General features: G+C 58.7%; 92 protein-coding genes, 1 tRNA gene and 1 pseudogene (1 of these 94 running past the window's edge). 50 read left to right on the top strand and 44 right to left on the bottom strand.

The features are described 5' to 3' along the window. Positions 1–1281 carry the 5' portion of an ATP-dependent DNA helicase gene (locus HF327_RS04335; RefSeq protein ID WP_198460411.1) on the bottom strand. The gene continues 792 nt to the left of window position 1, outside the view, so 1281 of the gene's 2073 nt are visible here — the first part of the coding sequence; its start codon is at positions 1279–1281; its stop codon lies beyond the left edge, outside the window. A 118-nt stretch (positions 1282–1399) separates the two neighbouring features. On the opposite strand from HF327_RS04335, the gene HF327_RS04330 reads away from it, so the two are divergent. Next, complete coding sequence (locus HF327_RS04330; RefSeq protein WP_169107078.1) at positions 1400–2167, top strand: PP2C family protein-serine/threonine phosphatase; 768 nt, start codon at positions 1400–1402, stop codon at positions 2165–2167. Positions 2168–2299: 132 nt separating this feature from the next. On the opposite strand, the gene HF327_RS04325 is transcribed toward HF327_RS04330, so the two are convergent. From HF327_RS04325 to HF327_RS04305, 5 genes are all read right to left on the bottom strand, one after another. Further along, positions 2300–3052, bottom strand: coding sequence for a hypothetical protein (locus tag HF327_RS04325; protein WP_236024044.1), 753 nt, complete (start codon positions 3050–3052; stop codon positions 2300–2302). A gap of 67 nt (positions 3053–3119) precedes the next feature. Next, positions 3120–4217, bottom strand: a complete 1098-nt coding sequence (gene zapE / locus HF327_RS04320; RefSeq protein ID WP_169107077.1) for a cell division protein ZapE — start codon at positions 4215–4217, stop codon at positions 3120–3122. A 151-nt stretch (positions 4218–4368) separates the two neighbouring features. Then, positions 4369–5796: a dihydrolipoyl dehydrogenase gene (gene lpdA / locus HF327_RS04315; RefSeq protein WP_169107076.1), complete on the bottom strand. Its 1428-nt coding sequence runs from the start codon at positions 5794–5796 to the stop codon at positions 4369–4371. Positions 5797–5879: 83 nt separating this feature from the next. After that, positions 5880–7097 (bottom strand): 2-oxoglutarate dehydrogenase complex dihydrolipoyllysine-residue succinyltransferase, encoded by a 1218-nt coding sequence (odhB, locus tag HF327_RS04310; protein WP_169107075.1) that lies wholly within the window; start codon positions 7095–7097, stop codon positions 5880–5882. 63 nt (positions 7098–7160) lie between these two features. After that, positions 7161–10040: a 2-oxoglutarate dehydrogenase E1 component gene (locus HF327_RS04305; RefSeq protein ID WP_169107074.1), complete on the bottom strand. Its 2880-nt coding sequence runs from the start codon at positions 10038–10040 to the stop codon at positions 7161–7163. A 219-nt stretch (positions 10041–10259) separates the two neighbouring features. On the opposite strand from HF327_RS04305, the gene HF327_RS04300 reads away from it, so the two are divergent. The 8 genes from HF327_RS04300 (at position 10260) to HF327_RS04265 (ending at position 21139) form a co-directional block, all read left to right on the top strand. Beyond that, the gene (locus tag HF327_RS04300) at positions 10260–11429 is read left to right on the top strand and encodes an AI-2E family transporter (RefSeq protein WP_169107073.1); all 1170 of its coding nucleotides are present in this window, start codon (positions 10260–10262) and stop codon (positions 11427–11429) included. Positions 11430–11623: 194 nt separating this feature from the next. Further along, on the top strand, positions 11624–14689 hold the full coding sequence (gene fdnG, locus HF327_RS04295) for a formate dehydrogenase-N subunit alpha (RefSeq protein WP_169107072.1): 3066 nt from the start codon (positions 11624–11626) through the stop codon (positions 14687–14689). Positions 14690–14701: 12 nt separating this feature from the next. Next, the gene (gene fdxH, locus HF327_RS04290; RefSeq protein ID WP_169107071.1) at positions 14702–15625 is read left to right on the top strand and encodes a formate dehydrogenase subunit beta; all 924 of its coding nucleotides are present in this window, start codon (positions 14702–14704) and stop codon (positions 15623–15625) included. Then, complete coding sequence (locus HF327_RS04285; RefSeq protein WP_169107070.1) at positions 15622–16248, top strand: formate dehydrogenase subunit gamma; 627 nt, start codon at positions 15622–15624, stop codon at positions 16246–16248. Before fdxH ends, HF327_RS04285 begins: the two co-directional genes overlap by 4 nt. Before the next feature lie 90 nt (positions 16249–16338). After that, positions 16339–17304 (top strand): formate dehydrogenase accessory protein FdhE, encoded by a 966-nt coding sequence (gene fdhE, locus HF327_RS04280; RefSeq protein WP_169107069.1) that lies wholly within the window; start codon positions 16339–16341, stop codon positions 17302–17304. A 91-nt stretch (positions 17305–17395) separates the two neighbouring features. Continuing rightward, positions 17396–18874, top strand: coding sequence for an L-seryl-tRNA(Sec) selenium transferase (gene selA, locus HF327_RS04275; RefSeq protein WP_169107068.1), 1479 nt, complete (start codon positions 17396–17398; stop codon positions 18872–18874). A 60-nt stretch (positions 18875–18934) separates the two neighbouring features. Beyond that, on the top strand, positions 18935–20860 hold the full coding sequence (gene selB / locus HF327_RS04270; RefSeq protein ID WP_169107067.1) for a selenocysteine-specific translation elongation factor: 1926 nt from the start codon (positions 18935–18937) through the stop codon (positions 20858–20860). Positions 20861–21043: 183 nt separating this feature from the next. Next, positions 21044–21139, top strand: a tRNA-Sec gene (locus tag HF327_RS04265). A 212-nt stretch (positions 21140–21351) separates the two neighbouring features. On the opposite strand, the gene HF327_RS04260 is transcribed toward HF327_RS04265, so the two are convergent. Further along, positions 21352–22347, bottom strand: coding sequence for a porin (locus HF327_RS04260; RefSeq protein WP_328701757.1), 996 nt, complete (start codon positions 22345–22347; stop codon positions 21352–21354). 1102 nt (positions 22348–23449) lie between these two features. Between HF327_RS04260 and potE the strand changes: the two genes are divergently transcribed. After that, the gene (gene potE, locus HF327_RS04255; RefSeq protein WP_169107065.1) at positions 23450–24787 is read left to right on the top strand and encodes a putrescine-ornithine antiporter; all 1338 of its coding nucleotides are present in this window, start codon (positions 23450–23452) and stop codon (positions 24785–24787) included. 48 nt (positions 24788–24835) lie between these two features. Further along, the gene (locus HF327_RS04250; protein WP_169107064.1) at positions 24836–27124 is read left to right on the top strand and encodes an Orn/Lys/Arg family decarboxylase; all 2289 of its coding nucleotides are present in this window, start codon (positions 24836–24838) and stop codon (positions 27122–27124) included. Positions 27125–27242: 118 nt separating this feature from the next. Here the strand turns inward: HF327_RS04250 and HF327_RS04245 are convergent, their stop codons facing one another. Next, complete coding sequence (locus HF327_RS04245; RefSeq protein WP_169107063.1) at positions 27243–28931, bottom strand: long-chain fatty acid--CoA ligase; 1689 nt, start codon at positions 28929–28931, stop codon at positions 27243–27245. Positions 28932–29109: 178 nt separating this feature from the next. On the opposite strand from HF327_RS04245, the gene HF327_RS04240 reads away from it, so the two are divergent. Beyond that, positions 29110–29622 carry a pyridoxamine 5'-phosphate oxidase family protein gene (locus HF327_RS04240; RefSeq protein ID WP_169107062.1) on the top strand — a complete coding sequence of 171 codons (513 nt, stop codon included), beginning with the start codon at positions 29110–29112 and terminating at the stop codon, positions 29620–29622. 49 nt (positions 29623–29671) lie between these two features. Here HF327_RS04240 and HF327_RS04235 read toward each other — a convergent pair whose 3' ends face one another. Next, positions 29672–30160, bottom strand: a complete 489-nt coding sequence (locus HF327_RS04235) for a hypothetical protein (RefSeq protein WP_169107061.1) — start codon at positions 30158–30160, stop codon at positions 29672–29674. Between the two features lie 19 nt (positions 30161–30179). Continuing rightward, the gene (gene hrpA / locus HF327_RS04230) at positions 30180–34253 is read right to left on the bottom strand and encodes an ATP-dependent RNA helicase HrpA (protein ID WP_169107060.1); all 4074 of its coding nucleotides are present in this window, start codon (positions 34251–34253) and stop codon (positions 30180–30182) included. Between the two features lie 163 nt (positions 34254–34416). Between hrpA and HF327_RS04225 the strand changes: the two genes are divergently transcribed. The 4 genes from HF327_RS04225 (at position 34417) to HF327_RS04210 (ending at position 39339) form a co-directional block, all read left to right on the top strand. Beyond that, positions 34417–35595 carry a metallophosphoesterase gene (locus HF327_RS04225; protein WP_169107059.1) on the top strand — a complete coding sequence of 393 codons (1179 nt, stop codon included), beginning with the start codon at positions 34417–34419 and terminating at the stop codon, positions 35593–35595. A 497-nt stretch (positions 35596–36092) separates the two neighbouring features. After that, the gene (locus HF327_RS04220; protein WP_169107058.1) at positions 36093–36968 is read left to right on the top strand and encodes a zinc ribbon domain-containing protein; all 876 of its coding nucleotides are present in this window, start codon (positions 36093–36095) and stop codon (positions 36966–36968) included. A gap of 5 nt (positions 36969–36973) precedes the next feature. After that, entirely contained in the window at positions 36974–37630 is a 657-nt protein-coding gene (locus HF327_RS04215; RefSeq protein ID WP_169107057.1) for a hypothetical protein, read from the top strand. A gap of 83 nt (positions 37631–37713) precedes the next feature. After that, the gene (locus tag HF327_RS04210; protein ID WP_169107056.1) at positions 37714–39339 is read left to right on the top strand and encodes a zinc ribbon domain-containing protein; all 1626 of its coding nucleotides are present in this window, start codon (positions 37714–37716) and stop codon (positions 39337–39339) included. 61 nt (positions 39340–39400) lie between these two features. Here HF327_RS04210 and HF327_RS04205 read toward each other — a convergent pair whose 3' ends face one another. Then, positions 39401–40606 (bottom strand): XAC2610-related protein, encoded by a 1206-nt coding sequence (locus tag HF327_RS04205; protein ID WP_169107055.1) that lies wholly within the window; start codon positions 40604–40606, stop codon positions 39401–39403. A 169-nt stretch (positions 40607–40775) separates the two neighbouring features. On the opposite strand from HF327_RS04205, the gene HF327_RS04200 reads away from it, so the two are divergent. Beyond that, positions 40776–41975 carry an MFS transporter gene (locus HF327_RS04200; protein WP_169107054.1) on the top strand — a complete coding sequence of 400 codons (1200 nt, stop codon included), beginning with the start codon at positions 40776–40778 and terminating at the stop codon, positions 41973–41975. A gap of 18 nt (positions 41976–41993) precedes the next feature. Here the strand turns inward: HF327_RS04200 and HF327_RS04195 are convergent, their stop codons facing one another. From HF327_RS04195 to HF327_RS04180, 4 genes are read right to left on the bottom strand one after another with little or no spacing between them, the layout of a single operon-like run. Further along, positions 41994–43112, bottom strand: a complete 1119-nt coding sequence (locus HF327_RS04195) for an ABC transporter permease (RefSeq protein ID WP_407927025.1) — start codon at positions 43110–43112, stop codon at positions 41994–41996. A gap of 57 nt (positions 43113–43169) precedes the next feature. After that, positions 43170–44354, bottom strand: coding sequence for an ABC transporter permease (locus tag HF327_RS04190; protein WP_169107052.1), 1185 nt, complete (start codon positions 44352–44354; stop codon positions 43170–43172). Beyond that, positions 44351–45403, bottom strand: a complete 1053-nt coding sequence (locus HF327_RS04185) for an HlyD family secretion protein (RefSeq protein ID WP_169107051.1) — start codon at positions 45401–45403, stop codon at positions 44351–44353. The genes HF327_RS04190 and HF327_RS04185 overlap by 4 nt, the downstream gene beginning before the upstream one ends. Beyond that, on the bottom strand, positions 45400–46788 hold the full coding sequence (locus HF327_RS04180) for a TolC family protein (protein ID WP_407927024.1): 1389 nt from the start codon (positions 46786–46788) through the stop codon (positions 45400–45402). Before HF327_RS04180 ends, HF327_RS04185 begins: the two co-directional genes overlap by 4 nt. 726 nt (positions 46789–47514) lie before the next feature. On the opposite strand from HF327_RS04180, the gene argA reads away from it, so the two are divergent. Next, the gene (gene argA, locus HF327_RS04175) at positions 47515–48861 is read left to right on the top strand and encodes an amino-acid N-acetyltransferase (RefSeq protein ID WP_169107049.1); all 1347 of its coding nucleotides are present in this window, start codon (positions 47515–47517) and stop codon (positions 48859–48861) included. A 129-nt stretch (positions 48862–48990) separates the two neighbouring features. On the opposite strand, the gene HF327_RS04170 is transcribed toward argA, so the two are convergent. Further along, positions 48991–49758, bottom strand: a complete 768-nt coding sequence (locus HF327_RS04170; RefSeq protein WP_169107048.1) for an SDR family NAD(P)-dependent oxidoreductase — start codon at positions 49756–49758, stop codon at positions 48991–48993. A 112-nt stretch (positions 49759–49870) separates the two neighbouring features. On the opposite strand from HF327_RS04170, the gene HF327_RS04165 reads away from it, so the two are divergent. The 4 genes from HF327_RS04165 to HF327_RS04150 all read left to right on the top strand — a co-directional run bounded on the left by HF327_RS04165 (position 49871) and on the right by HF327_RS04150 (position 58290). After that, positions 49871–50779: a LysR family transcriptional regulator gene (locus HF327_RS04165; protein WP_169107047.1), complete on the top strand. Its 909-nt coding sequence runs from the start codon at positions 49871–49873 to the stop codon at positions 50777–50779. 417 nt (positions 50780–51196) lie between these two features. Continuing rightward, complete coding sequence (locus HF327_RS04160; protein WP_169107046.1) at positions 51197–54943, top strand: autotransporter outer membrane beta-barrel domain-containing protein; 3747 nt, start codon at positions 51197–51199, stop codon at positions 54941–54943. A gap of 193 nt (positions 54944–55136) precedes the next feature. Beyond that, positions 55137–57530, top strand: coding sequence for an adenosylcobalamin-dependent ribonucleoside-diphosphate reductase (locus HF327_RS04155; protein ID WP_169107045.1), 2394 nt, complete (start codon positions 55137–55139; stop codon positions 57528–57530). 46 nt (positions 57531–57576) lie between these two features. Then, positions 57577–58290, top strand: a complete 714-nt coding sequence (locus HF327_RS04150; RefSeq protein WP_236024042.1) for a DUF2625 domain-containing protein — start codon at positions 57577–57579, stop codon at positions 58288–58290. Positions 58291–58375: 85 nt separating this feature from the next. Here HF327_RS04150 and HF327_RS04145 read toward each other — a convergent pair whose 3' ends face one another. Both HF327_RS04145 and bla read right to left on the bottom strand, forming a co-directional pair. Then, on the bottom strand, positions 58376–59800 hold the full coding sequence (locus HF327_RS04145; protein ID WP_169107044.1) for a chloride channel protein: 1425 nt from the start codon (positions 59798–59800) through the stop codon (positions 58376–58378). Positions 59801–59967: 167 nt separating this feature from the next. Next, the gene (gene bla / locus HF327_RS04140; protein ID WP_169107043.1) at positions 59968–60873 is read right to left on the bottom strand and encodes a class A beta-lactamase; all 906 of its coding nucleotides are present in this window, start codon (positions 60871–60873) and stop codon (positions 59968–59970) included. A 110-nt stretch (positions 60874–60983) separates the two neighbouring features. On the opposite strand from bla, the gene HF327_RS04135 reads away from it, so the two are divergent. Both HF327_RS04135 and HF327_RS04130 read left to right on the top strand, forming a co-directional pair. Then, complete coding sequence (locus HF327_RS04135; protein ID WP_169107042.1) at positions 60984–61859, top strand: LysR family transcriptional regulator; 876 nt, start codon at positions 60984–60986, stop codon at positions 61857–61859. A 171-nt stretch (positions 61860–62030) separates the two neighbouring features. Beyond that, positions 62031–62708, top strand: a complete 678-nt coding sequence (locus HF327_RS04130; protein WP_169107041.1) for a glutathione S-transferase — start codon at positions 62031–62033, stop codon at positions 62706–62708. 115 nt (positions 62709–62823) lie between these two features. On the opposite strand, the gene HF327_RS04125 is transcribed toward HF327_RS04130, so the two are convergent. The 12 genes and pseudogenes from HF327_RS04125 to HF327_RS04075 all read right to left on the bottom strand — a co-directional run bounded on the left by HF327_RS04125 (position 62824) and on the right by HF327_RS04075 (position 80092). Continuing rightward, positions 62824–66615, bottom strand: a complete 3792-nt coding sequence (locus HF327_RS04125) for a hypothetical protein (RefSeq protein WP_236024041.1) — start codon at positions 66613–66615, stop codon at positions 62824–62826. Between the two features lie 11 nt (positions 66616–66626). Next, on the bottom strand, positions 66627–68774 hold the full coding sequence (locus tag HF327_RS04120; protein ID WP_198460410.1) for an OmpA family protein: 2148 nt from the start codon (positions 68772–68774) through the stop codon (positions 66627–66629). Between the two features lie 1512 nt (positions 68775–70286). Beyond that, positions 70287–70655, bottom strand: a pseudogene (locus HF327_RS22450) (DUF7927 domain-containing protein); the annotation flags it as partial. An 887-nt stretch (positions 70656–71542) separates the two neighbouring features. After that, the gene (locus HF327_RS22320) at positions 71543–72070 is read right to left on the bottom strand and encodes a GEVED domain-containing protein (protein ID WP_169107039.1); all 528 of its coding nucleotides are present in this window, start codon (positions 72068–72070) and stop codon (positions 71543–71545) included. A gap of 90 nt (positions 72071–72160) precedes the next feature. Then, positions 72161–72892, bottom strand: coding sequence for a CshA/CshB family fibrillar adhesin-related protein (locus tag HF327_RS04110; RefSeq protein WP_169107038.1), 732 nt, complete (start codon positions 72890–72892; stop codon positions 72161–72163). 390 nt (positions 72893–73282) lie between these two features. Continuing rightward, positions 73283–73789 (bottom strand): disulfide bond formation protein B, encoded by a 507-nt coding sequence (locus HF327_RS04105; RefSeq protein ID WP_169107037.1) that lies wholly within the window; start codon positions 73787–73789, stop codon positions 73283–73285. A gap of 182 nt (positions 73790–73971) precedes the next feature. After that, on the bottom strand, positions 73972–75099 hold the full coding sequence (locus HF327_RS04100; protein ID WP_099737151.1) for a sulfate/molybdate ABC transporter ATP-binding protein: 1128 nt from the start codon (positions 75097–75099) through the stop codon (positions 73972–73974). A 29-nt stretch (positions 75100–75128) separates the two neighbouring features. After that, the gene (cysW, locus tag HF327_RS04095; RefSeq protein WP_198460409.1) at positions 75129–76169 is read right to left on the bottom strand and encodes a sulfate ABC transporter permease subunit CysW; all 1041 of its coding nucleotides are present in this window, start codon (positions 76167–76169) and stop codon (positions 75129–75131) included. Beyond that, entirely contained in the window at positions 76169–77026 is an 858-nt protein-coding gene (gene cysT, locus HF327_RS04090) for a sulfate ABC transporter permease subunit CysT (RefSeq protein ID WP_169107036.1), read from the bottom strand. The genes cysW and cysT overlap by 1 nt, the downstream gene beginning before the upstream one ends. A 176-nt stretch (positions 77027–77202) precedes the next feature. Continuing rightward, positions 77203–78204, bottom strand: coding sequence for a sulfate ABC transporter substrate-binding protein (locus HF327_RS04085; RefSeq protein ID WP_169107035.1), 1002 nt, complete (start codon positions 78202–78204; stop codon positions 77203–77205). Positions 78205–78409: 205 nt separating this feature from the next. Continuing rightward, complete coding sequence (locus HF327_RS04080; RefSeq protein ID WP_169107034.1) at positions 78410–79009, bottom strand: RBBP9/YdeN family alpha/beta hydrolase; 600 nt, start codon at positions 79007–79009, stop codon at positions 78410–78412. Positions 79010–79150: 141 nt separating this feature from the next. Next, a complete protein-coding gene (locus HF327_RS04075; protein ID WP_169107033.1) occupies positions 79151–80092 on the bottom strand; it encodes a LysR family transcriptional regulator in 942 nt (313 codons plus the stop codon). A 186-nt stretch (positions 80093–80278) separates the two neighbouring features. Here HF327_RS04075 and HF327_RS04070 point away from each other — a divergent pair, with 186 nt between their 5' ends. Both HF327_RS04070 and HF327_RS04065 read left to right on the top strand, forming a co-directional pair. Further along, positions 80279–80881 carry an FMN-dependent NADH-azoreductase gene (locus HF327_RS04070; protein WP_169107032.1) on the top strand — a complete coding sequence of 201 codons (603 nt, stop codon included), beginning with the start codon at positions 80279–80281 and terminating at the stop codon, positions 80879–80881. Positions 80882–81103: 222 nt separating this feature from the next. Continuing rightward, positions 81104–81523 (top strand): hypothetical protein, encoded by a 420-nt coding sequence (locus HF327_RS04065; protein ID WP_236024040.1) that lies wholly within the window; start codon positions 81104–81106, stop codon positions 81521–81523. Between the two features lie 28 nt (positions 81524–81551). Here the strand turns inward: HF327_RS04065 and HF327_RS04060 are convergent, their stop codons facing one another. From HF327_RS04060 to HF327_RS04035, 6 genes are all read right to left on the bottom strand, one after another. Then, a complete protein-coding gene (locus HF327_RS04060) occupies positions 81552–82319 on the bottom strand; it encodes an SDR family oxidoreductase (RefSeq protein ID WP_456236853.1) in 768 nt (255 codons plus the stop codon). Positions 82320–82483: 164 nt separating this feature from the next. Further along, the gene (locus tag HF327_RS04055) at positions 82484–83482 is read right to left on the bottom strand and encodes an ABC transporter substrate-binding protein (protein ID WP_169107030.1); all 999 of its coding nucleotides are present in this window, start codon (positions 83480–83482) and stop codon (positions 82484–82486) included. Positions 83483–83515: 33 nt separating this feature from the next. Continuing rightward, positions 83516–84322 (bottom strand): ABC transporter permease, encoded by an 807-nt coding sequence (locus tag HF327_RS04050; RefSeq protein WP_169107029.1) that lies wholly within the window; start codon positions 84320–84322, stop codon positions 83516–83518. Beyond that, the gene (locus HF327_RS04045) at positions 84319–85065 is read right to left on the bottom strand and encodes an ABC transporter ATP-binding protein (RefSeq protein ID WP_169107028.1); all 747 of its coding nucleotides are present in this window, start codon (positions 85063–85065) and stop codon (positions 84319–84321) included. The genes HF327_RS04050 and HF327_RS04045 overlap by 4 nt, the downstream gene beginning before the upstream one ends. A gap of 10 nt (positions 85066–85075) precedes the next feature. Next, positions 85076–86539 (bottom strand): acyl-CoA reductase, encoded by a 1464-nt coding sequence (locus tag HF327_RS04040; protein WP_169107027.1) that lies wholly within the window; start codon positions 86537–86539, stop codon positions 85076–85078. Further along, positions 86536–87618 (bottom strand): LuxE/PaaK family acyltransferase, encoded by a 1083-nt coding sequence (locus HF327_RS04035; RefSeq protein ID WP_169107026.1) that lies wholly within the window; start codon positions 87616–87618, stop codon positions 86536–86538. The genes HF327_RS04040 and HF327_RS04035 overlap by 4 nt, the downstream gene beginning before the upstream one ends. Positions 87619–88546: 928 nt before the next feature. Between HF327_RS04035 and HF327_RS04030 the strand changes: the two genes are divergently transcribed. From HF327_RS04030 to HF327_RS04005, 6 genes are all read left to right on the top strand, one after another. Beyond that, positions 88547–89326 carry an energy-coupling factor ABC transporter ATP-binding protein gene (locus HF327_RS04030; protein WP_169107025.1) on the top strand — a complete coding sequence of 260 codons (780 nt, stop codon included), beginning with the start codon at positions 88547–88549 and terminating at the stop codon, positions 89324–89326. Further along, positions 89319–89912, top strand: coding sequence for an energy-coupling factor transporter transmembrane component T family protein (locus tag HF327_RS04025; protein ID WP_169107024.1), 594 nt, complete (start codon positions 89319–89321; stop codon positions 89910–89912). The genes HF327_RS04030 and HF327_RS04025 overlap by 8 nt, the downstream gene beginning before the upstream one ends. Before the next feature lie 16 nt (positions 89913–89928). After that, complete coding sequence (locus tag HF327_RS04020; RefSeq protein WP_169107023.1) at positions 89929–90522, top strand: biotin transporter BioY; 594 nt, start codon at positions 89929–89931, stop codon at positions 90520–90522. Further along, complete coding sequence (locus tag HF327_RS04015; RefSeq protein WP_169107022.1) at positions 90519–92012, top strand: AMP-binding protein; 1494 nt, start codon at positions 90519–90521, stop codon at positions 92010–92012. Before HF327_RS04020 ends, HF327_RS04015 begins: the two co-directional genes overlap by 4 nt. A gap of 16 nt (positions 92013–92028) precedes the next feature. Next, entirely contained in the window at positions 92029–93264 is a 1236-nt protein-coding gene (locus HF327_RS04010) for a thiolase family protein (protein WP_169107021.1), read from the top strand. Between the two features lie 65 nt (positions 93265–93329). Next, positions 93330–94004: a nitroreductase gene (locus tag HF327_RS04005; RefSeq protein ID WP_169107264.1), complete on the top strand. Its 675-nt coding sequence runs from the start codon at positions 93330–93332 to the stop codon at positions 94002–94004. A 260-nt stretch (positions 94005–94264) separates the two neighbouring features. Here HF327_RS04005 and HF327_RS04000 read toward each other — a convergent pair whose 3' ends face one another. From HF327_RS04000 to HF327_RS03985, 4 genes are all read right to left on the bottom strand, one after another. Further along, positions 94265–95065, bottom strand: a complete 801-nt coding sequence (locus tag HF327_RS04000; protein ID WP_169107020.1) for a MetQ/NlpA family ABC transporter substrate-binding protein — start codon at positions 95063–95065, stop codon at positions 94265–94267. A gap of 181 nt (positions 95066–95246) precedes the next feature. Next, positions 95247–95555 (bottom strand): single-stranded DNA-binding protein, encoded by a 309-nt coding sequence (locus tag HF327_RS03995; protein WP_169107019.1) that lies wholly within the window; start codon positions 95553–95555, stop codon positions 95247–95249. A gap of 143 nt (positions 95556–95698) precedes the next feature. Next, positions 95699–96364, bottom strand: coding sequence for a methionine ABC transporter permease (locus HF327_RS03990; protein ID WP_169107018.1), 666 nt, complete (start codon positions 96362–96364; stop codon positions 95699–95701). Positions 96365–96369: 5 nt separating this feature from the next. Next, on the bottom strand, positions 96370–97416 hold the full coding sequence (locus tag HF327_RS03985; protein ID WP_169107017.1) for a methionine ABC transporter ATP-binding protein: 1047 nt from the start codon (positions 97414–97416) through the stop codon (positions 96370–96372). 281 nt (positions 97417–97697) lie between these two features. Between HF327_RS03985 and HF327_RS03980 the strand changes: the two genes are divergently transcribed. From HF327_RS03980 to HF327_RS21940, 5 genes are all read left to right on the top strand, one after another. Continuing rightward, a complete protein-coding gene (locus HF327_RS03980) occupies positions 97698–98132 on the top strand; it encodes a hypothetical protein (protein ID WP_407927021.1) in 435 nt (144 codons plus the stop codon). A gap of 393 nt (positions 98133–98525) precedes the next feature. After that, positions 98526–99911 carry a DUF1329 domain-containing protein gene (locus HF327_RS03975; RefSeq protein ID WP_169107016.1) on the top strand — a complete coding sequence of 462 codons (1386 nt, stop codon included), beginning with the start codon at positions 98526–98528 and terminating at the stop codon, positions 99909–99911. Positions 99912–100020: 109 nt separating this feature from the next. After that, positions 100021–101424: a DUF1254 domain-containing protein gene (locus HF327_RS03970; RefSeq protein WP_169107015.1), complete on the top strand. Its 1404-nt coding sequence runs from the start codon at positions 100021–100023 to the stop codon at positions 101422–101424. 8 nt (positions 101425–101432) lie between these two features. Beyond that, positions 101433–102590, top strand: coding sequence for an MBL fold metallo-hydrolase (locus HF327_RS03965; protein ID WP_236024039.1), 1158 nt, complete (start codon positions 101433–101435; stop codon positions 102588–102590). 18 nt (positions 102591–102608) lie between these two features. Beyond that, positions 102609–102917 (top strand): hypothetical protein, encoded by a 309-nt coding sequence (locus HF327_RS21940; protein WP_236024038.1) that lies wholly within the window; start codon positions 102609–102611, stop codon positions 102915–102917. Between the two features lie 56 nt (positions 102918–102973). On the opposite strand, the gene HF327_RS03960 is transcribed toward HF327_RS21940, so the two are convergent. Beyond that, positions 102974–103879 (bottom strand): MBL fold metallo-hydrolase, encoded by a 906-nt coding sequence (locus HF327_RS03960; protein WP_169107014.1) that lies wholly within the window; start codon positions 103877–103879, stop codon positions 102974–102976. Between the two features lie 91 nt (positions 103880–103970). On the opposite strand from HF327_RS03960, the gene HF327_RS03955 reads away from it, so the two are divergent. The 9 genes from HF327_RS03955 (at position 103971) to adk (ending at position 109408) form a co-directional block, all read left to right on the top strand. Next, positions 103971–104315: an ArsR/SmtB family transcription factor gene (locus HF327_RS03955; protein ID WP_169107013.1), complete on the top strand. Its 345-nt coding sequence runs from the start codon at positions 103971–103973 to the stop codon at positions 104313–104315. Beyond that, positions 104312–104755, top strand: a complete 444-nt coding sequence (locus HF327_RS03950; RefSeq protein WP_169107012.1) for a YeeE/YedE family protein — start codon at positions 104312–104314, stop codon at positions 104753–104755. The genes HF327_RS03955 and HF327_RS03950 overlap by 4 nt, the downstream gene beginning before the upstream one ends. A gap of 16 nt (positions 104756–104771) precedes the next feature. Next, complete coding sequence (locus tag HF327_RS03945) at positions 104772–105203, top strand: YeeE/YedE family protein (protein ID WP_169107011.1); 432 nt, start codon at positions 104772–104774, stop codon at positions 105201–105203. A gap of 260 nt (positions 105204–105463) precedes the next feature. Continuing rightward, a complete protein-coding gene (locus HF327_RS03940) occupies positions 105464–105697 on the top strand; it encodes a hypothetical protein (protein WP_169107010.1) in 234 nt (77 codons plus the stop codon). Continuing rightward, on the top strand, positions 105666–106121 hold the full coding sequence (locus HF327_RS03935) for a GNAT family N-acetyltransferase (protein ID WP_169107009.1): 456 nt from the start codon (positions 105666–105668) through the stop codon (positions 106119–106121). The genes HF327_RS03940 and HF327_RS03935 overlap by 32 nt, the downstream gene beginning before the upstream one ends. A 142-nt stretch (positions 106122–106263) precedes the next feature. Beyond that, entirely contained in the window at positions 106264–107316 is a 1053-nt protein-coding gene (gene lpxK / locus HF327_RS03930; RefSeq protein WP_169107008.1) for a tetraacyldisaccharide 4'-kinase, read from the top strand. Between the two features lie 83 nt (positions 107317–107399). Beyond that, positions 107400–107591 carry a Trm112 family protein gene (locus HF327_RS03925; protein WP_099737177.1) on the top strand — a complete coding sequence of 64 codons (192 nt, stop codon included), beginning with the start codon at positions 107400–107402 and terminating at the stop codon, positions 107589–107591. 3 nt (positions 107592–107594) lie between these two features. After that, the gene (gene kdsB, locus HF327_RS03920; RefSeq protein WP_169107007.1) at positions 107595–108371 is read left to right on the top strand and encodes a 3-deoxy-manno-octulosonate cytidylyltransferase; all 777 of its coding nucleotides are present in this window, start codon (positions 107595–107597) and stop codon (positions 108369–108371) included. A gap of 380 nt (positions 108372–108751) precedes the next feature. Next, positions 108752–109408, top strand: coding sequence for an adenylate kinase (gene adk / locus HF327_RS03915; protein ID WP_099737180.1), 657 nt, complete (start codon positions 108752–108754; stop codon positions 109406–109408). 88 nt (positions 109409–109496) lie between these two features. Here the strand turns inward: adk and HF327_RS03910 are convergent, their stop codons facing one another. Then, on the bottom strand, positions 109497–110528 hold the full coding sequence (locus tag HF327_RS03910; protein ID WP_169107006.1) for an asparaginase: 1032 nt from the start codon (positions 110526–110528) through the stop codon (positions 109497–109499). Between the two features lie 100 nt (positions 110529–110628). Here HF327_RS03910 and lexA point away from each other — a divergent pair, with 100 nt between their 5' ends. The 4 genes from lexA (at position 110629) to HF327_RS03890 (ending at position 113260) form a co-directional block, all read left to right on the top strand. Beyond that, complete coding sequence (lexA, locus tag HF327_RS03905; RefSeq protein WP_169107005.1) at positions 110629–111303, top strand: transcriptional repressor LexA; 675 nt, start codon at positions 110629–110631, stop codon at positions 111301–111303. A gap of 173 nt (positions 111304–111476) precedes the next feature. Then, positions 111477–111932, top strand: coding sequence for a hypothetical protein (locus HF327_RS03900; RefSeq protein ID WP_169107004.1), 456 nt, complete (start codon positions 111477–111479; stop codon positions 111930–111932). Positions 111933–112168: 236 nt separating this feature from the next. Further along, positions 112169–112414 carry a hypothetical protein gene (locus HF327_RS03895; RefSeq protein WP_169107003.1) on the top strand — a complete coding sequence of 82 codons (246 nt, stop codon included), beginning with the start codon at positions 112169–112171 and terminating at the stop codon, positions 112412–112414. A 381-nt stretch (positions 112415–112795) separates the two neighbouring features. Continuing rightward, positions 112796–113260: a universal stress protein gene (locus HF327_RS03890; RefSeq protein ID WP_169107002.1), complete on the top strand. Its 465-nt coding sequence runs from the start codon at positions 112796–112798 to the stop codon at positions 113258–113260. A gap of 278 nt (positions 113261–113538) precedes the next feature. On the opposite strand, the gene HF327_RS03885 is transcribed toward HF327_RS03890, so the two are convergent. Further along, positions 113539–113865 carry a hypothetical protein gene (locus HF327_RS03885; protein ID WP_236024037.1) on the bottom strand — a complete coding sequence of 109 codons (327 nt, stop codon included), beginning with the start codon at positions 113863–113865 and terminating at the stop codon, positions 113539–113541. 993 nt (positions 113866–114858) lie between these two features. Beyond that, on the bottom strand, positions 114859–115056 hold the full coding sequence (locus tag HF327_RS03880; RefSeq protein ID WP_169107000.1) for a hypothetical protein: 198 nt from the start codon (positions 115054–115056) through the stop codon (positions 114859–114861). Positions 115057–115343 lie beyond the last annotated feature (287 nt).

Here is a 115343-nt window from a genome sequence, read left to right as displayed (position 1 = left end):
GGCCTTGCGCTCACTGGTATTGTGATCTTCGCTCTCATTATTGACATCATTATCCAGCGTGCGCTGCAGCAAGCGCTGCTGCATGATGCGGGCAATCGATAGCGGTGACTCCAGCATGCGCAGGTGCTGCGCACCCACTTCCAGCCAGCGCACGCAGTCATCGTCGGCGGGCGCTGCAAACCGGGCAAGCCTTGCCAGCAATTCAACTCCGCGCTCATACAGGCGCTGCAGTTCGGTTGCCATGGCTTCCATCACAGCCAGAGGTTTGAGCAGCGCGCGCAAGCTTTGCCCCAGCCTTACCAGCGCCGCACGCCATTTCGCCCCATCCACCCCCTGCGGGGTAATACCCTGCCAAGGCAGGCGGCCACCCACCGTGGGCTTGCCGGCCTGCAGGCGCAACTCGCGCATGGCCTGCTCCACCGTAGCGCACAGCACCAGCCAGTCTGCCATGCCGCGTGCATGCTCCTGCGTCAGTCGCAGAGCATCGCGTGCATAGCCCACCAGTTGCTGGCTGGACAAGGCCTCGCCCGCAAACTGCACGCCCACATCGTTGAGCTGATGGGCTTCATCGACCACGACCACGCCGGTGTTGGGCAGAAGATTCGCCATGCCACTGTCGCGCACATCCAGATCTGCAAACAGCAGGTGGTGATTGACGACCACCACATCGGCCTCCAGCGCCTGCTGGCGCGCCAGATTGACGTGGCAGGCCTGCCAGTGCGGGCAGTCCGAGCCCAGACAGTTATCTTTGGTGGAGGTGACCAGCGGCACGGCTGGCGAGCGCTCATCCAGCGCCGTCATCTCCGCCAGGTCACCTGTGCGGGTGATTCTGGCCCAGCGCTCTACATCGGCCACAGTGCGCAGCACCTGAGGGTCTTGCGGTGCCGTACGCCCCTGCCGCACTCGCTCAAGCCGCTCAATGCACAGATAAGAGGCACGCCCTTTAAGCCGCGCCATGCGCAGCGGCAGGCCAAGGCCATGCACCAACCTTGGCAAGTCACGCGCAAACAACTGGTCCTGCAAGGCCTTGGTCGCAGTAGATACCAGAACGCGCTGACCGCTGAGCAGTGCAGGCACCAGATAGGCGTAGGTCTTGCCAACGCCCGTACCCGCCTCGACCACCAGCACATCGCACTCTTCAATGGCCTGCGCCACAGCCAGCGCCATGCGGGTCTGGCCCGAGCGCGGCAAAAAAGCGGGTTCAGCCAGGGACAGCGCCCCGCCCGCAGAAAACACTTGCGCGACTGCATCCAGCAACTGAGTCAAACCGTTTACCTTCATACAAACAAAGTCAGTGCAACCTCACATAAGATTGCAGATATCCATTTCAAACAACCATCCGGCCGATAAAATGTAACGCAACGTAAAGCATCGCCCTTCCAGCCCTTCTCACTCACTCATGTCATCCAGCTACCGCATCCAGGCCGCAACCGGCATACATCGTGGCGATCGGGAATATCAGCAAGACCAAGTTCTGCTGATGAGCCACCCCTATGCCAAAGGCTGCATTCTTGGCATCGTGGCAGACGGCATGGGCGGGCGCAGCGGTGGGCGCAAGGCATCTGACCAGGTGATGCTCACGGCGCGCCAGTTGTTTGAGCGTTTCGAGCCGGCCAAGGAAGACTGCATGCGCATGTTGCGCACCATTGTGCAGGATGCGCACACCGTCATTCGCCTCACGGCCATCGCCTCAGAGCAAGAGCCCCACAGCACCCTCGCCGCCTTTGTGATGCTGCCCGACGGGGTCTGCCACTTCATGCATTCTGGTGATTCACGGCTCTATCACTTCCGGGGCGATCGTCTCCTGCACCGCTCGCTGGACCATTCTTATGTGCAAGCGCTGGTGGACCGCGGCGACATCTCTGAAGACGAAGCAGACAACCACCCGCAATCGAATATCTTGCTGGGCTGTCTGGGTGCGGAAAGCCCACCACCCATGGTTCACCATCGCCTAGAAACAATGCAGCCCGGCGATACGCTGATGGCCTGCTCCGATGGTGTCTGGCACTACTTCAGCACGCAAGAGCTTGCCACCGTGCTTGATGGACTCTCGCCCCGCGAGGCTTCGGAGTTTCTGATTGAAAAAGCCCGCCAGCGTGCAGCGGGCGGAGGCGACAACCTGTCGCTGGCCATCTTGAAGCTGGCTGAGCCGGAAAACGCCAGCTAATCAGCCCGTCAATATCAGATAAAAACAGTCGTTAGCGCTTTAAATACAAGCGCTTGCAGCAATGCTTTCAATAGCAAGTTCTATAACTAAGGCAAAAATCCCGTTCTCTACCGCCAGAGTCTTCAAAGGCGCTCAAGGCGCAGGTGCAGGCAGCGGCGCAGAGGTTTTGCCTCGTTCCTGAGCCTGCTTCAAAGCACGGGCCTTATGGTCCGCCGCCTCTTTGAGCTTGGCCTCACGGGCCGCTCTGGCCTTGGCTTCACGCTCTGCCCTGCCTTGATCGGCATGCGCACGGCTTTGATCATGGCGGCGCTGGTAGTCAGCCTGTTTGCTCGCACGCTGCTGGGCCTCGCTCTGGCGCTGGGCCTGTACCGCCTGTTCATCTACAGGCGGCTTGGCACCCACGCCCGTCGGTGATGGCAGGTTCTTGCCCACATCCTCGCGTTTTTGCGACTTCATCGGCACGGCTGCGTTTTTGGCTTTTTTATCCTCAATGTCCTTGAGTTTGGTCGCCGCTCTTTCCTTGCGCTCAATATCGTTAATCTCCAGCTCGCGCGTGCGCAGCGGGACATCCTTGAGGCGGGCTTTCTCGCGCGCATCAGCCAGGCAGCCTTCGACGGAGAACTTTTGATAGCACAGCTTGTCATCTGCCACATGCTGCTGCTCGATCAGCGCGCGCTGGCGCACAATTTCTGCACGCTCTGCTTCGTGCTCTTTCAGCAACTGCTCACGCTGCTGCTGCGCCGCCGCTTTCTGCGTCTGCGGCCCCTCGCCCGGCATCTGCGCATTGGCCGGCGCACAAAGCACCCAGACCGCCGCAATGGGAGCAAGTGCCAGAGCAGTAAAGCGGCGGCTGGTCAGCTGGGCAAAAGGAATAGGCATCTTCATCAACTTGAGGCTTCAGTACAGACAGGTATCCAGGCATCTTAAAACGCCTAGCCGCAGCGCTTGACTATCAGGTCAAGCTGGTGTCGACCACACGACGCTCCAGCGCCAGATATTCCTTGGAGCGCATTTCGTTCAAACGCGAGACGGTGCGAGGAAATTCATGGGACAACGGGCCCTCAGTATAAATTTGCTCTGGCGGCACCGCAGCCGACATGATGAGCTTGACGTGGCGGTCATACAGCACATCCACCAGCAGCGTAAAACGCCGCGCGGCCGATGCCATGTTGACATGCAGCTCGGGCACATCAGACAACAGGACGGTGTGAAACTGCGTGGCAATTTCAAGGTAATCATTTTGCGAGCGTGGGCCGCCGCAAAGCTCACGAAAGTCAAACCAGACCACACCACCCGCACGGCGCTTGGCCGCAATTTTTCGGGTCTCAATCTGCATCACGGGCTCTTCATCATGGGCTTCTGCCAGACGATTGAAGGTGTCCGTCATGGCCGCTTCAGCTTCGGCACCCAGCGGGCAATGGTAGAGCTTGGCATCTTCCAGCGTGCGACGGCGGTAGTCAGTGCCGTTGTCCACGTTCACCACTTCCATGCGCTGCTTGATCAGCTCAATCGCAGGCAGGATACGGTCACGGTGCAGGCCATCGGGGTACAGGCCGTCGGGCATGAAATTGGAGGTGGTAACAAAGCCCACACCATTGGCAAACAGCGATTCCAGCAGCTTGTAGAGAATCATGGCATCGGTGATGTCGGCCACATGAAACTCGTCAAAGCAGATCAGCTTGTACTTCTTGGAGATCTTGGCACCCAGCGCACTCAGCGGGTCCTGCGTGCCTTGCATGAGGTGCATTTCGCGGTGTACCTCACGCATGAATTCGTGAAAGTGCAGACGCACCTTGCGCTTGATGGGCACAGCGTTGAAAAAGCATTCCATCAGAAAGCTCTTGCCCCGCCCTACCCCGCCGTACATGTAAACCCCCTTGGGCAGGTCGGGGTGATTGATCAGTTTTTTGAGAGCATTGGAGCGCTTGCCTTTGTAGGCCGTCCATTCATCAGCGCAGCGCTGCAGCGCATCGACTGCACGCAGTTGTGCAGGATCGCTCTTGAAACCCTTGGCGGCCAGTTCTGCCTCGTAGGCCTGTTTTACATTCACCGTCGTCTCCAGATGCTCAAAAAATAATAGCTGCTACCGCTTATGTATTAAGCGCTAGCAGCCATTTTGGTCCAAATTCTAAAAGAAACTCAGCTTGCGCGCGGGCACTTCACAGCCATGTCAATCGCCTGCGCGCAAGACTGATGAAACCTTAGAAATTCAGTGTGCGCTTGTCCACCGCCAGAGCGGCTTCCTTGGTGGATTCGGACAGCGAGGGGTGTGCGTGGCAGATACGTGCGATGTCTTCACTCGATGCCTTGAACTCCATGGCCACCACGGCTTCAGAGATCAGCTCGGACACCATGGGACCCACCATGTGCACGCCCAGAATTTCGTCGGTCTCGGCATCGGCCAGGAACTTGACCATGCCGGTCGTGTCGCCCAGCGCACGTGCGCGGCCGTTGGCCAGGAAGGGGAAGGAGCCAGCCTTGTACTTGACGCCATCAGCCTTCAACTGCTGCTCGGTGCGACCAACCCATGCCACTTCGGGGCTGGTGTAGATCACGGAAGGCAGCGTGGCGAAGTTCACGTGGCCATGCTGGCCAGCGATGCGTTCGGCCACAGCCACCGCTTCTTCTTCAGCCTTGTGTGCCAGCATGGGGCCACGCACCACGTCACCTACAGCCCACACGCCGGGCAGGTTGGTCTTGCACAGATCGTCGACCACAATGGCACCGCGCTCGTCCAGGGCCAGGCCCACGGCTTCGGCGTTCAGGCCGATAGTGTTGGCAGTACGGCCGATGGACACGATCAGCTTGTCCACGTCCAGCGACTGGGCTTCGCCCTTGGCGTTGGTGTAGGCAACAGACACGCCCTTTTTGCCAGTCTTGACTTCGCCGATCTTCACGCCCAGCTCAATCTTCAGACCTTGCTTGTCGAAAGCCTTCTTGGCTTCCTTGGCGATTTGCTCGTCCACCACGGGCAGGAACTTGTCCATGCCTTCGAGCACGGTCACTTCCGTACCCAGACGACGCCAGACCGAACCCATTTCCAGACCGATCACACCAGCGCCGATGAGACCCAGCTTCTTAGGCATTTTCTCCAGGCTCAGAGCGCCGTCGTTAGACAGAATGTGCTCTTCATCAAAAGGCAGTCCGGGCAGTGCACGGGCGTTGGAGCCAGTGGCCACCACGATTTGCTTGCCGGTGATGACTTCTTCTTCCTTGCCTGCCACCTTGATTTCATAGCCACCTTCAGCAGCTTTGACGAAGGAGCCACGGCCATGGAAGAACGTGACCTTGTTCTTCTTGAACAGGTACAGAATGCCGTCGTTGTTTTGCTTCACGATCGCTTCCTTGCGGGCGATCATCTTGGCCACATCCATCTCAACCTTGCCGGTGGAAATACCGTGGTCAGCAAAGTGCAGCTTGGCATGCTCAAAATGCTCAGAAGACTGCAGCAGTGCCTTGGAGGGGATGCAACCCACGTTGGTGCAAGTACCGCCGGGAGCCGCCCCGCCCATAGCATTCTTCCACTCGTCGATACAGGCGACGTTGAAACCCAGTTGTGCTGCACGGATTGCAGCGATATAGCCGCCGGGGCCTGCGCCGATCACGACGACGTCAAATTGCTTGCTCATGATTTAAATCTTTACTCTGTTTAGCTGCAAAAAAGCCCACCGCTTTTGGTGGTGGGCCTTATCGAATCTCGACCTGTGGGGAATTACAGATCAAACAGCAGACGGGATGGGTCTTCCAGCGCGTCCTTCATGGCCACCAGGCTCAGAACGGCTTCGCGGCCGTCGATGATGCGGTGGTCATAGGACATGGCCAGGTAGTTCATGGGGCGAATCACGATCTGACCGTTTTCGACCACAGCGCGGTCTTTGGTAGCGTGCACACCCAGAATGGCGGACTGAGGTGGGTTGATGATGGGAGTGGACATCATCGAGCCGAAGGTACCGCCATTGGAGATGGAGAAGGTACCGCCAGTCATGTCTTCAATGCCCAGCTTGCCTTCCTTGGCCTTTTGACCGAACTCGGCGATCTTCTTTTCGATGTCAGCGAAGCTCATCTGATCTGCATTGCGCAGGATAGGCACCACCAGACCGCGAGGCGAGCTCACAGCGATACCGATGTCGAAGTAACCGTGATAGATGATGTCGTTGCCGTCCACCGAAGCGTTCACCGCAGGGAACTTCTTCAGGGCGTGCACAGCCGCCTTGACGAAGAAGGACATGAAGCCCAGCTTCACGCCATGTTCCTTGGTGAAGGAGTCTTGGAACTTCTTGCGCATGTCCATCACAGGAGCCATGTTCACTTCATTGAACGTGGTCAGGATGGCGTTGGTGGCTTGCGACTGCAACAGACGCTCAGCAATACGGGCACGCAGACGTGTCATAGGCACGCGCTGCTCTGGGCGCTCGCCCAAAAGAGCGGGTGCAGCAGCCACTGGAGCTGCGGCAGGAGCTGGAGCGGCCGCGCCAGTCTTGACTGCGTTCAGTGCATCACCCTTGGTCACGCGGCCATCTTTGCCGGAACCAGCCACATTCGCTGCGGACAGGTTGTTGTCCGCCAGGATCTTGGCAGCAGCAGGCATGGCCACACCGCTCTTGTCCGCACCAGCAGGCGCAGCCACAGGGGCAGTTGCAGGAGCCGAAGCAGCGGGGGCTGCAGCAGGAGCAACGGCACCAGCCACGGCAGCGGAGTCGATCTTGGCGATCAACTGCTCGGCCACCACGGTTGCGCCGTCGCCTTGCAGGATTTCAGTGATCACGCCAGCCGAAGGAGCAGGCACTTCGAGCACGACCTTGTCGGTTTCGATTTCGATGAGAATTTCGTCCACGGCCACTGCCTCGCCAACCTTTTTCTTCCAGGTCAGCATGGTTGCTTCAGCGATGGATTCGGACAACTGGGGGACTTTGACTTCAACGATAGCCATTTTATTTCTTTCCAAAAGTGTTTTGTCTGATACGAACAAACGTAGAGAAGCGGTTTGACTGCCTTATTTGGTCAGAACAAAACCCTTGAGTTTGGCGAATGCGCCTTCCACCAGTGCCTTTTGTTGCTCTTGGTGCAGATGCGAGTAGCCCACAGCAGGCGAAGCGGACGCAGCGCGACCGGAATAGCCCAGCTTCTGGCCTTCACGCATGTTTTCGTGAATATTGTGCTGAATGAAGAACCAGGCACCCTGGTTCTGAGGCTCATCCTGGCACCACACGATGTCAGCAGCGTTGGCGTACTTCTTCACTTCGGCAGCGAATGCCTTGTGGGGGAAGGGGTACAGCTGTTCGACGCGGATGATGGCCACGTCCTTGGCTTCCTTCTCTGTACGCTTCTTCACCAGATCGTAGTACACCTTGCCCGAGCAGGCGATGATGCGCTTGACCTTGGCGGCGTTCTTGACGATGGACTCGTCCTGCTCGGGGATCACGGTCTGGAAACCACCAGAGGTGAACTCGGACAGAGGCGAAGTGGCGTCCTTGTTACGCAGCAACGACTTGGGAGTCATGATGATCAGTGGCTTGCGCAGGTTGCGCACCATCTGACGACGCAGCACGTGGAAGATCTGGCTGGCCGTAGTGGGCTGCACGATCTGCATGTTGGCGTCAGCCGCCAGCTGCATGAAGCGCTCCAGACGCGCCGAGCTGTGCTCAGGGCCCTGGCCTTCATAGCCGTGCGGCAGCATCAGAGTCAGGCCGTTCACACGACCCCACTTCACTTCACCGGAGGCGATGAACTGGTCGATCACCACTTGAGCGCCGTTGGCGAAGTCGCCGAACTGAGCTTCCCAGACCACCAGAGTGTTGGGATCGTTGGATGCATAGCCGTATTCAAAGCCCAGCACTGCTTCTTCAGACAGGATGGAGTCGATCACGACGAACGGAGCCTGGTTGTCGGCCACGTTTTGCAGAGGGATGTATGTACCCTCGTCCCACTTTTCACGCTTTTGATCGTGAACTACAGCGTGGCGGTGGGTAAAGGTGCCGCGACCGGAGTCTTCACCCGACAGGCGAACAGGGAAGCCCGAAGCAGCCAGCGAGCCGAAAGCCATGGTTTCACCCATGCCCCAGTCCACGTTCACATCGCCGCGGCCCATGGCTGCGCGGTCGTCATAGACCTTTTTGACCAGTGCATGAGGGTTCACGCTGGCTGGCAGGGTGGTGATCTTCTCTGCCAGACGCTTCCACTCAGCCAAAGGAATAGCGGTGTCACCAGCGTCAGTCCAGGCCTTGCCCACGAAGGGGCTCCAGTCCACTGCGTACTTGCTCTTGAAGTTGGTCAGCAGCACATCTTGTGTGTGACGACCTTCGTCCATGGCAGCGCGGTAGGCCTTGACCATGTCGTCGCCCAACGTTTCGCCAAGGCCTTGAGTCGCCAGCTTGTCTGCGTACAACTTGCGCGTACCGGGGTGGGCAGCGATCTTCTTGTACATCAGAGGCTGTGTCAGCGCAGGCGTGTCCTGCTCATTGTGACCCAGCTTGCGGAAGCAGACGATATCAACAACGATGTCCTTGGAGAACTCCATGCGGAAGTCCATCGCCAGCTTCATGGCCAGGCACACGGCTTCAGGATCATCACCGTTCACATGCAGAACAGGCGACTCCACCATCTTCACGATGTCCGTGCAATACGTGGTCGAACGCAGGTCGCGGGGGTCAGAAGTGGTGAAACCGATCTGATTGTTAATGATGATGTGGACGGTACCGCCTGTGGTGTAGCCACGGGTTTCCGACAGAGCCAGAGTTTCCTGATTCACGCCCTGACCGGCAAAAGCGGCATCACCGTGAACCAGCACAGGCAGCACTTGCTTGCCTTGAGGATCATCACGACGGTCCATGCGCGAACGCACCGAGCCTTCAACCACGGGGTTGACGATTTCCAGGTGAGAAGGGTTGAACGCCAGCGACAGGTGAACAGGGCCACCCTTGGCGGACACGTCAGAGCTGAAACCCTGGTGGTACTTCACGTCACCGGAAGGCAGGTCCTCAGGAGCGGTGTGATCGAACTCGGCGAACAGATCCTTGGGCATCTTGCCCAAGGTATTGACCAGCACGTTCAGACGGCCACGGTGAGCCATACCAATCACGACTTCCTGCACGCCCAGGGCGCTAGCAGTGTTGATCAGCTCATCCATCGCAGCGATGAAGGACTCACCACCTTCCAGCGAGAAGCGCTTCTGACCCACATACTTGGTGTGCAGGTAGCGTTCCAGACCTTCAGCAGCCGTCAGGCGATCCAGAATGCGCTTCTTTTCGTCCGCATTGAAGACCGGCTTGGAGCGGATGGACTCCAAACGCTGTTGCCACCAGCGTTTCTGGTTTTGATCGGTGGCGTACATGTACTCAGCACCCAGAGTGCCGCAGTACGTTTCGCGCAGAGCATTCATCAGCTCGCGCAGTGTCATGGTTTCTTTGCCGAAGAAGGTGTTGCTGGTGTTGAACACCACTTCTTGATCGGCGTCGGTGAAGCCGTAGAAAGACGGCTCCAGCTCGGGGATTTCGGGGCGCTCAGTGCGCTTCAGAGGATCCAGATCAGCCCAGCGCTGGCCCACATTGCGGTACGCAGCAATCAGCTGCTGCACGGCAGTGCGCTTGCGACCCAGTTCGGAGTCGGCACCGGAAGCCACGACCACCTTGGTGCCACCCTGCTTTGCACGTTCAGCAAAAGCATTGATCACAGGCAGGTGCGGGATGTCCTTGTTGTCAGTACCGTCGACTGCAGGCACATGCTGCAAGGCGTCAAAATACTCGCGCCATGAATCGGGAACGCTACTGGGATTAGCCAGATAGTTCTCATACATCTCTTCGACATAAGGCGCATTGCCGCCGAAAAGATAAGTGTTGCCTTCATAGGCTTGATAGATCGTTGACTGATCGCTCATGTTTCGCTGACCTCCGCTCTCCTTTGGAGAGCATTAGCTGGTTTGTAGTACCTTCCGCGACACGGCTGTACCGGTTGGCGGATGCGACTGTGGCAAGGGAAGGCCTGAAGTTGCGAGAGACATTGTGCCACCGTTCAAAGCCCGAGTCTTATAAAAGACATGATGTTTACAAGCCACAGACTCGCTTACATTGCGTGAACCCTACAAACAAGGATTCGCATGCCGCTTCTGCCGCTTCACAAACGTGCATTTATTCTTCTTTTGATAGCAGTGACCATCGGTTTCGGCTTGGTTCTGCAGGAATATGCCGTCGCTATTTTCTGGGGTGTCGCATTTGCCATTGTCTTTGCCCCCCTGCACCGGAAGTTGCTGGAGCGCATGCCCCAAAAACCAACACTGGCAGCGCTTGCAACCCTGCTAATCAGTCTGGTAATGGTGATTCTTCCACTGGCCTTGATCAGCCTGTCCCTGATCAAAGAGACTGCCGCCATTTACGACCGCATCAACAGTGGCAACCTGTCCGCAGGCAGCTACGTGGAACAGGTCTTCAATGCGCTGCCTTCATGGATGACGCCGTGGATGGATAAGCTGCATCTGGGGACTCTGGCCGAGATTCAAAACAAGCTCTCCAATATTGCGCTGCAAGCGAGCAAGCTTGCAGCCACCAAGGCCGTGGGCCTGGGTCAGAACACACTGGGCTTCGTGGTTGGTTTCGGCGTGATGCTGTATCTCATCTTCTTTTTGCTGCGTGATGGCAAAGCGCTGGTCGCCCGCATCTGGGCTGCCACGCCTCTGGCACCAGACCACAAACGCGAGCTTGCTACCAAATTCATTACCGTCATCCGCGCCACGGTCAAAGGCAACCTGGCTGTTGCTGCGGCACAAGGTGCACTGGGTGGTCTGATTTTCTGGATTCTTGGCATTCAAGGAGCCGTACTGTGGGCCGTTGTCATGGCCTTTCTCTCGCTGCTGCCAGCCGTGGGGGCCGGCCTGGTCTGGGGCCCGGTAGCGATCTACTTCTTTGCCACCGGCGAAGTCACCCAAGGTGTCATCCTTGCCGCTTACGGGGTTGTGGTGATTGGACTGGTGGACAATGTACTTCGACCCTTGCTGGTCGGCAAAGACACCAAGATGCCAGACTACGTTGTCTTGATCTCGACGCTGGGCGGCATGGCCTTGTTTGGACTCTCTGGCTTTGTCCTCGGCCCTGCGATTGCGGCTCTCTTCATGGCCGCCTGGGAATTGTTTACTTCCATGCAGGAACAAGAAGAAAAGCAGCTGAGCACTGAATTCGATCAAAAACGCACAATCGAAGATAAGACAACAGAGACAAAAGAAGTCAGCTCACCGCCTGAGATCAAGCCAGAAAACCCCGAAATTGAGCCCTAAATATTGACCTTGAACGACAGAAATCTCTCCATAGCCAAAAGGTATGGCGATCATTAAGAAAAACAAAAACGAAATAAAACAATCAAAGACGCTCAGCCTGACTCAACAATTAAGGGTTTGTTACTGCTATCAAAAAAGGGCCAAGTCGTAAAATTTGCTTTCACATAAGCGTTCAACCGAAAAGGTACCCCACGATGGTCCAATTCTCCAGACGCCAGTTCATGAAAGTGACTGGTTCGACTCTGGCGGGTTCCAGTCTGGCGCTGATGGGTTTTTCACCCACAGCTGCTCTTGCTGAGGTGCGGCAGTACAAACTGTCATCCACCACCGTAACTCGCCAAACCTGCACCTACTGTTCAGTAGGCTGCGGAATCTTGATGTACTCCTTGGGCGACGGCGCCAAAAATACCCGTCTGTCCGTACTGCACGTGGAAGGCGACCCGGATCACCCGGTCAATCGCGGAACATTGTGCCCCAAGGGCGCATCGCTGCTGGACTTCGTCCACAGCCCTAACCGCCTCAAGTACCCAGAGTACCGCGCCCCCGGCTCTTCCGAATGGAAGCGCATGTCCTGGGACGATGCGTTGAACCGCATTGCCAAGCTGCTCAAGGATGACCGTGATGCCAACTTCGTTGAAACCAACGAAAAAGGCCAGAAGGTCAACCGCTGGCTGACTACCGGCATGCTGGCCGCCTCGGCCGCCAGCAATGAAGCCGGCTACATCACGCACAAAGTGGCCCGTTCCTGGGGCCTTCTTGCACTCGATAACCAAGCACGTGTCTGACACGGCCCGACGGTGGCAGGTCTTGCCCCGACGTTTGGCCGTGGAGCGATGACGAACCATTGGGTCGACATCAAGAACGCGGACGTTATTTTGATCATGGGCGGTAATGCCGCCGAAGCACACCCCTGCGGCTTTAAGTGGGTGACCGAAGCGAAGGAGCACAACAAGGCTCACTTCATGGTGGTCGATCCGCGCTTTAACCGCTCGGCATCCGTGGCTGACTTCTATGCACCGATCCGCTCTGGCTCGGACATTGTCTTTCTTGGTGGCGTGATCAATTACCTGCTCACGAACGACAAGATTCATCACGATTATGTGAAGAACTACACGGACTTCTCGTTCATCGTGCGGGAGGACTTTGCGTTCGACGAAGGTATTTTCTCGGGCTACAACCCTGAAAAGCGTACTTACGACAAGGCGTCGTGGGACTACGAACTGGGTGACGACGGCTTTGTGAAGGTCGATCCCACGCTGGAACACCCCCGCTGCGTTTATCAGTGGCTCAAGAAGCACTACGCTGGCTACACCGCAGAAAAGGTGGAATCCATCTGCGGCACACCCAAGGAAAAATTCCTGCACGTGTGCGAGAAACTGGCATCGACCGCCGAAGCCGGTCGCGTTGCGACCATCATGTACGCCCTGGGCTGGACTCAGCACACAACAGGTGCGCAGATTCTGCGCACCGGCGCCATGATCCAACTGCTGCTGGGCAATATCGGTATCGCTGGCGGCGGCATGAACGCGCTGCGTGGCCACTCCAACATTCAGGGTCTGACCGACCTGGGCATTCTGTCTGCTTCGCTTCCAGGGTACCTGACGCTTCCAAACGAAGCTGAGCAAGACTACGGCCAGTACATCGCCTCGCGCACACCAAAGTTGCTGCGTCCTGGTCAGATGAACTACTGGTCGAACACGCCCAAGTTCCACGTCAGCCTGATGAAGGCATGGTGGGGTCCCGCTGCGACTGCTGAGAACAACTGGGCATTTGACTATTTGCCCAAGCTGGACAAGCAGTACGACATGCTGCAGGTGTTCGAGCTGATGACCAAGGGTCAAATCAACGGCTATATCGCCCAAGGTTTTAATCCACTGGCAGCGCTGGCCAACAGTAACAGCGTGCGCGAAGGCCTCAAGAAGCTGAAGTTCCTCGTCATCATGGATCCGCTGGTTACAGAAACCTCCGAATTCTGGAGGAACCACGGCGAATTCAACGATGTGGACTCGGCCTCTATTCAGACTGAGGTTTTTCGTCTGCCAACCACCTGCTTCGCCGAAGAAGAAGGTGCCGTGGTCAGTTCGTCACGCGTGCTGCAGTGGCACTGGAAGGCTGCAGAACCACCAGGAGAAGCCAAGACTGACATTGCGATCATGTCGGGCCTGCACCTGCGCCTAAAGGCTCTCTATCAGAAGGATGGCGGCAAGTTTGCCGATCCCATTACCAACCTGTTCTGGCCTTACGCCGAATCCGCTCACCCCTCTGCCGAGGAAGTGGCCAAGGAATACAACGGCCGCGCACTGGTAGATCTATTCGATCCCAAGGACCCCACCAAGCTCATCCGTAAAGCGGGCGAGCAACTGGGCGGCTTTGGCGAAATGCGCGATGACGGCACCACGCTGGGCGGCTGCTGGATCTGGGCGGGAGCCTGGACCTCATCTGGCAACCAGATGGCTCGCCGCGACAACAGTGACCCGACTGGCATTGGCAATACGCTGAACTGGGCCTGGGCCTGGCCTGCCAATCGCCGCGTTCTGTACAACCGCGCATCGTGCGACCGTGAAGGCAAGCCTTTCAACCCTGACCGCGTTCTGATCAAGTGGAATGGCAAAAACTGGGGTGGAGCTGACGTACCAGATATTGCCCCGACCTTGCCGCCGGAAACCACCAACCCGTTCATCATGAACCCCGAAGGTGTGGCCCGCCTGTTTGCCCGAAAGGGTCTGATAGAAGGACCGTTCCCGACCCACTATGAGGCGTTTGACAACCCGCTTGGATACAACCCCATGTATCCCAAGAACAAGCTGGCCGTCATCAGCCCGATCATCCGTATCCTCGACACCGCCAAGGGCACGCAGGGCGACCCCAAGGACTACCCACATGTGGGTACGACTTACCGTCTGACCGAGCACTTCCACTACTGGACCAAGCACGTTCAGCTGAACAACATCGTTCAGCCCGAGCAGTTCGTGGAAATTGGCGAGGCCCTGGGCAAGGAGCTGGGTATTGCAACCGGACAGAACGTCAAGGTTTCGTCCAAGCGTGGCTTTATCAAGGCCGTGGCTGTGGTGACCAAACGCATCAAGCCCATGCAGATTGATGGCAAGACCATCCATCACGTGGGGGTGCCGATTCACTGGGGCTTCTCCACAACGGGACGCAAGGGCTATCTGGCTAACAACCTGACAGCCTCCGTGGGTGACGGTAACAGCTTGACCCCTGAATCCAAGACCTTCCTCGTGAAGGTGGAAAAGATCTAAGGAGCCACGCTGATGTCCTCAACCATGTCTCTCGATATCAAACGCCGCTCGGCCACGACGACTCCCGCCCCCAGTGCGCGCGACGCGCACGCGGGCGAAGTCGCCAAACTGATCGACGTCTCCAAATGCATTGGCTGCAAGGCTTGCCAGACAGCCTGCATGGAGTGGAACGACCTTCGTGATGAAGTCGGTACGGCAGCTGCCGGCGTATACGACAACCCGACCGATCTGACCGATCAGTCGTGGACCGTGATGCGCTTTACCGAGTACGAAAACGAAGCTACAGGCAACCTGGAGTGGCTGATCCGCAAGGACGGCTGCATGCACTGCGAAGATCCAGGCTGCCTGAAAGCCTGCCCCTCGCCTGGCGCTATCGTCCAATATGCCAACGGCATCGTGGACTTCCAGCAAGACCAGTGCGTGGGCTGCGGCTACTGCGTGACGGGCTGCCCGTTCAACATTCCGCGCATCTCCAAGAAGGACAACAAGGCGTACAAGTGCACCTTGTGTTCAGACCGCGTGGCTGTTGGTCAGGAACCCGCCTGCGTCAAAACCTGCCCCACGGGCGCTATCCAGTTCGGCACCAAAGATGCCATGAAGGAACAGGCATCCCGCCGTGTCGTAGACCTCAAGGAACGCGGCTACGAAAAGGCTGGCCTCTATGACCCACAAGGTGTGGGCGGCACCCACGTGATGTACGTTCTGCATCATGCGGATAAGCCTTCGCTGTACAAGGGCCTGCCGGACGATCCATCCATCAGCCCCATGGTGTCGCTGTGGAAGGGTGTTGCCAAGCCTCTGGCTCTGGCAGCTCTCGGTGCAGCGGCGGTTGGCAGCTTCTTCCACTACATCACCAAGGGCCCTCTGGAGGTGCCCGAGGAGCTGGAAGCCGAAGAAGACCGCAAAGCTGAACAGAGCAAGGAGAACCGCTCATGAAAAGCCGCTCTCGTGACATCCAGCGCTACACCGCCGGCGAGCGCGTCAACCACTGGGTAGTTGCCATCAGCTTCGTGCTGCTGGCACTGTCCGGCCTGGCGTTCTTCCACCCCTCGTTCTTCTTCATGACGAACTTGTTCGGTGGCGGCCCCTGGACGCGCATCCTGCACCCCTACATCGGCGTCGTCATGGCTGTCGGTTTCCTCATGATGTTCTTCCGCTTCTGGCAGCTGAACATCATCAAGGACCGCGATGTGGAATGGCTCAAGAACGTAGGTGCACTGGTCAATGGCGAGCATGAAAAAATGCCCCCTGTTGAAAAGTACAACGGTGGCCAGAAGGTTCTCTTCTGGTTGCTGGTGTTGTGCATGCTCGGCCTGACAGTGACTGGTGTACTGATGTGGCGCGCCTGGTGGAATCTGCCCGTGACCGTTGTTCGCATCGGCTCTCTGGTACATGCCATCAGCGCCTTTGGCCTGATCGGCCTGATCATTGCGCACATCTACGCAGCGATCTGGACCAAGGGCACCATCCGCGCCATGACCCGCGGCACCGTGACACGCGGCTGGGCACGCTTCCACCACCCTCTGTGGTTCCGCAAGGTCACTGGCGAAGACAAGTAATTGCCCTCGCCGGCCTCAGGCCTTACGCCTGAATGAAGCCGCCGACCTCCATCATGGTGGTCGGCGGCCATTTATTTTTGGGAATGAATAATGCAACGCATCCTCCAACCCGGTGAAATCGAAGCACTGGATCACACCAGCTTTCCCCGCATCTTGCTGCCCCAAGTCAGCAGCCTGTTCGCCGAGCGCGCTGCGCGCCTGCGCCAGCTGGCCAATGGCAACCCCATTGCCGACTACCTGCAGTTTGTGGCGCAAATCATGGATGCACAGCACAAGGCTGTGGCCACATTGGAAATCACGGCTCCTGACGCTGAGCTGATGGCTCGCGCCCAGGAGCATTCCATGCCCCTGCTGCCCGCAGTGGACACCATCGACCCCGCCTGGCAAACCGTGCTGGACAATATGCTCGATACGCTGCAAGGCAGCGAGGGCCTGCCCGCACCACTGCAGCCCCTGCTCAAAGAACTGCGCGCACTGGCTCCCGAAGCCCGAGCAGACATTGCCAAAAAGCTGCTGCAAAAAGAAGTGGCCGCCCGCCACGTAGGCATGGCCCCCTTCATCATGGCAGCGCTGCAAGTCACCTTCACCCAACGCTCGGCCAGCCTCAGCCCCCGCGACGTACCCTATACCGACCCCGCCAGCATCTGCCCGATCTGCGCCAGTGAACCTGTCGCCAGCGTTGTACGCATCGGCGGCAAGATGGCCGGCCACCGCTATGCACACTGCGGCACCTGCGCCTGCGAATGGCATATGGTGCGCGTCAAGTGCACGCACTGCGAATCCACCAAGGGCATTCACTACCAAGGCCTTGAAGGCGCTGGTGAAGAGGTCTTGGCAGAAACCTGCGAGGAATGCGGCTGCTACCGCAAGATCGTCAATCAGGAAAAGAACCCCATGGCCGAGCCTCTGGCTGACGACCTGGCCAGCCTGATGCTGGACCTGCTGATGAGCGAAACAAAGTTCCAGCGTGCCAGCGCCAACCCCCTGCTGTTTGTGGCCGTAGCCGAAGAGCAAGAGGGCGAGCTCAGCAACGAACTGGTAGACCCCGCCGCCTGAGTCTACCCAAGGCCAACCGCCACCATAATGAAGGCGGCAGGGCTGGTACCTGCCGCCTTTTCCATATCCAGAGATTCAAAACATCCCGTCCATGAGCACCACCGCAGCGACCTCCGCCGAAATTTCGCACCCCTCACAGCTGCCCGCCGTGGACAAGGTTTTGCTGGTCGCTGAAATGCAGCCGCTGCGCGAAGCCTACGGACTGGACGCCTGCACCACGGCCACCCGCACCGTACTCACGCAGTTGCGCCAGCAATTGCTGGGTTCAGCCGATCAACCCGGTCAGCCCGTGCAAGCCAACCTCACCAGCATTGTGCAAAGTACTCACCGTCAGCTGCAGGCCCGCTTTGCGCCGCGCCTGCAACCGGTGCTCAACCTCACCGGCACCGTGCTGCACACCAATCTGGGCCGAGCCCTGCTGCCGCAGGCCGCCATTGATGCCGTGGTGCAGGCCATGAGTTCCCCCGCCAACCTTGAATACGACTTGCAAGACGGTAGCCGCGGCGACCGCGATGATCTGGTCGAGTCGCTGATCTGCGAGCTGACCGGCGCAGAAGCCGCAACCGTCGTCAACAACAATGCCGCCGCCGTGCTGCTGGTGCTGTCCACCATGGCCTTGGGCAAAGAAGTCATCGTATCGCGCGGCGAGCTGGTAGAGATTGGCGGCGCTTTCCGCATCCCTGACGTGATGACCCGCGCGGGCGCCAAACTGATCGAAGTCGGCACCACCAACCGCACACACGAGAAAGACTACACCGGCGCTATCGGCGAGCACACCGGCGCGCTGATGAAGGTGCATTGCAGCAACTACGCCATCACCGGTTTTACCAAGGCCGTCAGCGACGCCGATGTGGCACGTATTGCGCACGACCACCAACTGCCCATGATCGTGGACCTGGGCAGCGGCACCCTGATCGACATGCGCGACTGGGGCCTACCCTATGAAGTGACCGTGCGCGAGACCGTAGAGTCTGGCGCCGACATCGTCACCTTCAGCGGCGACAAACTGCTGGGCGGCCCTCAGGCCGGCATCATCGTGGGCAAGAAGGAGTTAATTGCTCAGATCAAGAAGAACCCCCTCAAACGCGCCCTGAGAGTCGGCAAGATCACGCTGGCCGCGCTGGAGCCCACGCTACGCCTGTACCTCCATCCCGAAAAACTGGCTGAAGAGCTGACCACGCTGCGCCTCTTCACCCGCAAGGCAGACGACATGCAGGCGCAGGCTGAATACTTGCTGCCGCTGCTGCAGCAAGCGCTGGGACAAGGCTTTGTGGTGGAAACTGCCGCCATGAACAGCCAGATTGGCAGCGGCGCCCTTCCCGTTGAAAACCTGCCCAGCTTTGGCCTGAAGATGTATCCGGCAAGTGGCAAGCAGGCAGGCCGCCAGCTGACCCAGCTCGAAGCACGCTTTCGCGCTCTGCCCCGCCCTGTGATTGGCCGCCTGCATGACGACGCTTTCTGGCTGGACCTGCGCTGTCTTGAAAGTGCTGCGCAAGCCCTGTTTGTCGATCAGCTTGCACAACTGGCTGGAAACAGCTCTGGGCCTGCGCCCACTGAGAACTTTATATAAAAATGCCTTGCAGCGCTTTATTTATAAGCGCTAGCAGCTATCAAAATAAGACTGACACTCATGATTATCGGAACCGCAGGCCATATCGACCACGGCAAAACCACATTGGTTCGCGCCCTCACCGGCGTGGAAACTGACCGCCTCAAGGAAGAGAAAGCCCGCGGCATTTCCATCGAGCTGGGCTATGCCTACAGCCCCCTGCCCAATGGCGATGTGCTGGGCATCATCGACGTACCTGGCCATGAAAAATTCGTGCACACCATGGCCGCAGGGGCCGTGGGCATTGACCATGCCCTGCTCGTCGTCGCCGCCGATGACGGCGTGATGCCCCAGACCATAGAGCACCTTGAAATTCTGCAACTGCTGGGCGTCAAGCAGGGCACCGTAGCGCTCACCAAGGCCGACCGCGTTCTGCCCCAGCGCTTGGCCGATGTCCGCCGTGAAATCGCAGCCATCCTCGCCGTCACCGCGCTGGCCGACAGTCCCATCTTTGAAACCAACGCTGCCCAGCCCGGCAACGCAGGCGTGCAGGCGCTGCGCGACCACCTGCATGTGCAAGCCCAGATGATGAGTGCACGTCCGCAAGATGGCCTGTTCAGACTCGCCGTTGACCGCGTGTTTACCCTGCCCGGTCAGGGTACCGTGGTCACCGGTACCGTCTTCAATGGCCAAGTCAAAGTGGGCGATACGCTGGTGCACTCGGCCAGCGGCCAGTCCGTGCGTATACGCAGTATTCATGCACAAAACCAGAGCAGCAACATTGGCGTCGCCGGTCAGCGATGCGCCCTCAACATCGCAGGCCTTGCCAAAGAAGATATCGAACGCGGCGACTGGATCCTTGACCCACGCCTGCTGCAGGCCACGGATCGTCTGGACATCCATCTGCACCTGCTCCGCGAAGCCCCGGCCCTTGCGCAATGGACGCCCGTGCATATTCATCTGGGAACCAAGCGCACCACCGCTCATGTCGCCCTGCTGCAAGACGAATCCATAGAACCGGGTACCGAGGCACGCGTGCAACTGGTGCTGGATGCACCCGTCTTCACCCTCCCCGGCGACCGCCTGATTCTGCGTAACGCCCAAGCCAGCCACACCATCGCGGGCGGCATGATTCTTGACCCCTACGCCCCTGCCCGCAAGCGCCGCAGCCCAGAGCGCATGGCCTACCTCGACGCCATGGAACAGCTCATCACGCGCCATGACTTCACAGCATTAGTGGCGCAAGCCCCACACGGCATTGCCCGCTCGCAACTCATGCGCCTCAGCGGCCATGCGCTGAATGACACCACCATTGCCCACACCATCCAGCTGCCCGTCGCCAATGGCGATGCACTGGTACTGGGTGAGCAGCGCTGGCAGCAGTTGCAAACACAGGTGGTGGAGAGTCTTTCCCGCTTTCACGAAAAATCCCCGGATGAGCCCGGTGTCAACGCCGCGCGTCTGCGCCGCATGGCTCTGCCCGGCCTGCAAAATTCTGGCTACGACGCGCTTTATCAAGGTCTCGTCGATGCGCTGCTGGCACAAAAACAGCTCAGCAGCACAGGCGCTTGGCTGCACCTGCCGCAGCACACCATCCAGCTCAGCAGCGCCGAGCAAGCCTTGGCCGAGCAACTGCTGCCCGCCATCGCTGCAGCCCGCTTCGACCCACCCTGGGTACGCGACTTGGCCCGCGACCACAGTGCGGGTGAAGAAGTGGTGCGCCAGCTGCTGAAAAAGCTCTCCCGCCAAGGTTTGCTGTTTCAGGTCGTCAAGGACTTGTTCTATGCACCAGCCCGCATGGATGAGCTGGCAGCCTTGACCACGGACATCGCGGCGCAAACCCGCAATGGTGAAGTGGAAGCCAGTGCCTTCCGAGACGCCACAGGTCTTGGCCGCAAGCGCGCCATTCAGATCCTCGAGTTCTTCGACCGCATAGGCTACACGCGCCGCGTACGTGACGCCCACCTGCTGCGCCCCGATGTGCAATGGAAAAGCGCAACGCATTGAACCAAATGCTCCACAGGCCTGCAGCCCAGGCAGCACCTGCAGTTTGCACTATCAAATTGATAATGGATTAAAAGGCATGTAGCGCGGGGCTATGTCAACAAAGGTGCCAACAGTCATGCAATTGCTGGCTACAATCAGTCCTCTATCTTCTACAAGAGTTGCGACTGCATCTCTTGCCTGAAAGGAAGGCAATCGTGCCCGGTGGCGCGGCCGGGCTTCAAACCCGGTGGGGGGCGTCAGCCGCTCCCGGGTTGGTTCGACTCCAGCTGCTTTCCGCCACCCAAACCACGCTTGGGTGATGCACCAAAAGGCTTTGTTGCACAACTCCCACTGAGCCGAGCTTTTCCCCACCCAGACGTAGCGATCCATGGTCACCGTTTTTTAGAGACCCAGCTCGGTGAATCGGTTCAGATTAGATGCATGCGAGCCGCAGCATGTCCCGGTCCCGCCAGATGGGCGAATCGCCTTGGACCTTCAATGAGTCAATCCGCTCAGAAGAACTGTCGTATGCCCAGTGCAAAGGAATGAAAGCTGACGCCCGGCTCGCCCGTGCGGTAACTGGCCTGCGCACCATTGTGTATGCGGGTGTAGAGCGCAAAGACCTTGGTGCGCTGGCTGAAGTTGTAGTTATAGGCCAGGGTCCATTGCAGGGCCTGACTCTCAGGCCTGTGGTCAGCGGCGCTGGCACGACCTATATTCACATGGAGCTCGTTGGCTCCGGTGGTGTACATGGCCGCGACACGCGTGGTGCGGTGGCTGCCGCGTGTAGGGTCTACCGCATAAAGCACGGTATCCCAGTTGCGGCTGTGCTGGTGGTAAGCCCCAAACATCCAGGCACCGATATGGTAATTGGCCCGCAACGTGGCTTGGCGCGCAGTCCCCCACTGGTCATAGCCCAGGCCAAACGACCAGTCTCCTAAGTCGAAGTTGGCGGCCAGGTCCCAGGCATTCTTGGGTGGGTTGGCGGTTTTTTCGTGCAAGCTGGTTCCGACTTCCACCGTCAATCGCTGCCAGGACGGTAGGCGCCATGAGATATGGTTTTTGCCATTGGACACATAGGCATACAGGGCGTCGGCCGAGGCTCCGGTGTCGTAGTTGTGCGGGTTCACGCGGTCGGCGGTGGCATAGTAGGCCTCGCTGATCAGCGTGCCCAAGCGCAGCATGCCAAAGCGCCCGCTGAGGTTGACTTCGCTCTTGCGCCCAAAAAAGCCGTCACTGCTGATCGCGCCGCGATCCACCGCTACGCCGCCTTCAAGCACAAAGCCGGCGCGCAAATTTCCGCCCAGATCTTCTTCTCCGCGCAAGCCAAATAGCGAGTCGTTGTCGCGCAAGCCGAAGACAACCGGCTGATCGCCGATCTTGAACCGCTCGACCGAAGCGTTAATGCGGCCGTAGATCTGCAACGATCCAGTTTGGGCTTGAGCGGCAGTTGCAGACAGGGCGGCGAGGCCTGTCAAGGCGAGTCGCCGGGCAGTAAGTGGATTCACAGAGACTCCAGAAGATGCAACATACGCACTGTTTTTAGTGTGCATGCCGGAACCAAAAGTGACAAGCCGCAGCAACTCACGGCCAGAAGATACGGCCTTTGAAAGACAGCGTCATGCAAAGAAGCATCCAATAACCTATTCAAAGTCTTGCCTGATATAGGAGAAGCTCAGGTCGTAAAAAAAATCGTCCTCGCGATATCCGTCGCGAACAATTTACGAGCATCAATTGCTCTTTTAAAGAGAGCGCCCATGAGCAGTGAATTTCATAGTTTCAAGATCATGCCTAAGCATTGGAGCGTCAAGCTCAGTTTTGCGTTACTGGAAAAGAGCAGGTAGTTATTGAGGAACTGCGAGCTGCTATTCAACGCCCGCTTGCAGTTCATCCAGCAGGCTGTCTCGGTGCTTTACTCAGAAAACTTTGAACACGTTCTTACAGCGGTCGGCCATGAAACATATATCGCTGGTAACTGAGGGGAAAAAATGTGCTGTATCGCCCTTCATACGCATGAGCCCAGTCAACGGTATCTGAAGGTGCACAAGCCGAAATCACCTGTGCTTACTTCACCTTCTGAAGTAAGTGTGTCTGGTAGCCGCTCTTGTAGCCTTCACCCGACTTCCCTGCCTTCTTGGCGGTGTCAACTGCAATCACAGCATGGCCCATGACAGCCTCTTGCGCATCAAGACTTCAGACGATGACTCGGAACTGTTCAGTGCACACGATGCAGGGAAGGGAGGCATCCGCACCAACGAATACAACCCCTGATACGCCGCTGCTTCGCTTTTTTATTGCGAGCAATGCTATCCAAGTCAAGCAAATATTTCAAAAGCAGGAAAAGAACTTTTTAATAAAAGTTAATTCTTGAAAAACAATTGTATTTTGGTAGATTGACTTCAGTCTTTTCAACGATGGGAGAAATCAGAATTTTCGTGAGAACCTTTTGATTTCAAGCAAAACAGGCATCAATAAGGCTTCTTATCTTTAAGCGTCTTCACCAACATACCGAAGAGACGCAGATACTTAGGCACGATCCACAGATCGCTACCCAACTCCGCTTTATCTGAAACCCACCAGGTTTTTCAACTAAGGTCCAAGAGGGAAAATATGACTCAAGGCAAAAAAATGACCGTGGTGCAGCTCACCATGCTTACCGTGGTCAATATGCTGGGCTCTGGCATTGTGCTGCTACCCACCAAATTGGCAGAAGTCGGGGCGATCTCCATTCTGTCCTGGCTGGTGACAGCCACAGGCTCACTGGCTCTTGCTTATTGTTTTGCCCAATGCGGCATGTTGAGCCGTAAATCTGGCGGTATGGGTGGATACGCCGAATACGCATTTGGCCGCTCCGGAAACTACCTGGTTAATTACACCTATGGTGCCTCACTGCTGATTGCCAATGTTGCCATTGGCATCACGGCGGTCGGTTATATGACTGAGCTTTTCGGCTTGAAGCTCAGCCCCATGGGGGTCGGTCTGACGACGATTGCTTTGCTATGGATTACCACCTTCGCCAACTTCGGCGGAGCAGGCATCACTGGCAAAATCGGTAGCGTCACCGTCTGGGGCGTTATTTTGCCGGTGGTCGGCGTCTCCACCTTTGGCTGGTTCTGGTTCAGTCCTAGCACCTATGCCGAAGCATGGAATCCACATGGCTTGTCGTACTTCCAAGCTGCTAGCTCTTCGGTGGCAATCACGTTGTGGGCTTTTCTGGGTATGGAATCGGCCTGCGCCAACTCCGATGCGGTAGAGAACCCCGAAAAGAACGTCCCGATTGCTGTGCTCGGTGGGACGATTGGTGCCGCCGTGATCTACATCGCTTCGACCAATGTCATGGCCGGCATTGTCTCCAACCCCGACCTGGCAGCATCCACGGCCCCGTTTGGCCTGGTGTTCGCCCACATGTTCACTCCGCTGGTGGGCCAAATCATCATGGGCCTGATGGTGCTGGCCTGCATTGGCTCGCTGCTGGGCTGGCAATTCACCATCGCTCAAGTGTTCAAGAGCTCGGCCGACACTGGCTATTTCCTGCCCATCTTTGCCAAGGTCAACAAGGCCGGCACACCCATCGTGGCCATGCTGATTTTGCTGGCAGCCCAGACCGGTCTGGCCTTGCTGACCATCAGCCCCGATCTGACCAAGCAGTTCGACACCCTGACGAACCTGGCCGTTGTCACGAATCTAGTGCCCTATGTGCTGTCCATGGCTGCGCTGATGACCATCCAAAAAGTGGCCGGTGTACCTCCCAAAAAGGCCTTGATGGTCAACATCATCTCCTGGGTGGCGGCAGCCTACAGCTATCTGGCCCTCTACAGCTCGGGCACCGAAGCCCTGCTGCTAGGCGGCGTGGCGACCATCTTCGGCTTCACGCTCTACGGCTTTGTGAGCACCCGCATGCTGCGCCTGGACCAAGAGCGCGCAGCCGCCGCCGGCAAGCCAGTCTGAAACCCTTCCCTCCTTTCCATCCCTCGACCCCTGCAACGGAGCCTGACCATGTTTTTCAAAGCCCTGGACTATCCGACCGTCATCATCGACAGCGAATTTGAGTCTCCGCGCCTGCGCGGCACCATCATTCGCTCATTGGCCGAAGAGCTGGAAAATTCCAATCAGCGCGTGATGGCCAATCTCACGCTGGACGATGCGCGCGTGGCAGCACGTACCTATTTGGCCGCTTCGGCCGTGCTGATCTCCATCGACTCCGACCAGGATGCCACTCAGCAGTTTGAGCAAATCCAGCAACTGCTGGAAGAAAACCTGGCACGCCACCCCCATCTGCCGGTCTTCTTCTACGGCGAGCGCGGCTCCGTGGAAAAAGTGCCAACCAATCTGGTGAAGTACGCCCGTGGCTACTTCTACCTGTTCGAAGACACCAAGAGCTTTATTGCCCGTCAGGTGATGCGTGCCGCCGACGAGTACATGGAGCATTTGCTGCCGCCGTTTTTCAAGGCCCTGATCAAGCACACGGCCAAGTCCAATTACTCCTGGTACACGCCCGGCCATGCCGGTGGCGTCGCCTTCACCAAGTCCTCCGTGGGCCGGGCCTTTCACCAGTACTTTGGCGAGAACACGCTGCGCAGCGATCTGTCCATTTCCGTACCCGAACTGGGCTCACTGCTGGATCACAGCGGCCCGATACGCCAGGCCGAAACCGAGGCCGCCAAGAACTTCGGTGCTGACCATACTTTCTTTGTCACCAACGGCACCTCGACGGCCAACAAGATTGTTTGGCATGGCACTGTGGCGCGCGGTGACGTGGTGTTTGTCGACCGCAACTGCCACAAATCCCTGCTGCACTCCTTGATCATGACCGGCGCCATACCGGTGTATTTCTCGCCCAGCCGCAATGCCCACGGCATCATCGGCCCAATCAGCGAGGATCAGTTCTCGCCCAAAGCCATGCAGGCCAAGATTGCGCAAAACCCGCTGGCCGCCCAAGCCATCAAGAACGGGGCCAAGCTGCGCATCGCCGTGGTCACCAATTCCACCTATGACGGGCTTTGCTACAACGCCGAGAGCATTGCAAAAAAGATAGGCAATGCCGTCGACTATCTGCATTTCGATGAAGCCTGGTATGCCTATGCGGCCTTCCACCCCTTCTACGAGCACTACTACGGCATGGCCAAGGGCAAGCCGCGCGAGCAGGACGCCATCGTCTTCACCACCCACTCGACCCACAAATTGCTGGCGGCCTTCTCCCAGGCGTCGATGGTCCATGTGCGCAACAGCCGCAAACGCCAACTGGACATGGGTCGCTTCAACGAAGCCTTCATGATGCACACCTCGACCAGTCCGCTGTACCCGGTGATCGCCGCCTGCGATATCGCCTCAAAGATGATGGAGGGCAAGGCAGGAGAGTCGCTGGTGCAGGAAATGCACGACGAATCATTGGCGTTTCGCCGCGCCATGCTGCAGATTGAATCTGATCTGGACAAGAAAGACTGGTGGTTCAAGGTCTGGCAGCCGGAAATTGTGGCCAAGAATCTGCAGAAAGCCTCAACCCATATTCCACCGGCTCAGCCCAAGGACTGGCAACTGCGTCCCGACGGGAAATGGCATGGTTTTGACCAGCTCAGTGACAACTTTGTGATGATCGACCCCATCAAAGTCACGCTGACCATGCCTGGATTGGAGATGGATGGAAAGATGGGCGAGCAAGGGATACCTGCCAGCGTGGTCAGCAAATTCCTCTGGTCTCGTGGGATCGTGGTGGAAAAGACCAACCTCTACTCGCTGCTGGTACTTTTCTCCATGGGCATCACCAAGGGCAAATGGGGCACGCTTGTAGCCGAGCTGATGAGCTTCAAGCAGCACTATGAGGCGAACACGCCACTGGCGCTGGTCCTGCCCGACCTGGTGGCAAGTCATCCGCAGGTGTATGCAGACACAGGGCTGCGTGAACTGTGTGACCGTCTGCACCAGTTCAACCGCCAGCACAACGTGCCCAAGGTCATGCGCGAGATGTATGTCGAACAACCCGATATGGCCATGATTCCCGCCGAAGCCTACAACCAACTGGTGCAAGGCAATGTAGAGAAGGTGGAAGTCAAAGAACTCAAGGGCCGTATTGCCGCGACCATGCTGGTGCCTTACCCCCCCGGCATTCCACTCATCATGCCCGGCGAGCTTTACAACGAGAAAGCCGACGCCATCTTCAACTATCTGCGCATTGCCGAAGAGCAGGATGCCCAGATTCCCGGCTTTGAATCGGATGTCCACGGCCGAGAGGTCGAGGTAGATGCCACCGGTCAGCGTCGCTACGTCGTAGAAGTGCTCAAGAACTGAGTACAGCCCCATTCCATAGCCGTCCTCGGGCGGCTTTTTCTTGTCTACTAGCGAACTTTCTAGAGTGAAAGCAAGGGGGCGAAAGCATGCTCACGCCCCTTGCTTTCCCCAGCAGAATTCAAGCAGCCGCTTCCTGCTCCTGCAGCATTCGCCACATCACTTTGCCGCTGCCGCTCTTGGGCAATGCCTGCACAAATTGCACGATGCGCGGTGCCTTGTAGACAGCCATATTGATGCGGCACCACTCAAGAATATCTTCTGCCGTTGTGGCTTCATGACCTGCGCGCAGCACGACCACGGCCTTGACGGTTTCGCCGCGGTAAGCATCCTTGGCAGAGATCACGCATGCTTCCTGAATGGAGGGGTGACGAAACATCAGCGATTCGACCTCGGCCGGCCAGACCTTGAAGCCGCTGGCATTGATCATGCGTTTGAGTCGGTCGGTGATGAAGAAATAGCCCTCCTCATCCACACGCCCCAGATCGCCGGTGCGAAAGAAACGCTTGCCATCCAGCACCATGAAAGCATCTTCGGTTGCCTCTGGGCGCTGCCAATAGCCCTCAAACACTTCGGGGCCGTTGACCACAATCTCGCCCGACTCGCCTTGGGCAACCTCCTCCAGCGTATCGGGACTGATCACACGCGCATCCGTGCTCATAAAGGGAATGCCCAGACATTGCTGCTTGGGATGATCAGGCGGATTGCTGTGCGAAGGCGCGGCGGTCTCGGTCAACCCATAGCCTTCGCAAAAGCGCAAACCATATTGTTCCAGCAAGCGCTGGGCCACAGCCTGGGGCATGGCTGCACCGCCACCGCCAATGTATTTGAGGCTGGAGAGATCAAATGACGCAAAGTTGGGGCTGGCCAGCAGGTCGATCACCATGGTCGGGATATTTGTCCAGCTGGTGACCTGATAGTGCGAGATCAGCCTCCCTGCCAGCTCGCGATCCCAGCGAGGCATGATGATCAGCGTGGCCCCCATGTAGATGGCGCTGTGCAGCACCGACACCATGCCCGTGATGTGGAACATGGGTACCACGCCCAGTACCACGCTTTCATGCGTGCCCGTGCCCCATAAAGCACCAGCCACGGAGTTGTGATTGATGCTGCGGTGCAGGTGCATGCAGCCCTTGGGCTGCCCCGTGGTACCGCTGGTATAAGGCAAAATGGCCAAATCATCGCGCCCCACGGTATGCGGCGGCTCTGCATCAGTACAGGCCACCGCCTTCACCCATGGGTGAACCGTTCCGTGACTGAGCAGAGCTGCCTCGCGCTCGCCAAGCAGCCAGCTGCGCCAGGCTTCGGGCGGTGCATCCGGCCCCTGCACATTGGCGTCAAACCCATCGGCAAACTGGGTGACGACCATGTGCTCCAGCGCATCGGCCTGCGGCAAGGTATTGCTGGCTTTGGCCAGCTCCAGCGCCAGATCGGCAGAGGTAATCGCCACCTTGGCGCCGGAGTCTGTGATGTAGTGCTTGAGTTCCTCGGCCAGATTCATGGGGTTGACCGGCACCACCACCGCATTGGCGCGCAAGATAGCGTAATGCGCCAGCACCAGCTGCGAGGTGTTTTGCATCAGCAAGATGACACGGTCACCTTTCTTAACGCCCAAGCTGTGCAGATAAGCGGCCATGCGCTCCGTGCCCGCGCACAGCTGCCCATAGGTGGTGGTGCGGCCCAGGAATACCAGCGCCGCCTTGTCCGGGTAACGCTTGGCATTGATCGCCAGGTTTTCCCAAATGCTGGTGACGGGAACAGTGATGGAGTGAGGCAGACGGGTGGGCCAGAAGGCGTAATGAGCAGGCATGAGTCAGTCATCCGTAATTGAAAAGCGGCGTGAGAAACACTTAGTCCTAAAAGACTAGTAGCCCGCAAGACTAGGCCGCACAGACTCATCCAGCATCCGGGATGCCCCCAAGAACCCGTCCCGCAGGTGACGTATGCAAAGACTTACGATTCAGCGCACCTTGGCTTAGCATGGCTCCATGTCTCATGAATCCAGACTCCAGCAATCGCTGCGCGAACTGCTCAATACCCAGCGCACGGCGGCCTTGGCGGTGCAGCCACTTGCTGATTTTTCAGCATCTGCCCTGCCCGCACCCTGCCTGTCTTTTGTGCCCTGGGCGTGGTGCAGCGACTTTTCCTGCCTGGTCATTCATGCCAGCGGTCTGGCCAGCCACACCAGAGCCATGCAGGCACACCCTGCCATTAGCCTGATGATGGTGGCCTCTGAAGTGCCGGGTCAGGGCGTGCATGCGCTGGAGCGCATCAGCATTGCGGGCGTGGCCTCTACGCCACCTCGTGACAGCGCTCTCTGGCAGGCGCTCAAGTCCAGTTACCTCGCCCGCTTTCCAGAAGCCGAAGCCATGACCATGCTGGGAGACTTTCGCTTCCTATGCATCACACCCAGCGCTGGCCGCCATGTGGCAGGCTTTGGATCGGCGCGCGAGGTCTCGGATCAGGACCTGATTGCGGCATTCAACCCCGCGAGTTCGTGACCTCCGTGTCTCAGCCTGCACCTGCGCCGGCAACAAATGCCCGCACCTGCTACATGCCGGGCAGGGAACCACCAGCCACCACGGCCCGCACATAGTCTTCCCACATCTGGCCTTGCTGCTCGACCGATGCAGCTCGAAAAATCTCCAGCATGGCAACTCCGTCATCGCTGACGCAATAGGTATAGGGATCACTGCGCAGGCAGATGGCCTTGGCATGCAGCAGCAATGCCTTGCGCGTCACGGCAACGCCCTGCAGCCGCTGCCACTGGTGCAGCAATTCATGGGCAAAAACACCAGCCACGGCAGGATGATCCAGTTTCAAAACCCGCTCCGGCTGACCCGCCTCAAAGAAGCTGCGCGGCAAATAGATACGACCACCGTTCATGGAGAGCGCGCGGCGCGTATCACCCAGACGCCGCAGATACAGCCGTATGCGCGGCTGCAGAGACTGCAGCGAATGGCCAAAATGGCGCAGCACAAATTCATGCTCCAGCGGCAGCAGGCTGCGACTCCAGAACATTAGTGCATGGCTCTGCATTTCAAGCCGCCAGCTCGCATCACTGCTGCAGCTGCGCCCACACCTTGTCCAGCCGCTTGCTGCTCACCGGATAAGGCGTGCGCAGCTCCTGCGCGAAGAAGCTCACACGCAACTCTTCCAGCATCCAGCGGTACTCCTGCATTCGCGCGTCCACAGCCCCCTTGCGCTCGGCCACCAGACGCCAGTAGCGCTGCTCCAGCGGCTGCAGCTCTTTGAGTTTGGCAGCATCGCGGGCTGGGTCGGCACGGTATTTATCCAGGCGAACGGTGATGGCCTTGAGGTAACGGGCATAGTGGCCCAGCTGCGTCCAAGGTGCGATGGCGATGAAGTTCTTGGGCATCAACTTCTGCAGCTGCTCGCCAGCGTCCTTCGTCGCCTCTGGCGCATTTTTCGTGTCTTTGATCTTACGCTGAGCGGCAGCATATTCCAGCAAGATCACGCCGGACATGCGCGCAACTTCGTTCGCGATCAGGGTCAGGCGGCCACGGCCTTCTTGCACGCGCTGTTTGAAGTCGGCTTCGTTCGAAGGCAGCGGGTCTTGCAGAAAAGCGCGGTCAATGGCCACGTTGATGATCTGCTCGCGCAGCTCTTCCTGCGTGCCCAGCGGCATAAAGGCCACCGCCATCTTCTGCAGATCGGGAATGTTCTTTTCAAGGTACTTGAGCGCATCGCGAATCTGCAGAGCAAACAGGCGGCGCAGGCCCACGCGATGCTTGGCGGCCGCGGCTTCAGGCTCGTCAAACACTTCAATGCCGACCGCGTCGCCGTGGTCGATCAAGGCTGGAAAACCAATCAGCGTCGTGCCGCCTTTTTTGATTTCCATCAGCTCGGGCAGCTCACCAAAGCTCCAGTCCTTGAAGCGAGCTTCGTGCGACTGAGCAGCAGGCTTGCTGGCCTGATTGGCGGCGGGATTAGGAGCCTGTGTCTTCTCAGTTTTAGGAGCTGCTTGTGCCTGAATGGCGTTGGTTTCAGACTCTTTTCGACCTGAATCAGCCTGTTGACCAACGGTAGCAGCTACTTTTAATGAAGCAAGCGCCTGAAACGCCCCGCGCGCCTTGGCGCCCCACTCGGCCTTGAGCGCGCCCAGATTGCGGCTTTGGCCTAACTGGCGGCCATGCTCGTCGGTGATGCGGAAGTTCATGAACAAATGCGGGCTCAGCATGTCGAGCTTGAAGTCCGCACGCTTGACGTCCAGCGAAGTCTCATCTCGTACTTGCTTAAGCAGGGCATCGATCAAACCACCCTGACCCCAACGCTCACTCTGTATAAACAGCTCTGCCAAGCGCGCGGCGCTTTCGGGCAGCGGCACAAAGCGACTGCGTGGGCGCTGCGGCAGGCTCTTGAGCAGCGCCTGAATTTTGTCCTTGAGCATGCCGGGCACCAGCCATTCGGCACGCTCGTCACTCACCTGATTCAGCACAAACAGCGGCACAGTGACGGTCACGCCATCGCGCGCGTCGCCGGGACTGTGCAGGTAGGCGGCGGCGCAGTCCACGCCGCCCAGCTTGACCAGCTTGGGGAAGTTGTCGGTGGTGATGCCGGCGGCCTCATGGCGCATCAACTCGTCGCGCGACAGACGCAGCAGGTCCGGATTGGACTTGCTCTGGGCGCGGAACCACTGGTCGAATGTCGCACCGCTGTATACATCGCGCGGCAGTTGCTGGTCGTAGAAGGCGAAGATCAACTCGTCATCCACCAGCACGTCCTGACGGCGGCTCTTGTGCTCCAGCTCTTCTACCTTGCGCATCAGCTTCAGGTTGGCAGGCAAGAAGTGCCACTTGGTTTCCCACTCGCCCTCGACCAGCGCCTGACGGATGAAGAGGTTGCGCGCCTCGTGCGGGTCGATGCGGCCATAGCTGACGCGGCGGCCGTTATAGACCACCAGCCCGTACAGCGTGGCGCGCTCCAGCGCCACCACATCGGCTTGCTTTTTGGACCAGTGCGGGTCCAGCATCTGCTTCTTTAAAAGATGACCGCCAACCTCTTCCAGCCACTGCGGCTCAATGGCCGCAATGCCCCGGCCATACAGGCGCGAGGTTTCGACCTGCTCGGCCGCCAGAATCCAGCGGCCGGGTTTCTTGCTCAGATGGGCACCGGGATGGGCGTGAAACTTGATGCCATGTGCACCCAGGTACGTTTCGCTTTCCTCGGCCTTGTAGCCAATATTGCCCAAAAGGCCAGCCAGCATGGACAGGTGCAGCGCGTCGTAGCCAGCCGCTTCATTATTGAGCAGCCATTTCTGCTCTTTCACCACCGTCATCAGCTGCGAATGAATATCGCGCCACTCGCGCACGCGGCGAATGTTGATGAAGTTCTGACGCAGCAACTGCTCCCACTGCCGGTTGCTGATTTTGTGACTGGCAGCTTGCTCCACTTCGGAAGGGTTGAACAGCGCCAGGCGCTCCTCGACCGTGCCTTCGACCTGTGCACCACTGCTGCGCTGACTCACCGGCAAGAATGCCTGGCTGCGTGTACTCGGTCTGGATGCCGGTGCGTTTTGCGCCGCCATTTCCTTGCGCGACTGAGCCACCACCTTGCCGCCACGCGCATCCTGCAGCCATTTCCACAGACGCAGATAGCCGGTGAATTCGCTTTTTTCGTCGTCAAACTTGGCATGGGCCTGATCGGCCTGCTGCTGCGCTTCCATAGGCCGGTCGCGCACGTCTTGTACCGAAATGGCTGCGGCAATGATCAACACCTCGGCCAAGGCCTTGCGGTCGCGCGCCTCCAGGATCATGCGTCCTACGCGGGGGTCCAGCGGCAGGCGTGACAGCTCCTTGCCCATGGCCAGCAGATTGCCACGGTCGTCCACCGCGCCCAGCTCGGCCAGCAACTGGTAGCCGTCGGCAATGGCACGGCCCGAAGGTGCTTCCAGAAACGGGAAGTTCACCACATCGCCCAGACCCAGCGACTTCATGCGCAAGATCACACCGGCCAGCGAAGAACGCAGGATTTCCGGGTCCGTGAACTTGTCTCGGCTGGTAAAGCTCACCTCGTCATACAGGCGAATACAGATACCGTTGGCCACACGACCGCAGCGGCCGGCGCGCTGGTTGGCTGCGGCTTGCGAAATCGGCTCGACCAGCAGCTGCTCCACCTTGCTACGGAAAGAATAGCGCTTCACGCGCGCTGTACCTGCGTCAATCACGTACCTGACGCCCGGAACCGTGAGCGATGTCTCAGCCACGTTGGTGGCCAGCACGATGCGCCGGCCCGTGTGGCCGTCAAAGATGCGGTCTTGCTCGGCCTGCGACAGGCGCGAGAAGAGCGGTAGCACCTCGGCATTGCGCAGCACGGGCGAATGCTGCAAATGTTTGCGCAGGTGGTCAGCGGCTTCGCGGATTTCGCGCTCACCGGGCAGGAAGATCAGAATGTCCCCGCCCTTGCCGCCTTGCCAGAGTTCGTCCACGCCATCGGCAATGGCGTCGTTCAAATCCTTGTCTTTCTCGCCTTCAAACGGGCGGTAGCGCATCTCCACCGGGTAGGTGCGACCGGAGACCATGATGACGGGCGCAGGGCCGTCCTTGCTTTCAAAGTGCTTGGCAAAGCGGTCAGCATCGATGGTTGCCGATGTCACCACCACTTTCAGATCAGGGCGCTTGGGCAAAATCTGGCGCAGATAACCCAGCAAAAAGTCGATATTCAGGCTGCGCTCATGCGCCTCGTCGATGATCAGCGTGTCGTAGGCTTTGAGCAGCGGGTCGGTCTGGGTTTCGGCCAGCAAAATGCCGTCGGTCATCAGCTTGACGGAGGCACCCTTTTGCAGCGTGTCCTGAAAACGCACCTTGTAACCGACCACCTCGCCTTGCGGCGTGTTCAGCTCTTCGGCAATGCGCTTGGCCACCGATGAGGCCGCAATCCGGCGCGGCTGGGTGTGGCCGATGAGGTGACCGCGCACCTGTCCATTCGCATCCGGCGTGGCGTTGATCTTGCCGCGCCCCAGCGCCAGCGCAATCTTGGGCAACTGCGTGGTCTTGCCCGAACCCGTCTCACCACAGACGATGATGACCTGGTGGCGATCCATGGCCTCCATGATTTCCTGGCGACGGCCAGATACGGGGAGCGACTCGGGGAAGGTGATCTTCAAAGGCATAAGGGCTGAGATTATCCCCGTCCTGGCCTACTCGTGTGCGCAGATGGCAAAAGCGGCGCCCGTTCATTTCAGCCCGCCGAGGGCCAGGGCACCGCAAGCGCATTCATCGGCTTTGAGCCTTCGCTTGCTATGCTCGCGGCAATTTACGTTTTCCCCCTTGCTCATGGTTTCGACTGCCTCCTTCGTTATTCCGCTACTGGCCCTCTGGATCTGGTGGCCCATCTCCAGCCTCACCGGCACCTCGCGACTAGCACGCTTGCTGGCAGTGCTGATCACCACCGTACTGGGTATTTTTCCGGCGCTGCTGCTGTATGCGGTGCAGACCGATGCTCTGCCCTACTCTTTGATTGCACAGCTGCAAGTGCCCGGCGGCTGGATTCTGGCGACCTTGCTGATGCTGGCCGTTTTTGTCATGCTGCGCGATCTCCTCTGGCTGCTCGCTGCGCTCACAGGCCGTCAGGGCCTGGCGCAGCTCATTCATATTCCGGCCATCACGGTCGGTGCACTCGTCGTGGCGGCGGGGCTGAGCGCCATTGGCGTCTTCAACGCGCTGCAGCCGCCCAGAGTGATTGAGCAGCCGCTGCTTGTCAGACACCTGCCCCCCGCGCTGGAAGGCCTGCGCGTTGCCGTGCTGGCCGATATTCATGCCAGTCCTGTCAACGATGCACGCTATGTCAAAACCATTGTGGATCGCACCATGGGCGCCGCGCCCGACCTGATCGTGCTGCCAGGCGATATGGTGGATGGCGATGTCGCCAGCGGACGCGCCCATGTGGCGCCACTGGCCAGGCTCAGCGCCCGCTATGGTGTGTGGGCCGCGCCGGGCAATCATGAGTACTACAGCGGCTACAACAGCTGGATGGCCGAATTCCGCAGTCTGGGACTGAATCTGCTGGAAAACCGCATGCAGGTCATCAACATCAGGGGCAGCAAGCTGGCGCTCTCAGGCATTGGCGACCCGGTCTATGGCCGCACCTCGCCCAACAACGCCAACCCGGATGTGCCCGAAGGCATTCCCCCCGATGTGGATGCCGTGGCCAATCAGGCCCGCAAGGCGGGTGCACAGTTTCATATTCTGCTGGCGCATCAGCCCAAGTTCGCTCGTCTGAATGCGACCAAGGGCGTGAACCTGCAAATCTCCGGACACACCCACGGCGGTCTGATTGCAGGCCTGGATCAATGGGTGGTCGCCCCCGTCAACAACGGCTTTGTGCGCGGCGAGTATGAGATTGGCAACATGAAGCTGTTCGTCAGCAGCGGCTCAGGACTATGGGCCGGTTTTGCCGTGCGACTGGGAGTGCTGCCGCGCATCGAGGTTCTGACACTGACTGCAGAGAAATAAAAATCGGCCTTGGTTTTCTCCAGGAAACTGCAATCACCAAGGCCGCCATGACTTTCGGATTTTTACAACGAAAAATACTATCAACCATTTGAAGCATTTTATTTAAATCAATCACGATTCAGATTCAAAGTTTTTTGGTTTTTTCTGACTAAAAATATGAAGAATGCAATATTCCAATAAATATCATCAACTTAGCTGAACCGCAATTTTTCAAAATTTAAAAAATAGAATCAAAACTGGGTAATTCGAAACCGCTCACTGACAAAAAGCTGTCGCACTCCCTTAGATGCACAGCCAAGTCACATCCGTCGCCGGGTACCCGTTAATGCGCAGCTAAGATACAAAGCAGCTATCAAAGCCGTAATCATCACTGGTGCACTGAAACCAGTGCCTGAGCAAGCATGATGCAGCACGCACCTAGTCATTCAGGGCTTTGCCAGCAGCAGTACTACGACTGAGCAGCCAATGCCCGCAACCTATTTCATCGATTGCAGACAATGAATTGTTCACAATGCAGCAATCCGCTGACCTCCAATGCCAAGTTCTGCAAAAACTGCGGCGCCAGGCAAGAAACTCCAGCGGCAGAGACCGTCACCACTGAAAAAATCTGTGGCCACTGCCAGGCAGTTTGCAAGCCACAGGCCAAGTTCTGTCCCAAATGCGGCACAGTGTTTGGTGCAGGTGCGGTAACGAATCCTGCCACCGCTGCTTCTGTCATTCCTCCCTCTATGGCGGCGACTACGGCTACCATCCCCGCGCCAGCCATCTCAGCCATACCCACGGTGACTGCTGCTTCTGATGCACCGGCTGCGTCTACTGCACGCACAGAGCCGCCACTGATTGAGCCCATGGATTGGGCAGTCGCCCCGCCTGCAGCAATCAATGCGCCAGTATTTCCTCAGCGCAATGCCAGCCCCCCAGCGTTCCCTCAAGAGCCGGTGCGCAGCAGCAAGGCATGGGTCAAATGGGCCGTACTGGCCCTGATCGTGGCAGCCGTTGCAGGCGGCGTGTTGATGGCCAGCAACATGAAGGCACTCAGCGGTGCGAACAGCACGCCCACTGCATCGCAGGCAGGAAAGGATTCGGTATCACCCGAGGACAAAGCCAAGGCCGATGCGCTGGTAGGCCCGCAAGGCGGCAATACCGTCCCAGTACCCGCCGCGCCGCTGAATGATCCATCCAGCGTCACCATTGCTCCGCCACCTGCCATCAACCCAGCGCCAGCGGCTTCTGTCGTCAACACAGGTCCTGAGCTGGCACCTCCACCAGTAGTGCCAGCAGCTCCTGCAGCCGCCCCTAACAAGCCTGCCCCTGTGAAAGTGCAACCCGCCAAGAAAAGCGGCGGCCCTTCACTGGATGATCTGCTGGATTGAACCTCATGAAAATTGCCAAACTCACTCTCATCGCCTGCGCCGCCACCATTCTGAGCGGCTGCGCCACTCTGGAAGAGGCCTCCACCTCGCTGAGCTGCATGCTCTCGCGCGTGACCAGCGCGGCGGATCCGAGCTGCGGCTCCTCGGCTCCAGCAACCACCATGTCCGGCGGCCACAGCGAGCGTTTTTCTCGCCTGCAAGCCGCGCTGAATCAAGAAACTCAGCAAGCGCAAAGCATTCAGGCTCAGGCCGTGCAAGCCATGCAATCGCTCCCCGTCAAGCAGCGCGCCGTGGCTGGGCCTGTGTTGACCCAGCCCGTGTCCATCGACGATGCGCAAAGCGGCCAGACGCTGCAGGTACGCGCCTTCTCTTCTGTGAGCGTGGAAATGCCGCTGGCCGCCAAGGGACGCAAGGAATACACCCGTGCCATGGATCTGCTCAAGGAGCTGGCCAATGAACTGGCCGACAACCGCGGCTCCTCCAGCATTGTGGTTGACCAAGCCGATGCCGATGTGAAAGCCGGACGCGTGAACACCGCCACAGGCACCACCCAGTCCAAGGGCGGCAAGCCCGTGTCGGTCATCAAGCGAATTGATGCCGGAGTGCCAAGCGGTGTGGAGCGATACACCATCGAAGCAGGTGCGATTCGCGGCAAGCTTTAAGCACAAGCGCCGCCTGAGCGGTGCAACCAAGGCCTGCGGTCACATCCAAAGGCTCAAGATCCATCAATAAGACAGGACGCGACATGAGAGAGCAATCACTGGGAGATATTCGTTTCGGCACATTAGCCAGAGCCGCAGAAGGGCTGACGCAGTGGCGACCACTGCTCATGAGCTTTCTGACACTGCTGGCCTTTAGCCTGCTGATCGCTCTTGGTGCATCGATGCTCACCAAAACCGTTTTTATGTCCAGCATCATCATGCTCATCGCACTGATAGTGCTGATGGCTGGCTCATCGGCGGTTGGCATCATGCTGATGGACAAGGCAAAAAATGAACCAATTCGCTCTTTTGCAGCGGCCGCTTCTGCCGGTCTGCTGTGCCTGCCCAAATTCATTCTGGTCGGCCTGATCGTATTTGCGGCCACCCTGGTTTACGGGTTGGTCGCCGCCATCATTTACTTTGTCTGCAAGATCCCGTTTCTTGGCGGCATTTTGGCCTTTGTAGCCCACCCCATTCTGGTTCTCGTCGCAGCCGCTTTGCTGATCGCCTTGATCTGGGTCATCGGCCCGCTGATGGGCCCTGCCTTGTGGAGCGGCCTGTCCGTCAAGGCGGCTCTGGCCAACGTCTTGAGCATTGCCCGCAAGCGCCTGGTTGAAGTGGTGCTGATGGAAGTGGTGCTCTACATCATCCTCACGCTGATTTGCGTGATGCTGTTTGCAGGCCTGGTGCCAGCCACCATGTCGCTGACAGGCATGGCCATGAGCATTACCTCCAACGCAAGCAGCATGGGCGGATTTGGCGGCTATGGTTACGGCGGCGGCATGAGCAGCAGCATGATGGGCATGATGATGGGTAGTGGTGCCAGCATGGGCCTGATCTCGGGCCTGGGGGTACTGTTCGCCGTGATTGGAGCCTTGCTCGGCCAGGTCGCCGTGATGGGCATGAACCTGATCTATCTGCAAGCCCGCGAAAGCGTGGACCCGACGGAAGCAGAAGACGCACTCGACGGCTTGATTGGCGATGTACGCAAGAAGGCCGAAGAAGCCAAGGCACACACCATGGCCGCAGCTGAACGCACCATGGCCGCGGCAGAGCGCGCTAAACAAGCAGCGTCGGATCGCCTGCAGGAAGCCTCTGCAAAAAATACAGCGACAAATCCAGCAACCGATACAGCAGGGAATGCTGAACCCGCTAACCCAGCCGCATCGCCTGCCGCAGCCATTGCTGCAACTGCAGCAGCCGCTGCGGCTGCAGAGGCAAACGCCCGCCAAGTCGCCGAAGAAGAAGCTGCACGACTGCGCACCGAAGCCGAGGTGGCCCGTGTACGAGCCGACGCGGAAGCCGCTCGTCTGAAGGCTGAAGCCCAAGCCGCTGAAGCGGCCCGCCAGCGCGCGCAAGCCGAAGCCGCTGAACGCGCAGCAGCCGCGCAGGCAGCACAGGCCGCCGAAGAAGCACGTGAAAAAGCCAATGCGGCACACCGCGCAAGCGAACTGCAGGCCCAGCAAGAAGCAGAAAAACGTGAGGCGGAGCGCCAAGAGGCTGCCGCGCGTGAAGCGGCCCGCGTCAAAGCGGAAGCTCAGGCACAAGCTCATGCCCAAGCCGAGGAGAAAGCCCGTCAAAGCCAGGCATTGACCCACTGCTCAGTCTGCAAAGCCACCATCGCGCCAGATGATGTGTTCTGCGGGGAATGTGGCCACAAGCTGAAATAACCCAGCAAGCAAAACAAAAGGCATCCATTGGGATGCCTTTCGTATGAACGGCTCGATAGAGCTACGGCTTTTCAGCCTCGCAAAGCTCTTCGACATTTTCCGTCAACGTCACGCGTACCAGCTTGCGTGCGTCGGCATCAAACACCATCAAATCTGGGCAGTAACGCGGCCCTTGCGGCGTGTTTACCTGCTGATAGCTGGCCCCATAGGCCTTGAGCACGCGAGGGGGCTTGCCCTCCTCAGGCTCGGCCAGCACCTGCAGCTGGTTCTGCATCATGGTCTCGGCAGGGTTCGCCTCACACCAGTCCCCACTGGGCTCGCGCCCCAGACTCAGACCGTCGGCTCGCTGGTACAGGCCTGTGGGCCAGCGAATCTGGCCCTGCCCATATTGCGGCATTTGATAACAAGCCATGAGCTTTCCGCCTTTGCGCACGGGCAGCATATAACTCTCGGCCTGCGCCACCCGCTCCAGCCCCTGTGGCTTCCAGGCATAAATATCCACACCATGGCTGCAGCAACTGGCACGCCATTCGCTGTAGATACGCTGAGCCTTGGCATCAAACACAGGGGATGTGATCTCCTGCAAAGCCTGCGGGCCCAGCACAAACTGCTTTTTGGCCGGGTCATAAAGCCAGGTCGTACTCGGAATATTCGGGCCTGCAGGCAAATGCTGCGCCTGCGTCAGATCAGGCCAGCCATCAAAATTGGCATCTACCCAGCTGGGCTGCACCAGCCAGCAACTGCCTTGCGCTTCGGTGGGCAGCTTTTGCTTCAAATGCCCTTGCTCATACACATGGATGGCGGAAACGCCCAGCTCCGTAAGCTGACCGCAGTCGGCCAGTGAGCGAACGGGCTGATTCAGCATCAGCCGCAACTCATAGCGCGTGGCATGGGCAAACGCCGGCGGCTGCAGCACCAGCTCCACAGGCCAGCGCCGCTTGCCATTCATGGACTGCCACTGCCCTTGTAAACGCGCGGGTGCCATGCCGGACAAGGCAGCCAGAAGCCAGCGCCCCGTGGGCTTGGCATCGCTGCTGCCCGTCATCGGTGTTTCCGTCAACTGCCCACTGGCCGCGCCCTCCAGGTCAATCATCGCGCCGGGACGATTGCAGGGCTCATAGCAATAACTGCCGCCCACCGCTCCATCCAGCCGCCACAGCTCAAGCTGCACCGCCTTGCCGGCCAGCGTGCCGCGATAGCTGCCCGACCAGACGGGTGCCTCGTGGATAACGGGGTCAGCCTCCTGCGCCTGCGCAGGAAAACACATAGCGCTCAAGGCAGCCCCAATGCTGCACAACGAAAACTTCAAATACGTGGAAGACATAGGCACCTGAATCATCAATTTATTACTGGTACGCCAAACGGTTGAATGCGCCGTCATTGTGAATACGGCAAGATGTCATTCAGACTTCTAGCATCCCCAGGCCCAACGATTTATGCAATCAGACAAAAGCACACAACAAAATCGCAATATGGGCCTGCTGGTCGCGGCCCAATCCCTGGGAGGTGCCTCACCGCCCATCATCATCTCGCTGGGCGGGCTGGTGGGGCAACAGCTGTCGAGTAATCCCACGGCCTCCACCCTGCCTGTGAGCATTTATCAGCTGGGTCTGGCGCTCTCCACCCTGCCTGCGGCCTGGCTGATGAATCGCATGGGCAGGCGCGCCGCCTATGTGCTGGGAGCCATTCTGGGCGTGATCTCGGGCGTGGTCGCTGCGCAAGGCATTGCGCACAGCCACTTCATCACCTTCTGCATCGGCACGGCGCTGGCAGGTTTTTATGCGGCCTGCGTACAAAGCTACCGCTTCGCGGCCACCGACCTGGTCGGCGAGCCCGGCGAGCAGGCCAAGGCGATTTCACGCGTGATGATTGGCGGATTGATCGCCGCCATCATTGGCCCGCAGGTGGTGATCTGGACCCGCGACCTGCAACCGGCCACGCCGTTTGCTGGCAGCTTTTACAGCCAGGCCTTTCTGGCCCTGCTGGCCCTGCCCTTGCTGATGGCGCTGCGGCTGCCGCCGCCTCAGTCCAAAGCACTGGCCAAGGGCGAAGCCCGGCCACTCGCCGAGATTGCCCGCACGCCACAGTTCATCGTGGCCTGTGCGGCAGGCGTGGTGAGTTATGGGCTGATGGCATTTTTGATGACGGCTGCGCCCATGGCCATGGTGGGCTGCGGCCACAGCGTGGGCGAAGCGGCCATGGGCATTCAATGGCATGTTCTGGCCATGTTTGCGCCCAGCTTTTTTACGGGCAAGTTGATTAGCCGCTTTGGCAAACGCTGCATCACGGCCTTAGGTTTGCTGATGATTGGCGCAGCGGGAGCACTGGCTTTGATGGGTCTGGACATCTTCCATTTCTGGAGTTCGCTGATCCTGCTGGGCGTGGGCTGGAACTTCGGTTTCATCGGTGCCACGGCCATGCTGACCGAATGCTACCGCCCGGTGGAGCGAGCCAAAGTGCAGGCGCTCAATGACTTTCTAGTCTTTGGCACAGTGGCCGTCGCCTCTTTTGGCTCGGGTCAGTTGCTGCACACCGCTGGCTGGAACGGCATCAACATCGGCATGCTGCCCCTGGTGGCTGTGGTACTGGTGCTGCTGGGCCTGCAAGCCCAGCGACAAAAGGCAAAACCCGTCTAAAACCATAGCTGCATGCGCTTACCCTTCCTTGGAAGGATGGCGATTTGACTCAATTTTCTCATCGGACGGCCGCGCTCCCAGCCAGAGAACAGCCAGCCAGGTCAGCAATGCCATGCCGGCCAGCCAGGCCAGTTGCGACAAGCCTGCCCACAAAGGCGCACCCAGCTGATTGAAACGCAGCGAGGCCTCTATCCCCGCCGTACTTGGCGAAAGCCAGCGCAACCACTGCAGCGGCTCGGGCAAGGCCTCGACCGGCCAGGTGAAGCCCCCCAGGAAGGCCAAGGGAATCGAGGTGAACAAGACCAGCTGCAAAGCCCGCTCGCGGTCAGCCAGCCACCAGCCCAGCAGGCTGGCACAGCCCACCACCGCAGGCACATAGCAGGCCAGCAAAGCAAGAGCGCCCCAGGGGTTGCCGCCATGCGGAAAGTCCTGCCAGACAAAGATCCAGCCAAAGTAAAACAGCCCCGCCAGCCAGCCCGGCACACACAGCGCCAGCAACCGCGCCAACCATTGGCGCGCCCCGGCACGGTCAGAGCCTTGTTCACGCCAGGTTCCCACCAGCAGCGCACAGCCCATCAGCAAGGTTTGCTGCAGGATCAGCACGGCCACGGCCGCCACCACAAAGCTGCCATAGCCTTCCGTCGGATTGAACAAGGCCACGGCCTGCGAATTCACGGGAGAACGCGCCACCGCCGCCTGTGGCGCGCTTTGCCCGCCCGCCTCCAGCCGCTTGATTTCCACGCCAGCAGACACGGTACCGAAAGCCTCGGCGAAGCCATATTGAACCTGCTTGCTCACCAGCGGATAAGCACCATTGGCATAGACGGGCACCACCACATTCGCGCGGCGCAACACATCGCGCTTGAGATCGCGCGGCAGCAGTGCATAGCCCATCACCTCGCCGCTCAGCAGGGCTTGCCGGGCCTCGCCCTCATCCGCCGTCACCAGTTGCGGATCAATACGAGGACTGGCCTGGGCAAAGCGCAGCATTTGCCTTGCCAGGCTGGAGTTGTCCTGCACCACGACAGCGACGGGCACGCGCTGCACGACCTGCGTGCTGTAGAACCAGGGGTAGAAAAAACCATAAAGCACCGGTGCACCCACCAGCAGCAAGAGCGCGCCCTTGTCACGCAGCATGGCGATCAGACTGTCCAGCCAGAGCCTGAAAAAGCCGGCATCGGAACGGATCATGACTCAGCGTCCTCCCCATTTTTCGGGTCGACCAAGACCGCGCAGCAAACCCGCCGAGGCCAGAACCAGCAGCACCAGCGCAGCCAGCAACAGGCCTGAAACCACGGGCAGGGTCTGCGCCACGGGAGCGCCCATCTGCCACTGCTCAATTTGCAGCCTGGCGTAATGGGTGTAGGGCATGGCCAGCGCCCAGCCCCGGGCACTGTCCGTCATCGCCAGCAAGGGAAAGCCGACGCCGCTGAACGCAAACGCAGGAGCCGACAGCAGACCCGTGCCCGAGAGCGCCGTGCGCAATGACAGCGTGATGCCAGACAGCGCGGCCCCAGCCGTCAGACTCACAGCAACCAGCGCGGCCAGGCCCACGGCAATCCAGCCGGTGCTGCCCGCAATCGTCCAGCCCCGCAGTTGCGCCAGATACAGCAAAGCCGCCATGCCGCAGCCCCACAGCAGCAGCGCAGGCAGCAGCAGCTTCCCAAGCAGCGCCGCAGCCACCGAAGCCATGCCCGCCGACCGGCCACCGGGGCTCAGCCAGCCACCCAGTGTGCGTTCACGCAACTCGCGCCCTACGGACCACGCACCAGCCGTCATGGCCAGAATATGGATCAGCGCAGGAACCAGGGCAGCGGCCAGAAACTGCTCGTAATTGGTGGAGACATTGAACAGCGCCACCAGCTGGGTCTTGATGGGCTCCATCTGCACCTGCAGCACTTGGTGGGGCGAGCCGCGCTTGGCGGCCGTCTGCATCTCCACACCAGCCGACAGCGTGCCGACCACCTGCTTTAAATCACGCTGCAGCAGGCTTGATGCCGTGGCCAGTTGCGCGTTGTGCAGCAGGGTGACCGTGCCGCCACGGCCTTGCTTGACATGGGTTTCCAGATCGGGTGGGATATGCACCACGCCATAGACATCCATGCGCAGCAGCGCGTCCGCCGCCTCGCCCCGATTCAGTACAGTCTGGCGCACATCCAGCCCTGGCGTGGCTTGCAGCATGCGCACCAGCTGGCGCGACAGCGCAGAGTTATCCTCGTTCCAAACGGCAATCGGCAAGCGATAAGGCTGGCCCGACGAAAAAATCCAGCACATCAGCGCCAGCGTCAGCAGAGGCACCCAGCTGACCATTGCCCAGTCCCAGGGGCTGGCTCTGAGCCGACCCCATTCGCGGCGCAAGCTGGTGGCAAAAACGCTCACGCACCGGCTCCGGCAGCGCCTTCGACGATCACGCTCATGCCAGGACGCGCGCCTTCAATGGGCTCGACGGGTCTGGCTTTCACCTCAAAGGTACGCGCATCGAAACCCTGGCTGCCACGTGTGGTGCGCCAGGTGGCAAAGTCGGGCAGCACGCCGAGAAAGTTCACCTCGAACTCGGCCTTCCGGTCTCCCAACGCGGGTAGGCGGCCGGTAAAGCGGCTTTTCATGGCAAAACGCAGCAGCTGGTCCTCACGCACATTGAGCACCACCCATTGATCACTCAGGTCCACCACCGTCACCACCGACACCCCCTGGGGTGACAGCTCACCCTGCTTGGCCAGCACATTAGCCACTTCGCCGCCCACGGGACTGCGCAACTGCGTCTCGGCTTCGGCGGCCTTGACCTCGGCCACCACCCCATCGACCTGGCGCACCTGCGCGTCCGCAGCGTTCTTGTCTTCGGTGCGGGCACCGCTGGCCGCCATATCCGCCTGCGCCTTGGCCGCGCGCGCCTGGGCATCCGAGGCGCGCCAGTTGGTATAGGCCTCGTCGCGCTTCTGGGCAGAGACCAGACCTTGGTTAAACAAGTTTTGCACCCGGTCGTACGAAGTCTTGGCCAGATCAGCCGCCGCCTGGGCGCGCTCCCAGCTCAAGCGGGCCATCTGCACTTCTTCGGGACGCGCGCCATTGCTGGCCTTGGCGGCCACGGCCTGGGCCGCATCGCGCGCAGCCTGAGCCTGGGCCAGCTTGGCCTGCACCTCGGGACTATCCATTTCCACCAGCAAGTCGCCCGGCTGAATACGTTGCCCCTCGGTCACAAGTACTTTGGAAATGCGTGCCGTCACCTTGGGGGCAACATCGGTTTCTCGCGCCTCCATCTGCCCCTGAAAGAAAGGAGCTGCAGGTTGGGCGGAGCGCCAGAAACCCCAGACGATAAAGATCAGCACCGCAGCCACGACGAGCCCCCCCAAGACAGGAAAGTGCCTGGCCTTCTGGGCTGCGGGGCTGGAATCAGGGCCGGACGGCGGAGTGGGTACAGGTGTATTCATGGTGCGTCTGAGGTGATCTGGATATCGGCACGGGCCATGTAGCGGCTGAACTCATCGGCCTGCCCTGTACTCTCAAGCAGGGCAGCCAAGGCCTGCACATACTGGTTGGCAACGGAGGCACGTTCGGTCTGCACCTTGGCCAGGTTGAGCTGGGCGTCAATCAAGTCCAGTGCGGTGCTCGTGCCTTCCCTGAGACCCGCCTGGCGCAGGCGCAACAGTTCTCTGGCCAGATTTTCCTGAGCCTGGCCGGACAGATACTGGCTGCGCGACTGCTCCACGGCCAGCCAGTTCTTCTCGACCAGCAAGCCAATATCGGAGCGCACCTGGGCATCAGTCAACTCGGCCTGCTCTACCTTGCGCTGGCCTGCGGCTGAAAGCTTGTCGCGATCGATGCTATGCCACAGCGCCCAGCGCACCGCCACACCCGCCACCCAGTTGGGCTTGCCCGAGGTATTGACCTCACGCAGACCAAAGGCCAGCACCTGAGGCTTGCGCAGCGCCTCAGTGGCATCGTGCAGCGATTCGGCCTGGCGGCGCTTGGCAGCGACCTTGCTCAGGCCGGGGTGACGACTCTGGGCCGAGTCCAGAAACCGCTGCAGCGGCGGCAGTGCTTCGCTGCTGACAAACAAGGGCGAGCTAGGGCGCACCGCGCCATTGGCATGCACGGTGCGCACCAAGGCACTGCGGGCCAGCCGCGCATCGTCATCGGCCTTGCGCGACTGCTGCTGTGCGTCGGCCAGGGCCGCGCTGGCTTGCAATCGCTCGACCTGGGCAATGACGCCGGCTTTGAGCATGCGCTGTGCCGCATCATCATGGGCACGCACGCCTTCCAGTGCGCGCTGGCGTAGGGTCGCAGCACGCTCTGCCAACTGGCTGGTGAAATAGCGCTGTACCAGCAGGGTTTGGAGCTGATCCGCACTACTGGCCGCGTCGGCCATCGCCTCGTCAGTCATGGCATCCAGCTCGCTGCGCACGGCATTGCCCAGTCCTCCCATGTAAAGCGGCCAGACAGCGGCCAGACTGGCTGAAGCCGCCGTGTTCTTGCGCTGCAAGTTGTAGTTGGACGGCAGGCTGGGCAGCTGCGCCACGGCCCCGCCGAGCTGCGGCGGCAGCAGCGAGAGGCCATTGCCCAAAGCGCGCCGCGCGGGGTCCAGGTCAAGATCGACATTGGCCGAATAGCGATAACCCAGGCCGATTACCGCCACTGACGGGCCGCCCAACCCCTCCATGCCTTCGCGGCGCAAACGTGCGCTGTCCACAGCCTTGGAGGAGGCCGCCAGTTGCTCAGAACGTTCAAACAAAGCTGCCCTGGCCTGCTCAAAGCTCAGGGAATGGGCTGCTGGAGCGGTCTGTGCCTGCACCAGGCTCGGCAACGCCGCCGCCATCAGCAGACTTAAGGTCAAGGGAACACAGCTGATTTTCATGAATGGCTAGAGGCTCGCTTGAATACTGGGGAGAAAACAACGAGATGTCAGCGTTCAGATCGCAAATAAATTGCAGCACCTGCAGCCTTCCCACGGCAGCCCGGTCTCTGCAAACGCCATCCGATCCGCTCTTTTTCAAGGAGCATTATCCACGGCTGATTTCTTGCGCCTAGCCTGGCTCGCCCGACATTGCCTCTTCCAGCCGGCGCATGCTGTCGCTGCTGCGATACACCCCGACCTCCCCTCCCCACCCGCCTGGGGCTCGATGATGAGGACCAGGATCCGTATTTCCCATCTGGAGAACACCGCGCAACGAGAAACGTCTGCGCGCGATAGCCGCCACTTTGGCGCACCGGCGACCGGTGCCGCTGCATCCGTGATGCTTACAGCGCCGTCAGCGACCCAACTCAGATTGCTTGCTATCAATATAAAAGCTGCTTGCACTTGATCTGCAATAGTTTCGAGGGCGAAATGTTTTCAATAAAGCCCACATTAAGCGCATGCTGCTCTTTTTTTGAAAGCACTGCTTGCTCCGCCCCACAGACTGCGCGATCTGCGCACACAAATCCTTGCCACAAGCGGGCGAGAGCCGCAAGTAGCCGCTACACTTTGCGCCGCAGGCCTGCGTGACCACAATCATTGGAACGCGGGCCTTTTTTACCCTTTTCGAGGTTTTCGCGCACCGCCATGTCCACCGTCTTCAACTTCACCTTTGTCCCCTGGTTCCGGTCTGTGGCTCCCTATATCCACAAGTTCCGACACCAGACCTTTGTGGTGGGCCTGACCGGTGAAGCCATTGATGCAGGCAAGCTCAGCTCCATCGTCCAGGACCTGGCCATGATTCAGGCCATGGGTGTCAAAATCGTGCTGGTGCATGGCTTTCGCCCTCAGGTCAACGAGCAGTTGCGCCTCAAAGGCCAGGAACCGCGCTACTACAACGGCATGCGCGTGACCGACTCCATCGCTCTCGACTGCGCGCAAGAAGCCGCAGGCCAATTGCGCTACGAGATTGAAGCCGCCTTCAGCCAGGGCTTGCCCAACACTCCCATGGCCGGTGCACGCGTGCGCGTCATCTCGGGCAACTTCCTCACCGCCCGTCCCGTGGGAATTGTGGACGGCGTGGACTTCATGCACTCAGGTCTCGTGCGCAAGGTCGATGTGGAAGGCATTCGCAACGCGCTGAATTCCGAAGCCATGGTGCTGGTATCGCCCTTTGGCTTCTCACCCACCGGTGAAGCATTCAACCTCAGCATGGAAGAAGTCGCCACCCGCGTGGCCATTGAACTCAAGGCCGACAAACTGCTGTTCCTGACCGAAGTGCCCGGCATCCGCATGGACCCCACGGCCCCGGCCGACGAGACCAACCCCATCGACACCGAGCTGCCCCTGGACGCCGCCCGCCGCATGCTGGCCAAGCTGCCCCCGGCACAAGAGCCCACCGACGTCGGCTTTTACCTGCAGCACTGCGTGCACGCCTGCGAGCACGGCGTGGAGCGCAGCCATATCCTGCCGTTTTCCACCGATGGCGCGCTGCTGCTGGAAATTTATGTGCACGACGGCATCGGCACCATGGTCATCGACGAAAAGCTTGAAGAGCTGCGTGAAGCCTCGATTGACGACGTGGGCGGCATCATCCAGCTGATCGAGCCTTTCGAGCGCGACGGCACGCTGGTCAAGCGCGACCGTACCGAAATCGAGCGCGACATCGCCAGCTACACCATCATTGAGCACGACGGCGTGATCTTTGGCTGCGCGGCCCTGCACCCCTACCTCGAAGCCAAGACCGCCGAAATGGCCGCCGTCACCGTCTCACCCAAGAGCCAGGGCACGGGCGACGGCGAAAAGCTGCTCAAGCGTATCGAACAAAGAGCCCGCGCCCTGGGTTGTGACACCATGTTCGTGCTGACCACGCGCACCATGCACTGGTTCATCAAGCGCGGCTTTCAGCCCGTGGACCCCGAATGGTTACCCGAAGCGCGCCAAGCCCAATACAACTGGAGCCGCAAGAGCCAGGTTCTGGTCAAAAAACTGTAGCCGCAGCTTGGTGCAAGGGGTGTCTGGCTGGCCGTTTTTTTAATGACTCTCTTGGCCCCCTGCACACCTCAACCCACAAAAAAGCCGGCACGAATGCCGGCTTTTTTGTGGGACTCAATGGCTTGGTGCTCAGAGCATCATGCCGCCCGACACTTCAATGCGCTGCGCCGTGACCCAATGGTTCCCCTCAGACAGCATCGCAGCTAAAGCGCCCCCCACATCGTCGGGCAGCCCCACACGCCCCATGGCCGTGAGACCGCTCAGATGCGCATTGACTTGTGAGTTATCGCGCACCATGCCGCCGCCAAAGTCAGTCTCAATGGCACCTGGAGCAATGGTGTTGACGGTGACTCCACGGGCTCCCAGCTCCTTGGCCATGTAGCGCGTCATTACCTCAACACCGCCCTTCATTACGGCGTAGGCGGCATAGCCAGGAAAGGTGAAGCGCGTCAAACCGGTAGAGGTGTTGATGATTCGACCACCGTCTTTGATCAGGGGCAGCAACTTTTGAGTCAAGAAAAAAGGACCCTTGAGGTGAATACTGACGAGCAGGTCAAACTGCTCTTCCGACGTTTCGGCAAACGGTGCCGTGAGCCCGATCCCGGCGTTGTTGACCAAATAATCGAATTGATCGCGCTGCCAGGTCGCCTTCAGCGTACTTTGGACCTTCGCCACAAAGGCATCAAACGTCTTGCTGTCTGCCACATCCAGGCGCAGCGCCACAGCCCGGCTGCCCAGAGCCTCGATCTCTTGCACGACTTCATGGGCCTGCTGCTCATTGTCTTTGTAGGTAATTATCAGATGCACACCTTGCTGTGCCAGCTTGAGCGCTTCGTTGCGGCCCAGTCCACGGCTGGCACCGGTAATCAGAGCAATGCGAGGGTTGGATGTCGTCATGTTCATCTCCTGAAGGTTCGTGGTTGCGATGGAGTGACTTTAATAATTCATAAAAAAAGAATAAACCCGTCAAAAAAGATCACACTGTTTATTAAAAAAATACAATCAATTGATGGACCTCGACTCAATTCGCATCTTTGACCGTGTAGCCGAGCTGCAAAGCTTCACTCAGGCTGCCGAGCAACTGAATTTGACCAAAAGCCGCGTTTCCACCGTCGTGCAACAGCTGGAGCAGCACATCGGCACCCGCCTGCTACAGCGCACGACACGTCAGGTACGCCTTACAACCGATGGCGAACGCTTTCTGGACGGCTGCAAGGCATTGCTTAATGATGCGGAGCAGCTGAAAAGCATGTTTCAGCCCGCTGCAAGCGGCTTGCACGGGAGTCTGCGGATTGAGTTACCCACCACGCTGGCGCGCGATGTCGTCATGCCCCAGCTGCCCGAATTTCTGGCCTTGCACCCCCTGCTGGAAGTAGGCATCAGTACCAGCGACCATCTGGTTGACTTGGTCAAGGAAGGCTTCGACTGCGTGGTGCGTGTTGGCGCGCTGGCAGATACCGGCTTGATTGCACGCCCGCTGGGCATGATGGCAATGTGCAACCTGGCCAGCCCTGCTTATTTGAGCCAGCACGGGACGCCCCACACGCTTGCAGACCTGGCACAGCATCGGATCATTCACTACGCCAGCAAGCTCGGCACCCAAGGAGCTGGCTGGGAATACCGAATCGGCCCCAAGCGGGTGGTCGAGCCCATGCGCTGTGCACTCGTCGTGAATGGTGCTGATGCTTACGAAGCCGCCTGCGTTGCCGGCCTGGGGCTGATCCAGGCTCCTGCCCATGGCGTCCAGGCACTGGTCAATCAAGGCTTTCTCGTCAAAGTCATGCCCGACCTTACCGCTGCGCCCATGCCGGTTTCATTGCTGTACCCTCATCGCAAACACATGGCACCACGCGTCTCTGCCTGCGTGAACTGGCTCGCCAAGGTCATTGAACCTTACCTGGCCCAAGCGGGGCAATAAGCAGATGGCGAGGCCAAGGTTGCCCCATGATCGAGATGAGCGTTAGCTCAGCAAAACGCAGTCATTGGCAGCCTGGGGTGGAATCCAATGCCTTGATCGGTCCTTGCCATGCCACCTGAGCGACCTTAGGCGCATTGACAGAGTAGATGTCCGCGACATCACTGCGGCAGCTCGTGCGGCTGCAGGGACATCGGTTCATGACTTGCGCCGGGTCGACATCGATAGGGAATAGGCTCACGGTGTAGGCTCAAGCGAAACATTTTGGCAGGCACCACAACCGAGACATCGGTCCCCCTGACTTCAATCCCACCTATTCCATCACTCCTGCGATCCAACAAGCACAAGGACATGGACATGACGCCGAGAATTGTTTTTGCAGGTGCTTTGCGCCTCAGTCCTCATGCACGAGTTTGGCCTGTGACACTGATCACGGCTTTGCTGATCGGTGGGCCTATTCAGCTGGTGCAGGCGCAAATGATCGAGGCATCGGGCGATATCGATCCGTTTCCGCCCGCGTCACCGGGGCCGGTGTGGAATATAGGCGGCAGCCTGTCCGTGGGGAAGGCTGGCACGGGAACGCTGACCATCCGGGATGGTGCCGCAATCAAGGGGGCCAACGGCCATATCGGCGAAGAAGCCGGCAGCAATGGCACGGTGACCGTCACCGGCAAGGACTCGAACTGGAATAGCGCGGGAGGGCTGACCGTTGGTGAACGCGGCACCGGCAGGCTCATCATTCAGGACCAGGCACAGGTGGTCAGCCGCGACGGCACTTTGGGCGATTGGGATAGCGGCAGCGGTGAGGTTCTGGTTTCCGGTGTCGGCTCGCGCTGGGACATGCGCTCCAGTTTTTTCATCGGCGTTTCAGGCTCTGGGCTGTTGAACATACAGAACGGCGGTTTGGTCTCCAGCAACTTCGCCAGCCTGGGGCTTTCAAGCGGCCGCGGCACGGTAGCAGTGTCGGGCGCGGGTTCGGCCTGGCTCAATGCCTTTGACATCACGATTGGTGACAGCGGCCTTGGCGAGCTGTCGGTCAAGGATGGCGGCCTGGTCCGTACCGACACGGCCTTTATGGGTAGCTTTGAAGGAAGCCGGGGAGTGGGCTTGGTCTCTGGCGGTGGTGCGCTTTGGGAAAGCGGGGCTTTATCGGTAGGCGTAGGCGGTGCCGCAAGCTTGCAGCTGAGAGACGATGGCCGTCTATCCGTCTCTGGCGCAGGGGTCGACCTCGCCACCTACAGCACCGCATCTGGTGCGATTGATATAGGCGCAGCATCGAAAGACCCAAGCGATGCAGTGGCCCCGGGCACGCTGGAGGCAGCCCAGTTGCGCTTCGGCGAAGGCTCTGCCACGCTGAACTTCAATCACACGGGCAGCGCCTATGCCTTTGCCGCAACTCTTTCCTCTGCTCTCACCGGCTCTCATCAGATCAATCACTATGCCGGTGTGACCCGCCTGAGCGGCGACAGCCCTGGTTTTCTGGGTCAGACCCGCGTTCAGGGAGGCACGCTGATCGTGGATCAGCGGCTGGGCGGGACGGCCTTTGTCAACGCCGGACAGTTGCAGGTGAATGGGAGTTTCGCAGGGCCGGTTAGCGTGGAGCTAACCGGGATGCTGGCCGGGGCGGGCACGGTCAATGGTGCGGTCCAGTTTTCCAACGGTGGCGTGCTGTCTGGCGTACAGGGCCAGACGTTAACGATGGCAGGCAATCTCAGCCTTGACAGCGCAAGCGATATCAATGCGGCCTTCGGCGCCCCTGGCAGCACGGTGCTGTTTCGTGTCGGCGGGGATCTGGTGCTGGATGGCAATCTGCACGTCAGTGATATCGGCGGCTTTGGTCGCGGAATCTATCGGCTGTTTGACTATGGCGGTAGGCTGACGGACAAAGGTCTGCTGATTTCGACAAGCCCTACGGGAATTCCCGCCGGTGAGTTGCATATTCAGACCGAGGCAAAAGGACAGATCAACGTGGTATCGGCCTTGGGTGCCACACTGCGCGCCTGGGATGGCGGCAATACGGCGCTGGATGACAACGGCGTGATTGACGGGGGCTCGGGGGCCTGGCGCGCCGATGGTGAAAGCTGGACGGAAGTGGACGGCGCGCTCAATGGGCCTTACCAGCCCAATCCGGGCTTTGTCATCTTCCAGGGCACCGCAGGCACCGTGACCGTGGACCGCTCGGCGGGCCCGATTGGCATTCTGGGCGCACAGTTTGCCAGCGACGGTTATCGGATCGACGGCGATAGCATCGACTTGCAAGGTGAGAATGGGATGACGATGGTGCGGGTTGGCGATGGAACGGCCGCAGGCTCAGGCATGAGTGCCACCATCACCGCGCCTCTGACCGGTGCGAGCACGCTGGTGAAAACCGATCTGGGCACCTTGGTACTGGGAGGACGCAACACTTACTCTGGCGGCAGCAAAATCGACAGCGGCGTGTTGTCCGTGTCCAGCGATGCCAATCTGGGTGCCGCTTCGGGCGGTATCGAGCTGAACGGCGGAACGCTTGCCACGACCTCCAGCTTTGATACTGGCCGCACCATCACCTTGAGCACAACAGCCGGGCGCGTACAGGTCGCAAGCAATACCGAACTGGGCATGACGGGGTCTATCGTGGGCAGAGGAGGCCTGGTCAAGCAAGGTCTGGGAACACTGCGCTTGGATCATGTGAGCAGCACCTACAGCGGAGCCACCGAAGTGGCACAGGGACGGCTGCTGGCGGCTACTGCCAATGTGCTGAGCCAGGCATCGGCCCACACCGTGGCGGCCGGTGCGGTGCTGGATATTGCTGGCCACAGCCAAAGCATTGCCGCCTTGAACAACAGCGGTCTGGTGATGCTCAGCAACCCGAACAGCAGCAGGCCGGGCACGGTTCTCAAGCTCACCGGCCCGTATGTGGGAAATAGCGGCACGCTGAGCCTGTCTGCCAAGCTGCAGGGCCCGGGCAGCGCCAGCGACATGCTGCTGCTCAGCGGCAGCAATGCCGTGGCGAGTGGCAATACCACACTTGCCGTGAGCAATGCAGGAGGCCTGGGTGCGAAAACCGATGCCAAGGGCATCGTGGTGGTGGGCACGGAGAACGGCGCCAGCCTGAATCCTGGTGCTTTCACGCTCGCCGGTGGGCAGGTGGATGCGGGGGCATTTGAATACCGCCTGAAAAGCGATGCCTCTGGGGCCTCGCTGCATTCGAGCATCAACGGTATCGATACCTCCTATCGAGCGGAGGCGTCGTTGATCAGCTCATTGCCGTCGCAGCTGCGCCAAGCCGATCTGACCTTAGTGGGAAATAGACAACAGCGGGTTGGCGACGATATCAACGAGGGCCGTGATAGCCGCCAAGCTCGCCAGACTTGGGGGCGGCTGATCCGAAGCGAGCCACGCATCAGTCAGCCGGGGCTGGTAAGCGCGCGAAGTCAGGCCCTGCTGACGGGTTTTCAGGCGGGTCTCGATGTCTGGGCGAATGGCGACTGGAAAACGGGCCTGTATGTGGGGCAACTGAGCGGAGATGTGCAGGTGCGAGGCTTTTCCGGCGGGCAACAAGGCCAGGATGTGGGCTTCAACAGTCTTCGCAATCGCTATATCGGCGTCTACGGCAGCTACCAGAATGCACAGAATTTCTACCTAGATGCAGTGCTGCAGGCTGCCGACTACCGAAGCGAGCTTTACACCCGCAGCAATGCCTCAGCACTGACAAAGGGTTATGGCTGGCTGGCATCGCTGGAAGCTGGCCAGCCTCTGCCCTTGCACGGCGGCTGGCAGATTGAGCCGCAAGCGCAGCTGATTTACCGCAACATGACACTGGCCGACACCACCCTGGGGACGACTTGGGTCGGCATCCGCGCAGACAATGACTGGCTTTTGCGCTTGGGGGCTCGCATCAAGGGCCGCTTCCCGACTTCTTTCGGCGTATTCCAGCCTTCGGTACGGGTCAATCTCTTCCATGCCAATCGCGCCACCGATGTGGCCAATTTTATGACCGCGTCAACGACCACCGCCATTGCGGCCCAAGGCGGCTATACCAGTACCGAACTCGCGCTAGGCGGCACCTTGAAGTTGAACGCCATGACCAGCGTTTATGCCGAACTCAACAAACTATGGGCCAACGGCGGTGATACACGGGTCAAGACGGGAGTGCAGGCCATTCTGGGTGTGAAACGCAGTTGGTAGCGGGTAGCGCCTGAAAATCCGCGCCAAAGGCTTCAGAGGCTCTGATCCGCAAAGTTTTTCAGGCAGGCTCGCTATTTTTTGCGCGTATTTGGTCGCTTTTCAAAATTACCACTTTGTATTTGTTGCGTTGCGTCACAGCATTCGGGCTCCAACTGGGTACAAAGGTGTACCTGACTTGAGCAAGCGAGCCGCCATGACCCCTCTTCCTCCACAAGCCATCAGCCAGGATGTGCTGGCCGAAAAATACCTAGCCACCGGCGAACAAACCGAGCAAGACCTGTTCGCCCGCGTAGCACGGGCGCTGGCTGCAGTTGAAAAGCCCAAGCTGCAGGCCCACTGGCAGCAGCAGTTTCTGGACAATCTGCAGCGGGGTGCAATTGGTGCGGGGCGCATCATGGCAGCGGCCGGGCTGGATACCAAGGCCACGCTGATCAACTGCTTTGTCCAACCCGTGGCAGACGCCACCAACGGCTTTGACACCCAGGGCAATCCCGGCATCTATACGGCGCTCTCTCAGGCGGCCGAGACCATGCGGCGTGGCGGCGGCGTGGGCTACGACTTTTCCAATCTGCGACCGCGCGGTGCACTGGTGCGGGGCACCAACTCCTATGCATCGGGCCCCTGCTCGTTCATCGATGTATTTGATGCGTCTTGCACCACGGTGGAATCCGCCGGTGCGCGACGCGGGGCCCAGATGGGCGTGCTGCGCATAGACCACCCCGATGTGCTGGAGTTCATCACCGCCAAGCGGCAAAAAGGCCGCTGGAACAATTTCAATGTCTCGGTCGGCATGAGCAGCGCCTTCATGCAGGCGGTCAGGGACGACGCCGGATGGGCGCTGGTCCATGTCGCCAGCCCCAGCGAAGTGCAAATTCAGGCCGGAGCACACCTCAGAGAAGATGGTCTCTGGGTCTATCAAAGCACCTCGGCACGCACGCTGTGGAACGCCATCATGCAATCGGCCTATGACTTTGCCGAGCCGGGCATTCTGTTTCTAGACAACATCAATGCCGACAACAACCTCTGGTACGCCGAGCAGATCGCTGCCACCAACCCCTGCGGCGAGCAGCCGCTGCCGCCCTACGGCTGCTGTGATCTGGGGCCCATCATTCTCACCCGCTTTGTGCGCGAGCCCTTCACGCCGCAAGCGCATTTCGACCTCGCCGCCTTCCGCGCCTCCGTCGCCATACAGGTGCGCATGCTGGATAACGTGCTGGACGCCACTGTCTGGCCACTGCCCGAGCAGCAGCGCGAAGCCCAGCAAAAGCGCCGCATTGGCGTGGGCTTTACGGGACTGGGCGATACGCTGATCTTGCTGGGCCTGCGCTATGCCAGCGATGAAGGGCTCAAGCAAGCCGAGACTATCGCTCGCACCATGCGCGACGCGGCCTACGCTGCGTCTGTGGAACTGGCGCAGGAAAAAGGGGCCTTCCCGCTGTTCAACGCCAGGCAATATCTGAAAAGTGGCTTTGCCAAGCGCCTTCCCAAGGACCTGCGCGCCGCCATCAAAAAGCAGGGCCTGCGCAACAGCCACCTGCTGTCCATCGCGCCCACGGGTACGGTATCGCTGGCTTTTGCCGACAACGCATCGAACGGTATAGAGCCCGCGTTCTCGTGGACCTACACGCGCAAAAAACGCACGGCCGATGGCGGTGAGCAGTTCTACACCGTGCAAGACCATGCATACCGGCTCTATAAGGCCATGCATGGCGACGGCGCTCTACTGCCCGACTACTTTGTCAGCGCTTTAGAGATGAGCGCCAGCGAGCATGTCGCCATGATGCGCTGCGTGCAGCCATTTATCGACACCTCGATTTCCAAGACCGTCAATATCCCGGCCGACTATCCGTTTGAGGACTTCAAAAATCTCTATATGGAGTGCTGGGAGGCCGGCCTCAAAGGCTGTGCCACCTACCGCCCCAACGAGACGCTGGGTGCGGTGCTGTCACTGGAATCCACAGCAAAAACGCCTGCTCAGCAATCTACACAAGCGCAAGCAGCTATCAATTCAGGAATCAACAGCGGCATGGGCGCCGTGGTGGAGCGTCGCCCCGAAGGCCCGCTCAACGCTGTGGTCGACAAGATCGAATACTTCACCCACGACGGTGCGCGGCGGCTGTATCTGGTGGTCAGTTTCATGGTGGTGGATGGCGTGGAGCGACCCATCGAATTTTTCATGCCCGTGGGGCAGACCGGCGAGAGCCAGCAATGGATCACGGCCACCATGCGCAGCCTGAGCCTGGCGGCGCGCGGCGGCTTTCTCGACAAAGCGCTTGCCGATCTGCGCAAGGTCGCCTGGGATAGAGGCCCGGTGCGCTACGGCTTCAAGACACGAGATGACGGAACCCGCATTCCGCTGTGGCACGACAGTGAGGTGGCACTACTGGCCTACGCCATTCAAAGCATCATCGCCAACCGAGGACTGCCTCAGCCAGCGCCCAGTACTGCGGCCACGCCTGCATCCGAAACCGAGAAAACGGTTCCCGTCAATGGCAAAAAATGTCCTGACTGCGGTGCACATGCCATGATCAAAAAAGATGGCTGCAATTTCTGCACCGCCTGCGGCTATGTGGGCTCTTGCGGTTGAATACGCAAAGGCGAATCACGAACACACCAGTCAAATGACGCAATGATTGCGTGCACTTCAAAGTCCGCATCGCTGGATCGGCAAATACACTGCTGCTATAGAAAACTCCATACACCAGCAATCAATGCGAAAACTTGAAGAACTCCTGGATCCGCAAGAATCCGCATGGCCTCTCGTCCAGGAGTGGGTCGAAGGCTGCGAGTTGCCCATTCAAGTGCTGCCGCCCTCCGCGGTATGCGACTCTGTGCTGGCGGATCTTCAGGTTTCTACTCGTTCGCCGCTGGGCGCTATTGCGCATGGAACAGGCGGAATACTGATTGATGGCGGCTGGCTGAGAATGCTCGGATCAGGTCACCCCAAGCTCAGCCGCAACCTGAGCAACTGGAACCACCAAAGAGCCAATGGATTTATGCTGATTGCGGACGATGTTCTGGGTGGATTTTTTGCGATCAATGGCGGTGGACTTGGAAAGGACCAAGGGGCAATCTACTATTTCGCACCCGATACCTTGGCTTGGGAATCACTGGAAGTCGGGCACTCTGAATTTACGCAATGGGCCTTTACGGTCCGACTGCGCGAGTTCTACAGAGGGTTTCAATGGGAAGGCTGGCAAGCGGACGTCGCCGCCTTGCACGGCGATTCCTGCTTCAGTCTCTACCCTTTTCTGTTTACCGCGCAAGGATCTGTCCAAACCAGTTCGCGCAAGCCGGTTTCGATCGCCGAACAGTACGCTTTCCATTTGGCAGGCGGCAAGCCATGACTGGCTCAACCATTTTCGTTACCCCTGCTTGAGAAAGCTCGCAACGGACGTGTTGCGCAATCTCGCATACGCCCGGACAGCCACCTCAATAAGGTTTACGAACTGAATCTGTCGCCGCAGGCTCTTCTTTTGAAACTGCCTGCGCCGCATCTGCCTGAACGACGGTCGCTTCCGGCTCCGGCTCTTTTGGCATGGACCCCCTTGCCACATGGAGCATGTGCAGAGCCAGCGATTCATAAAGAGGCCGCGCAATCATGCGCGAGATCATGCTGGCGATCATGGCCGAGGCCATCAGGCTGAGCACCAGCGAATGGCCATCCACCATCTCCATCACAATGATGAAGGCCGTCAACGGAGCCTGGGTGACGGCAGCCAGAAAGGCGGCCATGCCCATGGCGATCAAGGCTGGAGCAATATCCGTTGTCCCGACAATGGATGCCACGTTATTACCCACCCCCGCACCAATCGACAGCGAAGGCGCAAAGATTCCGCCCGGCACACCCACCCAGGCCGATAGCCAGGTGGCGATGAATTTGAGGGTCACATAGAACTCGGGGACATCGGCTTCGCCCTGCAGCATGTGCTTGACAGCTTCGGAGCCTGCGCCAAAAGTGGCACCGCCAGTGACCACTCCGATAACGGCAATCAGCAAGGCCAGAACAGCCGCAAAGCGAATGGGAAAACGGGACTTTAACTTGTTCAAGCGCTCGGTCGATGAAGTCAGAGAAATAGTCATCAGCTTGGCAAACAATCCCCCCAGCACACCGCAGGTCAGCGCCACCGCCAGACAAGGCAGCAGATCATGCCAGCTCAACTCCTGCACCCGAATGCGTCCGAAGTAGCTGAGATTGCCGAACATCGAGACCCCCATCAGGCCTGCTAGCACAATGGCCGCGATGATCAGCCCGCTGGAGCGCGACTCCAGCTTACGCGACAGCTCCTCAATCGCAAACACCACGCCCGCCAGTGGTGCATTGAAGGCGGCAGCAATGCCCGCTGCACCGCCAGCCACCAGCAGCGCATGGGTGTTGATGACCGACTTGGGGCCCAGCCAGCGCCGCGCCGAATGCATGACGCCTGCAGCCACTTGCACCGAAGGCCCTTCGCGCCCTATCGACAGGCCCGCCAGGAAGCCGGCACTGGCCAAGATGATCTTGGCGAACGATAGCCACAAGGACACAAAGCGGCTGCGCAAAGTGGCGCCGACGCCGGGCTCCAGCGTGGCGATCACCTGTGGAATACCGGAGCCGCTGGCACCAGGGGCCCATTTGCGCGTGGCCCAAACGGCAACAGCCGTCACCGCTGGCATCCAAATCAGAACCAGCCAGCCGTTGGTGCCGTGATAAATGCTCTCAAAAAAGCCGAACGCTGCCTCGGCCAGCAGCGTGAATGCCACCACGCTCAGACCCGCTGCAGCGGCATAGGCCAGCACCACCGTCCGCTCCAGCCAGCGCTTGCCATCGCGCATTTCTTCATTGAGGTTGTGAAAGAAATCTGGCTCTTGCTGCATGGGAGGGGCAATCGGTTCGGTCTAGGGCTGGCGGGTGAATGCCTACATTCTGCGCCCGCGAGACCAGCTACCCCATCGGCATTAGCCACAACAAGCCATTTGAAAAAACAAGGGCCGCACCGTTTCAATACGCAATACCGGCAAAGCCACGATTAGCACACGGCAATTCAGATCGCGTAATACCAGCGCTTGAGCGCTTCACCCGCCTTGGCCAGCACCGCTTCACGGCCAGCCAGGTCGAGCTTGCTGCCAGTCAGATAAGCCGTTACCAGTAGTGGCGCTGACTGCTCGCTAGGCCAGGCGATGAGGGTATCGCAGGATGTGCCATTGTCCCCGCTGCCCGTCTTGCCGCCTATCGTCCATTGTTCGGGCAGGCCTGAGCGCACGCGCTTGTCGCCGGTGCGGCTATCCAGCAGCCATTGATGCAGCAGCGCGCGGAATGGACCATCCAGCACGTCTGCAAGCAAGATTTTTTGCAGGCTCAGCAGCATGGCCTCAGGGGTGGTGGTGTCGCGCTCGTCGCCTGCCAATGCCGTGTTCAGTGTGGGCTCATTGCGATCCAGACGCGTGATGCTGTCACCCAGACTGCGTAACCATTGCGTCAACCCAGCCGGGCCACCCGTCGCCTCCAGCAACACATTGGCGGCCGTGTTGTCGCTGACAACCACCGCCGCCTCGCACAGGTTTTGCACCGTCATGCCGCCATTGGCGCCCGCCCATCGGGCAGATACGGGCGACCAGGCAATGACTTCAGCGGTTGCGTAATACCGTTTGTGCCACAGCTTGATCTCGCCGCTTTGCGCCAGCGACAGCACGCGCGCGACCAGCAAGGTCTTGAAGGTGCTGCACATGGCAAAGCGCTCATCGCTACGCCAGCCCGCAGCCGCACCGCTGCTGGTATCCAGCGCATACAAGCCCAGCCGCCCCTGCGCCTGTACTTCTAGGGCAGCCAATTCGTCACTCAAAACCTTTGCCGCCACCGCTTGCTGCCTGGCGATAAAAGCACAGCCCGACAGACCCCAGGTGCTCAGACCCAAGGCCAGTCCTGTTGTCAGCACGCCGCGTCGTTGCATAAGTTCCTCTTTTGCTTCATGGTCATGATTGAAAGCATATAGCGGACACTTCGCATGAACCAGCAGTAATAATTGACGTAATCCATTAGAAAAACTTTTATATCTCTCGTATGCAACTGCCTCTGAACGCCTTGCGCATGTTTGATGCCGCTGCCCGCCACCTGAGCCTGACCCGCGCCGCTCAGGAGCTGCATGTGACGCAGGCCGCCGTCAGCCAGCACATCCGCAATCTGGAAGAGCGGCTGGGCAAGCCGCTGTTCAGGCGACTGCCACGCGGGCTTGCCTTGACCGATGAAGGACAGGCGCTGTGGCCCGTGGTGACGCAGAGCTTTGAGCGCATACAGCAGTCGCTGCAGCAAGTGGCCGAGCCCCGGCCGCGCGAAATTCTGACTGTGGGCGTAGTCGGCACATTTGCCATTGGCTGGCTGATTCCGCGGCTGAGCCAATTCCAGCAACTACAGCCGCATATCGACCTGCGCCTGCTGACGAATAACAACCGCGTCGATCTGGCCGGCGAAGGGCTGGACGCCGCCGTGCGTTTTGGCGATGGTGCCTGGCACGGCACCCATGCGCAAATGCTGCTGCGCGCCCCGCTCTCGCCCATGTGCACGCCTGCGCTGGCCCAGCAGCTGCGCGAGCCTGCCGATCTGGCCCGCCAGAGTTTGCTGCGCTCCTATCGCAGTCAGGAATGGGAGGGCTGGTTTGCCGGTCTTGAGCAAACCGCGCCACTGGCACGCGGCGCCATGTTTGATTCATCGCTGACACTGGCCGAGGCCGCTGCGCAAGGTGCAGGTGTTGCCCTGCTGCCCACGCGCATGTTCGAGCACATGCTGCAGCAAGGGCGGCTGGTACGGCCATTTGCGCATGAGGTCGATACCGGTGCCTACTGGCTGACCCATCTCAAGTCGCGCCCGGCCAGTGGCGCACTACAGGTCTTTCGCCAGTGGCTTCTTGCACAGCTGCAAGCGGACTCTGAAAATATTTAAGCCAGAACGCTTCAAACCCCTTGTTTATCAAGCGCAATCAGCTATCAATTCAAGAGCATTTCAGACAAAGGATGCCGGACACCGCTGCATGGCTTCAGGTGAGCAGTTACAGTAGCCACTCAGTAAGCGCCACGGCGCTTTTGTTTTACCCATTTCATCTGACCACCTGCCTTGACTGCCGCCTCCTCCCTGCCCGTTCTGTACTCTTTCCGCCGCTGCCCTTACGCCATTCGCGCCCGTCTGGCCCTGGCCCATGCAGGTCTGCCCTGCGAGCTGCGTGAAATCAATCTGCGCAACAAACCTCATGCGCTGCTGGATGTATCGCCCAAGGGCACGGTGCCAGTACTGGTGCTGCAGGATGGTCAAGTGATCGAGCAAAGTCTGGACGTCATGCTGCATGCCCTGCGCAGCAACGACCCCGACGGCTGGCTGCAGCCCACGCAAGGCAGTCTTGAAGACATGCAGGTCCTGATTGAGCGTAATGACGGCTTTTTCAAACAAGCACTCGATCGCTGCAAATACCCCGAGCGCCACAGCGCCGAAGCCGTGAATCAGGCACAGGCCGACGCGCTGACCTGGCTGGCGGATTTGAACGACCAGCTGGAAGAGACCGGCTACCTGTTTGGCCTGCACCCCAGTCTGGCCGACATGGCACTGCGCCCCTTTGTGCGCCAGTACGCCCGGATTGATGAGGCGCAATGGAACGAGCAGCCCTGGCCGCATCTGCAGGACTGGCTGCAACGCTGGATTGATTCGGCCCTGTTTGCCGAAATCATGGAAACCTATCCCGGCTGGGTGCCCGGTACCACAGGCCCCACCTTTGTGAGCAAAAGCATTGAAAGCCTTTGATATTGATTTGATAGCTGATTGCGCTTGATACATAAGCGCCACAACCTGATTTGATATTAAAAAGCCCCGGCAGCTTGCGCTGCCGGGGCTTTTTCTTTGGGGCTCTGGGTGCTGCTCAGTAGTACCCCACCATATTCAAATACCAGCCCTTGGCCCGGTAGTCATCCACCTTGGTCAGGTCGCCCTTGAACTGCGTAAAGTTGTAGCCCACACCAATGCGCAGGTTCTTGGTCAGGTCGCGGTCCACGCCGACCAGCCAGCCGTTCTTGTCGCCGCCGTCTTTGACACCCAGCCAGCGGAATTCGGCCAGTGCGTGCCACTGGTTCATGACTTCGTAGCGGGTCTGAACAGCTGCGAAGGTGGTCGCTGAATCAAACCATTGACCGTTGCCTCGGCCAAACCTTGCCTTGCCTTCGCGGCGCGCAAGTTTCACGGCGTTCTCCCACCTATGGCTCCAGCGGTACACGCCTTCCAGCGAGACGATGTGCGACTGCTGATCGTAGTAGGCGGACGAGCTGCTGCTGGTGCCGTCCCAGCCGACCTGGCCCAGCGAGCTCATGTCGTAGAGGTAGGTATAGCGCCCGAAGATGCCCCAGCGGGAGCTGTCCCATGGGCGGTAGGCAAAGCCGAGACTGCTTTCCACAAGCTTGGCACCGGCTTCGACGCTATTCTTGTCCTTGGTTTCAGAGTAGTTGAGCTTGCCCGCAATGCGCCAGCTGCTGTCCACTTTGTGGGTAAGGTAGTTGGTCAGCACCCATTGGGTGCGGTTTTCTGCTCCGGAGTCCCTGCGCCATTCCACCTTGCTGCTCCAGTTGGTGCGCACGTTGGTGCGGCCGCCGTAGAGACTGATCGCATCACGACTCACGTTGCCGGTGGTAGCCGTCAGGTCACCGTGCTGCAGGGTGTAACCCAGACGCCAGTTCTGGCCGGGGTAGAAGTCCATACCAAAGGTATGGGCCAGACCGCTGCCGGTACGCGGGTCCTTCAAGTACTGACTTTCGTTGAAGATGTTGGTGCGCTGGCTCAGGCGCCAGCGCTGGCCCAGCGTCAGGCCGGGTCGCTTGCCGTTGTTAAACAGGCTATCGTACTGGGTGGTGTCGGTCGATATGGTGTAGCCGCCGTAGAAGCTGTGCTCTGGCGTGAGCTTGTATTCGCCGCTCAAGGTCAGGGCATTGCCCCGGCTGCCGTGAGTTGCTTCACCGCTGACGGAAGACTGGTTGCCAAACAGGTAGCGGGCACCAGCGGTCAACGCATCGTTGTTGCGGTATTTGCCGCCGTCGTTATCAAGCGTGGCCTGACCGATTCCGTACAGCTCAAGCGACGGCGTCATGCGCTGGCTGTACTTAAGGGCGGCCAGCGTGCCAATGCCTTGGCCGGTGTAGCGGTCTTCATCCACACGGCGCACTTCGGCGGTGAGCGCACGTTTGTCGTCCATGCGCCACTCGCTGGTGACCTGGGTTTGCGTGAGCGATTCACCGCCACGCTCGGCACGGCTGTGCTTGGCGTAGAGGGTCATGTCGGGGCGCAGCTCGCCCAGCAATTCGGCGCCGTATTCGGTAACGTCCTGGCCCAGGTAGTCGGTACGTGCTGTGGAGAAGCCTGCATCGACCTTGCGCCACCAGGCGCCGGTGCTCCAGGCGCTTTGGGTCATGCCCTGCTCTTGCAGGTTGACGCGGGCTTCAACCGAGGTTGCATCGCCCTTGCGGACAGCGGCAGGGTTCAGGCGCGTAAAGCTCAAACCACCGTTGTCCGAGAAGAACACGGGCACGCTGGTGGATTCGCTGTGGCTGCGCTCGACCTTGAGGTAGGTGCCTCGGCCGGCTTGCAGGGTGACGTCTACGCTTTTGAGCTTGTAGTCGTCGCCGTCGTTTTGCTCATCGACGTAGGTTCCGCCCACGGCCACATGCTCGCCAATCCATTGTTTGCCACGGCCACCCACGGTCATGTTTTTGCGCAGGTCGCTGGGAGCGTATTCGTAGTCCACCAGCAGGCGCTGCTCGTAGCCGGACAGCGGTGCGTCTCGAGTGATGGAGTTATTGCTTTCGCTGGCAATCTGGGCCAGAGGGCGACGGGTGATGATGCGCCCCTGATAGGAGTCCACTTCATAGTCGGCGCCCCGCACCAGCTGCTGGCTGCTGATGGTGCGGCCGGTGGCACGGTCACGCACTTCGAGCATGACGATGTCGGAGCCAGGCAGGATGTCGGTGTGGCGCAGGTAGTAGAGGCTACCGCCGGTGCCCAGCAGCTCGGTGTGGCCGTGGGCTGTGTTGCTGTCAGAGGCGAACACGCGCAGTTGGGACTTGGCTTCGCCCAGCTGTGTGGTGTCATTGCTGCGCAGATTGGCGGCGGCGCCGTAGAGCGAGCGCTGGTATTGCGCAAACTCGGTGCCGGTCAAGCCCGTGGCGTAGTTGCCCCACAGGGCCTGGTTCTTGTCCCAGTCGGCACGCAGGTACATGCGGCCCTGGGTGTCGACGTCACGCGTGGTGGTGGAGTCGTCACCGTAGGTCAGGTAGTACTGATCGGGGTCAAGGCGGCGGAAGACGTCTTTGGCGTAGGTATCGGTGAAGCCGTTGAAGAGGCTGCCGATCTGACGCTCGGTGGTGTCAGCTTGCGCCGTGACCAGGTACTTGGACTGGAGCTTGGTCTTGAGGTAGAAGGCCAGGCGGGCATCGGTGAGCAGGTCCTTGTCTCTGCCCTCTTGCAGGAAGCCTTCATGCGAGCCACTGAGGCTGTTGCCTTGCAGGGTCACATCGGCCAGGGCCACGCCAAAGAAGTATTCACCGCTGACATCGATGCCCAGCTTGCGCTCGACCTTGCCGGAGCGGCCATCGACGGCCACATCAAACACATGCTGGCCCACGGGCATCATGTATTCGGCAACAAACTTGCCTTCCATGTCCACAGGGTAGCTCTGGCCGTTGATGTTGAGCGTGGTGCCTTCGGGGATGTTGCGGCCCTGAACGCGAACTCTGGAGCCATAGAACGGGATGTTCTGCAGGCGCAGACCATTGCCGGCAAAGGCGCTGTTGATCAGGCTTTGCTTGAGCGCTTGCTGTAGGGACAACGAGCCGTTCATGGATTTTTCTAAATTGTCACGTAGCAAGGTGTTGGCACGTTGCTCGTCTTCGGGCGTGACCAGCTGGAATTTGCTGGGGTAGGTTTCGTCGAACTGAACGCTCTTGCCTTCCCCATTAGGCTTGGCATAGGCCCGCACGATGTAGATGAGCTGGTCACCCACACGATAGCGGTAGTCGCCAGACAGCTTGCCATCCCATTCGGTGGAGACAACCGCCCCCACCTTGAGCGGCACGGTGGCCACGGGCTTCACAAAGTCGGTGTCGCTGGCCCTGAAGACCAGCAGCTCCATGCGCTCGATGAAATCCGGGTAGTTGCTGCGCACATAGAAGTTGACGGGCTTGGTGATGCGGCCCATGTCCAGCGGCACCAGGGTGGGGCCGGAGGCAGTCAGCTCGGCCTGACCCAGTGTCGGGTCTTCGGTGGCCCAGATCACGCCACCATCGGGCAGCGAGAAGGAGAAGCGCCCGCGTACATTGGCCTTGCCCGGGGCTTTGAGGCCGATGGAGACACGGCGATCCGGTGCCAGCTCTTGCGAGCTGGACTGGCGGCTGGTGCCCTGGGTCAGAGGCTGGTCGTAGCTTTGCGAGTTCAGACGGAACAGCATCTGACCATCGGCATCACATTGACCCGATTGGCCTGCAGCGCATGCAGCACTTTCGTTAGCTGCTTCTGTTTGAGGAGCAGTGGTCGTTGCAGCAATCGTTGCCGTAGTCGCTGCAGTGGTGGCGGCTGTACTAGCCGCCGGTGTTGTGGTCTCGGCAGCCCAGACTCCAGCCGCCGATCCCGCCATCAAACTCATGATGGTGTAGTCAAGCAATTTCATTTTCATGATCGAGAACCTCAGTGGGATGCGGCTTTGGGGACAGGGCGGCGGGCTAAGGCGTTGTCCGCCTCGGCCTGGACCTGAAGGTGTTTCTTCAGGTCTTCTGACAGATGAGGCAGCAGGGCCTCATACACCGCCTTGGCTCGGGCCAGGCCCAGCTTCTGGTTGTAGGCATGGCTGGCTCGCACGTCGGTGTGACCGACGATGCTGACCACGCTCGCTCCTTGATTCACCCCCTGTGCATTCAGGTACGCCCCCACCTTGGCCAGCAGCGCCTGATACTCAGGGCGTACCACGGATTTGTCGGTTTCAAACAGCACGTTACCCAACACCGCACCGTTGGCAGTTACGCCGCTGATGAGACTGTTTGCATCGTTCGCATCACGGCGCACGCTGACCTTGGTGCCCCCCTGCACTTCTGCGGGCAACTGCTCGATCACGGCCTTGCGCACGGCTTCAGCACGGGCAAAGGCCACAGCTTCGCTTTCGCCATTGGCGCTGATGAGCAGCTCCCCCCCCCTGTATTGCTGCAGCTTGGCAGCCACCTGGGCAATGACGCCCTGCTCGCCCAGGTACTGGCTGCGGATCTCGGTAGAGCCTGCCGCGAACAGCACGCTGCCCAGCTCGATCTCGGCCGTCTTTTGTTCACCGGCCATGAACTCGGGATTGAGCTGCACGCCAAAGTCAAAGCGCACGGGCAGGCCCGGAGTGATACGGCGCAGCAAGGGGTTGCTGGTGGTGAATTCAGCGCCGGCAGGCAGGGTGCTGGGGTCAACCTTCAGGATGAAGTGGCGACCACGCTCCCAACGACCGCCGTTGACGCCCACCAGGTGGTAGCGACCAAAGGGGTCGGTTTCCATCAAGAGTCCTTCGACCGAGGCAACACGCACGCCGGGAATACCGCGTTCGTCAATGCCGGTGCTGCGGATGATGTAGTCCACACCGTAGCCTTCAGCCGTCTGGCTGATCTTGCGCTCGACTTCAATCTGGGCCGCATTGCGACCCGCAGCGGCTTCACCGGATTTCTCGACGATGGTCTGGCCTGCAGCGTTCATGCGCACAGTGACACCCTGATCGTTGGTCAGCACAAAGTCGTCGGTGAAGTCCAGCGATTGGAGCTTCTGGTGGATAAGCACGGTGTGCTTGGCCACGGGGTCGGCTTCGGACTGGCGGGCAGTGATGCTGCCCAGATCCAGACCATGCAGCAGCGGCGAGCTAGCGTCGGCCTGAGGCTCGGCGCCCTGCCCCTTGTCCACGGTGGTGGAGTTGGCGATGTAAGCGCCCGGAGCAAAGCCGCCCTGAGCCTTGAGGCCTGTGAGCTTGGCGCTGTCTTGCCAGCCATCACGGTCTCGGTCGTCAAACACGGAGCCGAAGATCAGCGAGTCGTCGAGCAGCGGGTCGCTGACCAGTTCCACCGAAGCGGTCGCCTGGTTAGAGATGCTGTCACCCACACCGTTCTTGGCGAAAGCGGTGTTGACATGGTTGCCCGGACGCACGCCGGCACCCACACGCATCATGTAGACAAGGGTTCCGGTCTGGCCCACATCCAGCGTGACACCGCTGAACTGCACGGGACGCACCCCCGAAGAGGTGACGGCCGAGCCCAGGCCCACGGCGTTCATGGAGCCGTTGACAAAGGTGAAGCCGTTGGCAGCCGTATCGATCACGTTGGCATTGACGACCTTGACGGCACCAATGTTCTGCACCTGCAGGCTGTAGCGAACCAGATCACCGATCTTGACCGTACGCACGGCAGCAGTCTTGACGATGCGCAGCAGCGACTCATCCGGCTTGACGGTGACCTTGATCACGGCGTCATCGCAGTTGGAGGGATTGAGCTTCTCGCAGATGCGGTAGTGGATGGTGTAGTCACCAGCAGGTGTGCCCGAGGGCACCGTCACCTTGCCGGTTACCACATCCAGCACAGGCACGCGGGGATCGCCACCAATGGGCTGGGCCGGTGTGATCACTGTGCCGGTGATGCGGTCTGGCGAGAACGGTGTGCCGTCCAGCGTGTCGTTCTCGGAGTAGGCATTGCCCACTTCCTGATCGCCGCCCGAGCCACGGTTGCCCGTGTAGCTGTCGTCCTTGGCGTCGATGGGCGAATTGGTGACCTTAACCGTAATAGTGGCTGTCTTGCAGCCCACTGCAGGGTCGGCGACCAATTTATCGCAAATCTGATAAACAATTTGATAGGAGCCAGAAGGTGTTCCTGGAGGAACGGAAACAATACCTGTGTTTGGATCAAGCACAGGCACCGTTCCACCATTAACAGGCGTAGCCGGTGCAATTACCTTTCCGGTAATCTTATCCAGGGTGACTGGATTGCCGTTAATCTTGTCATTTTCATAAGCATTGCCAACATTAGACGAACCTGTGGAACTTTTGACGGAGCCAAAGTCATCATTTTCAGGCTGAATCGTACGTAGCACTTCTGTTTTCACCGAGCACCCATTCGTGCTGCTGGCATCACACTTTGGCAGCATGCCATCAGGCGTCGGTAAACCCTCCACCTTGTTATTGACAGAAGAAAGCGCGGACTCCGTCACTAATGCGGAATATTTGATGAAATATTGACCAGGAAGAACCCCAGCCTTCAATTTCAGGACCAAAGACTGACCATTCTTCTGACCGATTATAGATGCGCCACCTGTATTCAAAGATGCGTCATCCAACTCAAGTCCCAAACTCAAGTTGTCGACCATCAAATCGACATCCGTTGCCAACGATGCCTTTGTCACATTAACGGCCAGCACATAATCAATTTTACTTCCTACTGCGGCAGAGGTTGAAGTAGAGGTTTTCATAAAGCTCACTTCTGCTTTCACCACAGGCGTTTCTGTAGCACAGTAGCTTGCGCAACGAGGACCTTCTATACCCGCAATTGGAGGAGGATCTGGAAGAACCGAATTTTTGACGAATTTATCAGCTGATTCAGTAACTTCCACTGTGTAATCAATAGTATAGGGGTTATCCTTTGTCAAGCCTATCGGCAGATCAATCGTTAGAGTATTTGCAGTATCCCAATTCGCTTTAACAGGGGCTGTCACTTTGGGAATTTCATCAGTTTTTCTCAGTCCAACGCTAAGCGTATCCTTGAGAACATACGCAGTGGAAGTCGGCAACCCCTCCACCCACACGGTGACTCTAAATTTCAGCGACTGTTTAAATCCCACACCTTCAGTAGGAACTATACTAACAATTTCCTTCTTATAAAAAATTTTCTCAGGAATAATTGGCGTCGTTGTTTCGCATGGCGATTTGCAAACAGGATTATCTGGATTAGTAAAATTCGGCGAATTCACCAAACTATTCTTAGCGTTATCTACCGGCCCAGTGCCTGCTCCTGCATAGTTTTGATCAACCTCACCCCAGTAGCTCAGTTTATAAGTACCTGGAGGTGTTTTAGAAGGCAAGACAAATTCAACTACGGTGCTTCCCCGAGATGCGGTTGGCTGGTTGAATTTCCCATAATTTTCTAAGCGACTATATTTAACACCCTGCTCGAACGTATCCTGCAGAAAAAGATCAACTGTTGTAGCAGATTTAGTCACTTCTACAGTAATTTCGTAGAGGATTTCATCCTTATCTTTCACAGCTACCGCAGTCGTTGTCTTGGAGTATTTAACTTCAACAGGCTTATATTCATGCTCCGTAAAACATGCTGTGCAATTAGGTCCGCTGCCTGGAGGGGTCACACCAGAATTAGGATCATATTTTGGTACAACCACATTCTTCAAGCTGTATGTACCTGCAGGCTTAGCTTTCACGCGAGCCGTATAGCTGATGCGATAGGTCCCTGGGCCCGTTCCCAAAGGCAAGATAAATTGGTGCAGATTTCCCGACCCTGAAACAGAGTAACCATTGTTTGCAGTAACAGCTCCAAAATCCAGGTCACTTCCTAGAGTGTCTTCAAGAACAAGCGCAGCTTCCAGCCGAGAATTTTCAACTGTGGCTTCAAGCGTATAGGTGATGATGTCACCAGGACTCACCTTAGTGCCACTCTGAGGGTTGGAAGTCTTGCTCACATTGACCACAGGAGGCATCAAGACATGCTCAGTAGAGCAGGTTGCATTGCAAGAAGGATCCTTCGCATTTGGACTATTTGGATCACCACCACCTGCAGGAATCACATTATTCTTGACAGATCCCGTCGCAGTTTTTATTACTTCAACTTCATATTGAAGAGAATACTGACCTGGCTTCTTTCCGGCTGGCAGTGTGAAGGTTCGGCTCAATCCTGAGCCTCCTTCGCTAAAGTTTCCGTTGTTGGCAACAATCTGCTTATATTCAAGCCCTACACCCAGAACATCAGTCAGAACAATAGGCGACAAAGTTTCTGCATCACGAACAGTGACAGACAGGGTATAAATAATTTTTGCTCCGACAATGACAGTCTGCCCTGAGGCTAGACTTGCAGATTTATTGACAGAAACTGCCGGATTTAAAATAGGTACCAATGCAGAAGCACAATGGGAATTGTTACTGCAAGCTTCAGGTACGGGGGGAACTCCACCGTTATAAGGGTCCATGCCACCAGCAACACTAGCATAGTTGACAAGAGAGTTTCCGTAGGCCGCGCCTGGCTGAACTACTACTGGCAATTCAATTTGCGAAACAGCTGTAGCACTACCCTTTTCGCCAATATGATGGTTAGTAGTACAAGTTACCAGTCTCCCACTATAAGTACAAGCCCAGCCATTTACATTCAAGGCTCCTATCCATCCAGGAACAATACCAATAGGCATTTGATCTAGTACTTGAACCGGCTTCCAGCCAGCCCCAGCCTGCGCAGGTCCAGTTGGTGTCAAGCCAACATTGCTGACTGTTAGAGTATATTTCGCATCAGGCTGAGCTACTGTCCAGCCTGGCGAAGCATTGTGCGTTTTCTGAATATTCAATTCAGGTGCCACAATTTGAATACGATGGTCTTCTACTTCACCATCGTCAGCAATAGCAGAGGACTGGATACCTGCTGACTATTAGTGCCAATACGCAATCGTACGACTGTATAGCCAGCCTTAAGATCAGGTGGCAGATTCCAAGATAAAGAAGTCTGATTGCCCGCGCATGCACTAACTGCACGCTCAGAGGCATCAAAAATACCATTTTGGTTGAAATCAATCCATCCTGCCACAGTGTTTCGATTCACACCATCGGCATTACAGCGGAAGTTCATTTCATAAGCTGTGCCAGATCTTAGGATACTGATGGTCGCTTTGGGAGGCAGCGCATCTTCTTCAACTCTATAAAAAAGTGTTCCTGGCTGCGAACTCTGTCCGCTGCCATCATCACCTTCGGCGTTTGCACTGAATTGAGACTGAGGCTCTGAGTCTGGCCCTGTACTTCCCAAGTAAATTGTTTTTGGTGGATTGAGCACCGAAGGATTCGACTTCATGGCATCGACTTCAGCGCCAGAAATCCCATCACTAGAAAAATTAACATCTGCAATCAAATGCATTGCAGAACCATAACTTTGAGGTGCATCCCCAAAGTCAGCAAAAGGAACCAGTACGCCAATGGCAATCGCTGTTTTAACACCGCCCTTTACCTAGAATACCATTTTCTGACTTGCAAGATTTTGATTCGAGGAATCAGAAAATTGAAGAAACGTCAAAACACCACGTTCGCCATCACCGCTCGTTGTTCTAAACTTAATAAAGCTATCACCCTGTTTACTATTGGGAAAAGTTCCCACTGCAGGTGTAGATTTATCAACGTAATAAGCATTAGAAGAACTGCCTATTTTCTCAATCACAGACCACTTACCCGTAGCTGCGCCCATAATATATTCATTATTGGCAGCCATGGATTCAGCATCTGCAATGACAAAACCCCGCAATCCAATATCGCGGTTATTAAGCATGGATGAACAGTTCACTGTGAAACTAGAAACACCTGAATCACCAACAATGCCGTTGATCAGTTGATTCGATCCTCCAGTGCCTGAGACGTTGTAGGCATCATCCAAAGTGTCACCACGCCAGTCGCCTGGGCGATAACTTTTCAAAGGCTTACTGGAAGGGGTTGCTATATCTGCAATAGAGCAGCTTACGGAGAGATTGGCGCCATTCGCAACAGGAATCGTAGCCATTGACGTGTCACCATTTTTTAGCGTCACGCCACTCTTACCCAGAGGGTTATTAGCATCACCCCAGGTCAGCCACAGAATTTCATTCTTGTATTTGCCACTGCCACCAGTCGCATAGGCCGCAGCCATCACTGCCTGTGGCAGCCACACCAGTTGCATCGCAAGCAAGATGCGCGCCAACCAGTTGAACAATCTCAATCGCCCCATATTTTAAGTACCCAATAGTCAAACTTGGGCGATTGTCGTTCCAACAACTATAGCGAACAAAGTTACAAACAGATACCTCTAGGCGGTCATAAGAATCTATTGACACATCCAAAAACAATGTCCAACAGACCCTACAGAATGTAGTACTTGACTTACAGAGAGATCTATCGCAAAACGTTACTCACTCAACTGTCAAACACCATTAAATTCAATCCCATCTTCAGGTTTCAATGTTTCAAAAATACAACCATTTGACATTTAGAAACATACCTGAGAATTAGTTTTTCTTATCTCGGATCACTTTTTCACCCTGCCCCGGGAGTGTGATGCACAAGAAAAAGCGCCCGAAGGCGCTTGGTGTGAATGCGAAAAAACTTAGCTTGAGCGCTTGCCGCCCTTCAGAAAAAGCGTCAGCAACAGCATAAAAAACACCACAAAGCAGACAAACGACCAGTTGGCGATGGAGCCGCCCAGGAAGGTCCAGTCAATCGCAGCGCAGTCGCCCGAGCCTTGGAAGATCATTGGAATGGAGCGACTGAAAGAGTAGTGCTCGATCATTCCGTAGAAGTCGCGGCCGCAGGTGGCGAATTCTGGGGGATACCACTGCAACCAGCTCTGGCGCGCAGCCACAAAGGCACCAAACCCGCTGGCCAGCAAAGCCAGAACGCTAAAGCTCATCCACCAGCCTTTTTGGCCTTTAACGCTGGCCAGCCCTGTGAAGATAGCTACCAAAATGAGTGCATAGCGCTGCACGATGCACATCGGGCAAGGTTCAAGCCCCACGACATGCTGCAGATACAGGCCAAAGGCCAGCATGGCTACGCAGGCAGCGCAGATCAGGGCCAGAGTGCGCCGTGGCGCGGTGGTAAACCATTGAAGCATCAAAATTCTTTCTGCGAAATTTCCGGATCATGCCTGAATCAAGGATAACGCCCCTGAGCAGAGTCAGAGGATTCATCCCTGTGGCATGCATCTTCCCTTTCACAGGAGACAACGAACCAAAGCCGCCTTGCGGCGAGGCCGTCGTCCCTCTCTCGGGAAGGCGCAGAGCGCCTCAGGGGTAATTAAATGCCTGCAGCCTCATCCAGAAACACCTTGGCTCGGCGTGGTGTCACCACCAGGGTTTCACCTTCGCGCAAGCCCATGTCCTTGAACTGCTGCGCGGGAATCTGGGCTTCGATGAGTCCGTCTTCTCCGGCATTGCTGGCGTTTGGTGTGGTCTCGGAGGGAATAAGTTCCAGCCTTGCGATAGGGCCGACCACAATTGCACGCGAAAGCTGGGCCACGATGCCCGTGGGGCGGCCCTGCGCATCCAGATTCTGACCGGGTGAATAGCGCTCCACCTCCAGATCATGAGGGCGCACGTAAGCAAAGGCCTGGCTGTCATGGGCACCGCTGGCATCGCTGCTGTCCATTTGCATGCCATCGTCCAGATAGACGCGGCCATCTCTGGCACGACCCTTGAACAGGTTCACATCACCCAGGAAGCCATAGACAAACGGCGTGGCCGGGTTGTCCCAGACCTGCTGGGGTGTGCCTTCCTGCTCAATCTTGCCCTGGTTAATGACGACCACACGGTCGGCCACTTCCAGCGCTTCTTCCTGGTCGTGGGTCACGAAGATGGACGTCACATGCAGCTCATCGTGCAGCTGACGCAGCCAGCGGCGCAGTTCCTTGCGAACCTTGGCATCCAGCGCGCCAAAGGGCTCGTCCAGCAGCAGCACCTTGGGCTCTACGGCCAGCGCGCGGGCCAGCGCGATGCGCTGGCGCTGACCGCCAGACAGCTGTGAGGGGAAGCGATCCGCAATCCAGTCCAGCTGTACCAGCTTGAGCAGCTTCATGACCTTTTCCTTGATCACGGCTTCGCTCGGGCGCTCCTTGCGAGGCTTGATACGCAGGCCAAAGGCCACGTTCTCAAACACCGTCATATGGCGGAACAACGCGTAGTGCTGAAACACAAAGCCCACGTTGCGGTCACGCACGTGCACATCGGTGGTGTCCTCACCGCTGAAATGGATGGTGCCCACGTCGGCGGTTTCCAGACCCGCGATGATTCGCAGCAGCGTGGTCTTGCCGCAGCCCGAGGGGCCGAGCAAGGCAATCAGCTCACCCGACTTGATGTCCAGACTGACATCGCGCAGCGCCTGAAAGTCGCCGAACTGCTTGCTGACATTACGAATTTCGATACTCATGATGAATCTCTGCTTGGAGTCCAGACAGCTCAGGCTGCCGTGGCGGTTTTATGAGGGGTGGTGCTGATCTGGCTGGGACGCTCGGGCGGTGCCTCAGCAGCGGCCTTGGCCTGTTGTTCCGCGCGCCATTCGGCAAGGGACTTGATCACCAGTGTGACCAAAGCCAGCAGCGCCAGCAGCGACGCCACGGCAAAAGCAGCTGCGGCCTGATAGTCGGCATAAAGCACTTCAACATGCAGCGGCATGGTGTTGGTCTGGCCACGAATATGGCCCGAGACCACCGACACCGCACCAAACTCCCCCATGGCACGGGCGTTACACAGAATCACGCCATAGACCAGACCCCACTTGATATTGGGCAGGGTCACATGCCAGAAGGTCTGCCAGCCCGAGGCGCCCAGCACCACGGCAGCTTGCTCTTCATCGCTGCCCTGCGCCTGCATCAGCGGAATCAACTCGCGGGCGATGAAGGGGAAGGTCACAAAGATGGTGGCCAGCACAATACCCGGCACCGCAAAAATGATCTGAATGTTGTGCTCGGCCAGCCAGGGGCCTAGCCAGCCATTGGCACCAAAGACCAGTACATACATCAAACCGGCAACCACCGGCGAGATGGAGAACGGCAGATCGATCAGCGTGGTCAAAAAGGCCTTGCCCTTGAACTCGTACTTGGCAATACACCAGGCCGCAGCCACACCAAACACAAGATTCAGCGGAACAGCGATCAACGCCGTAATCAGCGTCAGCTTGATGGACGACAGCGCATCGGGCTCGCCCAGAGCCGCCACATAGACATCCCAGCCCTTGCGCAACGCTTCGCCAAAGACGGACAGCAGCGGCAGGATGAGGAACAGGCCCATGAAGAGCAGCGCAATGATGATCAGCACCCAGCGCACCCAGCGTGGCTCGGTGGTGCTCATCTTTTCAAGCTTGGTGGTTTTGCGCGGAGCCGTGATCTTGTAGAGCACAACCAGCACCACCACGGCCACTGCAATAACGGTAAAGAGGTGCGCCCAGATGGGCGGAAAATGGGGGAGCAGCGCTTGAATGGCTGCGTGAATCGTAGACATCAACGGCCTCCCTGCGCCTTGCGCTGCCATGCTTGCAGAGCGTTGATCAGCAGCAGCAATACAAAAGAAATCAGCAGCATGACCACGGCCACAGCAGTCGCGCCGGCCACATCATGCTGATCGAGCTTGGCCATGATGATCAGCGGAGTGATTTCAGAAACCATGGGAATATTGCCGGCAATGAAAATCACCGAGCCATATTCGCCCACGGCGCGGGCAAATGCCATGGCAAAACCCGTGAGCAAGGCCGGGCCGATATGCGGCAGTATGACTTTGTAAAAAATCTGCCAGCGCGAAGCGCCCAGGCTGGTTGCAGCCTCTTCCAGCTCCTTCTCGAAGTCTTCGAGCACTGGCTGCACGGTACGCACCACAAAAGGCAGGCCGATAAAGATCAGCGCAATGGCGATGCCCTTGGGGTTGTAGGCCATCTGAATGCCCAGCGACTCGAAGTATTGACCAATCCAGCCATTGCCCGCATACAGCGCCGACAAGGAAATACCAGCCACTGCCGTAGGCAGGGCAAAGGGCAAATCGACCAGCGCATCCACCACCTTCTTGCCGGGGAACTGATAGCGCACCAGCACCCACGCGATCAGCATGCCAAACACCACGTTGACGCAGGCCGCAATGAAGGACATGGTGAAGGACAGCTCATAAGACGCCACCACGGCAGGCGCCGAGACTGCATTCCAGAACTGCTCCCAGGTCAGGCTGAAGCTGGCGGACAGCAAAGCGACCAGTGGGATGAGCACCACGATGCTCAGATAGAAGATGGTGTAGCCCAGCGTCAACCCGAAACCGGGCAACACTCGCTTGGCGCTACGCACCTTGCCCGGAGCCAAAACTGCAGAGGTCATATTTTTATTAAAGCGACTCAAAAAGGTGGATCTGCAGGCATCGCCCCTGCCCTATGAACAGGCAGGCGCCCCCATGGGACGCCAAGCAAAGGCCGCTCCGCAGCGAGAGCGTCGTCCCCTCCCGTAGAGAGAGAGAGAGAGAGAGAGGAAGCCGCAAAGCGGCTGAAGGAGAGTTCTTACTTACCTGGTGCGTACAGCTTGTCGAACTGTCCGCCATCGTTGAAGTGAACCTTCTGCGCTTCGGTGAGCGAGCCGAAGTACTTGGCCACGGTGAACTGCTTGATGGGCTTGAATTGGTCGGCGTGCTTCTTCAGCACCGCTTCGGAGCGGGGGCGAATGGCGTGCTTGGCCGCAATTTCCTGGGCTTCATCCGAATACAGCCATTGCAGGTAATCGGTTGCCAGCTGGGTTGTGCCCTTTTTGGCGGTGGTGCGCTCCACGACTGCCACGGGGTTCTCGGCCACGATGCTGACGGATGGATACACGGCATCGACCTTGCCCTGACCGAATTCGCGGTCCACGGACACGACTTCCGATTCAAACGTGATCAGCACATCGCCAATATTGCGCTGCAGGAAGATGCTGGTCGCATCGCGACCGCCCTTGCCCAGCACGGGAACGTTCTTGTAGAGCTTTTGCACGAATTCGGCGGCTTGCGCATCGGTGCCGCCCTTTTCACGCACCGAGCCCCAGGCTGCCAGATAGGCATAGCGGCCGTTGCCACCGGTCTTGGGGTTGACGACCACGACCTTCACGTCGGGGCGAATCAGATCGGACCAGTCCTTGATGTTCTTGGGGTTACCGTTGCGCACCAGGAACAGCATGGTCGATGTAGTGGGCGATGCATCGTGGGCGAACTTCTTGTTCCAGTCCTTGGCAACCACGCCAGTGGAAGCCAGGAAGTCCACGTCGGTCGTTGTGTTAAAAGTCACCACATCGGCGGCCAGACCATCGTTGACAGCACGGGCTTGCGCGCTGGAGCCGCCATGCGACTGATCCACCTTGATGTCCACGCCCTTGGTCTTCTTGTAATGGGCGATAAAGGCTGCGTTGTAGTCCTTGTAGAACTCACGGGCCACATCGTAGGAAACGTTAAGCAGCTGCGTCTGAGCCGATGCGGCACCGGCGGCGGCCAGTGCAATAGATGCCAGCAATGTCTTGAGCTTCACGGAATGCATGGTTCGCTGCCTTTTCTTGAGCAATGTGTATAGATGTATACATTGTGCGAACTCAGCCTTAAAACTCAAAAGAATATATTCTTCTTTGTTTTTCTGAAATTTGATATATCAAAAAATTTAGCTGCAAGAAACCCATAAAAATAGCTGCAAGCGCTTATCCATAAAGCGCTTGCAGCTATCAAAAAAGTCCCAAAAACTTATAATCTCAGGCAGCCAGGGCAGGCCGTAACTCATCACTGGCAACAGCAGAATGCGCAAGAGTGTTCTGCCAACTGCCCACATCCATCAGCGACTGCAGCAGTGCCAGCCCCAGCGGCCATGCGCCATAGCCGGATTCGACATTGATATGCCCGGCGCTCTGCAGCCTCACCACCTCACTGCCCCAGGCCCGTGCATAGGCACCAGCGCGGCGTATGGGGCAAAACGGGTCATTGCTGCTGGCCACCAGCACGCTGCGATAAGGCAGTCGCGCATAGGGCACGGGGGCAAAGTCTTCCAGCTGAGCCCGGCGCTCCGGGTCTGCGGGAGCAACCAGCAAAGCACCATGCACACGGGCAGCGGCGGCCTCACCTAGATGCACGGTGGTGATGCAGCCCAGGCTATGGGCCACGATGACGGCCGGGCGCTCATCGGCCAGCAGTACTTCTTCCAGCGCGCTCACCCACGCATCGCGGTGAGGCACCAGCCAGTCTTGCTGCTCTACGCGCACGGCATCGGGCAACTGCTCAGCCCACAAGCTTTGCCAGTGGCCGGGGCCTGAGTTGCGCCAGCCTGGCACGATCACGATACGGAATGGGGATTTCATGCAGCCTCCTGCGGTCTGGGAGCGCTGTGAAGGCCCTGCACGGAAGACCCAAACGCTCTTGATCTGCTAGTAAGAGGCGCATTGTGGGCAGCGCGCAGTCAAATTCCAACGAATGTTTTGTTGTTACCTTATGCCCAGAAGCTAATGATATTGCGCGCTTTGCGCTATTTTTTGCGTAGCAGAGATACTGCTGCCGGGGAGGCGCTCGCCGAGAAAGTCCAGGAAATGCCGCACCGCCGGAGCCAGCCCGCGCCGCGACGGAAAGATGGCATGAACAATCCCCAGGGGTGGCGCCCACTGGGGTAGCAGTTGCACCAGCCTGCCTTCACTCAGTTCGTCCTGACACATATAGTCAGGCAACCAGCACATGCCGCTGCCCGCCAGCGCTGCAAATTTCAGCGTCAGCAAATCATCGACCACATAGCGCGGCTGCAATTGAAGTCGGTGCTCTTTGCCTTCGGGGCCGACCAGCAGCAGGCTGGAGTGACCATCGACTGCCGACATGGCCAGACTGTCAAGCAACTGCAAGTCTTGCAATGATCTGGGCGTGCCCTGGCGCTGCAGCAGATCAGGGCTGGCGACCAGAATCTGGCGCGAAGTATCGAGTCGCTTGACGACCATGGAGCCGCTGTCGTCCAGATTGCCGCGCACGCGCAGCGCCACATCAATACCCTCTTCCACCAGATTCACCGGGCGGTTGGTGACCTGCATCTCCACATGTACCAGCGGGCAATGCTTGAGAAATTCGGGCATCAGCTCGCCCAGCACGGTCTGCGCCAGCGTCACCGGGCAGGTCACACGAATCGTGCCGCGCGGCTCGGTCTGCACCTCGGCTACGGCATTCGATGCCGCCAGCGCTGCATCCCGCATGGCCTGGCCATGGCGCAAAAAGGTCTCGCCCACCTGCGTCAGCGAGAGTTTGCGGGTGGTGCGCTGCAGCAAGCGCACGCCCAGCTGGGCCTCCAGCTCAGCCACACGTCGCGAGAGGCGGGACTTGGGAATGCCCAGCGCACGCCCTGCCGCAGCGAAGCCGCCGCGCTCGACCACCTCGACGAAATACAGCATGTCATTGAGATCCACCATGCAAACATCCTTGGACTCGATTGAGTTGATATATGGAACGATCAGTCATATTTTTGCAGACTTATCGATCACTATCTTCAAATCTACAATCTATCCCATCGCACTTTCAAATGGAACACTGTTTTGCCGCAATGAAGCATCTGGGCTGGGCAAGAAGTATTCTTTAACTTACTGTATAGAACCGACATGCAAATCCTGCACATTGACTCCTCCATCACCGGCACCAACTCCATCACCCGCGAACTGACTGCCGATATCGTTGCCAGCCTCAAGCAAGCCAACCCCGAAGCGCAAGTGGACTATCTGGATCTGGCCGTGAATGCCCCCAGCCACCTGAGCGCTCAATCGATGGGCTTCCGCACCGGCCAGGCCGCCGCCACCGAAATCGAACGCCAGGAAAACGCTGTTTCCGAAGCGCTGGTCAGCCAGTTCCTGGCCGCCGACGTGATCGTCGTGGGTGCCCCCTTCTACAACTTCACCATTCCCACGCAGCTGAAGGCCTGGCTGGACCGCATTGCCCAGGCTGGTCGTACTTTCAAGTACACCGCCACAGGCCCCATCGGTCTGGCTGGCGATAAAAAAGTCATCGTGGCCTCCGCACGCGGCGGTGCTTACTCCAGCAGCGAAGCCGGCCAAGCCATGGAACACCAGGAAAGCTACCTGAAAGTGATGTTCGGCTTCATGGGCGTGACCGACGTCACCATCGTGCGCGCTGAAGGCGTGGCCATGGGCCCAGAAGCCAAGGCTGCGGCCATGCAAGCCGCCAAGGCTCAAATCGTGGCTGCCTGATAGTCAAGCATCTCCCACAAAAAAGCCGGTACGCCACAAGCGCTACCGGCTTTTTTGCGTTCAAACGTCACACACGCTTGATCCAGCAGGGATTTGCTGCCCAATCGTCGGCAAGGAATGCCGAGATGAAACCGTAGGACTACTGTTTTTTGATACCCTGAAAACAGTTAGATACTTTTGAACCCGTGGGTGCAGCTCTGCTGATCCAGGGTTGCGCTTTTCATGCCCCCTACCCGCCCCATGTCCGCCACTATTCAACATGCCCCGCAGCGCTCCGACGAGAATTACGTCGTCACCGCTATTGGTGTGTTTTTGCTGGCATCACTCGTTTTAGGGACTGCCACCTACAAATACCTGCAGCACTCAGAGCAGCAAGCACAGGCTCGCTCCGATCGCCAAGCCTACAAACGCTACAACGATTACCTGAAATCTGCCCAGGAAGACGCACCAGCGTCAGCCGTTCAAGACCCGGCACCAGCTCAGGCAGCACAAGCCGCAGCAGCCCAGCCCACTATGGCTGAAAAGCTGCTGAGCCGCCCTTCCGTCACCCCTGGCCCCGGCTTCAACGCCCCCGGCGTGCAGCAGACGGGTGTGGCCATCATTGATGCGATAGACCATGCGCAGGCTACCGCCAAGCAATAAGACGTCTTGAAACCGGTCCGGCAAAACCTCAACGCATGACCAGTCCGCCATCCACTAGCAATACCTGCCCGGTCATAAAGCCACTGAGATCGGATGCCAGAAACAGCACCGGCCCAGCCACATCCTCGGGGCTCGCAAGCCTGCGCATCGGCGTGGCGGCCATCAGTGATTCGCGAAACGCTTCTTTGGTACCCTGACTGCCCTGCGTTGGGTAGACCAGCCCTGGCGCCACGCAGTTGACGCGAATGCCCACAGGCCCCAGCTCGCTGGCCAGATTGCGGCTGAAGCCTACCAGCGATGCCTTGGCCGTGGTGTAGTCGTGATAGGGCACGACCGGGTTCTCCACCAGATTGCTGACAATATTCACAATGCTGCCCCGCGCCCGCTGGCGCATTTGCGGCAGCACGGCGCGGCAGACGTTGAAGGCCGCGCCCACAGCACCATCAAACTGGCTCTGGTAGTCGCTCCACTCCAGGTCGTCAAAACGGCGGCGCTGCTCAGGGTCAAAGGTATAGGGTTTGAATGCGTTGTTGACCACCATGTCGATACAGCCCGCCTCGCTCACGATGCTGTCGACCATGGTTTGAACTTCCGTCGCATTGCCCACATCTGCCTTCACCGCCCAGGCGTCACCACCTGCGGCCTGACATGCGGCCACGGTCTGCTGCGCCGCCGCATCGTTAGACAGATAGTTCACCACCACCGTCGCCCCCTCACGCGCAAAGGCCAGCGCAATCGCCGCACCAATGCCGCGACTGGCACCCGTCACCAGCACCACCTTGCCGTGCAGGCCCATTGAAGAAGATTGACTCATATTTCTGATCCCTGCTGACTCAGCACAGGTGCTTAAAACAGATGCTTACTAACTCAGGCACAGCAAGCAAGGGCCGCCCCGCAGCGATGCTTTCATCCCCTTCCCAAGAAGCGAGAGAGGGGGACGGCGCGCAGTGCCTCAGGGGGTTACAAAGGCACGACCACGTCGGATACCTTGATCTGCCGCTGCACCATGCCCAGCGCGCGATAAGCATCGGCACCCTTTTGCAATGCAGCAAGATCAAAGCTGCCCAGAGCCTGGCCTTGCACGGCTGGTAGTGAAGAAGCATTGCGCAGGCGAATCACATCCAGATTGATATCGCGGCGCGTTCCATCAATCGCGTATTTGCTGGCCAGCACGGAAGCCTCCTCGGGATTGGCAATCATCCAGGCAGCGCTCTCACGGTAGCCACGCACAAAGGCCTTGAGCAGGTCTTTTTTCTGGTGCAGCACTTCTTCGCGCACCACAAACATGTCGCTGGACATATTCAGGTACTCGCTCACGGACATCACATTGACTTCGCCAATGCCCTTGCGCAGGCCCACGGCCAAGCCGGTATCGGTTGCCGCTGTGGCATCGACCTGTCCCTGCATCAGGGGCGCAAAATTCAGCAAGCCGGTCACGACGATGGTCACATCGGATTCCTTAAGACCCGCCTGATGCAGCATCACCAGCAGGTTCTGGCGCGTGCCGCTAGACAGGCTGTAGACGCCAATTTTCTTGCCCTTGAGGTCAGCCGGCTTGCGAATGCCAGACGTCTTGAGCGAAACCACATTGAACACGTTTTGCGGGTAGATGTCGTAGATGGCAACCAGCTTCTCGCCCTTGTCCAGTGCCATGAAGAAGGAGCCGGGGTCAGTAAACGCGACATCGCCCTGACCGCTCAGAATATTGCGAATGGCATCGCCGCCGCCAGCGCCTGGCAGGTAAGCCAGCTCAACGCCCTGCCCCTTGAAAAAGCCTTTCTCAGGCTCGGCCAGAAGGTTGGTGATTTCGCTGATGGGCTTGCTCCAGCCTGCCAGTCGAATCTTGCCCTGCATAGGATTCGCCATGCTGGCACTGGTCAGAGAAAGCGCAGACAGACCTGCGCAAGCACCGATCAGGCTGCGGCGGGAGATGGTGGGGAGCTTGTTCGATATCTGCATAAAAAGCGTTCCGTAAAATTCTTCAAAAAACCATCAAAGCTTGCTGCCCGATTGAGCAACTTGCGAAATTTCAAAAACAACGAAGTGATGGGAGCGCAGCAAGCGCCGCTCCAGCATCAGGCAGGCCTGATACAGCAGCAGGCCAATGGAAGCAATCAGCACCAGCGTGGCGAACATCAACGGGGTGTCCATCATTCCCTGCGCCGCAATCACCACGGCACCCAGACCTTGACTGGCACCCATGAATTCAGCCACCACCGCGCCGACCAGCGCCAGCACCACGGCAACGCGCAAGCCCGCAAGAATGGCGGGCAGCCCGGTCGGCAGCTTCAGCTGCAGCAAGGTCTGCAGACGCGTAGCCCCCAGCATGCGAAACAGCTGCAGCCGCTGGGCATCGACCTGGCGCAGCCCTGTAAGCGTGTTTTCCATGAGCGGGAAGAAGCAGATCAGTGCCGTAATCAGCACCGTGGGCAGCATGCCAAAGCCAAACCACAGCACAAACAGCGGCGCCAGTGCCAGCTTGGGCACAACCTGACTGACCACCACATAGGGCTTGAGCACACGCTCCAGCAACTCAGATTCCGCCAAGGCCATGCCAGCCAGCAGCCCCACGGCACTGCCCATGGCCAGCCCCAGCAGCAGTGCCTTCAATGTGGAAGTCAAATGTGGCCAGAAGTAGCCGGAGACCAGCCCAGACCACAGCGACACCGCCACAGCCGACGGCGGTGGCAGCACCAGAGCGGATAGGCTAAATTGCTTCGTAGCCAGCTCCCATATTACGAGAGTAGCTATCAAAAGCAAAGCAGATAGCAGTCGCGGCCTGTTCAGCAAAGCATTCATGCCACGCCCTTTTCCATGGCTGCACGCACGCGTGCACAGTACTCATTGAACACGATGCCATGGCGCATGTCCTGCGTGCGCGGCTCGGGCAGCTCAATCGCCCAGTCATCCACAATGCGCCCGCCGTGCATGAGGGCGATGCGATCACCCAGATAGACGGCCTCGTTAATGTCATGCGTCACAAACAGCACCGTGGTGCCATGCTCGCGGCAGGTGCGCAGCAAATCGTCTTGCAGCTCGGCGCGGGTGATGGCATCCAGCGCGGCAAACGGCTCATCGAGCAGCAGCAGAGGTGGATCCAGAATCAAGGCCCGTGCCAGCGCCACGCGGCTTTGCTGGCCGCCGGAAAGCTGGCGCGGGTAATGCGGTGCATGGGCTGACAGGCCCAGTTGCTCGAGCAAACGCAGCGCATGGGTCTCATCTTGGGGAGTAGGCTTGCGCTGCAGCGACACGGGTAGCAGCACATTGTTCAGCACCGTATGCCAGTCCAGCAGCGTCGGCGCCTGAAACATAAAGCCCAGCTGCGGCCCCGGCTCTGCCAGCTCTTGCCCGCGCAGCAGAATGCGCCCCGATTGCGGGCGCAGCAAACCCGCCGCCAGCTTGAGCAGCGTGGTCTTGCCACAGCCGCTACGGCCCAGCAGGCAATGAAATTCACCGGCCTGCATGTGCCAGTCCGCCCCATCGACCACTGGTAGTCGGCCCGGGTAGGTAAAGACGGCCTGCTCAATATCCAGAAAAGCCATGTTGCCCTCGTCAATCGGCATAGCTTGCAAGCGGCTGCGCCGCCAGCTCGGCCGACTGTTCAATCTCGGTCATGCGCACCAGATCCATCAGGTTAAAGCGTCCATCGTGGTGCCAGCCCGCCTCGGGCATGCTCATAGAGCCAATGGCGCTGATGCGCGTGACACCCGCAGCGCCCAGCAAATCGGCCAGCCGGTACAGCTCCTCAGGTCCTGCGGCAATGCCTGCGGTCTGCAAAAACTCGCGCTGTGCGGCCACCACGGGCAGCACGTCATCAAGGTGGTCCACCGCCACCACCGCAATCGTGCGGTACAGCGCCGTGGGGGCCAGCGGCTGCAGGCTGTCGCTATAGGCCACACTCCACGCGGCATCTACCGGGCCCAGCAGCTGATGCGTATCGCCTGACCACTCCATGGTCTGCTGCCAGCGGGCAACCGTAGCGCCCTCTTCCAGGTCCAGTTCGCGGCGCACAAAACGGCGCTGCAGATTAGCCAGTTCAGCAGCCAGATAGTCAGCAAAAGCACGCGGCGGCACGGGCGCACCGCGCTCTATATAAAAGACATGGGGCGAGTAGCAGCCTTGCTGGTCGTAGCGCATCACATCCCACGCCGCCAACCGGGCTACGGTCGGAGCTTTGAGGGCATCCAGCGCCGCAGTTCCAATCAGGCCAAAGCCCAGCTTGTGGCCATGGGGCAAAAAACGTGTCGTCACCGGCAGGCGCTTGCGCAGCGCATCCAGCGTCGGATTGCCGCCATAGGCCAGCACCGTATCGGCTTGTGCATACAGCGCATCCGCCTCGTCGCCGCCTGCGCCGCGCCACCACACCACGGCCAGACAATCGGCCAGCGGCGGATGGATTTCGGCCAGCAGCCGGGCAAACCAGCCTGCGAACAAGGGCTCGGCACTGGCCAGCTTGCCCACGGCTGGGGCTTTGACCAGCAATCCACAAATCAGGCTCCACAGCGACAGCGCGGGCACATTGCCCGCCCAGCTGTGAACCAGCAAATCAGGCCCGAAGGCACGCACAGCCCCCCCCTTGATCGCGGGCTGAAAGCCATCTAACACCGCGGGGTTGGCAAAATCCTCGGCCAAAAAGCGTTTGAGCTGCGCGGCACGAAAGGTCTTGAAAAATCCCGTCAGCCCCAGGCGAACCATATCCGCGTCATAGCCGCTGACCACGGGCAGCCAGGCCTCGGCCTGCTGACGATAAGCGTCATTGCGATCGAGCAGGCGTGCCATGGCGCGATCAATCACATCGATGATCTGGGCGACTGTCATGCTGCGCAGATGCTGGGCCGCAGCATCACGCACCCGGTTTGCCAGTGCCTGCATCTGCGCGCCAGACAGCATGGGCACAGACACGTCCAGCCGTGTGCCATTGCGCTCAAAGGGCAGCACATGCCACTGCACCTCGTCGTCGCTCAGCCCCGGCAGATAACCGGCCTTGATCTGCTGCACCTTGCTGTTTGCCGTCATGCGCTGGCGGCTTTCACAAATTCATCCACGGCCAGAGAGCAGCCCTTGGCCGCAGCGCCCTCGGCACGGCCCAGCAACAAAAAGCCGCCGTCTGCCCACAGGCCCACGTCTTCCGTCAGGATGGTGCTGACCGCGTTGTAATTAGCCAGATCGCAGTGCACCAGAATGCCGCGCTCGCCAGCGGCCACACTGCGCCCCGTAACAGGTTCAACCAGACGCGAGCGAATCCAGTGCGGGCCAGACTTGACCGAGGGCAGAACTGCATTGCCGTCGTCATAGAACTGCGTGCTCAGCTCCGTCATGCCATACATATTGATGCAGTGCGTGCGCGGAACGCCCAGCAAATCGCTGAGATCGGCATAAAACTCTTCCAGCGGCAGCTCGCGCGACTGCCCTTTGTAGCCGCCCGTATCCAGAATACGGCTGCCTTCAGGCAGCTGAAAACGGCGGCCCTGTGCACGCAAAGCGTCCATGACATGCACCAGACTGAAGCTGGCACCCAGCAGCGCATAAGGCTGTCCGCTGCGCTGAGATTCGTCCAGCGCGGCGCACAGGCCCGGTATATCCAACCCTTCAGAGCCCAAAAAATAGCGACTATCAGCCGTACCAAATTCTGATTTGGCCAGCGCCAGATAGTGAGCCAGCGATGAGTTGGGCATGGCCTGTTCATCGGGGAACAAAATAGCCATGGGCAAGCGCTCAGCCCCCTGCATGAAGCGCTGTGCAAAATAGCGCTTCATCGACAAGTCATATACATCCAGCTGCGGATGAAAGTGCCGCCCGCGCGCCGCACGGCCTGTGGTGCCACTGGTCATGAAGACGCGCTCGGTGGCCGATGCGGGTTCGCTGCGCAGCTCCATCGCCTTGAAGGCATCAATGGGTACGGCCGGAATATCGCTCCAGGCCCTGACATTGCGCGGCGTGGCACCGCGTCGCTGGCAGAAGCTGCGAAACGGAGTATTAGATTCGTACTGATAGGCAAACTGCCGCAGGGCGAGTTGATCAAACTGGTCGTCGGTACAAGCATCCTGCGCAATAAATGCCAGCAGGTCTGCAACCAGTGAAGCGGCCTTGTCCATGAAATTCCTTCGAGAGCGAGATGTGGTGCTCCGAAGGCCCTCTGCCAGTGCCACTTGGGCGGGGTTGTGCAGGGTGCAAGCTCTTCTTCCGCCGGAATGACCCGGGTCAAGTTCACGGGTATCAATCTCAGCACTTGCGTGCACCCCGGAGCGCGGCAGCATCTTAACCCACCGGGTGGGCGCAGGGACCGCGCCAGCCTTGCCCCGTCAAGCGCTGCGCACGCATCGCAAAACGACTCGGCACCCTGAAACTGGCTCAGGCATTGCCTCTCAAGCCATATCAAGACTGCGCACGCCCTTTCATGCACAGGGAGGTTATGGGTCTTTTGACCCCAAGCACCCAAGCGAAGCAACTGCCATCTGTAAAAAAACACTGCCCTCACTGAAATTTTTTAACTTTTTTCACCATCTGTCTTTGCCTGCAGCAGTACAAAAAACAGTGTTTCAAGTCCCCCAATCCGGCTTTTAAATGATGGTATGCAGAGCACTGCCCCCGATCTGCGCGGCAAGCTGCGCCAAAACACTGGCAACAACAGTCAAACGCATTGATCTTCAAATGCACTCTTGCGAAAGTTAAGCGAGTTTGAGCGACAAAGACGGCATAAAAGGTTCACAAAAAACGTTCTCTCGCCATCTTTACTCGATCTATCCATTAACTGAAGCCAAAGTGCCTTTAAACATTCGCCGTAAAGCCGCAAAAGTGAAGAAATCATTTCTTATGGGAAATTCATCTAAAAAGCGCTGCAATTGCATGCTTTTGAAAGCAAATTCACAGCGCTAGAATCCGCCTGCATCGCAACCCTCAGACCGTTTTTGCTGCTGAGGGCCAAGGTTTCGCCAGTCAGCTCTGTATGTCAGTCCTTCGCCCTCACTTTCTCCATCCAGTCCCGTCCTTCCTCGCACCTCAGCGGCCAGCAGGAGTCTGCGCATGAGCAGCGGCATGCAACTGCTCGATATCCGCCTGCAGCGCGGCCAGACCACGGTGTTTGATGGGCTGAACCTGAAGCTGCAGCAAAAGCGCATCGGCGTTATTGGCAACAACGGCGCGGGCAAATCCAGCCTGTTCAGACTGCTGTGTGGGCTGGAGATTCCACAGACCGGTCAGGTGCTGATGGGCGGCGCAGAGTTGCTGCAAGCACGCCAGCACAACCCCGGTCTCGTCGGCCTGATGTTTCAAAACCCTGATGATCAGATCATCTTCCCCACCGTAGAGGAAGAGCTGGCACTAGGTTTGCGCCCCAAGGGTTTGAACAAGCAGCAAGCCAAGGCCAAAGCCCGCGAGCTGCTGAACGAACGCGGACTGGCCCACTGGGCTGAGCGCGCCGTCAGCAGCCTCAGCCAGGGCCAGCGCCAGCAGGTGTGCTGGCTGTCGCTGCTGATTGCATCGCCGCAGGTGCTGCTGCTTGATGAACCTTTTGCCAGCCTGGACCTGCCCGGACAGGCGCGGCTGGCGCGGGACATTGCCGCTGCACCCCAACAGATTCTGGTCTCCACCCACGTGCTCGACCATGTGCGCGACTTTGAGCGCGTGATCTGGCTGGAGCAAGGCAAGCTGCGCGGCGACGGCCCTGGCCGCGAGGTCTGCAGCGCTTATGAAACTGCTGTTGCGGCAGAAATCTCCGCAGAACTGGCGGCCAGTCTGAATCCTTCAAACGCAGCCCCCCCACACGCAACCACTCCACAGACAGGCGAGCCACACCATGGGTAGCCTCTACAGCGAATACGCCACCTGGCTGCACCGCTGGCCAGCCGGCCTCAAGCTCTTGCTTCTGGCCGTGTTTGGCACGCTATTGTTTTTAATGGCCTCCCCCTTGCTGCTGGCGGGCTGCAGCGTTTTTTGCTTAATTCTCTGGCTGTCTCTGGGTCAAGCCACGCAGATTGCCCGCAGACTGATGCGCTCGGTCATCATCGCCGCGCTGCTGGTGGCGGGCTTTCACGTCTTCATGGGCAAGCATGAACTGGCCGCCGTCAGCGCCCTGCGGCTGATCTGCGCATCGACACTGGGCATTGCACTGACCATCACCACCCGCCCCAGCGATCTGGTGGAGGTGCTGGAGTGGCTGCTCTCGCCGCTTGCCAAACTGGGGATTCCCACCGAACGCGTGGCCATGCAAATTGCACTGATGCTGCGCTTTACCGAACACTTTTTTGTGCAATGGAAAAAGCTGGACGACGCCTACCGCCTGCGCACCGGCAAAAGCGGCGGCCTGCGCCTGATTGCACCACTGACGATTCATATGCTGCAGGCCACGCGCCGTGTAGCAGACGCCCTCTGGGCGCGACTGGGCTTCTAAATTTTTCGGAGACATGATGAACACTTCTTCCTCCCATACCGTATCGCGCCAGGGCGCGCGCTCCATGGCTCAGGTCTCTCTGTTCGCGGCACTGATGGCCGTGATGGGCCTGATCCCCAAGATTGACCTGCCGTTTGGCGTGCCCATCACCATCCAGTCACTGGGTGTGATGCTGGCGGGCGTCATGCTCGGCCCATGGCGCGGTCTGCAGTCCATGCTGCTGTTCTTAGCCGCCGTGGCCGTGGGCCTGCCCCTTTTGTCTGGTGGGCGCGGCGGTATTGGCGTGTTCATGGCACCTTCTGCCGGCTATCTGATCGGCTATGCGCTGGCCGCGGGCATTACGGGAGCCATCATGGCGGCACTGCCGCAAAGCACGCCCCGCCGCACAGCCTTCAGCGCCTTCATCGCTTCCGTGGTCGGCGGCCTGCTGTGCCTGCATGCCTTTGGCGTGCTGGGCCTCATGCAACTGGCAAACATGAGCTTTGCGCAGGCCTTCAAAGTGACGCTGGCCTTTGTGCCTGGCGACTTCATCAAGTGCATTCTCTGCGCCATCATCGTCCACACCGTGGCGCGTGGCATGCCTGACTGGCGCTTTGGCGGCCGTCGATGAGCGTATTGCCTGTTTCCGCTCCGCTGGAAAGTTTCTGGCAGCTGGTTCACGGCCCGCTGGCCCACTGGGCCGAGCAGCGACCCGATGTGATTGCACTTGAAAGCGAGGCAGGCGTATGGACGTTTGCGCAGTTGCACACTGCCGTACAGCAGCGATCAGCAAAGCTCATTGCCCGGCACGCGCCGCAAATGGTGCTGCTGGACGCCAGCCAGTCCACGCTGGAGCGGCTGGTGGACTTTCTGGCCGTCATTCACAGCGGCCGCTGCGCCGCAGTGGCTGACCCCGACTGGCAGCCTGCCGTGCGCCAGCGCATTGAAAGCTGGCTGCCCAATACCCCCGGCAACCTGAGCACAGCCGCGCCCCTGACCTCCTTCTATACCGGCTTTACCTCGGGCAGCACCGGCGTTCCCAAAGGCTTCAAGCGCCACCACCAGTCGTGGACAGAAAGCTTTCGCGTCGGCCTGCAAGACTTTGGCCCGGTGGTAGCCCAGCGCACGCTGACACCGGGGCGCATCTCGCATTCGCTGTTTCTATTCGGTGCCATGCAAGGCGTCTGGTATGGCTGCGGCGCCGTCATGCAGGAGAAGTTTTCCGCATCGCGCTGCCTGAACACTCTGGCGCGCGGCGATACGCCCTGCCTCGTGGCCGTGCCCAGCCAATTGCTGCTGATGCTGCAATGGGCCGAGCACCGCAAGCTGCGCCCCATCCCCGAGGTGGAACTCATCACCATTAGCGGCGCACGCTGGATGCGCGCCCACACGCCTGCGCTGCGTGCGCTGTTCCCCAAGGCCCGCATCATTGAGTTTTATGGCGCATCAGAAGCCAGCTTTGTGGCGTGGATGGATGCCGATGAAGCCAGCAGCCCGCAGGCCGTGGGCCGACCTTTCAGCAATGTGGAAATTGATATTCGCAGCACGGCAGACCATAGCGTGGCCGAAGCCAGCCGCAGTCAAGAGGGCGATGGGCTGATCTATATCCGCAGCCCCATGCTGTTCATGGACTATGTGGGCGACGCCCACGACCCCACGGCCGTTCTGCGCGACGATGACTGGCTGTCCGTGCGCGACATGGGCCATATCGACGAGCGCGGCATGCTCTGCCTGGCAGGCCGCCAGAGCCGCATGATCGTCACGCAGGGCAAAAACCTGTTTCCCGAAGAAATCGAGAACATGCTGGCGGAACACCCCCACATCGCCCATGTCTCCCTGCACGGCAGCGCCGACGCACTGCGCGGCATGCAGGTGCAGGCCGTCGTGCAATGGAAGCCAGACATGGCAGAGCCGCATCCCGGCGCACTAGCGCTGAGCCAGTGGCTGCGCGAGCGCACCGAGGCCTTCAAGGTGCCCCGCCAATGGTGGATCTGCCCAGACTGGCCCCACACCGCCAGCGGCAAGACCGATCACGGCAAACTGGGCTTGGCACTGCAATCCGCAAGCCCTTCAAGCGACCGCCCCCCACTCCTGCTTCAACTCCAGCCCCTCCAAGGCTGAGAACCACCGCACCCCCATGCATCGCCACACTCCCATCATTGCCTGGACTCGCAGCCCGGTCACCCCCGTGGGCGGCGCGCTCAGCCAGTTGCAGGAGCATGAACTGGCCACGCCCTTGCTGCGGTCGCTGCTCGCACAAAGCGGCCTGCCAGCAACGGCGGTAGATGCGGTGGTGCTTGGCAACGCACTGGGCGCAGGCGGCAACCCAGCACGCATGCTGACTCTCGCCGCAGGCCTGCCCGACAGCTGCGCCGCGCACAGCGTAGATACACAATGCTGCTCTGGGCTGGACGCCATCGCCATGGCCGTGGGCCTGCTGCAATCCGGTCAAGCCAAGGTGGTGATTGCCGGCGGTGCCGAAGCATGGAGCCGCTCACCCATACGCCAGACCCGCCCCATGCGCAGCGATGAAGCGCCCCAAAGCTATGAGCGCCCACCCTTCGCCCCGGACCCGGCGCGTGACCCGGACATGCTGCAATCCGCCGCCGACTACGCACTGCAGCATGGCCACACCCGCAGCGCGCAAGAGCACTACGCGCTGCGCAGCCATGCCAAGGCCGTGGCTGCGCAAGCCCGCCTGAGTGCAGAAATCACGGCTGTGGCAGGCATTAATCACGACGTCTACCCGCGTGCCATCAAAGCCGAGCGTGCAGCGCGCATGCCGGTTGTGGCCCACGCAAACGACTCCAGCGCCAGCCCGGCCGATATCAATGCCCACGCCCTGAGCGCCCTGACCATCTCTGCCAAGGCAGATGGTGCGGCCCTGATTTTGCTGGCCACGCCGGATGCCTGCGTGCGCTGGAATCTGCAGCCCCGCGCCCAGTGGCTGGCCAGCGCCTCTATTGGCGCAGCCCCCGAAACACCACTGCTGGCAGCCATTGCCGCAGCCCGTATGGCACTGCTGCGTGGTGCAAAATCACTATCAAAATCAGAGCTGCTTGCGCAAGATTTGTCAGCGCTGGAGCTGCATGATGCCTTTGCCGTGCAAGGGCTGGCCTTTTGTGATGCGCTAGGCCTTGCACCGGAGTCCATCAACTGGCAAGGCGGCGGACTGGCCCGCGGCCACCCCATCGGAGCCTCCGGCGCCATTGCACTGGTGCGCTGCCTGGCGCAGCTTCAAGCAAACGCTCAGACACAGGCTCAGACTGATGCACAAACTCAAACGCTCGGCATGGCTGCCATTGCCGGCGCGGGTGGCATTGGTGCCGCTACGCTGGTGCAGTGGCTGGGCAATGATCGCCCCGTTTTTTGAGTATTTATTTTGATAGCTGCAACCGCATGTCCAACCTAGGCATTACTGATAATTCATCTAAAAATATGCAGATTCCGCAAATGCTGGCACTCATGCAGCAGCGCCGCTCCAGCCGTGCTTTTTTGCCGGATGCCGTGCCCAATGCACTGCTTGAGCAGTTGCTGCTGAGTGCACGCCAAGCCCCCAGCGGTGGCAATCTGCAGCCCGGCCAGTTGATTGCCGTACGCGGTGCTCTGCGCGAGGAGTTGAGCCATGCCCTGCTCCAAGACGTTGCAAACCAGGTGCCTGAATGCGAGGACTACGCCTACTTTCCCCGCCCCATGCCCATGCAGCTGCGCAAACGTCAGGTCGCTTCAGCGCAAGCGCTTTATGGCGCTTTAGGCGTGGCCCGCGATGACCGTGCCGGGCGCGAGACGCAGTTTGCGCGCAACTACCAATTCTTTGATGCACCCGTGGCGCTGGTCGTCACCATCGACTCTCACTACGGCCCCGGCGGCTATATGGATCTGGGCATGACGCTCTACGGCCTGCAGCTCGCCGCCGCAGCCATGGGTCTGGGCAGCTGCGCCATTGGTGCCCTCGCCTCCTACCCCGCCACCGTGCGCCGCGTGCTGGGCCTGGCCGAGAACAAGCACATCGTCTGCGGTCTGGCCATCGGCTGGGCCGATGAAGCCGCCCCCGTTAACCAGACCCAGACCACGCGTGCGCCGCTGGCCGAGTGGTTTCAGGTGATGGAATAGCAGCAAAAACAATAGCAGCCAGCGCCTGCTACTCAAAGGCTCTGTGGAGAAGCCATACCGAAGACCAAGAGCAGCAAACGCAGGCAGCTATCAACTACAGGGTAATTCAAAGAACATAAAAAAGCGCTGCAGGTGCAGCGCTTAGCCCAATGCCTCAGTCAGGCATGCCCCCATCAAAGAGACAGCTAGCAAGCGCCGCCGCGCAGCAGGGCTGTCGTCCCCCTCAGGGGGAAGCCGCAAAGCGCCTCAGGGGGGAGTCCTCAAAAAGCCGGGAAAACGGAGCCCTTGAACTCCTTGTCAATAAACTGGCGCACTTCTTCCGAGTGGTAAGACTTGATCAACTGGGCCACCCAGGGCTGGTTCTTATCCGCATCGCGCACCACCATGATGTTCACATAGGGGTTCTTGGCCGATTCCAGTGCAATCGCATCCTTCTTGGGATTCAGGCCCGCAGAGATGGCGAAGTTGGTGTTGACAGTAGAGGCCTCCAGATCATCAAGCGAGCGCGGCAGCTGCGCAGCATCCAGTTCAATGAATTTGAGCTTCTTGGGGTTGGACACGATATCCAGTGGCGTGGACTTCAGGCCCGCGCCCTCTTTGAGCTTGATAAGGCCATGCGACTGCAGCAGCAGCAGCGCGCGGCCTCCGTTGGTGGGGTCGTTGGGGATGCCGAACTTGGCCCCCGTGGGCAGTTCAGCCAGCGTCTTGATCTTCTTGGAGTAGATGCCGATGGGGAAATTCACCGTATCAGCCACCCAGCTGATCTTGTAGCCACGGTCTTTGAGCTGCGCATCCAGATACGGACGATGCTGGTAGCTGTTGGCATCGAGGTCGCCAGCAGACAGCGCCGCGTTGGGCTGAACATAATCACCAAACTCAACAATCTTGAGGTTCAGACCGTTCTTGACGGCCACCTTCTTGACCACTTCCATGATCTGGGCGTGGGGGCCGGCTGTCACGCCGATCTTGATGGTCTTGTCCTGCGCCTGAGCGGCAAAGCCCAGCGTGGCGGTCGCAGCGACAGCCAGTGTTGTGCGCAAAAGCGAGCGCTTGTTCAGCATGAAATTTCCTTGTGCCAAAAATTGGGATAACACTGAATGTAGCGCCTGTTCCGACCATCAAAAGCCAGTGCTTTAGACAGATTGCTCACTTGCAAACTACACATTGGCAGTTTGCAAGCGTTGACACACACAAAAAAAGCCCGCTCCAGAACGGTAGCGGGCTTTTTTGATGTCGATGCGATCAGAGATCCGACAGCGTAGGCGCTGCCAGCACCTGCTGAGCTACCACGTCGAGCACGGCGTGCGATTCTTCCTGGCGGTCAATCCAAACCTTGGGTGTCAAGGTACCGCGCAATGCAATCGCATCGCCTTCCGCCAAGCTGCGCAGCACGGCGCAGGGGGCGTTGTCAAAAGCGACGATGTTCACAGGAATCGAAGAACCATCACCCGCGTTGGCTCGCATGCGGGCCACCATATAGGGGCGACGGTTGCGGTCTACACGACTCTCAGGAACGCCGGTCAGTCGGCCGGTAATCAAACCATCCATCATTTGCTGTTATCTATCCAAAAAAAATCATGGCCACCCTTGTTTGAGAGCGGCCCTATCAAAAAAGTTTGAAGCTTCATTTTAGGGGCTGCCCCAGCCTGCTGGATCAGCCCCTTTCTAATATTTCTGTAATGTAGCGGTGTGACTCAACGATGGCTGAGACGGCGCACCGCCCAGTCGCCCAGGCTCTGAATGACCTGCACAAAGAAAATCAGGATGATGACAACGACCAGCATCACATCAGGCAAGAAGCGTTGGTAGCCGTAGCGAATGCCTAGGTCACCCAGGCCGCCGCCGCCAATGGCACCGGCCATGGCCGAGTAGCCGGTCAAGCTCACAAAGCTGATAGTCAGGCCGGCGACGATGCCAGGCAGTGCCTCGGGCAGCAGCACTTTCCAGACAATCTGGCTGGTGCTCGCGCCCATGGACTGGGCCGCTTCGATCAGCCCGCTATCGACTTCACGCAAAGCGGTTTCAACCAGACGGGCCACAAAAGGTGCCGCGGCAATTGTCAGCGGCACAACGGCCGCCCAGGTACCGATGGAAGAACCCGTGATAAAGCGCGTCAGCGGGATGATGGCGACCAGCAAAATGATGAAAGGCGTAGAGCGCAGCGCGTTCACAATCCAGCCAACGATTTTGTTGGCAGGGCTGTTTTGCAGAATGCCACCATGGTCCGTCAGACGCAGAAACACGCCCAGAGGAATACCGATCACGCCGCCGATCAGGCCCGAGATGCCGACCATGATCAGCGTCTCCCAAAAGGAGTCCAGCAGCAGCTGGAGCATCATTTCCGAAAAATTCTCAAACATTGCTCTTAGTCCTTGCTGGGCACAATCTGCACCTGCACGCCGCTGGCACGCAGATGGGTCACGGCGGCATCAATCTTGGTGCCCTCGCCGCTGGCATACACCGCCAGCGAGCCAAAGGTCTGCTCCTGAATTTCGTCAATCTGACCGTGCAGGATCGACAGATCCAGACCCAGTTCACGAATCAGGTGCGACAGAATAGGCTGGTAAGCGCTCTCGCCCGCATAGGACAGACGCAGCAGCTGGCCTTGCTGGCCGGGCTGCAGCTGGGCGGCCAGATCAGCCACGCGCTTCATCACGGACTCCGGCAGCTGCTGGGGCACGATTTCGTCAATCAGGCTCTTGGTAATGGCTTGCTGGGGTCGTGTGAACACATCGATGACCGAGCCCAACTCAGCAATCTCGCCCCCATCAATTACGGCCACACGGTCCGCGATCTGCTTGATGACCAGCATCTGGTGCGTAATCAACACCACGGTCACGCCCAGCTCGCGGTTGACCTTGCGCAGCAAGTCCAGAATCGAACGCGTGGTTTCAGGGTCCAGCGCCGAGGTGGCTTCATCGCTCAGCAGCACCTTGGGGTTGCTGGCCAGCGCACGGGCAATGCCCACGCGCTGCTTTTGACCACCGGAGATTTGTGCAGGATAGCGATCAGACAGGTGATCAAGGCCCACCAGCTCCAGCAGCGGCGTGACGCGCTGGTAAATCTCTTCTTTGGAAACACCGGCAAGCTCCAGCGGCAACGCCACGTTGTCATACACGGTGCGCGATGACAGCAAGTTGAAATGCTGGAACACCATGCCAATGTCGCGGCGCGCGGCGCGCAGCTCGGCATTGGACAGTTGCATCAAGTCGCGGCCATGCACTACAACGCTGCCCTCGGTAGGGCGGTTCAGCAAATTCAGGCAGCGCACCAGCGAGCTTTTGCCCGCACCGGAGCGGCCAATAATGCCGAACACTTCGCCCGAGGCGATTTCCAGGTTGATGCCACGCAAGGCGTGCACCGGGCCTTTGGGGCCTTGGTATGTCAGGGATAAATCCCGAATTTCTATCATGAAAAATATCGCGTATCGCGCATGAATAATGCGGTAGCAGCTATAAAAAAGTGATTGATCCCATCCCACCTGCAGAGCCTGTCTATGCAAGCGCCACAAGCTTTCATTCTGGTAGATGCAGGCTGATCAAAGCTTGCCTACTTTTAGTAGTAACCCTCAATGATGCCTGAGTCTAGGCAAACCTGAAGCCAACCGGGGCAAGTGTATTCACGTACTCACCTGGCATTCGGGCCACATTGATGCACCAAAGCCTGATGGCAAACCGGGCTTCAGCCCTTAGCATGGGCCAATCAACTCGCCCTGCTCAAACGCCCGCCATGCAGCCCAGCTTCCCCGTTCGCGTTGAATGCCCGCCCGGCGCCTGCACCTGCCAGCGCGAACTGCTGCTGGGTCAGCCCGAAGCCGATCAGCGGATTCTGAGGCTGACCCGCGAGGAAGAAAAAAAACTGCTTGAGCGTCTGGAGCGCATCAGCAGCCTGAGTGATCTGGAGCAGATGCTGCTCCGCATAGAGCAGCAGTTAGGCGTCGCCATTGTGGTCGCACCCGGAAGCAACGAGGTGCGTACCATGCGCGGCATTCACATTGAGATGCCCGACATGCCGGGCCTATGCCGCAAAACCCGCCAGAGCATTCCAGCCGCCATCCGCAAAGGTCTTGAACGTCAGCCCGAGATTGCCTGGGCCTTGCTGGATGCACATGATTTGTTTGGCATGTGATTGGGCGCTGTTTCCAGCGCTTTTATGGCATGGGGAACACCCGATAGTCCATTCAATCTAAGCAACTTCACCGGGTGTTTTTGTCAAAGCAAAGCACTTTCATTTCCCGCCCTGATTCCCTGGGTTCTTTCAGGTCTTTGCAGACCTTGTCGCTACACACTTTCCCTTGGTTTTCACGCTATAAGAACCGGCATTGATCCACTTCCTGTCTCAAAGGCGACTACCTAGGCCATCTGTAGTAGTCCCCTCACGCGATGGTTGCTCGCAAATGTCGCCTGAACAATGCGTCTGTCGATTGGGGTCCCAGAACTAATCGCACTGGACTAGACATCTGCCCATGCAAGGGCAGATCGACTTCGCAGGCATTCATAGACATATCGAGAAGGACGCGTAATGGAGACAACAGTAAGCTACCGTGCATTGATCGCCTTGGCAGCCGCCGCCGTAATGGCCGGTACTGCTGCAGCCAAAGGAAGCCCTGAAGAGGTTGAAAAGCTGGGTAAGTCTCTGACCTGCGTAGGCGCAGAAAAGGCGGGCACCGCCAGCGGTGTGCCTGAGTACACCGGCAAATGGCTGGGCACGCCCCCCGGTATTCAATACACGCCCCATGTGGGCCAGCACCCCGTGGACCCCTACGCCAATGAAAAGCCGCTGTTCTCCATTACGGCAGAGAACATGGCCAAGTACGCGGCTAATCTGACCGATGGTCAGAAGGGCATGCTCACCCGCTACCCCAAGACTTTCAGCATTCCCGTCTACCCAGGGCACCGCGATTTCCGCTATGCCGACTTTGTCTGCGCATCGGTCAAGTCCAATGCTCAGAATGCCGTCATGAGCGCCGACGGCATGGGCGCAGACAATGCGGTCAAGGGCGGCATCCCCTTTCCCTTCCCCAAGAGCGGAATCGAGCTGGCTTTCAACAACCTGTTTCCCTTCCGCTCGTTCACTGAACATACGCTGCGCGACAACGCCTATGTGATGCAGGACGGATCGGCCGTCTTTGGCCGCGCCGAAAACCGCAGCATGAGCTTGCTGAATTCACCCGACCAGGCCGGCAAGCCACTGGAAGGCACGATGGCCCAGGGCATGAATGCCGTGAAGCTGCCAGAGCGTGAAAAAGGCGGTGTCAGCGTGAGCATGGAGCCCGTCAACTTCGGCAAGGACAAGCGTCTGGGCTGGAGCTACGACCCCGGCACCCGCCGCGTGCGCCAGATTCCTGAGTACGGCTTTGACCAGCCCATGGGCGGCGGTGTGGGTGCCAAGATGACGATCGACTCCGACCGTCTGTTCAATGGCTCGCCAGAGCGCTACAGCTGGAAAAATCTGGGCAAAAAGGAAATTTTCATTCCAGCCAATGCCTACAAGATTCACGCCAATACCGTCAAATACGCAGACCTGCTCAAGCCCGGTCATGCCACCCCCGAGTTCATGCGCTATGAACTGCGCCGCGTCTGGGTGCTGGAGGCCACACTCAAGCAAGGCTACCGCCACCTGTACGGCAAGCGCGTCATGTTCCTTGACGAAGACACCGGTCAGGCTGTGATGGGCGACTATTACGACGCCCGCGGCACCCTGTGGCAACACGCCCTGATCAACTACTACTACGCCTTTGATGCGAATGCCTGGCACGCGGGCACCAGCTTCTATCACGACCTGGTCGGCGGCGGATATGTGGCCTACAACATGTTCCAGGAACGCCCCAAGGGCCCTATCCTGAACAAGGGTGACATGACCCCAGCCATGTTCACGCCAGAAGCCACTCGCAACGCCGGCACCTGAGCACCGAACTCGCGCTGAGTTCACGGGAGCGCAGCAATTGCGCTCCCTCCCAAGCCCACCGGGACCGCTGACAAGCCCGGTGGCACCTCTCCCTCAAAAACACATCCCCATGCCAAAGATAAACCTGCCCGGGCTGCGCGCCCTGGCCGCCGCTGCATTGTGTCTTTGCCTTGGCAGCGCCCATGCACAGGATGCTGCGCCAGCCGAAGGCCCCGCACTGGACAGCCTGATTCGCGAGGCCATGCTCTACGCCTACCCGTATCAGGAATTCATGAAAATGCGCCATGAAGCCCTGGAGGTCAAAGACTCTGCCACGGCAACCACGCTCAATCACTTTCGCCACGCGCGCCATCTGGCCACACCCAAAGACCGCTGGGCCAATGGCCCGATACGCGACACCTTTTACTCCACCAACTGGCTGGACTTGGGTCACTCGCCTCTTGTACTGTCTCTGCCCGAGACCCATGGCCGGTATTACGTCATCGCCATGATTGGCGCAGACCTCAACACTTTCTCCTATGTGGGTCGGCGCATTGGCGGCACATCAGCGCGCAAGGTCGCCCTCGTGGGCCCGCACTGGAAGGGAGAAATGCCCAAAGTGGATCAGATCATTCGGGCACCCACGCGTGATGTGTATCTGAACCTGCGCGTGCTCGTCACCGGCGAAGACGACCTCAAAGCCGCCCATGCGGTTCAAGATGGTTTCCGCATCCAACCCGTCATCCAGGCCACTGAAGACAGCCCGCGCATCAAGCCGCAGCCCCAAAACTGGAGCCGGTTTGTCGATGTCGTCAATGAAGCTCTGGTGCGCAACCCGCCACCCGGCACAGAGCAAAGGCTGCTGCAGCGCTTTGCCCACGTAGGCATTTGCGGTGCAGACTGCAGCTGGGACAAACTGCCAGACACCGTTCAGCAGCGCTGGCTGGCCCTGGCCCCCGAGATCGAGAAGAACGAACTCAAAAACCGCCTGAACGCCGACCGCAAGACCGCAGACCCCAATCGCCGCAACGGCTGGACCCCTTACCGCCTGCCCGATGGCTTTGGCAGCAACTACACCATGCGAGCACAGTCAGCAGCCATGTCCGGTGGAATTCTGGGACTGGAGGCTGCAGAAGCCACCTACTTTGCCGCCAGTGTGGATGGCGGCAACCAGCCACTGGGCAAGGGCCAGAGCTACCGTCTGCACCTGTCACAGGGTCACCTGCCCACGGATGCTTTCTGGTCCATCTCGCTCTATGAGTTTGTGACAGGCGGTCAGTACATGGTGGACAACCCCATCAACCGCTACTCCATCGGCGACCGCACCAAGGATATGAAACGCAATGCCGACGGCAGTCTGGACATCTGGTTGCAGCCCACTGACCCAGGCCCGGAAAAACGCGCCAACTGGTTGCCCACGCCAGAAAAAAATCTGTTCTACCTGATGGCCCGCGCCTACCAGCCCTGGCCCGAGGTTCTGGACCCTGCATGGACGATGGAAGCAATTGAGTTAATCAAGCCTTTAGCTCAGTGAGACAGCTCATGAAGAAATGTTCTCCATTTTTCCGACACACCCTAGCGGTTGCTCTGACGCTGAGCCAGTTATACACAAGCACCGCCAATGCCCACGATCAAGACGAGCGGGGTGACTTTGGCATCAATAATCCAGCGGTAGCTGCGGCACGTGCACAGGTCTTCAAGGCCAACCCACAGATGGCCCAATCCATCAAAGAAGGCGGTGGCTTTGGCTCCGAGCTGTCTTACGCCGTTGCCAACAGCATGTACAGCCGCACCAACCAAGCGGCCATCGCCGACGCTCGCGCCAAGCTCAGAATTGAACCCGTGGCGCCCCGTACCTGGCTGCTGCGTTTCCCGATCGTGAATGTGGTCGTGTTTGAAACCGATGAAGGATTGGTACTCGTAGACAGCGGATACGCACCTGCAGGCCCGGGACTTGCTGAGGCACTGAAAAAAATCAGCAGCAAGCCCGTGCACACGGTGATCTTCACGCACTTTCATGCGGACCATGCATTCGGTGCATGGACACTGCTGGATCAAAAGCCCCAGATCATTGCAGAGCAGCGTTTTATCACTCAGATGGAACTGGACATGCGCAGCAACGGCCTGATCGCGCGCAACAACCAGCAAAGCGTGGCCGACGTTCCGAGCAACTGGGACAACGCAATTCGCCCCACTACGACTTTTCATGGAAAGACCACGCTCAGAATTGGCAAAGAAGACTTTGTGTTGACCCACGCCCGAGGTGAAACCGAAGACCAAATCTGGGTATCCGTACCAAGTCGCCAAATTGTTGCCAGTGCCGATTACTTCCAGGGTTTCCTGCCCAATGCCGGCAACGGAAAGCGGCGCCAGCGCTATCCTGAAGAATGGGCTCAGGCGCTTAGGGAAATGGCATCGTTAAAGCCTCTGCTCTTGCTTCCTGCCCACGGCCCGGCCATCAGCCAACCCGAAGAGATTCAGGACAGATTGCCTGCGCAGGCGAAAATACCGGAGTCCATCTCGACCCAGGTCGTGAAGGGCCTAAACAGCGGCCAACGGCGCGATCTCGTGATCGACAAAGTGGCTCTGCCCGCAGAGCTGGCTTCACGCCCGGATACGCGGGAACTATATGTCTCTGTCCGTGATATCGGTCGCATGGTGGTCAGCGAATACAGCGGCTGGTGGGACGATATCCCTTGACACTGGAGCCCAGCGCCATTGCACAACGAGGCACAAGAACTGGCCAGCCTCGCAGGTGGTCCCAGGCAGATCATCAAGCGAGCAACGACTTTGGCCAGCAGTAATCCCCAGCTTGCGTCTCACCTTGCCGACTGGGCTTGGTATGCAGACAGCAATGATGTTGAGGTCGTCAGAGGCGCACTGCAGATCTATTCACAACGGGTCGGCAAGCCACTTCCTACACAAGAAGCTCTGGTCTATGCCGAACATATGGCCCGCCTGCAACTCAAACTCAATGATCTGACAGCGACTCCAGCAGCAGCGAGCCCAAAGGCAACCTCACGTTAAAAGAAATGTAGAGCCTCTTCTTCAGCCATAAAGTCTGTACCACCTGCACTGATTTTCTACTGCCAGACACCATCTGGCACCGGCGCATTTTTCGCAAATGCATTGATGGGCAGCTGCACATAAGTGCGCCCATCATCCTGCGCTGGTGGCAGTTTGCCGGCGCGCACGTTGACCTGCACTGCGGGCAGCAGCAGCGTGGGCATATCCAGCGTGGCGTCGCGTGCAGTGCGCATCTGCACAAAATCAGCTTCACTCACGCCATCGCAGACATGAATATTGCCCTCGCGCTGCGCTTGCACCGTGGTCTGCCATGCGGGCGCGCGGCCTGAGGGCGGGTAGTCGTGGCAGACAAAAATGCGCGTCTTCCTGGGCAGCGACAGAATGCGCTGCATGGACTGATAAAGCGTGGCCGCATTGCCGCCGGGAAAGTCGGCGCGCGCCGTGCCGACATCAGGCATGAACAGGGTATCGCCCACAAACACGGCACCTTCCACCAAATAAGCCATATCCGCCGGTGTATGACCGGGCACATGCATGGCCTGCAACTCCAGCTGGCCCAGCATCAGGCGCTCGCCATCTTCCACCAGATGATCAAACTGGCTGCCGTCGGGCAAAAAGCTTGATTCAAAGTGGAAGATCTTTCTGAATACATGCTGCACGGCTCGAATATGCGTGCCAATCGCTACTTTGCCACCCAAGTGATGACGAATATGCTGGGCCGCTGAGAGGTGATCCGCATGGGCATGGGTTTCCAGAATCCACTGTAGTTGCCAGCCTTGGCTGCGCACATAGGCGATCAGTTCGTCGGCAGAGCAACTGCTCAAAGTGCCGGACTTGGGGTCAAAGTCCAGCACCGGGTCGATCACTGCCGCTTGACCGCTGACCGTATCGGCAAGCACATAGCTCACAGTGCCCGTAGCGGCATCAAAAAACGGCTCGATATGCATCGCACTGGCTAACATGGCAACTCCTGAAAGAGGGGGTGTCTCGACCAACACCTTAATTAATTTACTTTTTTATATAATATATAAATATATTTCGAAAAGCGAGACCATGACCGCACAACCACTAGACGAACCGCAAGCTGCGCTTGACCTTCAAGCCATGCGTGCCCACGCTGGCGAAGCCGTGGCCATGCTCAAGCTTCTGGGCAACGAAGACCGGCTGCTGCTGCTGTGCCAGCTCTCACAACAAGAGCGAACAGTGGGCGAGCTGGAGCAACTGACCGGGGTATCGCAACCCACCCTGTCCCAGCAACTGGGCATTTTGCGCCGCGAAGGTCTGGTCACAACCCGCCGCGAAGGCAAGTTCATCTGGTACCAGTTGGCCGACAACCGCGCTCTGCAGCTCATGCAGGCCGTGCATCAGCTGTTCTGCCAACAAGGAGAAGTCGCATGAGTATCTTGTGGAATGAGTTCACACCCTGGGCATCGCTCGCTGGCGGGCTACTGATCGGCCTGTCTGCCGCCCTGCTGATTGCACTGCTGGGCCGTGTCGCCGGCATCAGCGGCATCACTGGTGCTTTGCTACAAATGCCGACCTGGTCAGCCGTCAAACAATGGGCCTGGCGCTTAGCCTTCATTGCGGGCCTAATCGCCGCGCCCTTGGTGTGGCAGTGGTTCGCGCCGCTGCCTGCGATGGAGATACCATCTGACCCCCTCGTCATCATCGTCGCCGGTCTGCTGGTGGGCTTTGGCACGCGCATGGGCTCGGGTTGCACCAGCGGTCATGGTGTCTGCGGCCTCTCGCGCCTTTCCGTGCGATCACTCGCCGCCACCCTCACTTTTATCGCCATGGGAGCCGTCACCGTTTTTGTGATGCGCCACGTCTTCGGTTAAGCCCGCAGGAGTCACCATGATTACCAATATCGCTGCCCTGCTCTCCGGTCTTGTTTTTGGTCTAGGCCTGATTCTTTCAGGCATGGGCAATCCCGCAAAGGTGCAGAATTTTCTGGACTTCTTCGGTCAATGGGATCCATCACTCGCCCTCGTCATGGGCGGCGCCATTGCAGTGGGCCTGATCGCTTTTCGCTGGGCCAAACGTCGCAAAACCGCCCTACTGGGCGATGCCATGCAGCTGCCCGCCAGCACCGTTATTGACCGCCAGCTACTCACCGGCTCGGCTTTGTTTGGGATTGGCTGGGGTATGGCTGGTTTCTGCCCCGGCCCTGCGATCATGAACCTGTCCACACTCACCCCGCAGGTCTGGCTGTTTGTCTCAGCCATGCTCGCAGGCATGTGGGCTCAGCATCTGTGGGTTGCCAGAACGAACGCGAAACAGGTCTAAAACTTGAAGCCCCGGACATTTTTGAGCCATAGGGGGTTTGCTCGCTTACTGGGTGTATTCAGACACCACTTTCCAGCGCCCATCAATCAGCTGCGACATACGCGAGCGGTCATTAACCAATCGCTTGGTGGCGGTAAACGGCATCTCAGCCTTGCCCAGAGAATCCCGCGGGTGGACTGCCCTAGGCAGGTAGACATCCTCGGCCTATCTCTTCATGCAGCAACACCGACATAGATATGCATGAAGATGGAGGCTTCAGGATGCCCCCTGCGCCTGCATTGCCGCGTGCAGGCACAAGAAAATCATCTGTTGAGCGAGTTATTTTTCCGAACGCTGACACAAAAAACAAAAAAATCCCGCTTGATCGCGCGTTTTTTATTCTTACCGCCAACAACGGCGATGATCTAGTGCACAACAGCATTCAGCATTCAGCATTCAGCATCGGAAACACGAAAGAAGCACATGGACTTGCAGTTCAAATGGAATCGGCTTGAAGACTTCACGGCTCTGGAGATGTATGAAGTCATCAAGGCCCGGGAAGCTGTCTTTATCGTTGAGCAAACGTGCGCTTATCAAGAGGCTGATGGCCTGGACCCCCACTCATGGCATCTGCGCGTATCGCTGAATGGCGAACTCGCCGCCTATGCCCGAGTCGTTGAGCCGGGCCTGAAGTTTGCAGAGCCCTCCATCGGGCGCGTGATGACGACTGCAAAGTTTCGCAATCTCAAGATAGGACACACGCTGGTGGCGAAGGCCATAGCGTTCACCGAGGAAAAATTCCCCGGACAAAGCATTCGCATTGGTGCGCAGGCCCATTTGCAGGGTTTTTATGGCTCGCTGAGGTTTCAGCCTGTTGGAGATATCTACGATGAAGATGGCATCCCTCATATTGAGATGGTGAAGCCAGCCCCTCGATAAACAGCGCTTAGACGCAAATACCCTCTCACTTTAAAAATGCCTGCTTTTTAGCGGGCATTTTTATTGCCAGCGCCTTTTCTCCGGCATTCACCAACGCCACGCCTGATTAGGAGCCCACCTTGCTCTTATGATTCGAGCAGCCATGCCTAGCCCCTCTAGCCCCTCTCCCCCCGCCTCCTCCAGTCAACACGGTTTGCGCGCCATCTGGCGTCAGCGGGGGGCGAGTGCCTGGCTGCTTTGGCCTGTGTCACAGCTTTACGGAGCCTTGCAAAGCTGGAATGCGCAGCGCATGCGCCGCCAACAGCAAAGCGCAGGCGTTCCTGTCATCGTGGTCGGCAATGTGATTGCAGGCGGGGCAGGAAAAACGCCGGTGACTCAGGCCGTGGTGGCATACCTCAAGGCCCATGACTGGCAGCCCGGCATCATCTCGCGCGGCTATGGCCGCAAGGTGCAGGAAGAGCTGGACTGCCGCGAAGCGTTGCCGGACAGTCTCGCCAGCGAGGTGGGGGACGAGCCAGCACTGCTGGCCCGCAGCACAGGCGTGCCGGTCTTTGTGGCCAGCAAGCGCATTGAAGCGGCGCGTGCGCTGCGCCAGAAGTATCCACAGGTCAATGTCATCGTGAGTGATGACGGCTTGCAGCACCTGGCACTGGCACGCGATGTCGAGTTGTGCGTTTTCAACGACGAAGGCGTGGGTAACGGATTTTTACTGCCTGCAGGCCCGCTGCGCGAGCCCTGGCCGCGGCCGGTCACTGCTGCACTCTACGCGGGCCAGCCGCCCCAACCGCAAGGTTCATCACCGGTTTTTGCCCTGCAGCGCAGCCTGGCGGATATGGCCCTCAACGGCCATGGGCAGAGTATTCAGTTGAGCGAGTTGGCCGGCCAGCAGGCAGAAGCCGTGGCCGCCGTGGCCCGCCCCGAATCTTTTTTTTCCATGCTGGCGGACAAGGGCCTTGCACCCGCCGCAACGCAGGCATTGCCAGATCACTATGATTTTGAGAGCTTTTCGCGAAAGCTGGATAAGCGCTTTCCACTGATTTGCACCGAAAAAGATGCCGTCAAGCTCTGGCGCAACCACCCTGATGCATGGGCCGTTCCACTGCAATTGCAGCTGCCGCAGGCCTTCTGGGACTTGCTGGACGCCGAACTTGCAGCCGCCAGCGCCCATATTCACCATCAGGGCGACGCAGCCTGACTATCATTGACCCCCATTGATTACCCTCTCTGTCGCGCCAGCCCTGTGCTGACGCCCTCATCTCGTTTTGCAGGAATTCCCCCATGGACGCCAAACTTCTTGAACTGCTCGTCTGCCCCGTCACCAAAGGCCCGCTGCGCTTTGACCGCGAGCACCAAGAGCTGATCAGCCACAGCGCGCGCCTGGCCTACCCCGTGCGTGACGGCATTCCCGTCTTGCTGGAAAACGAAGCCCGCACGCTGAGTGACGACGAGCTGGACGATAGCCAGTACTAAGCCATGAGCTACACGGTACTGATTCCTGCCCGCCTGGCCTCCACCCGCCTGCCCGGCAAGCCGCTGGCCGATATTGCGGGTCTGCCCATGGTGGTGCGCGTGGCCCAGCGCGCAGCGCTGGCCGGAGCCCTGCGCTGCGTGGTGGCGGCTGACGATGAAAGCATTGTTGCCGCCTGCGCCCAGCACGGCATTGAAGCCATACTCACCCGCAAAGACCACCCCAGCGGCAGCGATCGCCTGGCCGAGGCCTGCGTACTGTTAGGCCTGACTGGCGACGATGTGGTGGTCAATGTACAGGGCGATGAGCCCCTGATTGACCCCGCCCTGATCGACGCCGTCGCAAAGTTGCTGCGGACCCGCCCCGAAGCCAGCATGGGCACCGCCGCTCACCCTATCGGCAGCCTGAGCGACTACCGCAACCCGAACGTGGTGAAGGTGGTCTGCGACGCCAAGGGTCTGGCCAGTTACTTCAGCCGCGCCCCCATCCCCTTCTCGCGCGACCATGCCGATGAGGCCTGGTGGGACACAGCTGCGCCCAAGGCTGGCCATGCTGGCTTTACGCCGCTGCGCCACATCGGCATCTACAGCTACAAGGCCGGTTTTCTGCGCGAATTCCCGCAGCTCTTACCCGCACCGACCGAGGCGATGGAGCAGCTGGAGCAACTGCGCGCCCTGTGGCATGGCCACCGCATTGCCGTGCACATCACGCCCGATGCACCCGGCGCCGGTGTAGACACGCCCGAAGATCTAGAGCGAGTGCGCGCTGTGTTTGCAAATTAAGAAAACGCCTGCGCGCCATGGTGTCGCAGGCGTTCCTCGCCTTCTTTCTCGTGTGACTGGATAAGTGCCTGAGCTGCACAGTTAGACCTCAAAAAGAGCCCAACCCCAGTCGTGGCAAGCGCTGCTAGCTATACTTTCCATCTAGTCCAAACAGCGCATGTGGCCACAAGCACACCTGCCTTACAACTATAACTATCGCGTTGACAGCGGATACATGCCTTGGATAGGCTGCATTGGCGACAGTCTTGACTGTGAGATGTAAGCCTCCGTTGGTCTTGTGCATGCTATCCTTGCCCGCGAAAAAATACAGCTCAGGGACTACAGACGTCCACCCGTCTGCTTGGGCTAGCCAAGAATTTTTACTCTCCTCAAGGATTTCCATGAAACTGATTTTGTTGGGTGCTCCCGGCGCCGGCAAAGGCACTCAGGCGGCCTTCATTTGCCAAAAGTACGGTATCCCTCAAATCTCCACTGGCGACATGCTGCGTGCTGCTGTCAAGGCCGGCACTCCTCTGGGACTGGAAGCCAAGGCAGTGATGGATGCAGGTCAGCTGGTCAGCGACGATCTGATCATCAACCTGGTCAAGGAGCGTATTGCCCAAGAAGACTGCGCCAAGGGTTTCCTGTTTGATGGCTTCCCCCGCACCATTCCTCAGGCCGATGCCATGAAGGCTGCTGGCGTGAAGCTGGACTACGTGCTGGAAATCGACGTTCCCTTTGAAGCCATCATCGAGCGCATGAGCGGCCGCCGCAGCCACCCTGCCTCGGGCCGCACCTACCACGTCAAGTTCAACCCACCCAAGGTGGAAGGCAAGGACGACGTGACCGGTGAAGACCTGGTGCAGCGCGAAGACGACAAAGAAGAAACCGTCAAGAAGCGCCTGGAGGTCTACAGCAACCAGACCCGCCCTCTGGTGGACTACTACAGCAACTGGGCCAAAGCCGACGCTGAAGCTGCACCCAAGTACCGCGCCATCAGCGGCACTGGCACCGTGGAAGAGATCACCGAGCGCGCCTTCGCAGCTCTGGCCCAATAAGCCGATTCTGGCCACCCACAAAAAAGCACCTTTTCAGGTGCTTTTTTGCTTTCCAGCGCTTATACAAAAAGCATTGACAGCTATTCATTCAAGAGCAAGCCAGATACAGCATCATTGCAATACGCGCCTTGCTGGGCGGCAGCAGCACGGCATCAAGACCGCCTGCAGTCTCTGCCTTGATGACATGGGCTGCAATCTCCTCATCACCGCCAGCCTGCGCCACAGGGATGCCCTGCCCCGCCGGTAACCCGACCAGTTGGCCCTCCAGGCAACGCGTGGTGCACCAGACGCACACGCCCTGCTCACTTGCTTGCAGCAGCGCCTGTTCCATGGCCTGGTGAATCGTGCCGTTACCCGTACCGGCGACTATCAGCCCCTGCACGCCTGCCGCCACCAAGGCGTGCACAGCACGCGCGCTTTGCAAGGCGCCGGACTGCACAATCTCCACCCAAGGCAGCTCTTCGCAAGCCAGCAACTGCTCAAGCCGCGCCGCATTCCAGCCCAAGTACTGCACCGCAGAATGCCTCAGCCAACGCACACAGCCTTCCTCTACATAGGCGCATGGACCGCCCTCGTATGAACGCAGCGCATTCAAACGGTAGGGGTGCACCTTGAGCGCCTCGCGCGCCGCATGCACCTCGCCTGCAGCCACCACCCACACGCCGGGCACATCCCCTGTAGCCACCGCCACGGCATCGCGCAAGTTCTGCGGGCCGTCCGCCTGCAGCGATGTGGCAGGCCGCATGGCGCAGGTCAGCACCACTGCCTTTTGAGGCTGCAGAACCGCCTGAAGCAGCCAAGCGCTCTCTTCCAGCGTATCCGTGCCATGCGTAATCACCAGCGCCTGTGTGGCAGCCTCCTCCAGCCCCGCCTTCACGGCCTGCAGCAGGCTGCGCCAGACCGGCCAGTCCATATCCTTGCTGTCGATCTTGGCAATTTGCACGGCATCCAGCACTGCGCCTGTGCGGCCTGCGGCCAGCTGTGGCAAATCCGGCACAGCATCCAGCAAGCTCTCGACACTGAGCTGGCCCGCTTTGTAGCCCACACCCTGCGTACGACTCTGAGCCTGCCCCGCAATCGTGCCGCCTGTGCCCAAAATCACAATCTTTTTTTGCGCCACTTGCTCTCCATAAAAAACTGGTTAAAAATACAGCTACTGTATAAACACACAGACTAAAAATCTCACTAGGCACAGCCTAGTGAATGACCGGAAGCCAGACATGCTAGATCACCCCAAGCTCACTCCCCGCCAGCAGCAGATTCTGGACCTCATCCAGTCCAGCATCGCCCGCACCGGCGCGCCCCCTACCCGGGCCGAGATTGCCAGCAGCTTCGGCTTCAAATCCGCCAACGCCGCCGAAGAACATCTGCAGGCGCTGGCACGCAAGGGCGTGATTGATCTGGTCAGCGGCACCTCACGCGGCATTCGTCTGCGGGCTGATACCGTGCGCAACATCAATGCAGCGCGCGGAAACAGCTTTGCGCTGCCGCTCTCCAGCATGGCGCAGCTGATATTGCCTCTGGTCGGCCGCGTGGCGGCGGGTTCACCTATTCTGGCTCAGGAACATATCGATCAGAGCTATTCGGTGGAACCCAGCCTGTTCGCCGCCAAGCCCGACTACCTGCTCAAGGTGCGCGGTATGTCCATGCGCGACGCGGGCATCATGGACGGCGACCTGCTGGCCGTGCAAGCCACTCACGAAGCGCGCAACGGCCAGATCGTGGTCGCGCGCCTCGGCGACGATGTCACCGTCAAACGGTTCAAGCGTACGCCCCAAGGCATTGAGCTGCTGCCAGAAAACCCCGACTACAAGGTGATTCATGTGGATCCTGAAGAGCCCTTTGCGATCGAAGGCCTGGCCGTAGGCCTGATCCGCAACAGCATGTTCATGTAGTCGACAGGCTAGCTATCAGCGCACCCGTCATCTGATGACTGCACGCTGAACTTCTTTCCCTCTCCAGCCTGGGTGGTAGGCGCGAAGTAGTCTTGCTTCGCCCTGGGCAGAGCTTTGGCTTAAAACGCAATCCTGCCCTTATCTTTGCCGCAAGGCTATTGAGGAGTTGCCACATGGGATTCGCCGCATCTTTGCAGTCTTTGACCCGCCTGAGCCTTAAAATTCGGCCCTTCTCACCCGCTGCAAGTCTGAGCTTCAATGCCAGCACCCAAACACTCTCCAGCGACTCGCACAACACCGCGGAAGAACCCGCACCGTTCATCTCCAGCTCTTTCGAGCCCGAAGGTTTCAAGCTGACGCACACCAGCATCCCCGTCATCCGCGCCAACCGCTCGCGCCGCAGAAACACCAGCACACGTGTCAACAACAAAGCCAAAGCGAACGCTGCCAGCGCCCAACTGCTTCTGGCACTACCGGCTGAAGCAGTCCCCGCAGCCACGCGTCAGCTGAAAATCCTGCAACGCGAACCCCGCAAGCAGCCCGAATGCATGTTCATCTCCGGTCGCATGGCCGATGTCTGCGCCGCACTGGAGCGTATGGCCCTCAATGAGCACGTGCAGCAAGCCTGAAGCACAAGCCCAAAACCGCAGCGCCAGCAACATATTCACTGGCAACCCAATGTAAATAGCCCGTCGATTGAGCAATTAAAATCTGATAGCTGCAGCGCCTATGAATAAAGCGGTATAGCGCTTTTTATGCGCATTCCGACGTGTAATCTGGCCTATCAAAATACTCAGTTCAGGGTATTGCAGCCCCCTCATACCAATGGAAACATTCGTATACACGTGCCAACGAAGGGGTCGCAATGAGTGCCAATCGCAAGCTCACCGAGCACATACAGGCGAAAGATGCCAGCGGCAATCTGCGTTTGATTCTGGTTTATCAGGATTTTGACGATATCGATCTCCCGCATGGCGTCTCCTTGAGACCGTCCGCCAAGTACTTCGAGACGACTGATCACTTGAAGATCAACTGGCTCAATGAAAAGCAATTCGAGATCGAAGCCACCGGTGAAATTCTCAACCGGGTGCAGCCAGCTCAGAGCGAATAAGAGGTGCATCACCACCCAGAAAATCGAAAATTTTCGGTAGAGATGAGATATTCAGTCGCAGGCAGGACAAGCCTGCAAAAAGACGAAGTAACGACGTATCAAGGCTGGTGCTCGCCTCCCTAAAAGGGCTCAAACCCAAAGATCATTCCTATCAGTAGCCTGTAAGGATTGAAACTAAAGGTGATAGCACATTGCACAGGGACATCTGGACTTTTGTGAGCTAAAGACTGCCCGCTTTTTCATGAATAAAAACCTTGCCGTTACAGAGTCCGACTCCTGACTCACTGCTAGAGACCTTATTCCCAGTTCGCGTATTGCAACGCCAGAAACATCAGAATAAATTAGCTACAACATCCACCCTGCGGCATCAGGAGATTGAACATGTTCAAGCACCTGCTCATTCCTACAGATGGCAGCAAACTGTCTGAAGCGGCCATTCGCGCCGGCATCAATCTGGCCCGCGAGAATGATGCCAAGGTCACAGCCCTCTATGTCATGCCCGACTACCGCGCCATCATCTATGGCGCAGATGCCTTACTCACCTATAACAGCGCAGAATTTGAGCGCAGCATGAACAGCAAAGCCGACACCGCGCTTCAGTTTGTAGACCAGATTGCCAGGCCGGAAGGCGTTCCCTGCGAATTTGTCCGCATCGCCAGCAGCTCTGTGTATCAAACCATTGTTCAGCAAGCGCAAGAGCGCCATTGCGATCTGATTTGCATGGCCTCTCACGGACGAAAAGGCATCAGCGGTATTTTGCTGGGCAGCGAAACCCAGCGTGTGCTGACACACACCCATATCCCGGTGCTTGTTCACCGCCCTGAGGTGGCTAGCGAAACAATTTAAGGAGGAAACAACAACAGCAGCGGCGACAATGAAAGAAAAAGTTCACAGAACGCTGCTTTCTACCGAATGCAGAGCCAGTAAGTAAAACGGCCTGCGCCCCATGGGGCAACCTGTCCGCAGTTCAATTTGATCAGCGCCAGTGCAAATGCGATTAAAGGCGAGCTTGGGACGCAAGCATGTCCTTTGCCAAGTATTCAAACGCATTGACTTCGCGCCGCAGGACTAGATGGAGAGGCCCCCAAAACTTGCCCGCCTTGTGCGGGCATTTTTTTGGTTGGCTAAACGCCTTGCGACGAAATCTCCTGCGGGTGGACATGCATGCTGGGCAGTGTAAAAAGAATCTGCAGATTCTGCGCATCCATCTGCTGCGCCACGATGGAGCCATCGAGGTGCAGATAAATCCGCACGGACTGCTCCTCATCCAGATCCCAGAACGCTACATCCGCCTTCAGCCCATGCCAGCCATGCTCCTCACAAAAGCGGCGGCAGCTCAACGCTCTCAAAAACTCTGGCGAAGCGCCAAGATCCGCATTGGCCTTAATCCAGCTGCTGATCACGAGTTCATAAGCAACTTGCTGCGATCCGCAAGGCTTTCCCGCCGTCATGTGCCGTATCCAAGCATCAAGGCGAGCAGAAAAGCTATAGGGCAGGTGATGAAGCATCTTGATCAACATTCAAGGCACACAAGAAGATAGAACCTCTTTTACCAAATATCGAATTTCTCCTACAGACAATTTACCTAAAAGAACAATCGTCACGATTTCTAATCACATAACGCTGCAAGGGTAAAAGCAAGCAATCCCCGCTCATAGACTGCGAGATGCATTAGCGCTCTGAAAACAGGAGCTGCTTTTGCAATTGGCTATTTACTTTCAGAAGCCAAGAGCAATGATTTCATTGCACTTAAAGAGCAAGCAGCTATCAAATGAATTGCATGGCTTGACTCATTCTTCACCACGCTGATGGCTAAAAGTGCAGCAAACAAGCAAGCGAAGCAGAGAAATTGCTCTATTTTTTGAACAATTAGCTGAGCAAGATCTTTCGGTAAGAATGACATCAGCGCAGGCCAAAGCTGGAGAAATCGATGACCGTCCAATCACGGCTTAAATACAAATTAGCATTCAAAACCAAGCTGATATTGGAGGCCGTGCATTCTGGCCCGATTGCTGATTGGAAACGAGCTACTGCAGGAGCGGGCTGCTGATGTATTTGGCGCAGCCCCCTGTGGTGGATCGAAGGATCAGCAGGCCAAGATTGCTCTGCCCCCTAGGAAGAGCATTGCGCTGAGCAAAGCAGGATAGCGCAGCCATGGCATGCCACTCAGCTGTCAGACGCAGCTCATTCATATCTGCCGAGGCACCGCCGCCTCCCCAAAAAGTGCAGTGATGCACCGCTTCAATGCCTTGCATGTCGCTCACCTCTTACGGGCTCAAGCATGCACTAGGGACTGTGGTTGGCGGTATCTATGTGCGGTACTCGACTGGTACAGGGGAAGTTAATGTCACGTGCAAAAAATCTGTCTCAACAGCTTATGGCCGCATATGTGCCGCACGCAGTGGGATTGCACAACCCTTGCAGTTCTAGAAAAAAAGGCCCGATCAGGCACGCAACCAAGCATCTTCCTGATAAGGCATGATTTTTGCATCGATATTTACAAAAATGCAGGCCGCATGACCCTGGCGATCTCGCTTAGCAATCGCGTTAAGTTGTTCAAATAACTGGGACCGCTTCTTCCACCAAACCCGGCGTGATTCAGAACCGCGCCCACTCGTCGATTGCGTTTCGTTGGGCAGCATGCAGATGCCGCGCTCTCGGCGGTGGCTTTCTCAATGCAGCTCTTCCCGCCCAGCTTGGCACATTAAACCAAGGCGGGGTTTGCCCTGCCAACCTTGCAACCTCAGTTGCGGCAGGCTGAGGCAGGACGCAATCACTGATAGCGACCGCCGAAAGGAATGCGCCGATGGTTGCGAGTGCTTTTCATGGGCTCCATGCAGCACATACATGGCCTCTCGCCGGAAGGCTTAAAGTCATGATTCAGATCAATTTATTCACCATCGGGGTAAGGGTTTGTCTCGCAATGCTG

It is taken from the genome of Comamonas suwonensis (genome assembly GCF_012844455.2).
Lineage (GTDB): Bacteria > Pseudomonadota > Gammaproteobacteria > Burkholderiales > Burkholderiaceae_C > Comamonas > Comamonas suwonensis.
Note: the sequence above shows the minus strand (reverse complement) of the source record. Positions and strands in the feature narration are given on the sequence as shown.

Excerpts from the sequence above, each read along its gene's own strand:
- HF327_RS04125 (WP_236024041.1), bottom strand. The coding sequence starts at position 66,615 with ATGAAAATGAAATTGCTTGACTACACCATCATGAGTTTGATGGCGGGA.
- HF327_RS04195 (WP_407927025.1), bottom strand. The coding sequence starts at position 43,112 with ATGCTGCGTGACAAGGGCGCGCTCTTGCTGCTGGTGGGTGCACCGGTG.
- HF327_RS04080 (WP_169107034.1), bottom strand. The coding sequence starts at position 79,009 with ATGAAATCCCCATTCCGTATCGTGATCGTGCCAGGCTGGCGCAACTCA.
- HF327_RS03980 (WP_407927021.1), top strand. The coding sequence starts at position 97,698 with ATGGGCCAATCAACTCGCCCTGCTCAAACGCCCGCCATGCAGCCCAGC.
- HF327_RS04055 (WP_169107030.1), bottom strand. The coding sequence starts at position 83,482 with ATGCAGATATCGAACAAGCTCCCCACCATCTCCCGCCGCAGCCTGATC.
- selA (WP_169107068.1), top strand. The coding sequence starts at position 17,396 with ATGAGCACCACCGCAGCGACCTCCGCCGAAATTTCGCACCCCTCACAG.
- HF327_RS04305 (WP_169107074.1), bottom strand. The coding sequence starts at position 10,040 with ATGAGCGATCAGTCAACGATCTATCAAGCCTATGAAGGCAACACTTAT.
- HF327_RS04250 (WP_169107064.1), top strand. The coding sequence starts at position 24,836 with ATGTTTTTCAAAGCCCTGGACTATCCGACCGTCATCATCGACAGCGAA.
- HF327_RS03925 (WP_099737177.1), top strand. The coding sequence starts at position 107,400 with ATGGACGCCAAACTTCTTGAACTGCTCGTCTGCCCCGTCACCAAAGGC.
- HF327_RS04210 (WP_169107056.1), top strand. The coding sequence starts at position 37,714 with ATGAGAGAGCAATCACTGGGAGATATTCGTTTCGGCACATTAGCCAGA.
- HF327_RS04060 (WP_456236853.1), bottom strand. The coding sequence starts at position 82,319 with ATGGGCCTGCACGGCAAGGTGGTGCTGGTGACGGGTGCCAGTCGCGGC.
- HF327_RS04085 (WP_169107035.1), bottom strand. The coding sequence starts at position 78,204 with ATGCATTCCGTGAAGCTCAAGACATTGCTGGCATCTATTGCACTGGCC.
- HF327_RS04050 (WP_169107029.1), bottom strand. The coding sequence starts at position 84,322 with ATGAATGCTTTGCTGAACAGGCCGCGACTGCTATCTGCTTTGCTTTTG.
- HF327_RS04100 (WP_099737151.1), bottom strand. The coding sequence starts at position 75,099 with ATGAGTATCGAAATTCGTAATGTCAGCAAGCAGTTCGGCGACTTTCAG.
- selB (WP_169107067.1), top strand. The coding sequence starts at position 18,935 with ATGATTATCGGAACCGCAGGCCATATCGACCACGGCAAAACCACATTG.
- HF327_RS04185 (WP_169107051.1), bottom strand. The coding sequence starts at position 45,403 with ATGAATACACCTGTACCCACTCCGCCGTCCGGCCCTGATTCCAGCCCC.
- HF327_RS03970 (WP_169107015.1), top strand. The coding sequence starts at position 100,021 with ATGCCAAAGATAAACCTGCCCGGGCTGCGCGCCCTGGCCGCCGCTGCA.
- HF327_RS03960 (WP_169107014.1), bottom strand. The coding sequence starts at position 103,879 with ATGTTAGCCAGTGCGATGCATATCGAGCCGTTTTTTGATGCCGCTACG.
- HF327_RS03985 (WP_169107017.1), bottom strand. The coding sequence starts at position 97,416 with ATGATAGAAATTCGGGATTTATCCCTGACATACCAAGGCCCCAAAGGC.
- cysT (WP_169107036.1), bottom strand. The coding sequence starts at position 77,026 with ATGACCTCTGCAGTTTTGGCTCCGGGCAAGGTGCGTAGCGCCAAGCGA.
- HF327_RS04205 (WP_169107055.1), bottom strand. The coding sequence starts at position 40,606 with ATGTGTTTTCCTGCGCAGGCGCAGGAGGCTGACCCCGTTATCCACGAG.
- HF327_RS03880 (WP_169107000.1), bottom strand. The coding sequence starts at position 115,056 with ATGCTGCCCAACGAAACGCAATCGACGAGTGGGCGCGGTTCTGAATCA.
- HF327_RS04105 (WP_169107037.1), bottom strand. The coding sequence starts at position 73,789 with ATGCTTCAATGGTTTACCACCGCGCCACGGCGCACTCTGGCCCTGATC.
- HF327_RS04000 (WP_169107020.1), bottom strand. The coding sequence starts at position 95,065 with ATGCTGAACAAGCGCTCGCTTTTGCGCACAACACTGGCTGTCGCTGCG.
- HF327_RS04155 (WP_169107045.1), top strand. The coding sequence starts at position 55,137 with ATGACCCCTCTTCCTCCACAAGCCATCAGCCAGGATGTGCTGGCCGAA.
- lexA (WP_169107005.1), top strand. The coding sequence starts at position 110,629 with ATGCTAGATCACCCCAAGCTCACTCCCCGCCAGCAGCAGATTCTGGAC.
- HF327_RS04025 (WP_169107024.1), top strand. The coding sequence starts at position 89,319 with ATGGGTAGCCTCTACAGCGAATACGCCACCTGGCTGCACCGCTGGCCA.
- potE (WP_169107065.1), top strand. The coding sequence starts at position 23,450 with ATGACTCAAGGCAAAAAAATGACCGTGGTGCAGCTCACCATGCTTACC.
- fdhE (WP_169107069.1), top strand. The coding sequence starts at position 16,339 with ATGCAACGCATCCTCCAACCCGGTGAAATCGAAGCACTGGATCACACC.
- lpdA (WP_169107076.1), bottom strand. The coding sequence starts at position 5,796 with ATGAGCAAGCAATTTGACGTCGTCGTGATCGGCGCAGGCCCCGGCGGC.
- HF327_RS04020 (WP_169107023.1), top strand. The coding sequence starts at position 89,929 with ATGAACACTTCTTCCTCCCATACCGTATCGCGCCAGGGCGCGCGCTCC.
- HF327_RS03895 (WP_169107003.1), top strand. The coding sequence starts at position 112,169 with ATGAGTGCCAATCGCAAGCTCACCGAGCACATACAGGCGAAAGATGCC.
- HF327_RS04200 (WP_169107054.1), top strand. The coding sequence starts at position 40,776 with ATGCAATCAGACAAAAGCACACAACAAAATCGCAATATGGGCCTGCTG.
- argA (WP_169107049.1), top strand. The coding sequence starts at position 47,515 with ATGTCCACCGTCTTCAACTTCACCTTTGTCCCCTGGTTCCGGTCTGTG.
- HF327_RS03885 (WP_236024037.1), bottom strand. The coding sequence starts at position 113,865 with ATGACGGCGGGAAAGCCTTGCGGATCGCAGCAAGTTGCTTATGAACTC.
- HF327_RS03900 (WP_169107004.1), top strand. The coding sequence starts at position 111,477 with ATGGGATTCGCCGCATCTTTGCAGTCTTTGACCCGCCTGAGCCTTAAA.
- HF327_RS03945 (WP_169107011.1), top strand. The coding sequence starts at position 104,772 with ATGATTACCAATATCGCTGCCCTGCTCTCCGGTCTTGTTTTTGGTCTA.
- cysW (WP_198460409.1), bottom strand. The coding sequence starts at position 76,169 with ATGTCTACGATTCACGCAGCCATTCAAGCGCTGCTCCCCCATTTTCCG.
- HF327_RS03940 (WP_169107010.1), top strand. The coding sequence starts at position 105,464 with ATGCCCCCTGCGCCTGCATTGCCGCGTGCAGGCACAAGAAAATCATCT.
- HF327_RS04035 (WP_169107026.1), bottom strand. The coding sequence starts at position 87,618 with ATGGACAAGGCCGCTTCACTGGTTGCAGACCTGCTGGCATTTATTGCG.
- HF327_RS04330 (WP_169107078.1), top strand. The coding sequence starts at position 1,400 with ATGTCATCCAGCTACCGCATCCAGGCCGCAACCGGCATACATCGTGGC.
- HF327_RS03990 (WP_169107018.1), bottom strand. The coding sequence starts at position 96,364 with ATGTTTGAGAATTTTTCGGAAATGATGCTCCAGCTGCTGCTGGACTCC.
- HF327_RS03935 (WP_169107009.1), top strand. The coding sequence starts at position 105,666 with ATGGACTTGCAGTTCAAATGGAATCGGCTTGAAGACTTCACGGCTCTG.
- hrpA (WP_169107060.1), bottom strand. The coding sequence starts at position 34,253 with ATGCCTTTGAAGATCACCTTCCCCGAGTCGCTCCCCGTATCTGGCCGT.
- HF327_RS04235 (WP_169107061.1), bottom strand. The coding sequence starts at position 30,160 with ATGCAGAGCCATGCACTAATGTTCTGGAGTCGCAGCCTGCTGCCGCTG.
- HF327_RS03890 (WP_169107002.1), top strand. The coding sequence starts at position 112,796 with ATGTTCAAGCACCTGCTCATTCCTACAGATGGCAGCAAACTGTCTGAA.
- HF327_RS04325 (WP_236024044.1), bottom strand. The coding sequence starts at position 3,052 with ATGAAGATGCCTATTCCTTTTGCCCAGCTGACCAGCCGCCGCTTTACT.
- HF327_RS03965 (WP_236024039.1), top strand. The coding sequence starts at position 101,433 with ATGAAGAAATGTTCTCCATTTTTCCGACACACCCTAGCGGTTGCTCTG.
- HF327_RS04005 (WP_169107264.1), top strand. The coding sequence starts at position 93,330 with ATGCAGATTCCGCAAATGCTGGCACTCATGCAGCAGCGCCGCTCCAGC.
- HF327_RS04045 (WP_169107028.1), bottom strand. The coding sequence starts at position 85,065 with ATGGCTTTTCTGGATATTGAGCAGGCCGTCTTTACCTACCCGGGCCGA.
- HF327_RS03975 (WP_169107016.1), top strand. The coding sequence starts at position 98,526 with ATGGAGACAACAGTAAGCTACCGTGCATTGATCGCCTTGGCAGCCGCC.
- HF327_RS04240 (WP_169107062.1), top strand. The coding sequence starts at position 29,110 with ATGTCTCATGAATCCAGACTCCAGCAATCGCTGCGCGAACTGCTCAAT.
- HF327_RS04170 (WP_169107048.1), bottom strand. The coding sequence starts at position 49,758 with ATGACGACATCCAACCCTCGCATTGCTCTGATTACCGGTGCCAGCCGT.
- HF327_RS04010 (WP_169107021.1), top strand. The coding sequence starts at position 92,029 with ATGCATCGCCACACTCCCATCATTGCCTGGACTCGCAGCCCGGTCACC.
- HF327_RS04165 (WP_169107047.1), top strand. The coding sequence starts at position 49,871 with ATGGACCTCGACTCAATTCGCATCTTTGACCGTGTAGCCGAGCTGCAA.
- HF327_RS04220 (WP_169107058.1), top strand. The coding sequence starts at position 36,093 with ATGAATTGTTCACAATGCAGCAATCCGCTGACCTCCAATGCCAAGTTC.
- HF327_RS04040 (WP_169107027.1), bottom strand. The coding sequence starts at position 86,539 with ATGACGGCAAACAGCAAGGTGCAGCAGATCAAGGCCGGTTATCTGCCG.
- HF327_RS04285 (WP_169107070.1), top strand. The coding sequence starts at position 15,622 with ATGAAAAGCCGCTCTCGTGACATCCAGCGCTACACCGCCGGCGAGCGC.
- HF327_RS04030 (WP_169107025.1), top strand. The coding sequence starts at position 88,547 with ATGAGCAGCGGCATGCAACTGCTCGATATCCGCCTGCAGCGCGGCCAG.
- adk (WP_099737180.1), top strand. The coding sequence starts at position 108,752 with ATGAAACTGATTTTGTTGGGTGCTCCCGGCGCCGGCAAAGGCACTCAG.
- HF327_RS04300 (WP_169107073.1), top strand. The coding sequence starts at position 10,260 with ATGCCGCTTCTGCCGCTTCACAAACGTGCATTTATTCTTCTTTTGATA.
- HF327_RS03950 (WP_169107012.1), top strand. The coding sequence starts at position 104,312 with ATGAGTATCTTGTGGAATGAGTTCACACCCTGGGCATCGCTCGCTGGC.
- HF327_RS04015 (WP_169107022.1), top strand. The coding sequence starts at position 90,519 with ATGAGCGTATTGCCTGTTTCCGCTCCGCTGGAAAGTTTCTGGCAGCTG.
- odhB (WP_169107075.1), bottom strand. The coding sequence starts at position 7,097 with ATGGCTATCGTTGAAGTCAAAGTCCCCCAGTTGTCCGAATCCATCGCT.
- kdsB (WP_169107007.1), top strand. The coding sequence starts at position 107,595 with ATGAGCTACACGGTACTGATTCCTGCCCGCCTGGCCTCCACCCGCCTG.
- HF327_RS03995 (WP_169107019.1), bottom strand. The coding sequence starts at position 95,555 with ATGATGGATGGTTTGATTACCGGCCGACTGACCGGCGTTCCTGAGAGT.
- HF327_RS22320 (WP_169107039.1), bottom strand. The coding sequence starts at position 72,070 with ATGCATTTGATTGCAGATGTTAATTTTTCTAGTGATGGGATTTCTGGC.
- HF327_RS03955 (WP_169107013.1), top strand. The coding sequence starts at position 103,971 with ATGACCGCACAACCACTAGACGAACCGCAAGCTGCGCTTGACCTTCAA.
- fdxH (WP_169107071.1), top strand. The coding sequence starts at position 14,702 with ATGTCCTCAACCATGTCTCTCGATATCAAACGCCGCTCGGCCACGACG.
- HF327_RS04215 (WP_169107057.1), top strand. The coding sequence starts at position 36,974 with ATGAAAATTGCCAAACTCACTCTCATCGCCTGCGCCGCCACCATTCTG.
- HF327_RS04245 (WP_169107063.1), bottom strand. The coding sequence starts at position 28,931 with ATGCCTGCTCATTACGCCTTCTGGCCCACCCGTCTGCCTCACTCCATC.
- lpxK (WP_169107008.1), top strand. The coding sequence starts at position 106,264 with ATGCCTAGCCCCTCTAGCCCCTCTCCCCCCGCCTCCTCCAGTCAACAC.
- HF327_RS04145 (WP_169107044.1), bottom strand. The coding sequence starts at position 59,800 with ATGCAGCAAGAGCCAGATTTCTTTCACAACCTCAATGAAGAAATGCGC.
- HF327_RS04070 (WP_169107032.1), top strand. The coding sequence starts at position 80,279 with ATGCAAATCCTGCACATTGACTCCTCCATCACCGGCACCAACTCCATC.
- HF327_RS04180 (WP_407927024.1), bottom strand. The coding sequence starts at position 46,788 with ATGGCGGCGGCGTTGCCGAGCCTGGTGCAGGCACAGACCGCTCCAGCA.
- HF327_RS04135 (WP_169107042.1), top strand. The coding sequence starts at position 60,984 with ATGCAACTGCCTCTGAACGCCTTGCGCATGTTTGATGCCGCTGCCCGC.
- HF327_RS04065 (WP_236024040.1), top strand. The coding sequence starts at position 81,104 with ATGCCCCCTACCCGCCCCATGTCCGCCACTATTCAACATGCCCCGCAG.
- HF327_RS04075 (WP_169107033.1), bottom strand. The coding sequence starts at position 80,092 with ATGGTGGATCTCAATGACATGCTGTATTTCGTCGAGGTGGTCGAGCGC.
- HF327_RS04225 (WP_169107059.1), top strand. The coding sequence starts at position 34,417 with ATGGTTTCGACTGCCTCCTTCGTTATTCCGCTACTGGCCCTCTGGATC.
- bla (WP_169107043.1), bottom strand. The coding sequence starts at position 60,873 with ATGCAACGACGCGGCGTGCTGACAACAGGACTGGCCTTGGGTCTGAGC.